The 115,343-nt window shown below is 70.9% G+C and carries 100 protein-coding genes, 1 tRNA gene and 1 pseudogene (1 of these 102 running past the window's edge); 53 read left to right on the forward strand and 49 right to left on the reverse strand.

Annotated elements, in window-relative coordinates; genetic code table 11:
• Positions 1-413 precede the first annotated feature (413 nt).
• Complete coding sequence (locus tag KBX08_RS07635) at positions 414-878, reverse strand: hypothetical protein (protein ID WP_210781870.1); 465 nt, start codon at positions 876-878, stop codon at positions 414-416.
• Positions 879-1,142: 264 nt separating this feature from the next.
• Between KBX08_RS07635 and KBX08_RS07640 the strand changes: the two genes are divergently transcribed.
• The 3 genes from KBX08_RS07640 to KBX08_RS07650 all read left to right on the forward strand — a co-directional run bounded on the left by KBX08_RS07640 (position 1,143) and on the right by KBX08_RS07650 (position 2,934).
• On the forward strand, positions 1,143-1,658 hold the full coding sequence (locus tag KBX08_RS07640) for a hypothetical protein (RefSeq protein ID WP_210781871.1): 516 nt from the start codon (positions 1,143-1,145) through the stop codon (positions 1,656-1,658).
• A gap of 39 nt (positions 1,659-1,697) precedes the next feature.
• Positions 1,698-2,237, forward strand: coding sequence for a hypothetical protein (locus KBX08_RS07645; RefSeq protein WP_210781872.1), 540 nt, complete (start codon positions 1,698-1,700; stop codon positions 2,235-2,237).
• A 124-nt stretch (positions 2,238-2,361) separates the two neighbouring features.
• Complete coding sequence (locus KBX08_RS07650) at positions 2,362-2,934, forward strand: hypothetical protein (RefSeq protein ID WP_247669045.1); 573 nt, start codon at positions 2,362-2,364, stop codon at positions 2,932-2,934.
• A gap of 119 nt (positions 2,935-3,053) precedes the next feature.
• On the opposite strand, the gene KBX08_RS07655 is transcribed toward KBX08_RS07650, so the two are convergent.
• Positions 3,054-3,470 (reverse strand): VOC family protein, encoded by a 417-nt coding sequence (locus tag KBX08_RS07655; protein ID WP_210781873.1) that lies wholly within the window; start codon positions 3,468-3,470, stop codon positions 3,054-3,056.
• Positions 3,471-3,545: 75 nt separating this feature from the next.
• On the opposite strand from KBX08_RS07655, the gene KBX08_RS07660 reads away from it, so the two are divergent.
• The gene (locus tag KBX08_RS07660) at positions 3,546-4,028 is read left to right on the forward strand and encodes a hypothetical protein (protein WP_210781874.1); all 483 of its coding nucleotides are present in this window, start codon (positions 3,546-3,548) and stop codon (positions 4,026-4,028) included.
• A 751-nt stretch (positions 4,029-4,779) separates the two neighbouring features.
• Here KBX08_RS07660 and KBX08_RS07665 read toward each other — a convergent pair.
• The 5 genes from KBX08_RS07665 to KBX08_RS07685 form a co-directional block, all read right to left on the reverse strand.
• Positions 4,780-5,925 carry a hypothetical protein gene (locus KBX08_RS07665; RefSeq protein WP_210781875.1) on the reverse strand — a complete coding sequence of 382 codons (1,146 nt, stop codon included), beginning with the start codon at positions 5,923-5,925 and terminating at the stop codon, positions 4,780-4,782.
• Positions 5,922-6,494: an RNA polymerase sigma factor gene (locus tag KBX08_RS07670; RefSeq protein WP_210781876.1), complete on the reverse strand. Its 573-nt coding sequence runs from the start codon at positions 6,492-6,494 to the stop codon at positions 5,922-5,924. Before KBX08_RS07670 ends, KBX08_RS07665 begins: the two co-directional genes overlap by 4 nt.
• 558 nt (positions 6,495-7,052) lie before the next feature.
• Complete coding sequence (locus KBX08_RS07675) at positions 7,053-7,994, reverse strand: SDR family oxidoreductase (RefSeq protein ID WP_210781877.1); 942 nt, start codon at positions 7,992-7,994, stop codon at positions 7,053-7,055.
• Between the two features lie 205 nt (positions 7,995-8,199).
• Positions 8,200-8,823: an NADPH-dependent F420 reductase gene (locus KBX08_RS07680; RefSeq protein ID WP_210781878.1), complete on the reverse strand. Its 624-nt coding sequence runs from the start codon at positions 8,821-8,823 to the stop codon at positions 8,200-8,202.
• 34 nt (positions 8,824-8,857) lie between these two features.
• Positions 8,858-9,592 carry an SDR family NAD(P)-dependent oxidoreductase gene (locus KBX08_RS07685; RefSeq protein ID WP_210781879.1) on the reverse strand — a complete coding sequence of 245 codons (735 nt, stop codon included), beginning with the start codon at positions 9,590-9,592 and terminating at the stop codon, positions 8,858-8,860.
• A gap of 289 nt (positions 9,593-9,881) precedes the next feature.
• On the opposite strand from KBX08_RS07685, the gene KBX08_RS07690 reads away from it, so the two are divergent.
• Positions 9,882-10,793: a LysR family transcriptional regulator gene (locus KBX08_RS07690; protein ID WP_210781880.1), complete on the forward strand. Its 912-nt coding sequence runs from the start codon at positions 9,882-9,884 to the stop codon at positions 10,791-10,793.
• A 646-nt stretch (positions 10,794-11,439) separates the two neighbouring features.
• Here the strand turns inward: KBX08_RS07690 and KBX08_RS07695 are convergent.
• On the reverse strand, positions 11,440-12,477 hold the full coding sequence (locus tag KBX08_RS07695) for a DUF808 domain-containing protein (protein WP_210781881.1): 1,038 nt from the start codon (positions 12,475-12,477) through the stop codon (positions 11,440-11,442).
• Between the two features lie 312 nt (positions 12,478-12,789).
• Between KBX08_RS07695 and KBX08_RS07700 the strand changes: the two genes are divergently transcribed.
• Entirely contained in the window at positions 12,790-13,236 is a 447-nt protein-coding gene (locus KBX08_RS07700; protein WP_210781882.1) for a zinc ribbon domain-containing protein, read from the forward strand.
• Positions 13,237-13,306: 70 nt separating this feature from the next.
• Here the strand turns inward: KBX08_RS07700 and KBX08_RS07705 are convergent.
• Positions 13,307-13,390, reverse strand: a tRNA-Leu gene (locus KBX08_RS07705).
• 232 nt (positions 13,391-13,622) lie between these two features.
• Between KBX08_RS07705 and KBX08_RS33660 the strand changes: the two genes are divergently transcribed.
• From KBX08_RS33660 to KBX08_RS07735, 6 genes are all read left to right on the forward strand, one after another.
• Positions 13,623-16,469: a tetratricopeptide repeat protein gene (locus KBX08_RS33660; protein ID WP_307850473.1), complete on the forward strand. Its 2,847-nt coding sequence runs from the start codon at positions 13,623-13,625 to the stop codon at positions 16,467-16,469.
• A gap of 192 nt (positions 16,470-16,661) precedes the next feature.
• Positions 16,662-19,280, forward strand: a complete 2,619-nt coding sequence (locus tag KBX08_RS07715) for a fibronectin type III domain-containing protein (protein ID WP_307850474.1) — start codon at positions 16,662-16,664, stop codon at positions 19,278-19,280.
• A 28-nt stretch (positions 19,281-19,308) separates the two neighbouring features.
• Positions 19,309-20,304: a MoxR family ATPase gene (locus KBX08_RS07720; RefSeq protein WP_091404175.1), complete on the forward strand. Its 996-nt coding sequence runs from the start codon at positions 19,309-19,311 to the stop codon at positions 20,302-20,304.
• Positions 20,305-20,318: 14 nt separating this feature from the next.
• A complete protein-coding gene (locus tag KBX08_RS07725) occupies positions 20,319-21,518 on the forward strand; it encodes a DUF58 domain-containing protein (RefSeq protein WP_210781883.1) in 1,200 nt (399 codons plus the stop codon).
• The gene (locus KBX08_RS07730; RefSeq protein ID WP_307850475.1) at positions 21,512-23,869 is read left to right on the forward strand and encodes a transglutaminaseTgpA domain-containing protein; all 2,358 of its coding nucleotides are present in this window, start codon (positions 21,512-21,514) and stop codon (positions 23,867-23,869) included. The genes KBX08_RS07725 and KBX08_RS07730 overlap by 7 nt, the downstream gene beginning before the upstream one ends.
• 46 nt (positions 23,870-23,915) lie before the next feature.
• Positions 23,916-24,080, forward strand: a complete 165-nt coding sequence (locus KBX08_RS07735) for a hypothetical protein (RefSeq protein WP_210781885.1) — start codon at positions 23,916-23,918, stop codon at positions 24,078-24,080.
• A 4-nt stretch (positions 24,081-24,084) separates the two neighbouring features.
• Here KBX08_RS07735 and KBX08_RS07740 read toward each other — a convergent pair whose 3' ends face one another.
• Both KBX08_RS07740 and KBX08_RS07745 read right to left on the reverse strand, forming a co-directional pair.
• On the reverse strand, positions 24,085-24,876 hold the full coding sequence (locus KBX08_RS07740; protein WP_210781886.1) for an SDR family oxidoreductase: 792 nt from the start codon (positions 24,874-24,876) through the stop codon (positions 24,085-24,087).
• Positions 24,873-25,856, reverse strand: a complete 984-nt coding sequence (locus tag KBX08_RS07745) for an LLM class F420-dependent oxidoreductase (protein ID WP_210782007.1) — start codon at positions 25,854-25,856, stop codon at positions 24,873-24,875. Before KBX08_RS07745 ends, KBX08_RS07740 begins: the two co-directional genes overlap by 4 nt.
• A 106-nt stretch (positions 25,857-25,962) precedes the next feature.
• Here KBX08_RS07745 and KBX08_RS34375 point away from each other — a divergent pair, with 106 nt between their 5' ends.
• Positions 25,963-26,091 carry a hypothetical protein gene (locus tag KBX08_RS34375; protein ID WP_255750003.1) on the forward strand — a complete coding sequence of 43 codons (129 nt, stop codon included), beginning with the start codon at positions 25,963-25,965 and terminating at the stop codon, positions 26,089-26,091.
• A gap of 47 nt (positions 26,092-26,138) precedes the next feature.
• Positions 26,139-27,002 carry a DUF1028 domain-containing protein gene (locus KBX08_RS07750; protein WP_210781887.1) on the forward strand — a complete coding sequence of 288 codons (864 nt, stop codon included), beginning with the start codon at positions 26,139-26,141 and terminating at the stop codon, positions 27,000-27,002.
• 39 nt (positions 27,003-27,041) lie between these two features.
• Here the strand turns inward: KBX08_RS07750 and KBX08_RS07755 are convergent, their stop codons facing one another.
• Positions 27,042-27,929 (reverse strand): phosphatase PAP2 family protein, encoded by an 888-nt coding sequence (locus KBX08_RS07755; protein WP_210781888.1) that lies wholly within the window; start codon positions 27,927-27,929, stop codon positions 27,042-27,044.
• Positions 27,930-28,126: 197 nt separating this feature from the next.
• On the opposite strand from KBX08_RS07755, the gene KBX08_RS07760 reads away from it, so the two are divergent.
• A complete protein-coding gene (locus KBX08_RS07760; protein ID WP_210782008.1) occupies positions 28,127-28,762 on the forward strand; it encodes a DUF3159 domain-containing protein in 636 nt (211 codons plus the stop codon).
• A 340-nt stretch (positions 28,763-29,102) separates the two neighbouring features.
• Here KBX08_RS07760 and KBX08_RS07765 read toward each other — a convergent pair whose 3' ends face one another.
• Positions 29,103-32,009, reverse strand: coding sequence for a glycoside hydrolase family 48 protein (locus tag KBX08_RS07765; RefSeq protein ID WP_210781889.1), 2,907 nt, complete (start codon positions 32,007-32,009; stop codon positions 29,103-29,105).
• Between the two features lie 848 nt (positions 32,010-32,857).
• Between KBX08_RS07765 and KBX08_RS07770 the strand changes: the two genes are divergently transcribed.
• Positions 32,858-34,201, forward strand: a complete 1,344-nt coding sequence (locus KBX08_RS07770; RefSeq protein WP_210781890.1) for a GH1 family beta-glucosidase — start codon at positions 32,858-32,860, stop codon at positions 34,199-34,201.
• 79 nt (positions 34,202-34,280) lie between these two features.
• Here the strand turns inward: KBX08_RS07770 and KBX08_RS07775 are convergent, their stop codons facing one another.
• From KBX08_RS07775 to KBX08_RS07785, 3 genes are all read right to left on the reverse strand, one after another.
• Positions 34,281-34,694 (reverse strand): roadblock/LC7 domain-containing protein, encoded by a 414-nt coding sequence (locus tag KBX08_RS07775; RefSeq protein WP_196925059.1) that lies wholly within the window; start codon positions 34,692-34,694, stop codon positions 34,281-34,283.
• A 5-nt stretch (positions 34,695-34,699) separates the two neighbouring features.
• Positions 34,700-37,237, reverse strand: a complete 2,538-nt coding sequence (locus KBX08_RS07780) for a nitrate- and nitrite sensing domain-containing protein (RefSeq protein ID WP_210781891.1) — start codon at positions 37,235-37,237, stop codon at positions 34,700-34,702.
• Between the two features lie 99 nt (positions 37,238-37,336).
• Positions 37,337-38,749: an FGGY family carbohydrate kinase gene (locus tag KBX08_RS07785; protein ID WP_210781892.1), complete on the reverse strand. Its 1,413-nt coding sequence runs from the start codon at positions 38,747-38,749 to the stop codon at positions 37,337-37,339.
• Positions 38,750-38,953: 204 nt separating this feature from the next.
• On the opposite strand from KBX08_RS07785, the gene KBX08_RS07790 reads away from it, so the two are divergent.
• Positions 38,954-40,876 (forward strand): anthranilate synthase family protein, encoded by a 1,923-nt coding sequence (locus tag KBX08_RS07790; RefSeq protein ID WP_210781893.1) that lies wholly within the window; start codon positions 38,954-38,956, stop codon positions 40,874-40,876.
• A 95-nt stretch (positions 40,877-40,971) separates the two neighbouring features.
• On the opposite strand, the gene wrbA is transcribed toward KBX08_RS07790, so the two are convergent.
• From wrbA to KBX08_RS07810, 4 genes are all read right to left on the reverse strand, one after another.
• The gene (gene wrbA / locus KBX08_RS07795) at positions 40,972-41,589 is read right to left on the reverse strand and encodes an NAD(P)H:quinone oxidoreductase (RefSeq protein WP_112583030.1); all 618 of its coding nucleotides are present in this window, start codon (positions 41,587-41,589) and stop codon (positions 40,972-40,974) included.
• A gap of 294 nt (positions 41,590-41,883) precedes the next feature.
• Positions 41,884-42,252: a DUF3037 domain-containing protein gene (locus tag KBX08_RS07800; protein WP_210781894.1), complete on the reverse strand. Its 369-nt coding sequence runs from the start codon at positions 42,250-42,252 to the stop codon at positions 41,884-41,886.
• On the reverse strand, positions 42,249-43,007 hold the full coding sequence (locus tag KBX08_RS07805; protein WP_210781896.1) for a HipA family kinase: 759 nt from the start codon (positions 43,005-43,007) through the stop codon (positions 42,249-42,251). The genes KBX08_RS07800 and KBX08_RS07805 overlap by 4 nt, the downstream gene beginning before the upstream one ends.
• Before the next feature lie 64 nt (positions 43,008-43,071).
• Positions 43,072-43,464 carry a hypothetical protein gene (locus KBX08_RS07810; RefSeq protein WP_210781898.1) on the reverse strand — a complete coding sequence of 131 codons (393 nt, stop codon included), beginning with the start codon at positions 43,462-43,464 and terminating at the stop codon, positions 43,072-43,074.
• A gap of 138 nt (positions 43,465-43,602) precedes the next feature.
• Here KBX08_RS07810 and KBX08_RS07815 point away from each other — a divergent pair, with 138 nt between their 5' ends.
• Positions 43,603-44,712 carry a winged helix DNA-binding domain-containing protein gene (locus KBX08_RS07815; protein ID WP_210781900.1) on the forward strand — a complete coding sequence of 370 codons (1,110 nt, stop codon included), beginning with the start codon at positions 43,603-43,605 and terminating at the stop codon, positions 44,710-44,712.
• Between the two features lie 10 nt (positions 44,713-44,722).
• Here the strand turns inward: KBX08_RS07815 and malQ are convergent, their stop codons facing one another.
• The 5 genes from malQ to KBX08_RS07840 all read right to left on the reverse strand — a co-directional run bounded on the left by malQ (position 44,723) and on the right by KBX08_RS07840 (position 51,282).
• Complete coding sequence (gene malQ / locus KBX08_RS07820; protein WP_210781903.1) at positions 44,723-46,780, reverse strand: 4-alpha-glucanotransferase; 2,058 nt, start codon at positions 46,778-46,780, stop codon at positions 44,723-44,725.
• Between the two features lie 178 nt (positions 46,781-46,958).
• Positions 46,959-48,167: an ABC transporter ATP-binding protein gene (locus KBX08_RS07825; protein ID WP_210781905.1), complete on the reverse strand. Its 1,209-nt coding sequence runs from the start codon at positions 48,165-48,167 to the stop codon at positions 46,959-46,961.
• Positions 48,168-48,177: 10 nt separating this feature from the next.
• On the reverse strand, positions 48,178-49,014 hold the full coding sequence (locus tag KBX08_RS07830) for a carbohydrate ABC transporter permease (RefSeq protein WP_091404101.1): 837 nt from the start codon (positions 49,012-49,014) through the stop codon (positions 48,178-48,180).
• Position 49,015: 1 nt separating this feature from the next.
• Complete coding sequence (locus KBX08_RS07835; RefSeq protein ID WP_307850476.1) at positions 49,016-49,999, reverse strand: sugar ABC transporter permease; 984 nt, start codon at positions 49,997-49,999, stop codon at positions 49,016-49,018.
• Complete coding sequence (locus KBX08_RS07840) at positions 49,996-51,282, reverse strand: ABC transporter substrate-binding protein (RefSeq protein WP_210781907.1); 1,287 nt, start codon at positions 51,280-51,282, stop codon at positions 49,996-49,998. The genes KBX08_RS07835 and KBX08_RS07840 overlap by 4 nt, the downstream gene beginning before the upstream one ends.
• A 592-nt stretch (positions 51,283-51,874) precedes the next feature.
• Here KBX08_RS07840 and KBX08_RS07845 point away from each other — a divergent pair.
• The 4 genes and pseudogenes from KBX08_RS07845 to KBX08_RS34635 form a co-directional block, all read left to right on the forward strand.
• Positions 51,875-53,965 carry a heavy metal translocating P-type ATPase gene (locus tag KBX08_RS07845; RefSeq protein ID WP_210782011.1) on the forward strand — a complete coding sequence of 697 codons (2,091 nt, stop codon included), beginning with the start codon at positions 51,875-51,877 and terminating at the stop codon, positions 53,963-53,965.
• Between the two features lie 60 nt (positions 53,966-54,025).
• Positions 54,026-54,466 carry a DUF6153 family protein gene (locus KBX08_RS07850; protein WP_210781909.1) on the forward strand — a complete coding sequence of 147 codons (441 nt, stop codon included), beginning with the start codon at positions 54,026-54,028 and terminating at the stop codon, positions 54,464-54,466.
• A gap of 96 nt (positions 54,467-54,562) precedes the next feature.
• Positions 54,563-55,225 (forward strand): DUF305 domain-containing protein, encoded by a 663-nt coding sequence (locus KBX08_RS07855; RefSeq protein WP_210781911.1) that lies wholly within the window; start codon positions 54,563-54,565, stop codon positions 55,223-55,225.
• Between the two features lie 180 nt (positions 55,226-55,405).
• A pseudogene (locus tag KBX08_RS34635) lies at positions 55,406-55,620 on the forward strand (creatininase family protein); the annotation flags it as partial.
• 102 nt (positions 55,621-55,722) lie between these two features.
• On the opposite strand, the gene KBX08_RS07865 reads toward KBX08_RS34635, so the two are convergent.
• Positions 55,723-56,115, reverse strand: a complete 393-nt coding sequence (locus tag KBX08_RS07865; RefSeq protein ID WP_210781913.1) for an ester cyclase — start codon at positions 56,113-56,115, stop codon at positions 55,723-55,725.
• A gap of 129 nt (positions 56,116-56,244) precedes the next feature.
• Between KBX08_RS07865 and KBX08_RS07870 the strand changes: the two genes are divergently transcribed.
• Complete coding sequence (locus KBX08_RS07870; protein WP_210781914.1) at positions 56,245-56,844, forward strand: TetR/AcrR family transcriptional regulator; 600 nt, start codon at positions 56,245-56,247, stop codon at positions 56,842-56,844.
• A gap of 134 nt (positions 56,845-56,978) precedes the next feature.
• Positions 56,979-57,161 (forward strand): hypothetical protein, encoded by a 183-nt coding sequence (locus KBX08_RS07875; protein WP_210781916.1) that lies wholly within the window; start codon positions 56,979-56,981, stop codon positions 57,159-57,161.
• A gap of 57 nt (positions 57,162-57,218) precedes the next feature.
• Here the strand turns inward: KBX08_RS07875 and KBX08_RS07880 are convergent, their stop codons facing one another.
• The gene (locus KBX08_RS07880) at positions 57,219-57,473 is read right to left on the reverse strand and encodes a flavin reductase (protein WP_210781918.1); all 255 of its coding nucleotides are present in this window, start codon (positions 57,471-57,473) and stop codon (positions 57,219-57,221) included.
• A 280-nt stretch (positions 57,474-57,753) separates the two neighbouring features.
• Between KBX08_RS07880 and KBX08_RS07885 the strand changes: the two genes are divergently transcribed.
• Together KBX08_RS07885 and KBX08_RS07890 are read left to right on the forward strand one after the other, a co-directional pair.
• The gene (locus tag KBX08_RS07885; protein ID WP_210781920.1) at positions 57,754-58,554 is read left to right on the forward strand and encodes a helix-turn-helix transcriptional regulator; all 801 of its coding nucleotides are present in this window, start codon (positions 57,754-57,756) and stop codon (positions 58,552-58,554) included.
• Positions 58,548-58,730, forward strand: coding sequence for a DUF397 domain-containing protein (locus tag KBX08_RS07890; protein ID WP_210782013.1), 183 nt, complete (start codon positions 58,548-58,550; stop codon positions 58,728-58,730). The genes KBX08_RS07885 and KBX08_RS07890 overlap by 7 nt, the downstream gene beginning before the upstream one ends.
• A 172-nt stretch (positions 58,731-58,902) precedes the next feature.
• Here the strand turns inward: KBX08_RS07890 and KBX08_RS07895 are convergent, their stop codons facing one another.
• Positions 58,903-59,976, reverse strand: a complete 1,074-nt coding sequence (locus tag KBX08_RS07895) for a hypothetical protein (RefSeq protein ID WP_210781924.1) — start codon at positions 59,974-59,976, stop codon at positions 58,903-58,905.
• Positions 59,973-60,314: a PadR family transcriptional regulator gene (locus tag KBX08_RS07900; protein WP_210781926.1), complete on the reverse strand. Its 342-nt coding sequence runs from the start codon at positions 60,312-60,314 to the stop codon at positions 59,973-59,975. Before KBX08_RS07900 ends, KBX08_RS07895 begins: the two co-directional genes overlap by 4 nt.
• A gap of 109 nt (positions 60,315-60,423) precedes the next feature.
• On the opposite strand from KBX08_RS07900, the gene KBX08_RS07905 reads away from it, so the two are divergent.
• From KBX08_RS07905 to KBX08_RS07915, 3 genes are all read left to right on the forward strand, one after another.
• Positions 60,424-61,128: a VOC family protein gene (locus tag KBX08_RS07905; protein WP_210781927.1), complete on the forward strand. Its 705-nt coding sequence runs from the start codon at positions 60,424-60,426 to the stop codon at positions 61,126-61,128.
• Between the two features lie 185 nt (positions 61,129-61,313).
• Positions 61,314-61,745: a hypothetical protein gene (locus KBX08_RS07910; protein ID WP_210781928.1), complete on the forward strand. Its 432-nt coding sequence runs from the start codon at positions 61,314-61,316 to the stop codon at positions 61,743-61,745.
• 47 nt (positions 61,746-61,792) lie between these two features.
• Entirely contained in the window at positions 61,793-62,068 is a 276-nt protein-coding gene (locus KBX08_RS07915; protein ID WP_210781930.1) for a hypothetical protein, read from the forward strand.
• 459 nt (positions 62,069-62,527) lie between these two features.
• Here the strand turns inward: KBX08_RS07915 and KBX08_RS07920 are convergent, their stop codons facing one another.
• On the reverse strand, positions 62,528-63,238 hold the full coding sequence (locus tag KBX08_RS07920) for an HAD family hydrolase (RefSeq protein ID WP_210781932.1): 711 nt from the start codon (positions 63,236-63,238) through the stop codon (positions 62,528-62,530).
• Positions 63,239-63,392: 154 nt separating this feature from the next.
• On the opposite strand from KBX08_RS07920, the gene KBX08_RS07925 reads away from it, so the two are divergent.
• The gene (locus KBX08_RS07925; protein ID WP_210781934.1) at positions 63,393-64,037 is read left to right on the forward strand and encodes a hypothetical protein; all 645 of its coding nucleotides are present in this window, start codon (positions 63,393-63,395) and stop codon (positions 64,035-64,037) included.
• Positions 64,038-64,067: 30 nt separating this feature from the next.
• On the opposite strand, the gene KBX08_RS07930 is transcribed toward KBX08_RS07925, so the two are convergent.
• A complete protein-coding gene (locus KBX08_RS07930; RefSeq protein WP_238688247.1) occupies positions 64,068-64,646 on the reverse strand; it encodes a TetR/AcrR family transcriptional regulator in 579 nt (192 codons plus the stop codon).
• A gap of 179 nt (positions 64,647-64,825) precedes the next feature.
• Here KBX08_RS07930 and KBX08_RS07935 point away from each other — a divergent pair, with 179 nt between their 5' ends.
• Positions 64,826-66,025: a low temperature requirement protein A gene (locus KBX08_RS07935; protein ID WP_210781938.1), complete on the forward strand. Its 1,200-nt coding sequence runs from the start codon at positions 64,826-64,828 to the stop codon at positions 66,023-66,025.
• A 4-nt stretch (positions 66,026-66,029) separates the two neighbouring features.
• Here the strand turns inward: KBX08_RS07935 and KBX08_RS07940 are convergent, their stop codons facing one another.
• Positions 66,030-66,944: an RNA polymerase sigma-70 factor gene (locus tag KBX08_RS07940; protein WP_210781940.1), complete on the reverse strand. Its 915-nt coding sequence runs from the start codon at positions 66,942-66,944 to the stop codon at positions 66,030-66,032.
• A gap of 157 nt (positions 66,945-67,101) precedes the next feature.
• Between KBX08_RS07940 and KBX08_RS07945 the strand changes: the two genes are divergently transcribed.
• Positions 67,102-67,485: a DoxX family protein gene (locus KBX08_RS07945; protein WP_210781942.1), complete on the forward strand. Its 384-nt coding sequence runs from the start codon at positions 67,102-67,104 to the stop codon at positions 67,483-67,485.
• Between the two features lie 88 nt (positions 67,486-67,573).
• Here the strand turns inward: KBX08_RS07945 and KBX08_RS07950 are convergent, their stop codons facing one another.
• The gene (locus tag KBX08_RS07950; protein WP_210781944.1) at positions 67,574-68,173 is read right to left on the reverse strand and encodes a TetR/AcrR family transcriptional regulator; all 600 of its coding nucleotides are present in this window, start codon (positions 68,171-68,173) and stop codon (positions 67,574-67,576) included.
• A 101-nt stretch (positions 68,174-68,274) separates the two neighbouring features.
• Between KBX08_RS07950 and KBX08_RS07955 the strand changes: the two genes are divergently transcribed.
• The 4 genes from KBX08_RS07955 (at position 68,275) to KBX08_RS07970 (ending at position 72,172) form a co-directional block, all read left to right on the forward strand.
• Positions 68,275-69,432 carry an FAD-dependent oxidoreductase gene (locus KBX08_RS07955; RefSeq protein WP_210781946.1) on the forward strand — a complete coding sequence of 386 codons (1,158 nt, stop codon included), beginning with the start codon at positions 68,275-68,277 and terminating at the stop codon, positions 69,430-69,432.
• Between the two features lie 59 nt (positions 69,433-69,491).
• Positions 69,492-69,953 (forward strand): MerR family transcriptional regulator, encoded by a 462-nt coding sequence (locus tag KBX08_RS07960; RefSeq protein ID WP_210781948.1) that lies wholly within the window; start codon positions 69,492-69,494, stop codon positions 69,951-69,953.
• A gap of 18 nt (positions 69,954-69,971) precedes the next feature.
• The gene (locus KBX08_RS07965; RefSeq protein WP_210781950.1) at positions 69,972-71,024 is read left to right on the forward strand and encodes an NAD-dependent epimerase/dehydratase family protein; all 1,053 of its coding nucleotides are present in this window, start codon (positions 69,972-69,974) and stop codon (positions 71,022-71,024) included.
• 410 nt (positions 71,025-71,434) lie between these two features.
• Positions 71,435-72,172 (forward strand): hypothetical protein, encoded by a 738-nt coding sequence (locus KBX08_RS07970; protein WP_210781952.1) that lies wholly within the window; start codon positions 71,435-71,437, stop codon positions 72,170-72,172.
• Positions 72,173-72,355: 183 nt separating this feature from the next.
• Here the strand turns inward: KBX08_RS07970 and KBX08_RS07975 are convergent, their stop codons facing one another.
• Complete coding sequence (locus KBX08_RS07975; RefSeq protein WP_210781954.1) at positions 72,356-75,064, reverse strand: glucosidase; 2,709 nt, start codon at positions 75,062-75,064, stop codon at positions 72,356-72,358.
• Positions 75,065-75,106: 42 nt separating this feature from the next.
• Here KBX08_RS07975 and KBX08_RS07980 point away from each other — a divergent pair, with 42 nt between their 5' ends.
• From KBX08_RS07980 to KBX08_RS08035, 12 genes are all read left to right on the forward strand, one after another.
• Positions 75,107-77,050, forward strand: a complete 1,944-nt coding sequence (locus KBX08_RS07980) for an amylo-alpha-1,6-glucosidase (protein WP_210781956.1) — start codon at positions 75,107-75,109, stop codon at positions 77,048-77,050.
• A 136-nt stretch (positions 77,051-77,186) separates the two neighbouring features.
• Positions 77,187-78,524: a glycosyltransferase family 4 protein gene (locus tag KBX08_RS07985; RefSeq protein WP_210781958.1), complete on the forward strand. Its 1,338-nt coding sequence runs from the start codon at positions 77,187-77,189 to the stop codon at positions 78,522-78,524.
• Between the two features lie 83 nt (positions 78,525-78,607).
• On the forward strand, positions 78,608-80,296 hold the full coding sequence (locus KBX08_RS07990; protein WP_307850477.1) for a protein kinase: 1,689 nt from the start codon (positions 78,608-78,610) through the stop codon (positions 80,294-80,296).
• A 119-nt stretch (positions 80,297-80,415) separates the two neighbouring features.
• Complete coding sequence (locus KBX08_RS07995) at positions 80,416-82,047, forward strand: protein kinase (RefSeq protein ID WP_307850478.1); 1,632 nt, start codon at positions 80,416-80,418, stop codon at positions 82,045-82,047.
• A gap of 103 nt (positions 82,048-82,150) precedes the next feature.
• Entirely contained in the window at positions 82,151-82,960 is an 810-nt protein-coding gene (locus KBX08_RS08000; protein WP_210781960.1) for a metal-dependent hydrolase, read from the forward strand.
• Positions 82,957-83,865, forward strand: coding sequence for an amidohydrolase family protein (locus KBX08_RS08005; protein ID WP_210781962.1), 909 nt, complete (start codon positions 82,957-82,959; stop codon positions 83,863-83,865). The genes KBX08_RS08000 and KBX08_RS08005 overlap by 4 nt, the downstream gene beginning before the upstream one ends.
• Positions 83,866-84,134: 269 nt before the next feature.
• A complete protein-coding gene (locus tag KBX08_RS08010) occupies positions 84,135-85,166 on the forward strand; it encodes a LacI family DNA-binding transcriptional regulator (RefSeq protein ID WP_238688439.1) in 1,032 nt (343 codons plus the stop codon).
• A 76-nt stretch (positions 85,167-85,242) separates the two neighbouring features.
• Positions 85,243-86,547, forward strand: a complete 1,305-nt coding sequence (locus KBX08_RS08015) for an ABC transporter substrate-binding protein (RefSeq protein WP_210781966.1) — start codon at positions 85,243-85,245, stop codon at positions 86,545-86,547.
• Between the two features lie 67 nt (positions 86,548-86,614).
• On the forward strand, positions 86,615-87,583 hold the full coding sequence (locus KBX08_RS08020; protein WP_112583000.1) for a carbohydrate ABC transporter permease: 969 nt from the start codon (positions 86,615-86,617) through the stop codon (positions 87,581-87,583).
• A 1-nt stretch (position 87,584) separates the two neighbouring features.
• Entirely contained in the window at positions 87,585-88,472 is an 888-nt protein-coding gene (locus KBX08_RS08025; RefSeq protein ID WP_210781968.1) for a carbohydrate ABC transporter permease, read from the forward strand.
• A complete protein-coding gene (yicI, locus tag KBX08_RS08030) occupies positions 88,469-90,700 on the forward strand; it encodes an alpha-xylosidase (RefSeq protein ID WP_210781970.1) in 2,232 nt (743 codons plus the stop codon). Before KBX08_RS08025 ends, yicI begins: the two co-directional genes overlap by 4 nt.
• Complete coding sequence (locus tag KBX08_RS08035) at positions 90,697-92,106, forward strand: GH1 family beta-glucosidase (protein WP_210781972.1); 1,410 nt, start codon at positions 90,697-90,699, stop codon at positions 92,104-92,106. The genes yicI and KBX08_RS08035 overlap by 4 nt, the downstream gene beginning before the upstream one ends.
• A 137-nt stretch (positions 92,107-92,243) precedes the next feature.
• On the opposite strand, the gene KBX08_RS08040 is transcribed toward KBX08_RS08035, so the two are convergent.
• The 3 genes from KBX08_RS08040 to KBX08_RS08050 all read right to left on the reverse strand — a co-directional run bounded on the left by KBX08_RS08040 (position 92,244) and on the right by KBX08_RS08050 (position 95,290).
• Entirely contained in the window at positions 92,244-92,837 is a 594-nt protein-coding gene (locus KBX08_RS08040) for an NTP transferase domain-containing protein (RefSeq protein ID WP_210782020.1), read from the reverse strand.
• A 190-nt stretch (positions 92,838-93,027) separates the two neighbouring features.
• Complete coding sequence (locus KBX08_RS08045) at positions 93,028-93,519, reverse strand: hypothetical protein (protein ID WP_210781974.1); 492 nt, start codon at positions 93,517-93,519, stop codon at positions 93,028-93,030.
• Between the two features lie 91 nt (positions 93,520-93,610).
• The gene (locus KBX08_RS08050) at positions 93,611-95,290 is read right to left on the reverse strand and encodes a bifunctional 3'-5' exonuclease/DNA polymerase (protein ID WP_374101931.1); all 1,680 of its coding nucleotides are present in this window, start codon (positions 95,288-95,290) and stop codon (positions 93,611-93,613) included.
• Between the two features lie 150 nt (positions 95,291-95,440).
• Between KBX08_RS08050 and KBX08_RS08055 the strand changes: the two genes are divergently transcribed.
• Complete coding sequence (locus KBX08_RS08055; protein ID WP_238688437.1) at positions 95,441-97,144, forward strand: ABC transporter ATP-binding protein; 1,704 nt, start codon at positions 95,441-95,443, stop codon at positions 97,142-97,144.
• Positions 97,145-97,194: 50 nt separating this feature from the next.
• Positions 97,195-98,886, forward strand: a complete 1,692-nt coding sequence (locus tag KBX08_RS08060) for an ABC transporter ATP-binding protein (protein WP_247669065.1) — start codon at positions 97,195-97,197, stop codon at positions 98,884-98,886.
• Positions 98,887-98,892: 6 nt separating this feature from the next.
• Here the strand turns inward: KBX08_RS08060 and KBX08_RS08065 are convergent, their stop codons facing one another.
• From KBX08_RS08065 to KBX08_RS08085, 5 genes are read right to left on the reverse strand one after another with little or no spacing between them, the layout of a single operon-like run.
• The gene (locus tag KBX08_RS08065; RefSeq protein ID WP_210781978.1) at positions 98,893-99,822 is read right to left on the reverse strand and encodes a carbohydrate ABC transporter permease; all 930 of its coding nucleotides are present in this window, start codon (positions 99,820-99,822) and stop codon (positions 98,893-98,895) included.
• Positions 99,822-100,730: a carbohydrate ABC transporter permease gene (locus tag KBX08_RS08070; RefSeq protein ID WP_210781979.1), complete on the reverse strand. Its 909-nt coding sequence runs from the start codon at positions 100,728-100,730 to the stop codon at positions 99,822-99,824. The genes KBX08_RS08065 and KBX08_RS08070 overlap by 1 nt, the downstream gene beginning before the upstream one ends.
• A gap of 18 nt (positions 100,731-100,748) precedes the next feature.
• Positions 100,749-102,185: an N-acetylglucosamine/diacetylchitobiose ABC transporter substrate-binding protein gene (ngcE, locus tag KBX08_RS08075; protein ID WP_210781980.1), complete on the reverse strand. Its 1,437-nt coding sequence runs from the start codon at positions 102,183-102,185 to the stop codon at positions 100,749-100,751.
• Between the two features lie 26 nt (positions 102,186-102,211).
• Positions 102,212-102,961, reverse strand: coding sequence for a sugar isomerase domain-containing protein (locus KBX08_RS08080; RefSeq protein ID WP_091403970.1), 750 nt, complete (start codon positions 102,959-102,961; stop codon positions 102,212-102,214).
• Positions 102,958-103,911, reverse strand: a complete 954-nt coding sequence (locus KBX08_RS08085) for a MurR/RpiR family transcriptional regulator (protein ID WP_210781982.1) — start codon at positions 103,909-103,911, stop codon at positions 102,958-102,960. The genes KBX08_RS08080 and KBX08_RS08085 overlap by 4 nt, the downstream gene beginning before the upstream one ends.
• 206 nt (positions 103,912-104,117) lie before the next feature.
• Between KBX08_RS08085 and KBX08_RS08090 the strand changes: the two genes are divergently transcribed.
• On the forward strand, positions 104,118-105,104 hold the full coding sequence (locus KBX08_RS08090; protein WP_210781984.1) for an N-acetylglucosamine kinase: 987 nt from the start codon (positions 104,118-104,120) through the stop codon (positions 105,102-105,104).
• A 68-nt stretch (positions 105,105-105,172) separates the two neighbouring features.
• Here the strand turns inward: KBX08_RS08090 and KBX08_RS08095 are convergent, their stop codons facing one another.
• The 3 genes from KBX08_RS08095 to ngcE (KBX08_RS08105) all read right to left on the reverse strand — a co-directional run bounded on the left by KBX08_RS08095 (position 105,173) and on the right by ngcE (KBX08_RS08105) (position 108,457).
• Entirely contained in the window at positions 105,173-106,072 is a 900-nt protein-coding gene (locus KBX08_RS08095) for a carbohydrate ABC transporter permease (protein ID WP_307850479.1), read from the reverse strand.
• The gene (locus KBX08_RS08100; protein ID WP_210781986.1) at positions 106,069-106,977 is read right to left on the reverse strand and encodes a carbohydrate ABC transporter permease; all 909 of its coding nucleotides are present in this window, start codon (positions 106,975-106,977) and stop codon (positions 106,069-106,071) included. The genes KBX08_RS08095 and KBX08_RS08100 overlap by 4 nt, the downstream gene beginning before the upstream one ends.
• Before the next feature lie 64 nt (positions 106,978-107,041).
• Positions 107,042-108,457 (reverse strand): N-acetylglucosamine/diacetylchitobiose ABC transporter substrate-binding protein, encoded by a 1,416-nt coding sequence (gene ngcE / locus KBX08_RS08105; RefSeq protein WP_210781988.1) that lies wholly within the window; start codon positions 108,455-108,457, stop codon positions 107,042-107,044.
• 193 nt (positions 108,458-108,650) lie between these two features.
• On the opposite strand from ngcE (KBX08_RS08105), the gene KBX08_RS08110 reads away from it, so the two are divergent.
• Positions 108,651-110,051 carry an acyltransferase gene (locus KBX08_RS08110; RefSeq protein ID WP_210781990.1) on the forward strand — a complete coding sequence of 467 codons (1,401 nt, stop codon included), beginning with the start codon at positions 108,651-108,653 and terminating at the stop codon, positions 110,049-110,051.
• On the opposite strand, the gene KBX08_RS08115 is transcribed toward KBX08_RS08110, so the two are convergent.
• From KBX08_RS08115 to KBX08_RS08130, 4 genes are all read right to left on the reverse strand, one after another.
• On the reverse strand, positions 110,023-111,510 hold the full coding sequence (locus tag KBX08_RS08115) for a CoA-acylating methylmalonate-semialdehyde dehydrogenase (RefSeq protein WP_210781992.1): 1,488 nt from the start codon (positions 111,508-111,510) through the stop codon (positions 110,023-110,025). The genes KBX08_RS08110 and KBX08_RS08115 overlap by 29 nt on opposite strands.
• Complete coding sequence (locus tag KBX08_RS08120; RefSeq protein WP_210781994.1) at positions 111,507-112,805, reverse strand: aspartate aminotransferase family protein; 1,299 nt, start codon at positions 112,803-112,805, stop codon at positions 111,507-111,509. The genes KBX08_RS08115 and KBX08_RS08120 overlap by 4 nt, the downstream gene beginning before the upstream one ends.
• Positions 112,806-113,038: 233 nt before the next feature.
• Positions 113,039-113,875, reverse strand: a complete 837-nt coding sequence (locus KBX08_RS08125) for a hypothetical protein (RefSeq protein WP_210781996.1) — start codon at positions 113,873-113,875, stop codon at positions 113,039-113,041.
• A 32-nt stretch (positions 113,876-113,907) separates the two neighbouring features.
• Positions 113,908-114,780 (reverse strand): hypothetical protein, encoded by an 873-nt coding sequence (locus tag KBX08_RS08130; RefSeq protein ID WP_210781998.1) that lies wholly within the window; start codon positions 114,778-114,780, stop codon positions 113,908-113,910.
• Between the two features lie 86 nt (positions 114,781-114,866).
• Here KBX08_RS08130 and KBX08_RS08135 point away from each other — a divergent pair, with 86 nt between their 5' ends.
• Positions 114,867-115,343: the 5' end (the start) of a hypothetical protein gene (locus KBX08_RS08135; protein WP_210782000.1), read on the forward strand. 492 nt of this gene lie beyond the right edge of the window; the window shows 477 of its 969 coding nt (coding positions 1-477); the start codon lies at positions 114,867-114,869; its stop codon lies beyond the right edge, outside the window.

Here is a 115,343-nt window from a genome sequence, read left to right on the forward strand (position 1 = left end):
CCCTCGGTGATGTGGGCGCCGGTGCCGCTCTCCCGCCACAGTGGAAGCCGGCCGACACCGGCTACCTCATGACGACGACCTACCGGGCCGACTCCGACACAACTCCTCCATCGCCGTACACCGCACGTCTTCAGACCTCCGGCGATGTTGTCACCGCTATCGTTCTCGACCTTGAGGGGCAGGTCGCCGCGTCCGGCAGGCTCACGACCGCCGACGCATTCGGGATCGTCGACCAGGTCGAAACCGCACCTGCACACCGGAGTCGCGGACTGGGCAACGTGGTCATGCCGCAGGTAGGGGTGGGTGCAGTTGTGCGCCGTTCGGCGCCGTTGGACGCACTTCAAGGCCTTCAGGGCACCCTGCTGCTCCCAGCCTGCTCCCCCTGTCCGGACCCGGCACCGCCTCCTTGTAAGTCACAGGCAGCACCAGCAGTACAGGTCCTCGCCCGCGTCTCGGGCGCGCTGAGCAAGGGCGGCAACCTTCTCGATCACAGGCAGCATCTCGTCGTCAGACAGTGGCCTACTCCACGCCAGTTCCTCGATCCGCCCCCATTGCGCCGACAACTCCAGCGCCTGGGCGTTGCTGATAGAGGCGAGGGCGTCCCGCGCAGCCCGGTCCAGCGACATCAGCCACGGCCCGTCCTGCTCGTCTCCGCTCCACAACAACTCGAGGTCGACCAGGCTCGCATCCCAGTCGACCTGTCGAACGAGGCTGACAAGCTTGCCGAGGGTCACCGTCGGCTCGATGCCCTTCAGGTCAACCGCATCCACAGCTATGCCGCCGCGGCTGGCAGCGAACGGTCCGGCCTCGAAATCCTTCATCAACCTGACAGCCGCAGCGTCGTCGTTGGCCCGGAAGTAGTCGTACAGCACACCCATGGCACGGACTCCACCACAGGGATACGACAGCGGATGCCCCCACATCCGGGGGTCCGTCAGGATGCAGGTCCAGCGCTTCAATGGCGGCGCTGCCGTGGTGCGGGGCAGGTGACGATGTCCCATGGTCCCAAAGGCGACCGCCGGCCGAACGGCGCAGTTATCGTGTCCGACGTGAACCTCGCGGATTGTGATCGATGCGGGCCAGCACAGATTCGGCGGCCTGGACGCGCGGGTGGATGGGTTCCGGGTGGGAAGGGTTGGATCGTGGGTATCGCGTGGCGCGAGTCGCCGGAAGAGCTGGTCGGGCTGCTACGCCGACACGGCCTGACTCCGGACCGGGTGGACAACGTCGAGGCGGCGTGGAAGGCGTTCCGCGAGTTTCTTGCCCGGCCGGTCGACGGCTTGGAGCCAGGGCCGGACAGCGACGCCGATGGCTTCATTGTTCAGTGGGGCCGGTACAGCTGGCACGATCGACTTCCCAGCCTGAGCTTCACCAGACAGTTCGCCGTCGACGTGCGGGGAAGCTGGACCGAGACCGACTGGTACCAACCAGAGATCTGGCAGGTGAGCCTGGAGTTGGTCTTCCCAGACGCACCCGCGCTCGCCGACCTAGGCCGGCTCAACGTCCAGAACACCGGGTTCGACTTCAGTCCACCCGGTCCGGAGCGAGACCATGCGATTGGTGAAGCGGAGTGGGAGGTGCAGCGCTACCCCACCTTGCAAGCGCTGTGGGCGAGCACCCCCTTGCGCAGCGCCGTCATGCTGGACCGCGCAGACTAATCACCCGAACGCCCCAGCCGCACCCGGCTACGGATGCCGGTGAGTCACTTCCGACCGACAAGTGCGCGTGGTCTGCAGTGCAGATGCGCGCAGTTGTCTTCAGGTATCGTCGCCGGCATGTCGCTGCCTGATCTGGTGCCGATTTCGCGCGAACCGGACTACCGCACCGACAGGGTAGGGCGACACGCCGACGGCCAGTTCTTCGCGGGAATACACGGCGCGCATCGCGATGACGACCACGAGCCGGATCCGGACCGGGAACGGATCCGCTGGTACGCCTACCTGCACCTGTTCGACGCCAACGGCCGCCACCGCCGGACCGACATCTCGCTCGTGGCCACCGCTCCGTACCTACGAGGTGAGCTTGCTGACCAAGCCGAGGCCCGCTTGGCTGCCCTGCTCGATCAGCTACCTGAACGGCAGTACGGCGACATCGCCATCCAACTGTTCCGCGTGGTCCACGACGGTGTCACGTTCGGCTTGATCGACGAGTCTGACCCTGAGCGAGGCGACTGGGTCGAGTTGTATCCAGACCGCCTCGGGCTCACAGAACCCTGGGACGGGCTCTACAGCACCTGATCGCCGAGCACCGCCAGCATCACGTCGCAGGTCAACGCCAGCCGTTAGACCCACGCTGACATAGGCACTATGGGCGTTTCATAGCCGCCGGAGGCGTGCCCGCGGCATCGGGTTGAATGCCGGGGTGATCACTATGGAGGCGGTCATCGAGGTACCCGCGGTCACCGACGGATCGCCGTGGCCGGTGGCAGCGATGGCGTCCGGATCGTGGTTGATGCTCAACGCCGGCTGTGCCGGCGACCAGGTCGGGCTGTTCGTGACGGCGCTCGCTGGCCGGATCGAGGTTCAGCCTCCTGGCGGCCGCGATGAGGTCGTAAACGCGCTGCTGGCTGACGAATTTCTCATCGCTGCCGGCGACCTGCAGGTCCGCGACCCCACCACCGGGACGGTGATGACGCCGGGCTGCTGTGCCGGGCTGGAGGACTGGCGCGACTGGGCGCAGGTGTTGATCGGCGACTCGCCGTGGCTGGGACATGACCCGGGTCCGGAGGTCGAGTTCGTCAGCGACGATCTGCGGGTGCGGCAGGACGGCGGCGAGACCCGGCATCGCGGCCGGTGGGCCGGCGTCCACGTTGACCTGCCACAAAGCGCGCTACCCGGGCTGCTGATCGGCGTGCAACGGGACCTGGTCGGCTTCTTCGACGCCCTCACCGGATGGGCCACGCGAATCGGACTGCAGCGCCCGGGACCGCTCTAGTTAAAGCGATCGACAAGAACTTCGCGATCACGGCGCCGTTGGACGTACAGCACTTCCGCTAGCGCTGTCATCGGCAAACCACTCGACCAGCGCCGATCAGGATCGGTGACCTTGGCGCCTCAGCGGGCAGGTGCGCGACGTCCGGTGGCCCCAAGCAAGTCCCACCGGTTGCCGGCGATGTCGAGGAAGACCGCGACCCGGCCGTAGGGCTCGGTTCGTGGCGCTCGGACGAAGGTCACATCGGCCTCGACCATCCGCCGGTATGCGGCGTCGAAGTCGTCGACGCGGAGGAAGAACCCGACTCGGCCGGCTACCTGGTTACCGATTGCGGCGCGTTGGTGTTCTCCGTCGGCGCGAGCGAGCAGAATCCCGGTCTGGGCGCCCGGCGGCCGGACGACGACCCACCGCTTGGGTCGACCGTCATTGGTCAGCGAGGGAGAGTCCTCGACGAGGTCGAAGCCGAGTACGTCGGTGAAGAACGCGATCGCGGGGTCGTACTCGTCGACAATCAGGGCAACCAAGTCGATCTGCACCACGGCACCGTACGTCGGACAGGTCCTTCTGGCCGCCCCGTGCGCCGACAAAGGGCAAAGAGGACGTCTGGTCCTGCGGTGTCCACACGACCTGACGGCGCCGCGGTCAAGGAGGATGCGCTGGCGGCAGCGTTGAACCTGACGGCCCTCACGGCGGACGCGGCTACCGCCCTGGCTGCCGTGACAGAACGCGACCCGCACGAAGTCCTGCGGACCCTTCAATCACCAAGCTCCGGGCGGTTGGTGCCACCTGCAGCTACAAGCGGCACCTCTGATTCACCGCCTGGACTGCAGATCGTCTATCCCGATGCCATGGACGAAAATGACTGGTCGATGACCGAGTCCAAGGGGTGGATCGAGATAACGGTCCATTGGGCCGGTAGCGAGAAAGCGATCACCTTCTACGATCCGACCCGGCTGTCTCAGGAGGTGCAGAGCGCCCTGGCCGAGTCCGGCTACTTTGTCGAAAGAGCTGCGGTTGTCGTGCCGACACTGTCACAGCAAGCCATCGAAGCGGTCGTAGCCCTCATGGCGCGGCGAAACTTCGTGGACATCCGTTGAGGCGGGGTACGGGCGGGCCAGCCGCCATGGGCACTGCGAGCGCCCGCTCATCGGGTGATGGGATACCTCCACGGCGAACGACACCGACGAACGCTGACGCCTTCGGACCCGCCGAAGAGGTCACCGTTCAGGAAGCCCTGCTCAGAGGTTCGCCAGTGGGATCTGGGTCTCGGCTCGCGGGATCCGTACAGACGCCACCGCGGCGACAGTCAGAGCCGTGCATCGATGCGGGCTGGCCTCGTGATCGGTGTCGGCAGGCGTCAGTTCGACAGCCAGCAGCCAGTCGGAGGGCTGGAGGGTTGACCTCTTCGGTACCCACTGGGAGGTCACGCCGCACCGCTCCACCGCATCACCGCAGGTCAAAGCCCTCGCCTCTGTCCGGCGTCGGTGAGCACTTCGGTCGCGGAGACCACTTCGCCAACCTGCACCCAATCTGCTCCCAGATGCAAGGCCCGGCCAACCAACGGCTCCTTACCGCCTTGACCTGCACACACTCCCCTGCCAGGAGACATAGAGCACTGTCGACCGCTGCGCAGAACCGCAGAGCACTCCGCGGTGAAACAGGACGCCACACCGACTCTGACCTGCGACAACGTGAAGCCGCAGGTAGGCATGGGTGCAGTGGTCAGGCACGGCCGGGCGAACAACAAAACGACGGTGCGGGCCGCCTCTGGGCGGCCCGCACCGTTATCGAACGCCGGGCGGGCGCGTCCGCCCGTCTGCCGGAATGCTGGTGGGTGGCAGTTCCCGGCTACAGGTCGGCCTTCGTCACGCGGGAGGATTCGTACGTCGTGGAGGCCCGGGGGAGGCCCGGCACGGTGGAGACGTCCTTGACCAGCATGCCGGTCGTGGCGTCGATGGTCAGCACCTCGCTGCCCTCGCCGCCGAACACCTCGGGGCCGGCGGTGATCGTCAGCGTGGCCTTGCCGTGGGTGGTCGAGTTCTTGACGCTGACCGCGGAGATGGTGGACAGCAGACGCAGCACACCGGCCCGGACCTGCGTGTTGCCGTCGCCAGCGGACAGCGCTTGGGTGCTGTACGTCCACAGGGCGTTGTCGAAGTGCCGCTGAACGGCCTGGGGGCTGTACGGCTTCGGCTCGGCGTTGCCGCCCTTCTGCTTGATGATCACCTGGGCGTCCGCCTGCTGCTTGTCCCACACCGCCTTCTGCGCTGCGGGGTCGAGGCCGACCAGCGGATCCTTGGCTGCCTTGAGCATCTGGGTCCGGCCGTCGGCCGGGCTGCTGTCCGCCGCGGCGACGGCTGCCTTGAGGAGCGGAGCGTAGCCGCCGTCCGTCATCTGGTCCTGGTGACGGGCGATCGCACGCTTGATGTCCTTCACGCTGTTGCCCGTATAGATCGCGTGACCGTCGGTGTATAGCGTGTAGACGACCTGCATGGTCTTGGTGCCGTGGACCTGCGTCGCCTTCACCAGCCACGCGTCGCCCGCCGCCGGGGTGACCGTCTTGATGGACCCGGCCAGGGTCATCAGCGGCGCGCGCTCGGCCGACCCGTCGACGGTGGTCGAGCCCGAGGTGGCGGCTGACGAATCCTTGCGGGCCTCCATGCCCCCGGTCGCCGACGAGTTGAGCACCACAGCGACGACTGCCGCCGCGGCGGCAACCCCCACCCCGGCGCCGATGCCCAATCGGCCCGCGATACCGATGCGGCGGCGGCGCTGAGGCGCCGGGCTGGATTCGTGGTCCCGCGTGGTTGTCGTCGTTTTCATGGTTGAAGTCGCCTCCATAGTCGTGTCCGCCGCTGATATCGCGCCCAGCAGCCGCACGGTTCCGGGGTCGGCCATAGCCGCCCGCAGCACCGCCCGCGCCCGCTGATACGCCTCCGGGCGTAGTGGTTCCGCGCTGCCCAACGCACCGACCAGATCGAGCTCGTCGGTCATCGGTGTCTCTCCTTCGCGCTGTTGCGGTCCTTCGGAAGCGCGGACACCCCCGGGGCGTCGCGCAATGCCGTCCTGGCTTGGCTCAGCAGCCGCCGCGCGGTGCCGGCCGGTATGCCGAGTGCCCGCGCGGCGTCGGCTGCGGTCAGGTCCTCCCAGGCGACGAGCCTCAGGACCTCCCGCTCTTCGGGTTTGAGCCGCGTCAGGGCCGACCGGAGCACCGCCCGGGCGTCCACGCCGAGGTCCACCGCCGACCACGAATCCCATCCAGTAGCCACGTCCGGCACGTCCGCGACCAGGTCCTCGGCCGGCCGGGACCGCCAGTAGCGCCGCAAGCGATTCAATGCCACCCCGTACAGCCACGGCCGCGCGTCGTTGTACGACCGGTCGTACGATCGCCGCGACTCGAACGCCGCAACCCAAACCTCGCCCAGGAGGTCCTCAGCCGCATCCCGCCCAGCCCGGCGAACGAGGTACGAACCGACGGCGGCCTCATGACGCTCGACCACCTCTACGAAGGCGTCGACGTCGCCATCCAGGGACCGGCCTATCAAATCCGCATCCGAAGCCATGGCCCTCCTCGGCAAAGTTCGCGCTTCACCCTGACATTGCCGATCAGGCGGCGAAGTGTTCAGGCCCCGAGGTCCGACGGCAAGCGGTCGCCCAATAGCGACCTCTCGGCGGCATGAGCGGCTGCGGCGCGGTCAGCGTTGGGCCCAAGCGTGGCGCCCAGGCCAGGGCCGAGGGCCGAAGTCGGGAGGTAGAGGCAGCGTCGGCGGCGGCGAGGCTGCCACTCCACATCGACACTCTCTCCGCCGTTTCAGGGCTGGATCTGGTTCTCGATGGGGCTGCCGGAGGCGCCGAAAAATGGCGGCTCGCCCGACTTGGGCGCGACGACCGGGCCTACCGATCCGAGACTGCCCGACGAGCGGCCCTACCGCCTGGCGCCACGCCTACAATCACCACCGCCACCACACCGCACTCCTTGACCGGCACCGTGACCACGACGATGTCACCGGCCGCCGCGGCCTGCCCGCTGGTCGCCGCGAATGCCCGCGGCCCCAGCTCCGCGACCGTGTCCGCGCCCTCCTTGTCATGTGTCGGAATCATGGCGATTCGGGCCCTTGCCGTCAGCTGGCGGGGAAGTAGTGGCCGTTGTCTAGATCGGCGAGCAGGCGGGGCTGTGCGGGTTCCCAACCGAGCGTCCGGCGGGTGATGAGGTTGGACGCCGGATAGCTCTGCGTGACGATGTTCGCGAGGAACCCGAAGTATCCCGGCAGCACCAGTTCGTCCAGGGGAACGCTCACGGCGGGCAGGCCCAGACGGCCGCCGATGGCCTCGGCGATCACGCGGAACGGGATGCCTCCGTCGTCGACCGCATGCCAGTATCTGCCGGCTGGGCCCCTCTCCAACGCCAGGCGGAACACGGAGGCGACATCGCGGATGTGCACGGCAGTCCACAGGTTCGCGCCGTCTGCGGGGTAGCCGACGAAGCCCTTCTCCTTCGCGAGCGCGATCAGTGTGGGGAGGAAGCCGGCACGATCGGTCGTGTCATGCGCAATGTTGGCGATCCGCACGACCGAAGACCGCACGCCCTGCTCGGCGAGGCCGATCACGGTGGTTTCCACGACGTTCCGAGCCCGCAGGGTGCCCTTGTGCTCATCGCCGCTGGGAAGGGCCGGGTCCTCCTCGGTGGCCGTCCGGCCTAGGAATCCCTGCCCAGGCGAGCCGATGCTCCCCGCCGCGACCAGCGGCTTTCCGGTGCCCGCCAGCGTCTCACCGTAGGCGAGCATGATCGGGACCTCCGCGGCGGCCACGGCGTCGATCCCGCCGGAGAAAAGCAGGTCCTGCCGGTGCGCGACGTGGATGACGCCGTCGGAGTCCGCAGCCGCCTCCTGGAGCCCGTCGAGGTCCTGGAGGTCGCCGCGGCGCACCTTCGCGCCGAGCGCGGACAGCGCCGCCGCAGCAGTGTCCGACCGGGCCAAGCCGGTGACCTCATGCCCGGCGGCGATGAGCTCGGGGACGATGTACGAACCGGAATGGCCGGTCCCGCCAGTGACGAAAACGCGCATGCTGCTGTCCTTGTCAGTGATGTGGCGCGAGAAGTGCGGGTGCGGGTGCGCTCAGCTGAAATTGCTGACGCCGAGGGTGAAGTTGAAGGTCCAACGCCGTGGCGGCCAGGCTGATCATTCGCAGGCCCGTCCCTTCCAGCCAGTGCGCCGTCTCCAGGCCCCGGCATTCAGGGGCTCTGTTCGTCGACTGTCTCGTCCCGAGGGCTCAGCCAGTGAATTCGTTGACGCCGAGGGCGAAGTCCCAGTGGGCGACCCCGTTGCCGGCGAGGCCCACCGTGACCAGGCCCATTCCTTCCAGCCAGTGCGCCATTCTCAGGCCGCCGACGTCCAGCGGATGCAGCCCGAGGCTCTCGACGAATGCCGCCACTCCCGCCTTGACCTGCGCATCGTCGCCAGCCATGAAGACGTCGGGCCGGCCGTTCTCCAGGACATTACGAAAGATGGTGTTGAATGCCTTCACCACGCCGGCACCGGCCGGGGCCACCTTGGCGACTTCCTGCGCGATCGAGGTCTCCTCGCTGTGGGCCAGTCCGTCGAACGTGGCGTTGAACGGGTTGCTGATGTCGACGATGACCTTGCCCGCGAGGGCGTCTCCGTACTCGGTGACGACCGGAACGACAGCGGCGTACAACAGGGCCGTGATGACGATGTCCCCGGCCGGGACGGCGCCCCACTCGCCCGCCGTCGTGCCGCCGCCCAGAGCCTTCGCCAGGTCATCGGCCTTGGACTGATCGCGTCCCATGACCTCGACGGTGTTGCCGCCCGCCACCGCGAGCGTGCCGATGGTGCGGGCCATGTTCCCCGTACCGATGAGGGTGATGCTGCTCATGAGGTGTGCTCTCTTCCTGATTCCGGGTGTGTGTTCAGAGGGCGGTGGTGCCGCCGTCGGCGACCAGTTCCAGGCCGTTGACGTAGCTGGAGTCATCGGAGGCGAGGAACAGGGCGACGGTGGCGATCTCCTCGGGGCGGCCCATCTGCCCACGGGGGATGAGGGACTCGAAGGCGGCCCTGGTCGCCTCGTCGAACAGTTCTTCCTGTTTGGCAGTGCCGACCTGGCCGGGGGTCAGGACGTTGACCCGGATCTTGCGGTCGCGCAGTTCGTTGAGCCAGACGCGGGCCCATGCCTGCTGGACGGCTTTGCTTCCCGCGTAGAGGCTCCAGCCGGGGAAGGCGCCGAGGGAGGCGTTGGATCCGGTCATGAAGACTGAGCCGTTGTCGTTGATCAGCGGGAGTGCCTTCTGCACGGTGAATAGGGTGCCGCGCGCGTTGAGCGAGAAGGCGCGGTGGAACTGTTCCTCGGTGATCTCGCCGAGGACGGCGGGTTCGCCCATCCCGGCGCTGGCCCACAGCACGTCGATCGAGCCCTTTTCCCGCTTGACGGTGTCGTACAAGCGGTCTAGGTCGTCCAGGTCGGCCGCGTCGCCCTGGACGGCGGTGACGTTGCGGCCGATCAGCTTGACGGCGTCGTCCAGTGCTTCCTGCCGCCGGGCCTGGATGAAGACATGCGCGCCTTCCTCGACGAACAGTTTGGCGCCGGCCAGTGCCATGCCGGTGGATCCGCCGGTGATTACCGCAACCTTGCCATCGAGCTTTCCCACGATCACTCCATTGAGTCGATGAGTATTCAAAACAGATGACTGGTCGGAGCGCCGTTGTCAACGGTTGTGTCGTCGAAACCGTCGAATGACGCAACGGGGCTCGGCTCAATTCATCACCTGCCTATGCCGATCCCAGCTCGCTGCTGCCAAGTCCGAGGGCGAATTCTTATACCGATTTCACTCCGGTCCCATCGGGTACCCATGAAGCGTGCCATTGGCCTGAGTAGGTGTCCAAGACCTCTTTCAGTCGTTGCGATACCCTGAAGGCATCGCCCGACCGGGAGGCTCCATGGATCTGGACCTGCGCAAGCTGCGCTACTTCGTCGCCGTCGCCGACAAACTGCACTTCGGCCGCGCCGCTGATGAGCTGCACATCGCGCAGCCGGTGCTCAGCCGCCAGATCCGCGCGCTGGAACACGATCTCGGCACCCCGCTGCTGATCAGGGACAGCCACGGCGTGGAACTGACCGACGCCGGCAGGCAGTTGCTGACCGACGCCGGCCCGCTGCTGGCCTCCGCGCACGCGGTCCGCCGCCGGGTGACCGTGGCCGCGCGCGGCAGCCAGCGGCTAATGGTCGGCTTCCGCGCGGGCATCACGGCCACCCCAGCGGTACGGCAGTTCGCCGTCCAGCACCCAAGCGTGATCGTGGACGTGCAGCGGATCGAAGGGGACGACCAGGCCACGCTGCTGCTCGACGGCCGCATCGACGTCGCCTACGTGCGATTGCCCATCGACGAGACCGGCCTGCGCGTCACCCCGCTGTACACCGAGCCCCGGGTGGCGGTGCTGCCCGCCGGCCACCGGTTAGCCGGCAAGGAGCAGATCACCGAGGCCGACCTGGCCGGCGAGCCGTTGGTCTGGCATGCGGACACGAGCACGCAGCCCACCAGGCGCACGCACCCTAACGCCGGATACCTGGTACGCGGGGTGGACGAGACACTCGAGCATGTCGCGGCCGGCCGAGGCATCTCGTTCCTGGCCCGGTCGGCGACCGTGTTCTACTCACATCCGGACGTCAGCTATGTCCCCATCCCGCAGCTGGCACCCGACCAGGTGTGCCTCGCTGTGGCGGCATCGCGCGCCTCGCCGCTAGTCGACGACTTCGTCACCGCGGCTCAGGCGACGGCCGAGATCACGGCAGAATGTGGGAACTATGAAATGTGGCAGCTTGACGGCGGCGCCATTGCAAGAGACGGCTGATTAATCAGCGAGACAGTGTCACTCCTTTATTTCGATCTCATCGATAATGCGGAGAATCCGCGCGGATGGTGTGATCCGGCAAGGGTTGCCGAGATATCCCGAGGCAATATGGGCCGACCGACGAAGTGGGTGTCGCAACCAATTCCAACAGAACGCTCTGTGCACTACATCGGCATGAGCAGACACCGCCCTCGCCTCTACAGAAAACGCCGACGCCGACTCCTTCGGGTCCGCCGAAGAGGTCTCCACCCCGAAGCGCCTGGTCAGAGCGTTGCCTGTGGGATCGGAGTCTCAAATGACGAAACCGCGGCCGACCCCAGCAAGCCCCCACAACGCTTCACATCGACCTTTAGCACACCTACAGGCGTGGCGTTAGGCGGCCCGAGACGCCGGCCGGCGCCAGCCATCCTGGGCGCAGCAACGCCTGACCAGTTCGACCTCTACTGGGAGGTCACGCCGCACCGCTCGACCTCCATCACCGCAGGTCAAGGCCCCTCGTCTCTCCGGCATCGGTGAGCACGCCGCGGCCAGGAAGAGCACGAAGGGCCGCAGGTTGGCCCGGGACGATCCGCGCAGCTCAGCCGGGTTGAGCGCGGCTCGGCACCAGAACCCCTGGCCGCGTGGTCGAGTTGCGATGATGTTGTGGTCAACCGCGCGGCGCTCGGTCCGCAGGAGCGTCGCGACGCCGAGCTGCACGGCTCGGCGGTGCGGGGATGGTGCCGTCAGCGCGAGTCGTGGCCGGCGCAGTCGCAGCCGCAGCCTTGGATGTGCGGCGCTGGAGCGTGAGAGTCATGACCAGCACGACCAGCGCTCCGACGATCAGCCCGAGGATCGCGCTGGCCACCGTGTTGACGAGCCAGCCGAGGAGCCCGCCGAGAACACCCGTGGCGTCGTGGGCGGCGACCTCCACGTCATGCACGGCCTCGTACAGGAAGTGCAGGTTCAGCTCGTTCGTGCCGAGCAGCAGGATGTGCCCGCCCACCCACAGCATCGCCGCGGTGCCGACTACCGTCAGCACGGTGAGGACCACCGGCATGGCCCTCACCAGACCGCGGCCGAACGTCGCGACGGCGCCGGAACGTTGCGACAGGCGCAGCCCGGCGTCGTCCATCTTGACGATCAGGGCCACCACGCCGTACACCAGAACGGTTATGACGACGGCGACGACAGCCAGGATCGCCAGGCGGGACCCGAACGCCTCATCGATGACTTCGTTAAGGCTGATGACCATGATCTCCGCCGAGAGGATCAGGTCGGTTCGTACCGCCCCAGACACCAGTGTCGTCTCGTCCTGCACCTTCTCCTCGCCCGCGCCGGAGGCACCGTGATGGGCGATCTTGTCCCACACCTTCTCCGCGCCTTCATAACAGAGGTAGGCGCCGCCGAGCATGAGGATCGGAGTGAGCAGCCAAGGCACGAACTGACTGAGCAGCAGCACCGCCGGCAGGATGATGAAGAACTTGTTGCGCAGCGACCCCACGGCAATGCGCTTGATAATCGGCAACTCGCGCTCGGCCGCCAGGCTCCGCACGTACTGCGGCGTGACGGCAGCATCGTCGACGACGACGCCCGCAGCCTTGGCGCCGGCCTTCGCGGCGGCCGCCCCGATGTCATCGATCGACGCGGCAGCGGCACGGGCCAGCACCGCCACGTCATCCAGCAGGGCTACGAGTCCACCGGCCAAGGGAGGGTCCTTCCAGGGTTGCGCAGAATTCGAACTGGCCCATTCTCGCCCAAGTCCCCGCGCGCGGCACGCCACCGCCCGGTCGCATCTGGGGCGGGAAGCCGGGCGAGAGCTCGAGGTGACCGGCTATCACGCTCAGCCGACGACCCACCACCACCGCACCCGGCCCGCGCCAGCCATTGCGGAACGACACGCCTGACCACCTCGGCCCCGCCGAAGGGGTCATCACAGAGGATGCGCTGGTCACGGGATCGCCAGTGGGATCGGTGTCTCAGCTAACGGGACCAGCTACTGGTCCGGCACGGCGGGACTGTGCGCTCGAACATCGATGAGGCCACCTTTGAACAGGCGCAGACGCTGCTCGTACGACACCGGTTGGGTCTGGACCTCCCGCAACGGCAACGCCGCGCCCGCAACCCGTACGTCTTCCGCGGCCTGATCTACTGCGCCGCCTGCAACCGGCGGATGCAGGGCCAGTACAACCACGGCGCCGCCTACTACCGCTGCCGCTTCCCCCAGGAATACGCCCTCGCCAACGACGTCTCCCATCCCCGCAACGTCTACCTCCGCGAGGAGACCCAAGCTGAACGGACCCGAGCCGAAACCGAGCTGCACACGGGGACCTCCGCCGCACCACGCCGGATGACCCAGGCAGAGATCACCGCGCTGGTTCACGCCCTCGGGAACATCGTCACCGTGCTCCGCGACGCGGACCCCGCCGACAAAGCCGAGGTTCACCGCCACTCGGCCTGCGGCTGACATACCACCTCGAAGCGCAAACGGTGCACGCTGAAACCGATCTCAGCGCGCACCGTGGGCCTATGGTTCGTGTCCGAGGGGGGACTTGAACCCCCACACCCTATACGGGTACTAGCACCTCAAGCTAGCGCGTCTGCCATTCCGCCACCCGGACCTACGCGTTCAGCCTACCTCGCCGACCAGATGATCTTTCATCCGGTGGTCGGCACAGCGGGCCGCACGGGGAGTTACTGTACACGCCGCTCGTGGATCATGCACATCGCCTTCCGGCGCCTCTCCCCCGGCGATCCTGCCGCTGCTCAAGCCGCCTCAAAACGGCCACACCGACACACCGTCGAGGCGTGTCCGGGTAGCGTCCGGCGGCCCTGTGACGGCAGCATTGCCATGTGTCCCATCCCTCCCCCCTGGCAGCCGCCCAGCACCGAGCCCTCGCCCTACGCGCCGCGGGCGACCTCAGCGCCGCCCGGCAACTGCTCGCGGAGGCCGTCGAATCCGCTCCCCCGCCGTACGGTGACGACCATCCCGAGGTGCTGCACACCGCGCACCTGCTGGCCCGGCTGCACCGGGAGGGGGACGACCCGCTCGCCGCCCGCCGGTTGTTGGAGGAGGCGTTCGCGGCGGGCGAGCGCCGCTGGGAGCACTCCGACCCGCTGATGCTCGCGCTCGCCTTCGAGCTTGCCGAGGTGGCGGAGGAGCTCGGCAACCGACACGAGGCCCGCCGCAACTACACCCGCGTCGCCACCGCCGGGCCCGCCGCACTGGGGGAGAACCACCCGGCGGTACGCGCAGCCCGCGACTACCTCGGCCCACCCCCGTCGACGCCGGGCGAGCAGCACCCCGCGCCGACGCCCGGCCCGGCCCCGGTCGGCCCGGTGACCGAGCCCGGCGCCCGGTCGGCGCTCTCCGGCCCGACCCTGTCGCTGGCGACCCTCGCCGCGATGCGGCCCTCCGCCGGTGGCCCGCCGCCCGCCGTCTCGCCCTGGGCGCCGCAACCGCCGGCCGCACCCCAAAAAACTTCGCCAGCGGTACGCGCACCAGCCACACCCACGTCGCCCCGCGACGTCACCCCGGCGCCGGTCCCAGCCCCTCGGGCGGCGCCCGTTCAGCCGGCAGCTTCCTTTATCGCGCCAGCGCAGCCCGGCCCGCCGACGGCCGCACCCAGACCTGCGACGCCGCCCCGCCCACACGCCGACGCGCCACCGCCGGCGAATGCGATGTCACCCCGTCAACGCCTCGACGAGCAGGCGTCTGGACCGTCCCGGCCAGCGGTGGGTCCGATGCCCCGACCGAGGGCTGAAGGCCCGCCGACGACGCCGACCGGGCAGCGGTCACCAGACCGACCGCCGTCCGGGCCGGTCGTGGCACCACGTCAACGGGTTGGTGGCCACGCCACCCCGCCGGCGGTCGACGTGCCGCCCACGATGTCGACCCCAACCGCCCCGGCATCGACCGCTCCGCCGGCGGTGCCGGGGGTGCCGGAACCTCACTGGGACAACCCCACCATCCAGGTACGGCAGATCGAGCCGCTGCTCGCCGAGGAGGCCGCCCGAGCCGCCGCCCGACCAACCGCGCCGAGCGAATCGCACAATGTGTCCGGCGCCGAGGCGACATCATCGGGCGGGCATTCCCCGACCGTTGGCCACCCGGGGCCGGCGTACCCGGTGAGCAGTCCACCGGCCCAGCCCATCAGCGCCCCGCCGGTGACTCCGCCTCCGATCTCCGCGCCCCCCAGCCAGCCGTACCCGGTCTCCGGACCACCGGCCCAGCCATACCCGGTCTCCGGACCACCCGGCCACGGCCAACCCGTCTCCGCACCACCGGGGCACAGCTACCCGGTGTCCGGACCACCCGGCTACGGCCAACCCGTCTCCGCACCACCCGGGCACACCTACCCGGTGTCCGCGCCGCCCGGTTTCGGGCCGCCCGTCTCGGGGCCGCCCTACGGACCACCCGTCTCTGCCCCTCCGGTGAGCGCACCACCCGTACCGCCCTGGGGGTTGACCGCACCGCCCTGGAGCAGCAGTGCCCCACCGCAGCCCCTGCCAACTCCAGGTGCCGACTCCGCCGCCCAGACCACGACGCCTACGCAGACCACGACGCCTACGCAGACCACGGCGGCTGCGCAGGCCGTCACCGCTGGGAGAGACACGCCCGCCGGGCAGACCATGATGGACGCGGGTGGCACCGGTGCGGACGGTGACTCCGGGCTGGGCATCCTCGACGCCCCGGTGGTGCCGACTCAGCGGGCCCGTGGCGCGCTGTCCGACCGGACCGTGGTGTTGCCGTCCGTTCCGGCGCAGGGCGGCCCGGGTGCGGTCGAGGCCAATCTGGGCTGGCCCGCCGCCGCCCAGCCCACCCCGACGGCCCCGCAGACGAACCCCACCGCCGCGCACACGCACGTCACCGCGGCGCAGACGCACCCCGCGGCCGCCCAGACAAACCAGAGCAACACTCAGGCAAGCCCGATTACCGCGGAGCCGAGCCCCGCTGCGCAGCCGGCCTGGTCACCGGCCGTCAGCGCCGACCCGGCGCTGGCACCGCCGGCCGCACCGCCACCGGGCCAGCAGTACCACCACCAGCCGCCTCAGGCGCCGTACCCGACCCAGGACCAGCACCAGGCGCCGTACCCGGGCCAGCAGTACCACCACCAGCCGCCTCAGGCGCCGTACCCGACCCAGGACCAGCACCAGGCGCCGTACCCGGGCCAGCAGTACCACCCGGCGCCGGACGCGTACCGGCCGGCGTACGCCGATGACGGTGGGTCGACGGGCCGCAACCGGGCGGCGCTGATCGGCGCGGTAGTGGCGGCCGGGGTGGCCGTCGTGGCGGTGGCGGGCCTGGGTGCGGTGATGTTGACCCGCGACGATCCGCCGCCGACCGGGACCGCGCCGACGGCGGCGGCACCGACGGTGGCCGGGCTTCCGCCGGGCGACCTGGAGCTGCGCGACGATTCGGCCACGATCACGTTGACCTGGACGGACCCGACGGGCGGCGCGGTGCCGTTCATGGTCGCCGCGGGCAGGGCCGGGCAGGCCCTGGGCGTGATCGCCACCGTGGACCCGGGCCGGACCAGCTACACGGTCAACGGGTTGAACTCCCGAGTGGATCACTGTTTCACCGTGTTGGCGGTCTACTCCACTGACAGCTTTGCGACTTCCGGGCAGGTTTGCACCGCGCGGGAACGCGAAGCCACGTCGAGCGGGGAGCCGTCCGGCCGAGCGTCGCCGCGCTGAGCCGAGCCGAAACCACGTGGAGTCGAGCGGGAACCGGGCTGAGCTGGAGGTCCACAACGCACACTCTCGGTATCCACAGGGGTGACGGTGCGGGTTCCCCCGCCACCACCAGCGCCATATGATGGCACCCGGCTCAGGGGAGGGGTCGCCGGAAGGCGCGCCACCTGCCACGACTCAGGGAGGCAGCCGGCTGTGGCCAGCATCGACGACGCCGTACAGACCGAGGCCCCCCGCTCCCGGTCCCGGCTGCGCGGCGGGCTGGTGACCGTCGGCACGGTGGCCGCGCTGTTGGCGGCCATGGGGTTGACCGTCCTCGGGTTGGGCGCGGCGGACAACGCGGTGGCCAACTACGACGCGAGTTCCTGGCTGTGGAGCGCGGCGCGCAGCGAGCTGGCCCGGGTCAACGGGGTCACCGCCCGGGTGGACACCCGCACCGAGATCCCCGGCGCCCGCCAGCATCCGATGCAGATCACCCAGACCGACCGGCTGCTGATCCTGCGGGACCTGCAGACCGGGCAGGTCAGCTCTCTGGATCTGGCCACCCTCCAGCTCAGCGCGACCACCCGGACCACCCCCGGCCTGGGCGTGAGTGTCGCCCTGCACGAGGACGCGGCGTTCGTCGTCGACGCCGTGCAGGGCATCGTCCGGCAGCTCGACCCACGATCGTTGACACCGGTCGGCGAGCCGGTGCGCTATCCGCCGGGCATCACCGGCGGCACCTTCGACGGTAAGGGTCGACTCTGGATCGCGGTGCCCAGCCAGGGCACCGTCTCGGCGATCACCGCCGCCAAGCTGCCGTCCGCGCCGGCGTCGGCCGCGGGTGCCGGGCTCAGTCCGCAGCGGGTCGAGTCGTACGACGTCGCCGACGCCAGCCACGAGTTGGTGGTCTCCACCCTGGACGACGGGGTGGCGGTGCTCGACCGGACGGCCGGGAAGCTGGTGCGGGTGCAGCACGGTGAGGTGCACCCGACGGCGCTGACGCTGTCCGGCCCGGCGGCGCTGCCCGCGCGCACCAGCGGCCCACGGGTGCCGGTCACGGTGACCGCCGACCGGCGGGTGCTGCTGGTGGGTGACGGTGGGCAGGAGAGCGGGTTCACCGTGCCGGGTGAGGGGGATCGGCTCAGGCCGGCGGTGGCCTGGGCGAACCGGTTCTACTGCGCCGACGAGGCCACCGGCACCATCTACTCCTTCGACGCGGCGGGTCAGCTGGTCGAGACCATCCGTGGGCGGGCCAACGGGCCGCTGGAGCTGGAGGTCCGGGAGAACCACCTGTTCATCAACTCCCCCGACTCGGCGACCGCCCGGGTGGTGGACGACAAGCACCAGGTGCGCGAGGTCAACAAGTACGCCAACGACGTGCTCGGCGGTGACCCGCCGCCGGTTCCCCCGCCGCCGCCTCCGCCGAAGAAGCCGCGGGTGGGCAAGCCGAGCGCGCCGCGCAGCGTCACCGCCGCCGCCGGTAACGCCCAGGCGCGGGTGAGTTGGCGCCCGGCCGCCGCCAACGGCGCCGAGATCATCAAGTACGTGGTGCAGGGCGCCGGGCAGCGCCTGGAGGTGGGCGCCAACCAGCGTGCGGTGGAGGTCAAGGGCCTGACCAACGGCGAGACGTACCGCTTCGCGGTGCACGCCGTCAACGCCAAGGGCGACGGCCCGCCGCGCAACAGCAACCCGGTGACCCCGACCGCCGCGGTCCCCGATCCACCGGCGAGCGTCACCGCGCAGGAGCGACCGGACGGCACGGTCCTGGTCAAGTGGCCTGCGGCGAACGGGCAGGGCAACACCATCGCGAGGTACGCGGTGACGGCCAGTTCGGCGGGGACGAACGCGCCGGCCGGCGAGTCGACCAAGACGGAGCTGGTGGTGCGCGCCGGTGAGTTGGAGTTCGGCACCCAGTACGCGTTCACAGTGGTGGCGGTCAACAGCAAAGGCGCCGGGTCGGCGGCGTCCCCGGTCAGCAACACTGTGGTGCCCTTCGCAGCGCCCGGTCGGCCGCTCAACCTGCGCGCCGGCACCGTCGCCAACCAGCCGGGCGCGGTGATGGTGCAGTGGGCGCCGGCCGAAGCCAACGGTCGGCCGGTGACGAAGTACCTGGTGGACGTCGGTGGGCGGGTCAGCGAGGTGACCGACACCCGCACGACCGTCACCGGGCTGGGCAACGGCCAGAACGTCACGGTGAAGGTGAAGGCGGTCAACGAGGCGGGGCCGGGCCCGGAGGCCACCGCCACCGCCCGCACGGTGGCCGAGCCACGGGTCACGGTGACCGGCTCGTCGTCGACGGCCACCGGGGCGACCGTCACGTTCACGGTGGACGCCGGTGGCGGTCAGGCCACCTGCACGCTGAGCAGGCCGGGCCAGACGCCGAAGGCCGGGGCGTGCTCCAGCATCACGATGACGGGCCTGACCCCGGGCACCGACTACACGTTCACGGTGACGGCGAGCAACGCCGCCGGTAAGGGCACCGCGACGCGGGCCCAGAAGACGCAGCCGCTGTACGGGATCGCGACCTGCCGCAACGGCGCGTCCGGGCCCGAGTCGACCTACTGCGACCGGGACCGGGAAGGCCGCAACGGCAACGAGATCTTCTCGGTCGCCCGGCAGGACAACGACAAGCAGGTGGGTTGGGCAAAGCCTGGCAACCGGCTGCAGGCGTACTGCAAGAAGTCGGGCGAAGAGGTGTACGCCTACATCTACAACAATGACAAGCGCAGCACCTGGTGGGTGCAGGTGAACTACGAGGGGAAGAACTACATCCCCTGGGCCTGGCTCAACCTGGAGGGCGGCGACAACATCAACGTCCTGCCCACCTGCTGAGGACACCAGGCGAGGAGCACCACCGACCGTGAACACCCACGAGCCGCTCACCCAGCCGGAGGTGCAGGGCTTCGCCGCCCTGGCCGCCCGGCTGGCCGAGAACGTCAACGCTGTGGTGCTCGGCAAGCCGCAGGTGGTGCGGCTGGCACTGACCGCGCTCTTCGCCCAGGGTCACGTGCTGCTGGAGGACGTGCCCGGGGTCGGTAAGACGACCCTGGCACGGGCCGTCGCCGCCACTGTGAAGGGTGAGTGGCGGCGCATCCAGTTCACCCCCGACCTGCTCCCCTCGGACGTGTCCGGCGTGACGATCTTCAACCAGGCGACCCGGGACTTCGAGTTCCATCCGGGGCCGGTCTTCGCCAACATCGTCATCGCCGACGAGATCAACCGGGCGTCGCCGAAGACCCAGTCGGCGCTGCTGGAGGTGATGGAGGAACGCACTGTCACTGTGGACGGGGTCCGGCACCCGGTGCCGTCGCCGTTCCTGGTGGTCGCCACCCAGAACCCGGTGGAGATGGACGGCACCTACCGGCTGCCCGAGGCGCAGTTGGACCGTTTCCTGGTGAAGCTCTCCGTCGGGTACCCGGACGAGGCAGTCGAGGTCGAGGTGCTGCGCGGCGCGACAGTGCGGTCCCCCGAGGCGCTCGCCCCGGTCACCGACACCGCCACCGTCGGCGAAATGGTCCGGATGGCCCGCCGGGTGCACATCGCCGAGCCGCTCTACGCGTACGCGGTCCGGTTGGCCGCGGCCACCCGCACCCACCCGCAGGTACGCGTCGGGGTCAGCCCCCGGGGCGTGATCGCGTTGACCCGTGCGGCGTGCGCGTACGCGCTGATCGACGGGCGGGGCTGGATCATGCCGGAGGATCTGAAGGCGCTCGTCGAGGCGGTGTTCGCGCACCGGCTGCTGCTCACCCCGGACGCCCAGGTGCGCGGGATGACCCCTGCGGAGGTGCTGCGTCAGGCCGTCGCCTCGGTGCCGGTGCCGCTGCCGTCGGGGCAACCCGCTCCGGTGCAGGGCTGACCGGCAGCAGCGCGATGGGGATCACCGCCCGTGGGGTCGGGCTGCTCGTCGCCGCCGTGGTGCTGTTGGGGGTGGGTTTCCGGTTCGCGTACCCCGAGTTGACGTTGCTCGGCGCGGCGGCCGGCGCGGCCGTCGGCTACGCCGCGCTGGTCGCGGCCTGGCGGCCCCGGCTGACGGTGACCCGCCGCGCGGACCCGGACCGGGTGGCGCGCGGCGAGCCGGCGAGCATGACGTTGACAGTGCGCAACACTGGGCGGCTGCGCTCGGCGAACCTGCTGGCCGAGGACCGGTGCGGGCAGCGGGCCGTGCCGGTGCCGGTGCTGCGCCTGCGGCCCGGTCGGGACACCGAGGTCCGCTACGACGTGCCGACCGACCGTCGTGGGGTGGTGCCGGTCGGTCCGCTGCGGGTGACCCGACGCGACCCGCTGGGGTTGGTGGCGCTGGCCCGCCCGTACGGCGCTGCGGTGCCGGTCTGGGTGCACCCCCGCATCCATCCGCTGACGGCGGTGCCTCGAGGCGCGGGGCGCAGCCTGGACGGCCGGGTGGACGGTGTCCCGCACGGGTCGATCACGTTCGACTCGCTGCGGGAGTACGTGGTCGGCGACGAGCTGCGCCGGGTGCACTGGCGCACCAGCGCCCGGGTGGGTGAGCTGATGGTGCGGGAGAACGTGGACACCAGCCTGCCGCGCCTGGTCGTCCTGCTGGACAACCGCGTCGCAGCGCACCCGCAGCGGGTCGGCGGGGTGGCGGAGTCGTTCGAGTCGGCCTGCGAGGCGGCCGCGTCGGTCGTCACCGCCGCGCACCGCGCCGACCTGCCGGTGCTGTTGCTGGTGGCCGCCGCGGAACCGGCGGAGCCGACAAGGCCGGCGGAGCCGGCGCAGGTCACGGGGCCCGACGGCGAGGCCGACGGCCCGCTCGGGCCGCTGGACCGGCTCGCCGCCGCCGACCTGTCCGCCGACAATGACGCGGTGCGGGCGGCCACCACCAGGCTGCGGCAGGACCGGCTCGGCGACACGTTGATCTTCCTGACCGGGCCGGGGGGCCGCGACGAGCTGGGGCACCTCGGGGCGCTGCGCGGGGCGTACCCGTCGGTGGTGGTCGGGGTGTTCGGCGCGGCCGAGCCGACGCCGCCGGGCACCGCCGGCCTGGTAATCGTCGACGCTGCGGACGGCGCTCAGTTCGCCGCCGAGTGGGACGGGGTACGCCGGTGGTGACGGTCGCCGTGCGGGTGCTGCGGGCAGCGGTCCTGCCGCTGGCGCTGATCGGGCTGACGGCGCTCGCCGGGGTGGTGCTCGGCCGGGTGTACGCCGGTGGTCTGCTGACCTGGCTGGTCGTCGGCGCGGCGGCGGGTTCGGTGCTGGTCAGCGTGGCCGCACGGCGGCTGCCGTCCTGGCTGGTGGCGCCGGTGTCGGTGGCCGCGATGGCCGGCTGGACACTGTGGTCGCTGCGGCTGGCAGCCACCCGCGCCGAGTTGCCGGGCGACCTGCTGGAGGTCACCGCGGACGCCGCCCGCAACGGCATCCCCCGGCTGCTCACCGCGATGATCCCGGTGGAGCCCACCCCGGACACGGTGCTGGTGCCGGTCGTCGCGGCCTGGCTGGCCGGGCTGACCGGCGCGGAGGTGGCGCTGCGCACCGGCCGGGTGCTGCTGGGTTACCTGCCGGCGGCGGGGCTCTACGCCGCCGCCCTCTACGTGGTCGGCCCGAACGCCGAACCGGCACTGGGGTCGACGCTGGCGTTCGTCGCGGTCGCGGCCCTCGGCCTGGCGACCCCCACCCGGACCGCCGCAGGCGGCGGCGATCCGACCGCCGAGCTGACCCCCCGGGTACGCGCCGCGGTGCGACTGCGGCTGGCCACCAGCGCGGCGCTCGGGGTGGCACTGGTGGTCGGGCTGGTGGCGTTGCTCGGCCCGGTCGTCGCGCAGCAGGTCGACGGCCGGCCGGTGGACCCGCGCCGGTACGTGGAACCGCCGCAGGTGCAGACGCTCGACGAGAACCCGTTGATCCGGATCTCCGGCTGGGCGCTGCACCCGGAGCAGAAGCTCCTCGACGTGAGCACGCAACGCCTCGACGCGCCGCCCGCCGACGCACCGCCCGAGGCCGACCCGGCGGCGGACACCGCGCGCAGTGTGCGGATCCGGTTGGCGGTGCTCAGCGACTACGACGGGGTGACCTGGCGCGTCGGCGCGACGTACCGCAACGCCGGGCGGATCCTGCCCGCCGCGACAGCGGCCCGCGACAGCACGGTGCGGACGGTCCGGCAGCAGATCAGCGTGGCCGAGTTGAGCGGCCGGCTGCTGCCCGCAGTGGCGACACCCCGGGAGGTCAGTGGGGCTCGGGTGGCGTACGACCCGGCGAGCGGGACGCTGATCCGGCCGGAGGGACTGACGCCAGGGCTGCGGTACACGGTGACCTCCGCCGAGGAACGCCCCGACCAGAACCTGTTGGCCAGCGCGAACGTGCCCGCCGGCGACGAGGTGGCCCGGGTGCTGCGGGTCGCCGACGGGGTGCCCGACCCGATGCGCCGGCTGGCCACCCAACTCGCCGAGGAGAACGGCGCGCCGTACGCGCGGGCGTCGGCGATCGAGCAGTTCCTGGCCGAGCACTACCGGGTGGTGGCGGACGCCCCGAGCGGGCACGCGTACCCGAATCTGGGTTTCTTCCTGTTCGGGCCCCGCAACGGCGGCGGGCAGGAAGGCACCTCGGAGCAGTTCGCGGCGGCCTTCGCGGTCCTCGGCCGGCTCTCCGGGCTGCCCACGCGGGTGGTGGTGGGCTTCCGGACCAGCGGGCAGGGGCCGGTGCTGGCCGGTGACGCGTACGCCTGGCCGGAGGTGCTCTTCGACGGGCTGGGCTGGGTCGCCTTCGACCCGTTGCCCCGCCCCAACGACGAGCCGCGACCGGTGGAGGAGGATTTCCGCCCGACGCCGGAGGACCCGCCGCCGTCGGAGGCGCCGGCACCAACCGCGGAGCCCAGCGCTTCACCGGAACCGGCGACTGCCGCCGACGCCCCACCCGGCTCGGACGGGGTCTCCACCCCGGTGCTGGTCGCCGGCGGCAGCGGCGGCCTGCTGCTGGTGGTGGGGGCACTCCTGCTCACCCTGCTGGCGATGCGCCGATCCCTCACCCGCAGCCGACTCGTGCGCGGCGACCCCGGCCAGCGCATCGCCGGCGCCTGGCGGGAGGTCATCGACGCGCTCCGGCTGGCCGGCAGACCGGTCGGGGACGACCTGGCCGCCACCGAGGTCGCCGGGCACGCCCGCCGGATCCTCGCCGACGCCCGAGCGGCCACGATCGGCGACGACACGACCGCCAACTCGGACGCCGTCGCGTCTACCGGCGGCACGGCGGCGGCAGACGCGTCCAGCCCGGCCGTCGACGAGTTGGCGGCCCTGCTCAATCAGGTCGGCTTCGCCCCCGGCGCCGCCACGCCCGAACAGGCGGCTCGCGCCGCCGAAGTGGCCACCGCCTACGTGGCCACCCTGCGCTCCGCCCGCCCCTGGTGGCGCCGCCTCCTCTGGTCCGTGCACCCCACTCCCCTGCGCCGCGCCCGCCGTTCCCCGCGTTGATCAAGAGCTTTGCGTCGACTGCGGGCCCACTTCTGACGCAAACTTCTTGATCACCGACGGCAGGGCAGCGGCGCGAGGGGCGGCGAGCGGGCCGGCGCCCGACGCGGTCTTCGCCGCGGCGTTGGACCTGGCCCGGCTCTACAGCAGCGAGCCGGCGCTGATCAGTGCCAGCGCCCATCTCCTGGCCGTCGGGCACGTTCCGAAGCGGTAGCGGGTCAGGCGGTCAGCCGGCGGATGAGTTTGCGCATGCCGGCCTGCCAGCCGTCCGGGTCCTCGGCGCGGCGGCGCGCGTAGTCGGCGACCTCGGGGTGCGGCAGGATCAGGAACCGTTCCTCGGCCAGCCCGGCGATGGCCGCGTCGGCGACCTGGTCCGGGGTGAGCACCGCACCGGACGCGGCGACCACCCGGGCGCCCAGGTGACCGGCGGCGAGCCCGTCGGCGAGCATCGGGGTGTCCACCCCCTGCGGGCACAGCGCGCTGACCCGGATGCCCCGGTCCCGGTAGGTGATGGCCAACCACTCGGCGAACCCCACCGAGGCGTGCTTCGTCGCGGTGTACGCGGCGTCGCCCACAGCGGTCAGCACACCGGCCGCGGAGCAGGTGTGCAGCAGGTGCCCGCCACCCCGGGCGAGCATCCCGGGCAGCACCGCGCGGGCCGAGTAGACGTGGGCCAGCACGTTGACCCGCCAGGAGCGGTCCCAGCCGGCGTCGTCGACCTCCACTCCCCCGCCGGTGGTCACCCCGGCATTGGCGCAGAACAGGTCGATCCGGCCGTACCGCTGCTCGGTGTCGGCGACCAGCGCGCGGACCTGCTCCTCGTCGGTGACGTCGAGGGCGATGGCGTGCGCGACCGGGCCGATGCCCTCGGCCACCGCGCGGGCCGCGTCGGCGTCCAGGTCGGCGACGACCACGGCGGCAGCTCCCTCGGCGGCGAACCGGCGCGACAGCGCCGCGCCGATGCCGCCGGCTCCGCCGGTGACCACCACGATCCGGTCGGTGAGGTTCACGCGGACGCCTCCACGGAGTTGGCGCCCAACCGGGCGATGAGGCCGAGCAGCGCGGTGGCGCCGCCGTCGGTGACCTCGGGGGTGGGCAGCAGCGCGACGATCGGCACGTCCACCCCGTTGTCGGCGTAGCGGCGCACCTCGGCGCGACACCGCTCCGGCGAGCCGTGCAGCACCAGCGCGTCGACCACCTCGTCGGGCACCGCCGCGCTGGCCCCGCGCCGGTCACCGGCGGCCCAGGCCGCCCACATGGGCGCGAGCGTCTCGTCGCGGCCGAGCCAGCGGTGGAACTCGGCGTACGCCGGAACGGTGAGGTAGCTGGTGATGAGCCGGCGGCCCAGCGCCCGGGCGTACGCGGCGTCCTCGGTGGGGCAGACGAAGATCCGGGCGGCGACCTCGAACCCGGCGCGGCGCTCGCCCAGCTCGGCGAGGGCGCGCGGCACGTCGTCGGCGCTGAGCCAGTTGAGGATGACCCCGTCGGCTTCCGCGCCGGCCAGCCGGAGCATCCCGGGGCGCAGCGCGGCGAGCAGGATCGGTGGCGGCACCGCCGGCGGTCGTTCCAGCGTGAACCGGCGGACGGTGAACGTGTCGTATGCCTCGTCGACGGTCTCGCCGGCCAGCGCGGCGCGCAGGAAGCGCAGCACGTCGCGGGTGCGGCGGAACGGCTCGTCGAACGGCACCGCGTTCCAGTCCCGCACCAGCACGGGTGAGGACGCGCCGATGCCGAGCGAGAACCGGCCCGGCGCGGCCTCGGCCAGCGCCGCCGCGCTCATCGCCAGCAGCCCGGGGCCCCGGGTGAAGACCGGTGTGATCGCGGTGCCGAGCCGCAGCCCTGGCTGCCAGGCCGCGGCGAGCGCCAGCGGGGTGAACGCGTCGGTCCCGGCGACCTCGGACGACCAGACGTCGGTGAACCCGGCCCGGTCGAGGGCCGCGTAGGCCGCGTCGTGCTGCGCCAGCGCGATTCCGCCCAGCGGCACCGTCATGCCCCATCGATTCGTCACCGGTCGATCGTGCCCGTTGACGCGGGCCCGAGCAAGATCCCCGGGTTGGGCAGAATCGCCGGTTTCCGGCCCTGCGCGCCGGTGGGAGGTGCCGCTGCTGTACCTGCCCGGTGTGATCGCGACCGCGGTCGGAATGGTGGTGCTGGCCGCGGTCGCGGTGGTCGATGCCCGTCGCGCCCACGGCGCCGCACCGGAGGCCGCCGCGCCACCGTTCTGAGACTCGCGCGTCGATGTCGCGTCGGCGTGGACGGTTACTCTCGGCCGGTGACCTTCTCGCTCGTCGCCCGCTCCGCCGACGGCCGCCTGCACGGTGTGGCAGTCGCCAGCAAGTTCCTCGCCGCCGGGGCGTTGGTGCCGGCCGCCGCCGCCGAGGTGGGCGCGCTGGCCACCCAGGCGCACGTCAACCTGGCCTACCGCCCGCAGGGCCTCACCCTGCTGCGCACCGGGGTGGCCGCCGCCGACGTGGTGGCCGGGCTGATCGCCGCGGACCCCGAACGGGAGCACCGCCAGCTCGGCGTCGTGGGGGCCACCGGCGCGGGCGCCACCTGGACCGGGCCGGCCTGCCACCCGTGGGCCGGCGGGCGGACCGGCGACGGCTGGGCCGCGCAGGGCAACGTGCTCACCGGCCCGGAGGTCGTCGACGCCCTTGGTGAGGCCTGGCTGGCGGGATCGGCGCTGCCGTTCGCCGAGCGGCTGGTCGCCGCGCTGCGGTCCGGTGACGAGGCCGGCGGCGACCGGCGTGGCCGGCAGAGCGCCGGCCTGCTGGTGGTCGAGCGCGGCGGCGGGTACGGCGGCACCAGTGACGTGGTGGTGGACCTGCGCGTGGACGACCACCCGAACCCGGTCGCCGAGCTGGGTCGCCTGCTCACTGTGCACACCATGCTGTTCGGCCGGCCCGACCCGGCCACACTGCTCGACCTGAGCGGCGCGGTCGCCGCCGAGGTGGCGGCGTTGCTCGGCGCGCTGGGCCATCCGGTGCACGAGGACGGCACGGAAGCGGCGTTGATCTCCTGGGCCGGGTTGGAGAACCTGGAGGAGCGGCTGGTGCCGGGGCGGATCGACCCGGTGGTGCTGACGCACCTGCGCGGTGTCGCCCCGCACGTCCCCGCACCCCGCGCCGCGAGCTGACCCCGGCCGCCCTGACCCGAGGCGGCTACACCGGCTGGCTCAGCCCTTGACCCGGGGCACCAGCCGGTGCACGACGGTGAGCGCCAACGCCATCACCACAGCCATCGTGCCGGCGATCCCGGCGGCGCTGCCCGCGTACCCGACGAACAGTGGGCGGCGGGCCAGCTCCTCCGGCCCGGTGCCGCGCAGGTCGAGCAACCAGGTCAGGGAGAGTCCGCAGACCACCAGGGCGAGCACACCACCGAGCCCGAGCACGAGTGCCGCGACCCGGTGCGCGTCACCGGGGGCGATCTCGGCCTGCTCCCGCTGGGTGACCAGCAGCAGCAACCCCGCCAACGCCGCCCACACACCCACCACCAGGTACGCGGCGACGGCGTCGCTGGGCCGGTGCCAGCCGGCGGAGAGGGTGGCGACCCCGGCGACGGCGGCGTAGCCGGCACCGATGAAGGCGCCGACGGCCCGCACCTTGCGCGGCAGCACGAGCATCAGCGCGACCGCCACCGAGGCGGCCACCGTGGCGTGCCCGCTCGGGAGGCTGTTGCCCACTGCGGCGCGTTCCGGGTCGACGCCGTAGTCGGGCCGGTTCAGCCCGTACTTGAGAAGCTGGGTGGTGACGTTCGCTCCGGCGATCAGCAGGGTCGCGGTGATCGCCAGGGCGATCCGCCCCCGGATCAGCGCGATGAACCCGATCGTCGCGGTGACGGCCAGCAGCGAGACCACCGACATCGCGTTGAGGATCCGGTCGACCGGGCCGTCGATGGTGTCCTGCCCGATCCGGTTGCCGGTGAGGGCGACCGTGTCCACCCACTGACCGATCTCGAGGTGCACGGCCACCCGCCACACGGCGAGGAAGGCGGCCGCCTGGACGAGGGCCAGTACGACCAACCAGACCGCGGTCCAACCCCGTGCCGTCGCGCGCATCCGCACACCGTAGCGGCAGGTGTCGGCGGTCCGACCGGTGGCCCGCCGCCAATCGCCGGTTAGGTTGTGCCGGAGGCGAGGAGGCGGTGGTGAGTGGAACACCGGAGCGCGACAGCGGCCCGGCCGAACCCGGTCCGGAGCAGCGTGAAGGCGACAATCCGGGGCCGGTGCGGGCCGGCGCCGACGCCGGTCCGGGTGGGCCGGTGCGGGCCGAGTCGCTGACGGATCTGCTGGGCGGGCGACGCGGTGCCATCGACGCCACCCTGCCGCCGCTGGCGTTCGCGGTGGGCTGGTTGCTGGGCGGCGAGTCGCTGTGGGGCGGGGTCGGCGCGGCGCTGGCCGTGGGCGCGGTGGTGGCCGGCGTACGGCTGCGTCGGGGTGACCGGCCGCGCTCGGTGCTGATCGGGCTGCTGGCCGTCTGCGTGGCGGCGTTGATCGCGGTGCGCACCGGCCGGGCCGAGAACTTCTTCCTGATCCAGGTGTTGTCGAACGCCGCGAGTGCTCTGGCGTGGACGGTCAGCATCGTGGTGCGGTGGCCACTGCTCGGTGTGCTGGTCGGCGCGGTGCTGGGCCAACGGGCCCGGTGGCGGCGCGATCCGGCGCTGCTGCGCGGCTACGGCCGGGCCAGTTGGGTGTGGACGGCGACCTACCTGCTGCGGCTCGCCGTGTTCGTGCCGCTCTACCTGGGTGGGCAGGTGCTCGCGCTGGTGGTGGCCCGGGTGGCGCTGACCTGGCCGCTGGTCGCCGCGGCGCTGGCGCTGAGCTGGGTGGTGCTGCGTCGCTCGCTGCCGGCCGGGCACCCGGGGCTGCGTCACCCGGTGGCCCCGCCGCCTCGCTGAAACCGGCCCCGCGCGGCCGGACTCGGGGCCGGGAAGCGGCCGGACTCGGGGCAAAAAGGTGGAGAGGCCGCCACGGGGGGAGCGGCCTCTCCGGTGACGTACGTTACTCCGTCACGGACCTCGGTGTGATCCCGCGAGGGCCCGAATTTCTGGGCTTTTTCGCGGCTGGCTTCAGTCCGGGCGGTGGGGTGGGCCAGCCGATCCGCTGCGTCGGCCAGATGGCCGGCCCACCCCGGCCTGACCGTGGGTGTCAGGCCGTCCCGCCGGCCCCGGTCCGTCGTTCCCCGGACCCGGGCCGGATCCCGGGGTGGGCGGTCCACGCCACCCACCCCGGGTCGTCTCAGCCGTTCGGGAACATGCTGCCGTAGTCGGCGTACGCCATGGCGACGTCAGCCTGCGCCCAGAACCGGTGGTAGTTGAAGCTCGGCTCCGGACCACCGTCCAGGTACGCCTGCACCTTGGGCCACTCCGGGTCGTTCTTGTAGAAGGACCGGATGTCGAGGAAGCTCTTGCCGGCGGCGATGGCGTCGCCGTTCGGCATCGTCCCGGTCCAGCCCGACGGGACGTAGAGGCCCTGCCCGGTGGACGCGTTGTAGACGTCGTCGAAGCGCCGGTAGTCGCCACGCTTCTCGGTGGTGGAGACACCCTTGGCGTCGCTGGCGGCCGACAGCGCGTCGAGCAGCCCCTTGGCGGTGTCCTTCGCCGCCACGTTGCCCGACTTGGCCGCGTACGCGATCAGGATCCGGGCGTAGGCGGCGGTGACACCGACGTCCTGACCCTTGCTGATCACCTCGACGTGCAGGCCGGTGTTGGGCTGCGGGTTGGACGGGTTCCAGGTGGTCGGCTGACCGGTCCACGCCATGTCCGACGGGATCGACCAGTTGGTGCCGAGGGTGGTGTTGGCGATCGCCCAGGGCACCCACTTGTCCAGCAGCGCCTTGGCCTTCGCGTTGCCGGTCTGCTGGTACAGCTCGGCGATGCGCTGCATCGACCAGGCCTGCATACCGAACCACTGGTTCGACGGCGGGTCGTTGTAGACCGGGTCGACGTCGTAGAACATGCCGTAGAAGGTGCTGGTGCCGGCCGGCGGCTGGGCGTAGCTACCGTCCCAGCTGTTGGTGGCGCCACCGGCGATGCCGCCCTCGGCGGACTGCAACCAGGTGTAGAACTCCAGCTGCCGCTCGAAGCTCTTGGTCCAGTCGGCGACAGCTGTCGACGACTGCGGCTTCAGCTCCGGGGTGTTGGTCAGCGCCCAGGCCGCGAACGGGTTCTGGTAGCCGAAGTGGTTGTGGCTGGAGCCGATCCGCCAGGACCAGTTCTGGCTGGCGTCGTACGCGCCGCCCCAGGCGTAGTACCAGGACAGCAGGTAGTGCGCCGAGTCCTTGCCGCTGCCGGCGGGGCAGGTGCTGGCCCCGACGCAGTTGCCGATCTTCTTGAAGTACTTGTCGAACATCGCGTACCGCAGGTAGTCGCCCATCTTCGCGGCCTTGGTGATGGTGGCCGCGACGTCGGCCTGCTTGTTCTGCGCCTTGGACCAGGTCAGCGCCCAGTACGCGGCCTGCACGGCGCGGGCGTCGGCGTCCGGGGCGTTCGTGTACTTCCACTGCTTGGCGGGCGCGCCGGTGTCCTTGACGAACAGGTCGAGGTAGCCGTACTGACCGCCGTGCTCGAAGGTGTCGCAGGAGGGCTGCGGAACGGTCTCCCACACCGACTCCTGGGTGCCCCGCTGGAAGGTGTTGATGTAGGCCGGCTTGGTGGTGCCGTCACCGCAGCGGCCGAAGCCGTAGGTGTTGTCGACGTCCATCAGCCAGTGCATGCCGTAGATGTCGCCGGTGCCGTAGGTGGACTGCAACTCCGAGCGCAGCGGGTCCTGGCCGACCGAGACGTTCGGGTTCAGCGCCGACGGGTACTGGCTGGGCAGGTTGTACTCCGCGGCGTACTGCGGGGTGCCCGCGGAGCCGGCGGTCGGCTGGTCGGCGTGGGTGGGGATGATGTACTTCTCCATCACCGTCCAGGCGTTGTTGAACGGGGCCCAGTTCTGGGTGACCTTGCCGTAGTAGGCCTCCAGCCAGAGCCAGAAGCTGAACGCCTCCGACGTGGTCTCGTGACCGTGGTCGGGCGCCTCGACGATCAGCGTCTCCACCGAGTGGTACGGCACGCCCTCGGGGCTGAAGTAGCCCGAGTTCTTGATCTTGCCGTACTGCTCGAGGAACTTCGCGGTGTAGGCGTTGTCGCCGCCGGGGGTGTCGTTGTCGATCTCGGTGGCGCTGACCGCCAGCGAAGCGAGACCGGTGGCGGAGGCGGTGATGGTGGCGGCGCCGCCGACGGTGTCGGTGTCCTCCGCCGCGGCGACCGTGACGGTGACCCCGGTGTTCCAGTTGCTCGGGGTCAGCGTGGTGGTGGCCGGCGAGACCGTGACGTCGGTGTCACCGGTGCGGGTGAGGGTGACCGGCACGTTGGCCGTCGGGGCGGCGCTGAGCTTCAGGTTGAAGGTGGCGCTGCCACCCTCGGTGACGCTCACAGCGGACGGGGTGGCGACCAGTGTCGGGCCGTTGGCGGCCCCGACGGTGAACGCCTTCTCGTCGACACCGATGCCGTTGGCGTTGTCGTACGCCTTGGCCTGGACGGTGTAGCTGCCGGCCGGCAGGTCCTCCTGCGTGTACGCGTACGGAGCGGAGGTGTCGGTGTTGATCAGCAGGCCGTTGCGGTAGAACTCGACCTTGCTGATCGTCCCGTCCGGGTCGCTGGCGGTGGCCGTTAGCGGCACGTCGGCCGGCGCGGTGAACGGCCCGGCCGGCAGGCCGAGGGAGACCGTCGGCGGCTGGTTGGCCGGGGTGCCGTTGCAGGGAGTGCCGTTGAGCGTGAACGAGGTCGGCTTCGGGTTGCTGCCCGAGTGGGCGCCGTTGAAGCCGATGGTGGTGGAGGCCCCGGTGGCAAGGTTGCCGTTGTACGACTCGTTGGTGGCGGTGACCTCGCTGCCGGTCTGGCTGAATCTGGCCGACCAGCCCTGGGTGACCCGCTGACCGCTGGTCGGGAAGGTCCACTTGAGCGTCCAGTTGCTCACCGCGTCACCCAGGTTCTTGATGGTGACGTTCGCGGTGAAGCCGGTGTTCCAGTCGTTGGTCGCGTAGACCACGTCGCAGGCGGGTGCGGCCTGTGCGGCGCCGGCCGGCAGGGTCACCCCGCCGACGGCGAGCAGCGCGGCGGCGGCGAGCGCCACGCGCCGGCGTATTGCCAGTTGTCTCATGTGCGCGGTGTCTCCTCGGACCAGGCCGGGATGGTCCCCGGCGAGGCGCCTGCCCGCGAGGGTGGTGGTGGTCCGCGGGGATGTCGAGGCGCCGGGAAGGTGGTCTTCCCCGGGCCCGGCCGGGGTAGGGCGTGCGGCCCGCACGGGAAGGGGTCCCGCCGGCTGCGCTCGGGTGACCGTGACCGGAGCTGGTGCTGCCGGCTGCCCTCGGTGGACCCGCACTCACGCGATGTGGCTCCTGTCGCGTCGAATCGACAGTGTGCCATGGAAGCGCTCCCACAACAAGCGCACGGAGCGCCGGATCAGCTCCTTGTTTCGATCTCGTTTTGGGTCTTTCACAAAGGCGTGACGGGCGTTACAGTCGCAACATCGGTCGATGGGAGCGCTTCCATCGACAAGGTTCCAACAAGAAGATCGCTGGGGTCGTTCCTGACGAGCCCAGGGAACCAGACCGAGGGCCGACGACGGGCCAGCCCGGACGCCGTCGTCAGCCATCGTCCCGCCACAGGGAGGGAGGTGGAACCAGAGCCACTCGCGTGGCCCGGCTCCCGCGCGACACGCACGGCAGGACCCAAATTTTGCCCGTGTGTGTGCAGTTACGGTGGGGACGGGGGTTGCCCTCCCCCGTCCCCACACTAAACCCCCGTACACGATAGGAAAAGAGGCCGACGGGACAGGCGCGCCGCGCCGCCCGGACGGCCTCGTTCGCTGCCCGGGGCCACACACCCGCCTCCCACCCGCCAGCGCCGGCCGTCCTGACGGCCGGCAGACCGGCCGGCAGCGTCTGCCCTATCATGGGAGCGCTCCCGAATCTTTCGGCGGTGGCCCCGTATCCATGAGGAGAATCCATGTCGATACCTATCGGGCCCGCCGGCCCGCTGCGCTTCCCGGACAACTTCGGCTGGGGCGCGGCCACCTCCGCCTACCAGATCGAGGGCGCCGCCAAGGAGGACGGGCGCGGCGAATCAGTCTGGGACACCTTCAGCCGCGTCCCAGGGCGCACCCGCAACGGCGACACCGGCGACGTGGCCATCGACCACTACCACCGCTACGCCGAGGACCTCGACCTCATGCGCGACCTCGGGTTGCGCAGCTACCGCTTCTCCATCTCCTGGCCCCGGATCCAGCCCGACGGCACCGGCACGCCCAACCAACGCGGCCTCGACTTCTACCGCCGCCTCCTCGACGGCCTGCACGAGCGCGGAATCACCCCAATGGCCACCCTGTTCCACTGGGACCTCCCGCAGGCGCTCCAGGACGCCGGCGGCTGGGAGTCACGCGACACCGCCCACCGCTTCGCCGACTACGCCGACGTGGTCTTCCGCGCCCTCGGCGACCGGGTACCGGCCTGGCTCACCATCAACGAACCCAAGACCGTGGTGCAGAACGGCTACCTCACCGGCCACCACGCCCCCGGGCGGCAGGACCCGGACGCCGCCTACCTGGTCGCCCACCACCTGCAACTCGCCCACGGGTACGCCGTCGCCGCGCTGCGGGCCACCGGCAGCGACAGCCGCATCGGCCCCGCGCTCAACCTGCACCCCTGCTATCCCGCCGACGACTCCCCGCAGGCTGCCGCGGCCGCCCACCTCTACGACGCCTACGAGAACCGCCTCTACCTCGACTCCCTGCTCAAGGGCAGCTACCCGGAGGACCTGCTGGCCGACCTGGGCCCGCAGAGCCGGATGGTCCAGGGCATCCGCGACGGCGACCTGCAGACCATCTCCGCGCCGATCGACCTGCTGGCCGTGCAGTACTACACCCCGATCTACGTCACCGGCGACGGCGGCACCGCGCACCGCTGGGCGACCTCCGAGGCCGAATGGCAGCAGATCTACCCCGAGGGGATGTACGACCTGCTGACCCGGATCACCCGCGAATACGGGCCGATCCCGCTCACCATCACCGAGAACGGGCTGCCCACACCGGACACCCTCGGCGCGGACGACACCGTCCAGGACGCCGGCCGGATCAGCTTCCTACGCGACCACCTCACCGCCGCGCACCGGGCCATCGCCGACGGCGTGCCGCTGGAGAGCTTCCACGTCTGGTCACTGCTGGACAACTTCGAGTGGGACCAGGGCTACGACCAGCGCTGGGGCCTGGTCTACGTGGACTACGCCACCCAGCGTCGGGTGCTCAAGAACTCCGCCACCTGGTACCGCTCCGTCATCGCCGACGGCGGCTTCTGACCGCGCCGCCACCCGGACGGCCGGGCCCGGACGGCTCGGCTCGGGTGAGCCGTGACCGTCCGGGCCTCGGCCGGCTCACTCAGCGGGGCAGCGCCTGCTGCAACTCCGCCCGCAGGGCCGGGGTGAGCATCTCCCCCGCCTGCTTGGCCAACCGGGCCATCTCGTAGCCCACCACGCCGATGTCCGCGTCACCGGCGGCCAGCGTGGCCAGAATCGAACCGTCGCGGATCTGCATCACCAGGAAGTAGCCACGGCCCATCTCGACCACCGTCTGCTTGACGACATCGCCGTCGAACATCGAGGCCGCGCCCGCGGTGATACTCATCAGCCCGGAGGTCACCGCGGCGAGCTTGTCCGCGTTGTCACGCGGCAGGTGATCGGAGATCGCCACCAGCAGCCCGTCAGAGGAGACCACCACCGCGTGCGCCACACCCGGCACCCGCTCCGCGAACGCGCTCACCAGCCAGCTCAGGTCACGCGCCTCCTGGCTCAACGTCGTCACTGTCGTCGTCCCCCTTCGTCGTGCCCCCCGGACGGTGGCACGGGTATCTCGGTGGTGTCCTCAGCCTCGGCGCGCCGTACTCCGCTGTAGAGCCGCGAGAGCATGCCGCCGACCGCCTCCGGGTCCGGGTCGGTGCGGGTCGGTGCCGTCATCGGTTGTGCCGAACGGGTGACCGCGCTCAACTGCGCCATGGGCACCCGCACCGGCAATCCCCGCTCATTGGTGCCGGCGGTCACCGGGATCGTCGGTGGCGCCGCCGCAGCGGGCACCACCGGCGCGGTCGGGCCCTGCCGCGAATACCAGCCCCCGCCTGCACCGCGAGCAGCGGCGGGGGTCAACACGTCCTCGGCGCGTACCGGCACCGGGCGGCCCTGACGCGGCACGCCGACGCCCGGCGGGCGGCCGGCCACCGGCAGGTCCCGCACCGCGCCGTTCGACATCGGGCCAGGGCCCTGCCGGGCTGCCCCGGACTGCGCAACCAGCCCTCGCGCCGCGCTCGCCGCCAGCATCCGCGCCGACGGGGGCGCGTCCAGCTCCACACTGCCCGCCGGCGCCAGCAACACGGCGGGCAGGGCGAGCCGGGCGACCAGGCCGTCCTCGCCGCCCTCCAACCGCACGCGGACGCCCAACCGGGCGGCGAGGTGACTGACCACGAAGAGCCCCATCCGCTCCACCGCCGCGACGTCAGCGGCCGGAGGGCTGGCCAGCACCTCGTTCGCCTGCACCAACGCGGTCGGGCTCATACCCAGACCCCGGTCGACGATCTCGATCAGCGCACCCCCCGCCTCGACCCGGGCGGTCACCACCACGACGGTGTCCGGGCGGGAGAAGGCAGTGGCGTTCTCCAGCAGCTCGGCCAGCAGGTGCACCAACTCGCCGACCGCGTGCCCGACCGCGTGCACATCGGCCACCGACTCGATCCGGACCCGCTGGTACTGCTCGATCTCCGCGGCGGCGGCCAGCAGCACCGCACCGAGCCCGACCGGCCGGTTCCACCGGCGGGTCGAGTCGGTGCCGGCGAGCACCAGCAGGCTCTCGTCGTTACGGCGCATCCGGGCGGCCAGGTGATCGAGCTTGAACAGGTTCTCCAGCTGGTCCGGGTCGCTCTCCTCGCGCTCCAGGTCGTCCAGCAGCTCCAGTTGACGCTCCACCAGCACCTGGCTACGGCGGGCCAGGTTGACGAACATCGCGTTGACGTTGCGCCGCATCAGCGCCTGCTCGACGGCGACGGTGACCGCGCTGCGGTGCACCGCCACGAACGCCTCGGCCAGCTCGCCGATCTCGTCGAGTGAGCGGACCACCGCCGGCGCGACATCGATGCGCGGCACCCCACCGGTGACGGTCTTCAGTCGGTCCAGGGCGTCCGGCAACTCGACCTGAGCGATCCGCAGCGCCTGGCTGCGCAGCATCCTCATGGACCGCGCGACCGACCGCCCGATGAGCAACGAGATCAGCAGGGCGGCCAGCAGGACCGTGACCACCCCGCCGACGACCAGCAGGGTCGTCCGCAGCTGATCGTCGCTGGCCTCCTCGGCCTGCCGTACGGCGTCGTCGAGCACACCCGCCTCAAGCTGACGCAGCAACTCCTGACGCTGCTGGCTGGCCGACCACCACTGCTCCGACGGCAGCACCTGCGGCGACGCGGCGCCGGAGGACAGGCTGCGCTCCTCCAACCCGGTGGCGACCAGGAAACTCGGCGACACCGAGGTCTCGTCGTAGCGGCGGATCTGCGCACTGGTCGCTGCCACCCGGAACGCGCCGAGCGCGGTGAGTTGCTGACCGCGCAGGTCGGCGAGGACCACCCGGTCCTCGGTGCCGTACGCACCGGCGCGGGCGGCGGCGTAGAGCTGGCCCCGCACCCGGGAGGAGAGTTCCTTGACCCGGGCCAACTGGACGTAGCGCAGCACCGCGTCGTTCAACGCCGGCTGGTTCTGCCCCGGCGTCGGTTCGGCGAGCAGGTCGAGCAACGCCCCGACGGCCCGGTGGTAGTTGCTCAGGATGGTCTCGGTGCTGAGCACCGCCGGCGGAATCGCCGAGCGGATGTCGACCACCTGGTCGTACGCCTCCAGCGCCTCGGAGAAGGCCACCCGCCAGGACGCGTCCGCGTCCGCCAACGGCTCGGCGGCCCGGCTCAAATCCACGATGGCCTTGTCGGTGGCCGCCTGCAACGGCTTCAGGTCGTTCGCGGCGGCCTGCCGGTCACCACCCTTACGCAGCTCACCCAGCTCGCCCGCCGAACGGTCACGCTCCTGCTGGAGCTGGTGCACCGCCGCGGTGATCTGCCGGCCGATGCCGACCTGACTGGAGAAGTCGTTCAACGCCGTCGTCCGCCCCACCAGGGTGCTGGTCTGCACCCCGGCGAGCAGGAGGAACGCCATCGACGGCACCAGCAGCACGGTGGCGAGCTTCGTGCTCATCCGCCAGTCGCGCAGCCGGAACGGCGACCGCCGTCGATGCGGAACGACTCGGACATCGAAGCGGCGTCGGCGATGGTTCGACACCGCGCCGTTCGCCGGGTCGGGACCTGCCGCCACCCTGTCTCCTCCGTCCTACCGCGTCCACCGCGGTCGGGGGAGCGCAGTCCATCCAACCAGGCTCGGTACCGCTGTCAACGGCCCGGGCGAGGCCGAGGTTCAGGAAGGATACTGCGGGTGGGAACCTCCTGCCGTGGTCGGTAAAACCAGCTCGTCCGTCCGGCCGATGTCGGCGAGCTCGATCGCGTCACCGAAGCGCCCCAGCGCCACCAACGCGGCACCGGTGGCGCCGATCTCCGGGTTGCGTTGATGCGACACCGGTCTCGGTGCCAGCGCGGTCGCGAAGGCCTGCCGCCACCACACCGAGGCGGCCACCGCACCGCCCCCCAGCACCACGCCGACCGGTTTGTCGATCGTGGACTCCAGCACCCCGAGATCCTCGGCGACCAGCTCGCACAACCCCTGCATCAGCCCGGCCAGGATGTCGACCGAGGTGGTGCTGAAACTCAGACCGCGCAGCTCACCGCTGCCCGCCGGCGCCAACCCGGGCGGCCGGTCGCCACCGAAGCGGGGGTCCGCCGGTCGGCCACCACCCGCCGGCACCAGCGCCAGCGCCGCGTCCAGCTCGGCGCCCCGCGGCAACCGCAGCTCCCGGTTCGCCCAGGCGAACAGGTTGCCCCCGTTGGCGTACGCGGCCCCGGTCACCACGTGGTCGTGGTCGACCCGGTACCGCCACAACCGTTCGGGCAGGCGCGGCATCGGCTCGCCCGCCGGGATCCGCTGCATCAACCGTACGGCTGCGGAGGTGCCCACTGTGACGGCGGCCCGGCTCGGGTCGACGCAGCCCGAGCCGACGTTCGACGCCCCACCGTCGCCCACCGGCGGCGACCATCGGGCCTGCGCCAACTGCGGCCACCGACGGGCCAGGTCGGACCGGAGCCGGCCGTGCCAGTCCAGCTCGCCGAGTGGCGGCAGCTCCTCCGGTCGCGCTTCGGCCAGCGTCAGCGCCTCCTCGTCCCAGCTCAGGGTGCGCAGATCCAGCAGACCGGTCCCGGAGGCCTGGGAGATCGACATCGGCGCCGCGTCGAGCAGTTCGCCCAGCACGTACTCGGGCAGACCGACGAACCGGGCGATCTGGGTGCCGGACTGCTCACGCAACCAGGGCAACCGCATCGACCAGTACGACCGGTGCCACCAGCAGCCGGTGCGCTGGTGGAAGCCGTCCGGGTCGGCCGGCCCGGCGGTGCGCCCGACCGGGGCGGGCCGGGTGTCCAGCCAGGTGATCACCGGGCCCATGGGGGCGCCGTCGCGGCCCAGCGGGAGCACCGAGTGCCACTGGGCGGAGATCGCCACCAGGCCGACGTCGTGCAGGTGGCCCGAGTCGGCCAGCTCGTCCAGGCACTCGACCAGGCTCGCCAGATAGTCCCGGGCGGACAGCGTGCCGGTGCCGTCGTCGCCCATGGCGAGGTCGACCTTGCGGCGGGCCAGGGCACCCGGCAGCGGCTGGGTGCCCGCGTCCAGCACCAGCCCGCGTACCGAGGAGGTGCCCAGGTCGAGCGCGAGAATGTTCATCGCCGGTCAAGTTACCCCGTGCCAGCCGGCCGACGGGCGCGTAGGGTGGATCACATGCTCGCGCAGTTGACCAGTTGGTGGCCCGCCGACCCGGCGGCCATCTCCCGCGCGTAGCTCCATCCACGCGGCCGCCATCGAGGCGGTCGCCGGATCTCCCGGCTCCAGGGCCGCCCGACGGCGGCACCCAGCCCGACGGAGACTCCGATGACCCACCTGACCGACCTGCTCGCCGCCGTCGCGCACGGCGTCGACCCCGGCCCCTTCGCGCTGCTGCGCCGCGAGGGCGCGGACGAACTGGACCTGTTCACCGGCCCGATCGACACCGTCGAAGCGCTCACCGACCTCCCGTTGCCGGCGGGCCCGCCCGGGGCACGGACGCTGGCCCTGGTGCCGTACCGGCAGATCACCGAACGCGGCTTCGCCTGCGTCGACGACGGCGCCCCGCTGGAGTTCCTCCAGGTCCGCGAGCACCAACGGATCGCGCTGGCCGACGCCCTCGCCGCGCTGCCCGACGAACCGGTGCACACCACCGACGCCGGCTTCGACGTCAGCGACGAGGAGTACGCGCGGACCGTGCAGCGGGTGCTGTCCGAGGAGATCGGCCGCGGCGAGGGCGCGAACTTCGTCATCCATCGCGCCCTGCACGCCACGGTGCAGGGCCCACCGCTGGGGGCCGCGCTGGCCGCACTGCGCCGGCTGCTGATCGCCGAACGCGGCGCATACTGGACGTTCGTGGTGCACACCGGCACCCGGACGCTGGTCGGCGCCAGCCCGGAGCGCCACGTCAGCGTCGACGACGGACTGGTGATGATGAACCCGATCAGCGGCACCCTCCGCTGCCCCGGTGGCGTCGCGGACCGGGCGGCCCTGCTGCGTTTCCTCGCCGATGAGAAGGAGACCGAAGAGCTGTACATGGTGCTCGACGAGGAGCTGAAGATGATGGCCACCGTCGCCGAGCACGGTGGGCAGGTGATCGGGCCGTACCTGAAGGAGATGTCGCACCTGGCGCACACCGAGTACCTGCTCGCCGGGCGGGGCACCCGTGACGTGCGGGAGGTGCTGCGCGAGACGATGTTCGCCCCCACCGTCACCGGCAGCCCGATCGAGAACGCCTGCCGGGTGATCGCCCGCCACGAACACCGGGGCCGGGGCTACTACGGGGGCGTGCTGGCACTGCTCGGCCAGGACGACGCCGGCCGGCAGACGCTCGACGCCCCGATCCTGATCCGGACCGCCGAGATCTCCCCCACCGGCCGACTGCGGGTGCCGGTCGGCGCGACCCTGGTCCGGCACTCGACGGCGGCCGGCGAGGTGGCCGAGACGCACGCCAAGGCCGCCGGCGTGCTGGCCGCGCTCGGCCTCGGGCCGGCGGCGTCCGTCGGCGACAGCGGGCCGGTCGCGCGGCTGACCGACGACCCGGCGGTACGCGACGCGCTGGCCGCCCGCAACGCACCGCTGGCGCGGTTCTGGCTGGACCAACGCGCACCGGACGCGCCCGGACTGCCCGGACTGGTCGGCCGCCGGGTGTTGATCGTGGACGCCGAGGACACCTTCACCGGAATGCTGGCCCACCAACTGAGCGCGTTGGGTCTCGCGGTGACCACCCGTCCCTGGCACGCGAGCGGCCCGGTCGACGACTACGACCTGGTGGTCGCCGGTCCCGGACCGGGCGACCCGGGCAGCGCGGACGAGCCGAAGATGCTGGCGCTGCGCAAGCTGCTGACCGGACTGCTGACCACCGGCCGTCCCACCCTCGCGGTCTGCCTCGGCCATCAGGTGCTGGCCGGGCTGCTGGGGCTGACGCTGCACCGCCGGGACGCGCCCTACCAGGGGTTGCAGCGGGAGGTGACGCTGTTCGGCCGGGCCCGCCGGGTCGGGTTCTACTCGACGTTCACCGCCCGCGCCGAGGCCGACCGGCTGGCCACCGCGTACGGGCCGGTGGAGCTGGCCCGCGACCCGGACGACGGCGCCGTGCACGCCCTGCGGGGGCACGGCTTCGCCGGCGTGCAGTTCCACGCGGAGTCGGTGCTCAGCCCGGACGGGCTCGCCGTGCTCAGTGAGCTGTTGACCGGGCTGCTGCCCGCGCCGCGCCCGGACGAGCTGTCCGCGACGCGCGGAGGCGCATAGTCGCCCCGGCCCGGGGGTAGGGCTGAATGGACCGGTGGCGCGGACGGACCGAGAGCCTCCGCCCGCGCCGCCGGTCGCCTCGCCCCGTCAGCCGGTCAGCCGGCCAGGCCCGCCTTCAGCGCGGCACCCATCTGTACTGCGCGCCGGGCGGTCAGCGCGCAGGCCCCGAGCGCCACGGCGTCCGGGGCGATCTCCCCGTTGTTGCTGGTGTGCGAGGGGCCGTAGGGGTTACCGGCGATGAACTGACTGGTGTCGGTGTAACCGGGGGTGACCACCACACCGCCCCAGTGGTAGAAGACGTTGAACAGCGAGGTCAGCGTGGTCTCCTGACCCCCGTGCGACGTCGCCGTCGAGGTGAAGGCGGAGTAGACCTTGTTGGCCAGCGCGCCCTGGGCCCAGAGCGGGCCGGTGGTGTCGATGAACTGCTTCAGCTGCGCCGCGACCATGCCGTACCGGGTCGGCGCGCCGAGGATCACCACGTCGGCCCAGGCCAGGTCGTCGACCATCGCCTCGGGCACGTCCTGGGTCTCCAGGCGGTGCGCCTGCCAGCCGGAGTTGGAGCGGATCGCCTCGTCGGGCGCCAACTCGCGCACCTTGCGCAGGCGCACGTCGGCACCGGCGTCCCCGGCGGCCTCACACACGGCCTGCGCCATCTGGTACGTGATGCCGGTGGCGCTGTAGTAGATCACCGCTACCTTGGTCTGGGCAGCCATCAGAGTGTCCCCTTCTTTTTTTCGGATCAGCTCCCGCGACTACCCGCTGCGGACGTGCTCTAACGACTGCCCGTGGCGCTGCCGGCTACCGGTCCGTCTGCTCAAGTTTTCCGCAACTTCCCGGTCGTTTCGGCCCGACGTCGCGCGCGGACCGCGATCCTGGTGCCATCGGTGCCGGCGGGATCGAGCCGCCGCCCCGCACCGGGCACCTGAACGGGGGATCGCGCTCCGCCGGCAACGGCGCTGGCGTAGCGCGATCAGGGGACGATCACCGTTCCCACGCCCCGCTCCGGCTCAGTGGACCAGGGCCGCCATCAGCCGGTCCAGCTCGGCCGCCGGGTCGACGGTGAGACCGGTGTGCACCGGCCCCGTCTGGATCATCGTGCTGCGCGGCGCGGCCAGCCAGTGGAACCGCTCACCGAGCCGCATCCGGGTCGCCGGCCCGTCACCGGAGCAGGTCCGGTCCCAGGAGTCGAGCACCGCGGCCACCGCCGGCAGGTCGACGTCGGGCGCCAGCGCGCGAACCCGGTCGGCGTCCAGGTGCGTCCGCGCGGCCAGGAAGTCGCGCTGCTGGCAGTAGAGCAACACCCCGACGTTGATCTGCTCACCGCGCTCGATTCGGGGCACGAGCCGGATCAGCGCGTACTCGAAGGGTTGCCTCATGCCCCGCTCCCCGATGGCAGCCAGTCGGCCGTGCGGGCGACCCGGCGGGACAGGTGATCCAGGTACGCGCCGCGCGCCGCGTCGGCCGTCTCGAAGTCGGCGGCGGTCAACCACTCCCCCGGCACCAGGGCCAGCACCTCGGTGAGCAGCTCCGGGGTGACCTGGGGGGCCAGCTCGGCGTCGGCCTCGGCCAGCCGCGACGCGTACGGGCCCAGCACGTGATCCTCAGCGCGGTAGGCCCGGTGCACAGCGGCCTCGGCGCGCGGCCAGTTGTGGTGGAAGTACAGGCAGGCGCCGTGGTCGATCAGCCACAGCTCCCGGTGCCAGACGAGCAGGTTCGGGTTGCGCCAACTCCGGTCGACGTTTTCCACGAACGCGTCGAACCAGAGCACCCGGGAGGCCAACGCCGGGTCGACGGGGTGCGCCACCGGGTCGAAGCCCAGCGCCCCGGGCAGGAAGTCCATCCCGAGGTTGGCGCCGCCGCTGTTGCGCAGCAGCTCCTGCACCTCCTGGTCGGGCTCGGCCCGCCCGATCACCGGGTCGATGTCGAGGACCACCAGCGGCGGCACCCGCAACCCCAGCCGGCGCGCCAACTCACCGCAGATCACCTCGGCGATCAGCGCCTTGGGCCCCTGACCGGCGCCTCGGAACTTCGCCACGTAGGTGCCCAGGTCGTCGGCCTCCACCACGCCCGGCAGCGACCCACCCTCGCGCAGCGGGGTGACGTAACGGATCGCGGTGACCTGGCGGAGCACGCCGCCCACCCTACTGTGGCCGGCCGGGACGGGTGGCGGGCCGGCCCAGACCGGCACGCGCGGGTCAGTCGAGCTTGTCGCGCAGGTTGTCGACCTGGGTCTGCAGGCGGTCCACCGCGTTCTCGTTGTTGACGAACGTGGTGATGCCCGCGGCCAGACCGAGCCCGATCAGCACGGCCAGGATGCTGAGCACCAGACCGCCGATCGACACGCCACGACCGGTGACCCCGGGTCGGCGCGCCATCTTGAGGCCGACGATGCCGAGGATGATCCCGATGATGCCGAGCACCAACCCCAGCCAGGCGAGGATCGCCGTCAGCACGCTGAACAGAGCGGCCACTCCGAACACCAGGGCGAAGGTCGCCGCGGCACTCGTCTTCGCGCGGGTGTCCCCCCGATGGCCGCGGGACCCGGCCGTTACGCCGGCGCCCCGCGCCGGCTCGCTTGCGGCAGTCATGAGATTCCCTTCCGTACGCGCGGCGCGCGCACTTCCGGCGAGCCGCATTCCCCCGACGACCGCCGTTACGCCTCCCACCAGCAGAAGTGTCGGTGGTCGGCCCTAGGCTGGCCGCCCGGCCACGAAAAGGAGCGCCCGATGCCTGTCGACCTCAGCGCTGCCGACGCGCTGGCGCTGCGGATGACCAGCCTGCTGCTGCGCCCACACCCGAGCACCCGACCCGGCAGCGTCGCCGAGGTGGTCGAGTGGTTCGGCGCGATGCAGGCACAGGATCTGGCCAGCGGGCTGTGGTCGCTGGGCGCCCGGCTACCCGGTCGCGGCGTGGCCGACGTGCAGGCGGCGTTGGAGCGGCGTGAGGCGCTGCGCACCTGGCCGATGCGGGGCACCGTGCACCTCGTCCCGCCCGCCGACGCCCGCTGGATGCTGGAGCTGACCGGCGTACGATCCCTGGCCGGCGTGGCGACCCGGCGCGCGCAGCTCGGGCTCACCGAGGCCGACGCGGACCGGGCGGTGGACGTCCTCGGCACCGCGTTGGCCGGCGGCGGTCGACTCACCCGCGCGCAGTGCCTGGCCACCCTGCGGGCGGCCGGCCTGGGCACCGACGGGCAGCGTGGCTACCACCTGCTGTGGTATGCGAGCGTTCGCGGCGTGACGTGCGTGGCGCCGAACGTCGGCACCGAGCAGACCTTCGCCCTGCTCGACGAGTGGGCACCCACGTCCCACCGGCTGGAGCGGGACGAGGCGCTGGCCCTGCTCGCCCACCGCTACGTCCGCGGCCACGGCCCGGTCACCGACCGGGAGTTCGCCGGGTGGAGCGGCCTCACCCTCACCGACGCCCGACGCGGCCTGGCCGCCGCCGACGACGCACTGAGCACGGTACGCGTCGACGGCACTCCGATGTACGTCGACGCGGCAGTGGCCGACGCGCCGCGCACCGCGCCGGACGACGTGTTGGCGCTGCCCGGCTTCGACGAGTATCTGCTCGGCTTCCGGGACCGCACGTTGATGCTCGACCCCGCCCACCAGGCGGCCGTCGTGCCGGGCAACAACGGCATCTTCCAGGCCACAGTGGTCCGCGCCGGTCGGGTGGTGGGCGTGTGGAAGCGCCGGATCGGCCGCACCGCGGTGACCGTGACGATCCAGCCGCTCACGACGCTCGACGTCGCGGCGCGGGCCCGGGTGGAGCGGGCGCTCGGGCGCTACGCCGACTTCCTCGGGCTGCCGGCCCGCTTCGACTGGCTGACCTGAGCGGGCCGCGTCACTCGTCGGCGGCCGGCGTCGGGGCCGCCGGTCGTGGGCGGGCGGCGCTGAGCAGGCCGACGATGCGGGCCACCCGGGGGTCGGCGCGGATCTGCGCCACGCTGGCCGGCAGCGGCAGCCGCCAGTTCGGGTACTCGTCCACAGTGCCCGGCATGTTGGGTTGGCGCACCTCGCCCAGCACGTCGTAGAGGGAGACACCGAGCAGCCGGGTCGGGCTGGCCGCGAGCGCGGCGTGCATGGCCACCACCACCTCGCCGTCGTCGGGCGTCGCCGTCGCCTCAGGCAACGCCGGATCGGCATCCGTCCTTTGCTCTGCACCCGCGGAGGCGACAGTCACGGTCGGTAGCTGCGGTGTCGGCTCGGGCAGCAGGTTCTCAGCCCGCAACATCGTGAGCAGCCGATCCCGATCGGCGGCGGCGCGGGCCCGCTCCACCGCCACGTCGGTGCCGAGCAGCTTCAGCTCGTCACGCACCCGCACGTGCTCGCCGGTCAGGAAGCCCGGCGCGGTGGGCAGGTCGTGGGTGGAGATGGTGGCGAGGGCGTTGCGCGGCCACCGGGCCGGCGGGACGAAGTCACCGGCCTCGTCGCGCGCGAACCACAGCACTGTCGAGCCGAGCATGTTGCGCCCCCGCAACCCTCGGGTCACCGCCGGTTGGACAGTGCCGAGGTCCTCACCGACCACCACCGCGCCGGCCCGGTGCGCCTCCAACGCGAGGATGCCGAGCATCGCCTCGGCGTCGTAGCGCACGTAGGTGCCCTCGGCCGCGCCGCCGCCCGGCGGCACCCACCACAGCCGCCACAGGCCGGCGACGTGGTCGACCCGCAGACCACCGGCGTGCCGCAGGACGCGGCGCAGCATGTCCCGGTACGCGGCGTAGCCGGTGGCGGCGAGCCGGTCTGGACGCCACGCGGCGAGCCCCCAGTCCTGGCCGAGCTGGTTGAAGTCGTCCGGCGGCGCGCCGACCCGCACACCCTGGGCCAGCACGTCGGCGAGCTGCCACCCGTCCGCGCCGCCCGGGTCGATGCCGACGGCCAGGTCGTGCACGACGCCGACCGGCATCCCGGCCGAGCGGGCCGCCGCCGTGACGGCGTCGAGTTGCTCGTCGCAGAGGTGTTGCAACCAGGCGTGGAAGGCGACCCGGTCGGCGAGGCGCCGACGCTGCTCGGCGACCGCCGGGGCGTCGGGGTGGTGCAGCTCCGCCGGCCAGGCACGCCAGTCATTGCCGTGCCGCTCGGCGAGCGCGCACCAGGTGGCGAAGCTGGCCAGCGCCGGGTCCGCGGCAAGATCCACCGGCTGGGCGTACGGGTGCAGCAACTCCAGGGCGCGCCGCTTGGCGGCCCACACCTCGTCGTAGTCGATCAGCGGCCCCCGGTCGGGACGCAGCGCGTCGACCACCGCACGGGTCGCCGGGTCCGCCGCCCGGTACGCGGCGGTGTCGCTGACCCGCAGGTAGAGCGGATTGACGAAGCGTCGACTGGCCGGCGAATACGGTGAGGTGGCCACCGGGTGCGCCGGCCCGACCGCGTGCAGCGGGTTGAGCAGCACCAGCCCCGCCCCGTTGGCACCCGCCCATTCGGTGAACTCGGCGAGGTCACCGAGGTCACCCATGCCCCAGGAGCGCTCCGAGGTGAGCGCGTAGAGCTGGAGCATCCACCCCCAGCTCGACGGCGGCACCGGCAGTCGGCGCGGCACCACCACCACTGTCACCTCGCGGTCGGCGCAGGCCAGCCGGTGCCACCCCAGCGGCAGGTCCGCTGGCAGCTCACCGTCGACCGCGCGACGGCGACCGTCCTCCAGTGCCACCACCCCCGGGCCGGGCAGCGCCCGGCTGCGGCCGTGGGTGAGCACGACCGTCTCCGGCAGGGCGCTCCGGTCGACAGCACGGGCGGCGGCGAGTGCGTCGGCGATCGCCGACGGGCTGGTGGCGTCCACGCCGAGCAGCCCCAGCACACCCACCACGGTCTCCGGTGCGACAGCGACGCGGCGGTGCCGCCAATCCTCGTACCAGGTGGAAACACCGTGCGCGTTTGCCAGCGCGGCCAACCGTCGGTTCATCCCGCCCCCCGCTTCACGACGAAACCTGCGACCACCCTGCCACGCCCGCCCCCACCCCGCAGGACACGGCGGGCCGCCCCGAACCCCCAGCGCCGATCTTGCACTTTCTGTCCCGACACAAGGGGCAGTCCACCCCATGTCGACAACCGAAAGTGCAAGATCGGCGCGAAATGGACCGTCAGTCGGCGAGCGCTCCGGCGGCCCGGCCCTCGTGCAGGGTCAGGTTGCGGCCGTTTGCCGGGTCGAACAGGTGGATCTTCTCCAGGTTGAACCAGACCCGCCGGGACTGCCCCTCGGCGACGCCGGACTCGGCGGACAGCCGGGTCACCAGGTTGCCGCCGGCGCCGGCGAAGTCGGCGGCGCCGGCGTCGGCGGCCAGCTCCTCCAACTCGGCGGCGCTGGCCTTCTCCCCCTCGACGGTGAAGTAGACGTACTTGTCCGAGCCCATCGACTCGACGATGTCCACCGGCGCCTCGAACTCCATGCCCCGCCGACGGGTGTCGTCGTCGACCAGTTCGGCGTCCTCGAAGTGCTCGGGTCGGATGCCGAGGATCAGCTCGCGGGGCGCGTCGGCCGACTCCAGCTCCCGGCGGACCCGGTCACCGATCGGCACCTTGCCCAGGGCGGTGTGCAGCTCGCCGTCCTGCACTGCGGCGTGCAGGAAGTTCATCGACGGCGAGCCGATGAAGCCGGCCACGAAGAGGTTCTTCGGGTGGTCGTACAGCTCCTGCGGCGGCCCGACCTGCTGCACCGCGCCGCCGCGCATGATCACCACGCGGTCGCCGAGGGTCATCGCCTCGGTCTGGTCGTGGGTGACGTAGACGGTGGTGGTGCCGAGCTGCTTCTGCAGGCGGGACACCACGGTGCGCATCTGCACCCGCAGCTTGGCGTCGAGGTTGGACAGCGGCTCGTCCATCAGGAACGCCTTCGGCTGCCGGACGATCGCCCGGCCCATCGCCACCCGCTGACGCTGGCCACCCGAGAGGTTGGCCGGTTTGCGGTCCAGCAGCGAGGTCAGCTCCAGCACCTTCGCCGCCTCGTCGACCTTGCGGTCGATGGTCTCCTTGTCGAGCTTCGCCAGCCGCAGCGGGAACGCCATGTTCTCCCGCACTGTCATGTTCGGGTACAGCGCGTACGACTGGAACACCATGGCGATGTCCCGGTCCCGGGGAGCCTTGTCGTTGACCCGCTGCCCGGCGATGCGCAGCTCACCGGAGCTGATGTCCTCCAGCCCGGCGATCATGTTGAGGGTGGTGGACTTGCCGCAGCCCGAGGGCCCGACCAGGATCACGAACTCGCCGTCGGCGATCTCCAGGTCGACGTCCTGCACGGCGACGGTCCCGTCCGGGAAGCTCTTGCTCACCTTGTCCAGCACGATGTCAGCCATGACTACCCACCTATCCCTTGACCGCGCCGGAGGTCAGACCGGACACGATGCGACGCTGGAAGAAGAGAACGAACAGGATGATCGGAACGGTGATCACCACGGCGGCGGCGCAGATCGCCCCGGTGGGGTCCTCGAACTGGGACGCGCCGGTGAAGAACGACAACGCGGCCGGCACCGTGCGGGACCGCTCGGTCGAGGTGAGCGAGATGGCGAACAGGAAGTCGTTCCAGCAGAAGATGAAGACCAGGATCGCCGTGGTGAACAGCCCGGGCGCGGCCAGTGGCGCGATCACCCGCCGGAACGCCTGCCCCTGGGTGGCGCCGTCCATCTTCGCTGCCTTCTCCAGGTCCCACGGGATCTGCTTGAAGAACGCCGACAGCGTGTAGATCGCCAGCGGTAGCGCGAAGGTGATGTACGGCAGGATCAGCCCCAGCCAGGTGTCGAAGATCTTGAGCTGACGCTCGATCTCGAACAGCGGCGACACCAGTGACACCTGCGGGAACATCGCGATCAGCAGGGAGACGCCGACCAGCAGCTTCTTACCGGGGAAGTCCAGCCGGCTGATCGCGTACGCGGCCATCGCGCCGAGCACCACAGCGATCAGCGTGGCGATCAGCGCGATGCCGATGGAGTTGACCAGCGCCCGGACGAACTGGTCGGTGTCGAAGATGGTCCGGTAGTTGTCCAGCGTCCACTCCCGGGGGATGAAGTTCCCGTCGGTGAGGGTGGCCGGTGTCTTGAACGACAGCGACGCGATCCACAGCACCGGGACCAGCGCGAAGACGACCACGAGGACGTCGAGCAGGCCCCAGCGCAGCTTTGCCCTGGTAGTGGTTTCGACAGCCATGTCAGCGCCTCTCTCCGTCGTCGCTGCCCGGAGCAGCGGTGCCGAACAGCTTCACGAAGACGAAGGCGATGATCGCCACGGTGATGAAGATCAGCACCGACATCGTCGAACCGATGCCGAGGTTGAGGCCCCGGATCAGGTTGTTGTAGGCGAGCATCGACACCGACGACGTCTCGTTGCCTCCGGCGGTCAACACGAAAATGTTGTCGAAGACCCGGAACGCGTCCAGGGTGCGGAACAGCAACGCGACCAGGATCGCCGGCTTCATCACCGGCAGCATCACCTTGGTGAACTTCTGCCAGGCGGTCGCGCCGTCGGTGGAGGCCGCCTTGAGCAGGTCCTCCGGGACCAGCGCCAGGCCGGCCATCAGCAGCAGCGCCATGAACGGGGTGGTCTTCCAGATCTCCGCCAGCATGATGATCGCCAGGGAGCTGGCCCGTTCGGTGAGCGGCGCGCCGTCGCTGAACAGGTCGGCCAGGTAGCCGGTGCCGGGCGTCCAGGCGTACCGCCAGGAGAACGCGGCGACCACTGTGACGATCCCGTACGGGATCAGCGCCGAGGTCCGGACCAGGCCGCGCCCGATCAGGGTGCGGTGCATGATGATCGCCAGGCCCATGCCGAGCACCAGCTCGACGGCGACGGTGACCACCGTGATCAGCATGGTCACCCCGAACGCGGTCCACCAGAACTCGTTGGTGAGCACAGTGACGTAGTTCTCCAGCCCGATGAACTCACGCTGGTCGGGGAAGCGCAGGTCGAAGCGCTGCAACGACAGCCAGACCGAGTAGATGATCGGGTACGCGGTCACCGCGATCATGACCAGCGCGGCTGGCGCGCAGAGCAGCAGACCGAGCCGGCGTTCGGCCTTCTTGTTCTCGCTCAACGGGGGCTTGCGACGGCCGCCGCGTTGCTTCGGTACGGCGGCGGGCCGGCGGGTCTCCTCAGCGGCGACGTCGGCGCCGGTCGGCGTGGCGTTGATACTCACGGCAGGACCCCCTTGGACTGGAGGGCGTCGGCGATGGCGCCGCGCAGCTCGTCGGCGGTCTGCTGCGGGCGGATCCCGGACGGCGGCGACAGGATCGCCGACATCACTGTGGAGATGCTCTGGTAGGCGGGGGTCAGCGGACGCGTCGCGGGCTCCTTCAGCTCCTCCAGGATGGTGTCCTTCATCGGGTACGCCTCGGTCATCTCCGGGTCGTCGAAGACGGCCTCGATGGTCGGCGGCACACCGTCGTTGATGGCGGAGAACTTCTGATGCTCGGCGCTGCGGATGCACCGGGCCGCCTCGAAGGACTGCTCCGGGTGCTTGGAGTAGGAGCTGACCGCCAGGTTGACCCCACCGATGGTGACCTTGCTGGGGGTGCCCTCGTCGATGCCCGGGATCCGAGCCCAGCCGACCTGCTTGGCCAGCTCCGGGTTCGCCTCCTGAAGTGCGGGGTAGACGAACGGCCAGTTCACCTGGAACGCGCCCGCGCCGGACTGGAACTCCAGCCGAACCGGGTCCTCGGTGGCGTTGCTGAACGACGGCGAGGTCACGCCCGACGTGGCGAACGTCTTCAGCTGCTCCAACGCCCGGACCGTGCCCTCGTCCATCACGGCCTTCGTACCGTCGTCGTTGAGGATCTTCCCGCCGGCGCTTTCGGCGAGGGTGTTGTAGAGGACGACCAGACCCTCGTACTGCGCGCCCATGGTGAGCACCTGGTACGGCTTGCCCTGGTCCTTGAGCTGCTGGGCCGCGTTGATCATCTGGTCCCAGGTGGTCGGCGGCTGCGGCACCAGGTCCTTGCGGTACCAGAGCAACTGGACATTGGTGTTCTTCGGCGCCGCGTACAACTTGTCCTCGTACCGGGCGGTGTCCAACGGCCCGGCGAGGGTGCCCTGCTCGACCTCGGCCTTGTCCTGGCCGGTCCACTCGCGGATCCAGTCGGCGCTGGCGAACTCCTGGGTCCACGTGACGTCGAGCCCGAGCAGATCCATCCCGCTGTCCTCGGCGGCCAGCCGGCGCACCATCTGCACCCGCTGGTCGTCGGCCTGCCGGGGCAGCACCCGATAGGCGATCTCGTACCGTCCCTGAGCCTGCGCGTTGCAGTCGTCGACGACCTTCTGCAGGTTCTGCTCCGGCGGGTAGTACAGGTTGATCGTCGGTGGGCCACCGGCGTCGTCCGCGCCACACGCGGCCAGCGGCGCCACGAGTGCCAGTGCGGCAGCCGCCGCGCCCAGCCGAACAACCGGCCGGCGTCGGTGTCGAGCCGTTTCGGGGTCCGTCATCGCCCTCCCCCTCTCCTCGGCGAAAGACCGGGGAGGGCATCCGTGCCCCGGCGCACGGCGAGCCGATTCCGAGTCGGCAAGCTGCGGAAACTCCGGCCCGGATGCTCTGTAGCGGCTACTCTGCCCCACCCGCGAAGTCGCGAAACCTGGCTGTCACACCGAGAGTGCACACAGCGACCGGCCCTCGGTGCCCTGCGCCCCGACCGCGCGTGATCGCGCTGGCAGCGGAGGGTTCGGCAGTAACCGACGGGCGGTGTGAGCATGATCGGCGCGCGGGCGGGTAGCGGCAGCGCACCGACTCCTCGCCAAGTTTGGAAGGCACCCATGCGAACACCGCTGTGTCGAGGTTCGAGACCTACCCGAAGTCGGTCAACCTCGGCCGGGCGGGATCAGGCCGATAGGCACGAGCATTGCCGCTGGCACCCCGACTCGCCGCGCCGCGCCGCACAGGCCCGCTCAGGTGACGTGCAAGACATCGGCGACCCTAGACGCCGATACCCCCCGGGGGTATGTTGGGAGCGAGGAGGCGATCGTGATGTCGCACGACCACCAGCACCACCAGATGAACATCTCCACCCAGGCGATAGACCGGATGAACGGACACGGTGACCACGCCGGTCACTCGAAGGAACCCGGCGGGCGCGATGCCCCCGCAGGAAAGCACGACGCGCACGCCGGGCATGACAAGCACGCCGGGCATGACCCGGAGGCGTTTCGGCGCAAGTTTTGGCTGAGTCTGGCGTTGACGGTGCCGATCGTGGTGACCAGTCACATGGTGATGGACTGGTTCGGCTATCAGTTGGACTTCCCGGGCATCGGGTGGGTGGGTCCGGTGCTGGGCACTGTGGTGTTTGCCTACGGCGGGTGGCCGTTCCTGCAGGGCGCGGTGCGGGAGTTCCGCGACCGGGCGCCGGGAATGATGCTGCTGATCGCGATGGCGATCACCGTCGCTTACGTCGCTTCTCTGGCGACGGCGGTGGGCGCGTTCGACCTGGACTTCTGGTGGGAGCTGGCTGCCCTGGTCACGATCATGCTGCTCGGGCACTGGCAGGAGATGAAGGCCATCGGCCAGGCCCAGGGCGCGCTGTCCGCTTTGGCGGCGCTGCTGCCCGACGACGCCGAACGTCTCGGTGGCGACGGTCAGCCCGAGCAGGTGCGCGTCAGTGACCTGGACGTCGGCGATGTGGTGCTCGTGCGACCAGGCGGGCGGGTGCCGGCCGACGGGCGGATCTCCGACGGCCGGGCGGAGCTTGACGAGTCGATGATCACCGGTGAGTCCCGTCCGGTGCCGCGCGAGGCGGGGGATCGGGTGGTGGCCGGCACGGTGGCCACCGACGCGGCTATCCGGGTCCGGGTCGAGGCCGTCGGTGAGGGCACCGCCCTGGCCGGGATCCAGCGCCTGGTCGCGCAGGCGCAGCAGTCCAGCGGCCGGGCGCAGGTGCTGGCCGACCGGTTCGCCGCCTGGCTGTTCTACATCGCCACCGCCACAGCCGTGGTGACGCTGCTGGCCTGGACGGTGTTCGGCAACCTCGACGAGGCGGTCGTGCGCACGGTGACGGTGCTGGTGATCGCCTGCCCGCACGCGCTCGGCCTGGCCATACCTCTGGTGATCGCTCTGTCCACCGCCGTCGCCGCCAAGGGCGGCATCCTGATCAAGGACCGCCTCGCCCTGGAACGGATGCGCACGGTCGACGCGGTGTTGTTCGACAAGACCGGCACCCTCACCCGCGGCGAACACGCCGTCACCGGCGTCGCCGCCGCCACCGGAAGCAGCGACGCCGACGTCCTGGCGATCGCGGCGGCGGTGGAGGCCGACAGCGAGCATCCCCTCGCCCGGGCCATCGTCACTGCCGCCGCCCAGCAGGGGGCCCGGCGCACCGCGACGGGGTTCCGGTCACTGACCGGGCGCGGGGTACGCGCCGAGGTCGACGGCGTCAGCTACGCCGTCGGCGGGCCCGCGCTGCTGCGCGAACTGCACGCCACGGCGCCGGATGACCTGCGCCGCCAGCACGACGAGTGGTCGGGCCGGGGAGCCGCGGTGCTGCACCTGCTGCGCCTCGACGACGATCAGGCCAGCGTGATCGGCGCCCTCGCCCTCGAAGACCAGGTCCGCCCCGAAGCGCGGCAAGCCATCGCCGAACTACGCCAGCAGGGCATCCGCAAGATCGCCATGATCACCGGTGACGCCCGTCCGGTCGCCGAGGCGGTCGCCGCGGACCTGGGCTTCCGCCCGGGCGAGGATGAGGTGTTCGCCGAGGTGCTGCCGGCGGACAAGGACGACGCCGTGGCCGAACTACAGAAACGCGGACTACGAGTGGCGATGGTCGGCGACGGCGTCAACGACGCCCCCGCGCTGGCCCGCGCCGACGTCGGGATCGCGATCGGCGCCGGCACCGACGTCGCCATCGAGTCCGCCGGGGTGGTCCTCGCCTCCTCCGACCCGCGCGCAGTCGCAGGGGTGATCCGACTGTCGCGCGCCTCCTACCGAAAGATGATCCAGAACCTGGCCTGGGCCGCCGGTTACAACGTGATCGCCCTCCCGTTGGCCGCCGGCGTGCTCGCCTGGGCTGGGGTGACCCTCAGCCCCGCGGTCGGGGCGGTGTTGATGTCCGCCTCCACCATCGTGGTCGCCCTCAACGCCCAACTCCTGCGCCGCGTGCACCTACGCCCCGCCGACGACTGAGGCACGGCGATCGCGGGATCGGCGGGAATGAGCGCCCGGCGGCACGCTAGCGTGGAGCGCATGACCCAGCCAGCAGCACGAACCGGACATCTGGTCCGGTTCGTGCTGCTGGCCTGCACCCTCATCGGGCTGGCCGCCATGCACAGCCTCGGCCACGACCCGTCCTCGATGCAATCCGACGGTGGGCACAGCGGGCACAGCAGCCCCACCACCGCCGTACTGGCCCCGCCCGCCGCCCAAGACGGATGCACCAGCGACACCTGCGACCAGCAAACGGTTACACCGGCCGGCCACGGCAACGGGCACATGCCCGGCTGGCAGGTGTGCCTGGCCGTGGTCACCGCTCTCAGCCTCGCGGTTGTCCTCGGTCTCCTGCTGTTCACGCGCACCAGCCGCGCCCACACCCGCATCCGCTCTGCCTGCCGTGCCACAAGTTGCCGGGCACCGCCCGCGCGCAGGCTCGGACTACACCTGGCCTCGGTGTCGGTGCTGCGCACATAGGGGCACCCGCGTCGCCCGGCGGGTACCTCCGTCGGCTGCGTCGCGCGCCTGTCCCATGCACGCAGTTTTCCTTGACACCGAAAGGCACAACCCGCGATGACTCGCACTCGCCTGCGCCGCGCCGTCATGGCCGCGCTCACCTTCACCGCCGCCGTCATCCTCACGGGATGCGGCGCCGGCGACCACAGCTCCGCCGCGGGCGGGCACAGCTCCACCATGGCCAGCCCGACCGCCACCAGCGGCCAGAACACCAGCCCTGGGGCCGGCAACCCGGCTGACGTCATGTTCGCCCAGATGATGATCCCGCACCACCAGCAGGCCGTGCAGATGGCCGACCTCGCCGCCACCCGCGCCACCGGCCCCGAGGTCAAGCAACTCGCCGCCCAGATCAAGGCCGCCCAAGGGCCAGAGATCGACACCATGACCCAGTGGCTGGCCGCCTGGGGCACTCCCACACCGACGGCCAACAACACCGGCATGCACCACGGCACGAGCCCCAGCGCCATGCCCGGCATGGACCACAGCATGCCCGGCATGATGACCGACGCCGACATGGCCAAACTCGCCGCCGCCACCGGCACCAAGTTCGACAAGCAGTTCCTCACCATGATGATCGCCCACCACCAGGGCGCTATCACCATGGCCAAGGACGAGACCACAAACGGCGCCAACGCCGACGCCAAGGCCCTCGCCCAGCAGATCATCGATGACCAGCAGGCCGAGATCGCCACCATGAACAAGATCCTCGCCCTGATCTAACGATCGGTTGCCCGGGCGTCTCACGACGCCCGGGCACTCGCCACCTTCTCGCTGGCAGGGCAGGTTGCGCCTGGCCGTGCGCACTTCGACGGCGAGCCGTCGAAGTCGCCCTTCAGAAAACATGCAATCTACGTAAAGACACAGATCAGGGTCATCTCTGAAGCGCTGGCGGTCGGTAGAAGCAACGTCGTTCAGAAAGCCAACGTCGCCGGACCGAGGATGACTCTGTTCCCGCTCGGGCCGACTGGGACGACGCTCGACTGCCCGCCGGCCTGCACAGCCGAGCACACCAGGACATGCATGCTGGTGAACTCGAGGTTTCGCTGCTTCTGCACGTTGCGCTCGAGGTGGTGCGTGATGGCCGCCAGGATGCCGACCACCCGGGTAGCGAGCGCTCCGCGGCATGTCAGTGGACGTGATCTTCGGTTGGCCGATCTGATTCCCGTAGTCGGGACTTTGGTCGGCAGCCCTTCGGAAGCCGACCAAAGACTTCGAGGTCAGGCGGTCAGTTGCCGAAGCATCTCGGCTGAATCGTGCAGGTTCGTCATCTGCACGAATCGACCGTCACTGACTTTGTAAATCGCGTATTCGACGATTTCGAACGAGGCACCGGAAGGAGGAACACCCAGCCACTCCTTCGCCGGAGTGCCGGTGTTGATCGCGCGTACGGCGATTCCGTCACGGTCGAAGAGCAGTTCCTTGACCTCCCAGTGAATGTCGGGAACGGCATCGACGATTCCCTTCAGGACCGTGACGACGTCGTCCCGGGTGCCAGGCTCGCCGTTCAGCAGGACCTGGTCGTTGATGAACTCGTCCATGCCGTCGAACTCATGGGCGTTGAGCGCTGCGGCGTACCGCATGTACCAGCTACGTAGCTCGTCTTCAGCCATCGGATTGCCCCTTTCGTTGGTGCCGCTCGATGCGAAGCATCTGCGCTCCACAGATTTCGGCACCGATCGGTGCCGAACCTGACACTAGCAGTTCAGCACCGATCGGTGCACAAGCAGTAGAATGCTGTGATGGAGGAGACACGAATGGGCCGGCCGCGAGCGTTCGACGCCGACGCCGCGCTCGAAAAGGCAATGGTGATCTTCTGGGAGCAAGGCTACGAGGGAGCCAGCCTCACTGACCTGACCGAAGCCATGGGCATCTCCCGCAAGAGCATGTACGCGGCCTTCGGCAACAAGGAGCAGCTCTTCCGAAAGGCGTTGCAGCGATACACCGAAGGCCCCGGCGCCTACGTCAGCCAGGCGTTACAAGCACCCACCGCCCGCGAGGTGGCCACGATGTTCCTCGCCGGCTCCATTCGGGCCAACACCCTGCCCGGATGGCCCACGGGATGCCTGGGCGTGCAGGGCGCGCTGGCCGTCGGCAAGACCGGGCGAATCGCGCACGACACCCTGACCGAGTGGCGCGCCCACGGCCAGGCGCACCTACGCGAGCGGTTCCAGCGGGCCGTCGAGGAGAGCGACCTGCCCGCCGACGCCGACCCAGACCTGATCGCCCGCTTCATCATGACGATCGCGAACGGCATGGCCGTGCAAGCGGCGGGTGGTGCGGAACGCGAGGACCTCCGACGCGTCGCCGACACCGCTCTGCGATGCTGGCCGCCAGCCTGACAAATGCCGCTCACACGATTAGGCGTGGAAGCCGAGTGGCCCTCGGAGCGGTTCGAGGCGGAGCGCGCCAAGATCAACGCCGCCGTGGAAGCCGAAATGAACGGCGACGACGCCGCTCCCCGCGCCGATGCCGCATGACCTCGGAGCCGCAGCCACCAGGCCGACTGATCCTGGACCGGTCGCCCCTGCTGGGATACGCCGTCCTTCTGCGGGAGTCGGCCTTCTGGCAGCGCAGGACCCGCCGCTTCGACCTGGCGGCGGCCGCCGTGGCGGGCCTGATCCACGACGCCGCGGTGCTCACCGGCGAGGGGCCCTGATACTCCGACGGGGTGTCGCTGATCCACTTTCCGGGATGAACGACGGCGGGCCGAGCGTCAGCTTCGGGCCCTGGCCCAGGAGAGGAAACGCTCGGTCATCCTGGTCGGTGGATGATCCGGGTGGAGTTGGGTGAGCTGGTTCGTCGCCTCGTGCATCAGAGTGCCGAGGTAGATCAGCAGTGCGGTCCGGCTGGTCCGGTACTCCGTCAGCAGGGCGAGCTTGGCCGGTTGGCAGGGCCACTCGGCGCCACAGTTGCGGCACCGCCACAGCGGACGCATGGCGACGTGCGGGACGGGCGGCCGGACCACCATCACCGCCACCGCGCCGAGGGCTGCTGGGTTGTCGGGGTGAGCACATCGACCTCCTCGGGGACGGGCAAGGGGCCGCTCCCGCAAGGGGGAGACGGGAGCGACCCCGGAGGGCAGGGCCCGCCGCCGCCATTCCGGCCACCAGCGGACCCGCCACTGGTGACAGTGTGGTGATGAGGCGACTACCGTCGATACGTGCTCGCGCCGTTTGTGCAGCTCAGCGGTCCAGGTGAGCACCCACGAGGGACACGCCGGGCCAGACTGAGCGAAGGTTGGGGAATCAATGGGGACCGTCACCGACTACGTGCTGGAGGAACTGCGTCTGTTCCGGGCGGGGTCCGGGCTCAGTCAGGACGACTTCGGCAGGGGCATCGGCTATTCGGGTTCGCACGTCAGCTCGGTGGAGACCGGCGGGCGACCGCCCACGAAGGAGTACATGAGGGCGGTCGACAACCACCACCAGACCGGCGGACGCTTCCTCCGCATGCTGGACGGGTTGGCCCGGCTCGACGCCGAGCCGGCCTGGCTGCGCGAGTGGATCGAGTTCGAGCGGGAGGCGACCACGCTGCGCTGGTTCGAGTTGGCGTACGTGCCGGGCCTGCTCCAGACCGAGCGGTACGCCCGCGCGACGCTGGCCGGTGGCCGGTTCGACGCCGAGGATGTGGACCGAATCGTCGCCTCCCGGCTGGAGCGCCAGGCGATCCTGCACCGCCCGCGCCCGCCGCAGCTCATCGCCGTACTGGACGAGGCGGTGCTGCGCCGGCCGGTGCTCGACCAGCCGGGTCTCATGGTCGAGCAGTGCGAGCACCTGGCCCAGTTGGCGACGGCGGAGCATATCCAGGTGCACATCGTGCCGGTGGATGCTGGGATGTATATGGGATTGGCCGGTCAGTTCATCATCGCCGAGATGCCGGACGGTGAGCGGGTGGCTCACGCCGACAACCAGCTCACCGCGCAGTTCGTCGATGCACCGACCGACGTCGCTAAGCTGGCGAAGACGTGGGAGATCGTGCGGAACGAGGCGCTCCCCCGCCGGCAGTCAATCGAGCTGATCAAGGAAGTGGCGAAGTCATGGGCATGCTGACCCCACAGTGGCGGAAGTCGACCCGGTCCGGCGGCAACGGCGGGTCCTGCGTCGAGGTCGCCGACAACCTGCCGAGCGTGGTGCTGGTGCGCGACACCAAGGACCGCGACGGCGGCACCCTGCACGTCGACCCGACCGCCTGGAAGACGTTCGTCGCGTACGCCAAGCAGCACTGAACACGAAACTCGGAGAAGACCCCTCTACCTAGGGCACTCTGAGATCTTGGACAGTTTCCGTTATGACAGAACGGAAACTGTCCAAGATCTACCCTGAAAAGTCCCGCGACCGCCGGCAGTCAGTTCGATGACGAACTACCGCCCCGGCCATCGGACAGCAGCGGCCTGAGCCTCAGCTTGCTATCGCTGCTTCCTGCGTTTCCGGCTGGGTGCCCGGACGGGCGAGCCGGGTCGTGGCACCCGCGAGCACGGCACCGGCGATGGTCAGGGCGAGAATCTGCCAGGCCGGTCCGAACGGGTAGTAGGGGCCGGGTGTGAATGCGCTGTGCACGGTGAAGACCGGACCGACGTCGCCGTGATCTCGGAATGTCCGCAACACGTTGCCGTACAGGGCTACTGCCGGCAGAGCGAGCGCGATCAGAGCGACGGCCCAGAGCCCGGCGGAGGCGCGTCGCCGTTCGGCCGACGCCTCCACGATCCGGTAGGCGAGTGCCGCTGGGAACAGCCACCCGACGACAAGTCCGATCAGGATGCCCATCACGATCAGAGGTAGGAACATGGGCCTGCTCTGCGCCCAACCGTCGAGGTGGACAGAACCGTGGTCGGCGGTGAGGTAGCCCCGCACCTGGAGTGTCAGCCCGTTCGACGTGGCGGTGAACGTTGAGTTGCGCATCGGCAGGTCGACGAAGGATTTGGTGTCGGGATTGAACGCGACCGCTTTGCCGCCGAGCGGCGTGATGTCGGAAACGGACCAGCCGTCAGCGGCGAACCGCTGCCGGGCCTTCTCAGCGTCCCAGGCGCCATCGACTTCGGTAGTCGTCGAGATCGACTCCTCCACCCACGGTGACGCGACACGCAGCTGGCTGGAATCGCTGGCGGCACCGCTGGCCCGCTGGGCCAGGCTGGCGATCGTGGCGTCGTCGGGTAGGTCCGCGAACGTCTGGGAACCTGCCCACGACCCTGCGGCCCCACCGAAAGCGCCCATCGTCAGGGCGAGGAGGACCGCCGCGACAACCGCAAACGGCCGGCGTGCGGGGAGCCGGAGCCGGTGGCGCACGCCGCTGGCGAGCAGGTGCAGGGCTTCCCCGGGCCGAGGGCGGCGCTGCCCGGGGGCCGCCATCTCGAGGAGCGTCGTGATCATCTCGTTGCCGTACCGCTGCCGGTGCCGGCCCGGGTATGCCAGCAGCAGCGTGCGGTAGTGGCGTTCGAGACTGTGGTCGTCGGTCGACCAGGCGGCGGCGGTCATGCGATCACCGTCCCGAAGCCCGGGGCACCACCGAGGCGCTTGCTCAACTGGGTATCGGCCGCCGTGGCGTGCCGACGCAACCGCTCGGCCTGGGTTTGCAGGGCGGCCGCTCCCGCCTCGTTGAGCCGGTAGTAGCGACGCAGCCTCCCGTCGACGACCTCCTCCCGGTCAACCTCGATCAGGTCCTGCTCGACCAGGCGGTCGAGCGCGCCGTAGAGCGTGCCAGGCCGCAGCTTGACGTCACCCGCCGACAACTCCTCCACCGCTTGCACGACTCCATAGCCATGCAACGGCTGCGCGGCCAGAGCGGTGAGGATGAGGAAGGTAGATTCATGCATGAGCGCATAGTACGTGCGGCGTTATATAACGGCAAGGATTCTATTTGGGATCGCTCCGGCCCAGAACCTCTGCCCGGACACGTTCGCCCGGACCAGGCATGCTGGGACGATGATCGCGCGCTTCAAGGACCTCTGTCTCGACGCCACCGACCCGCTCGCGCTCGGCGCCTTCTGGGCCCGGATGCTCGACGGTGACGTGGCCGATGCCGGTGACGACGACACCCGGGTGGACCCGCGCTCGGCGCGCTCGAACGCCGAGTCCATCTGGGTGAACAAGGTGCCCGAGCCTCGGGTCGGCAAGACCCGCGTACACCTGGATCTGCGGTTGGCTGGGGCGGACCCGGCGGCGTTGGTCGCGGATGGCGCCCGGCTGGTTCGCGAACCGGGTGGCGAGGCGACCTGGTGGGTGCTCGACGACCCGGAGGGCAACGAGTTCTGCGCGTTCCCGGCCCGCGACGGCACCCGACCGGGCCCGTTCGAGCTGGTCGTGGACTCGGCCGACCCGGCGGCGCAGGCGACCTGGTGGGCCGGGGTGGTCGGCGGCACCGTCGAGCACGAGCCGAGCACCTCGTCGGTGGTCGGCGCGTCCGGTTTCCCCTGGGACTACTGGGTGTTCGTCGGGGTGCCCGAGCCCAAGACGGTCAAGAACCGGCTGCACTGGGACGTCGACCTGGTCGACCCGGAGCCGATGGCGCTGATCGCGGCGGGCGCGACGCTGCTGAGTGAGCCGCTCGACGAGGCGCACTGGTGGTGGGTGCTGGCCGACCCGGAGGGCAACGAGTTCTGCGCCTTCACCCCACGCCCCACCGGGTGAACGACCGACTACCGAGCGCGGGCGTCGTCGGCTAGCGTTTTCCTAGCGCCGTAGCCAGCGCGTTCGCCGCCGCCGTCGACACGCCTCCGGCCGACCCATGCCTGCCCGATCGGTTGGTAATCGCGGGAACGTCCCACCGCCGCTCCCCCGGTTCGGCAGGATCGTCCCAACGAGGAGGTGCCGTCGTGCAGGACACCCGCGCTCTCGCCCTGACGTTCGAGGTGAGCGGCCTGCCACCGGTCAAGACCGAAGCGTTGTCCATCTTCGCCGCCGGGCACCGGCAGGCGACGAGGGTCCGCACCCTGCTCCAGGCCGCCCTCGCCGCGGCCCAGCGCACCGGCTGGACGCCGTTGCCCGGGCCGATCGAGGTGGACCTGGTGTTGCGCTGCCCGCCAGGGCACCGTACGTCCGACGCCAGCACCCTTCTCGGCGGCGTCTGTGCGGTGTTGCAGGACAAGAAGCGGGTGTCGAACATCGGCCTCGCCCACCTCGGCGTGCTGGTGGACGTCGCCCTCTACGACGACGACCGGCAGATCCGCCGGCTGTCGTACCACGAGGAGCCGGCGGAGGAGTTCTCGTACCAGGTGCGGGTCGCCGCCGTACCGACCGGGGTTTGACCGACGTCCGCGGTGGGGTATCGCGGACGCCGACGAAGGGAGCACCGATGTCGGAGCCACATGTCACGCTCGACCCCCGCGGGCTCGATCCCGTGCAGCAGAAGCTGCGCGGCCCGCTGGAGGAGCAGCTGACCTCGGCGCTTCAGGCGGCCACCGAGCGGGTCCGCTCCGGCTACGCCGGTGAACCGGTAGAGCAGGTCTGCCAGCGGTTGTTGGAGGAGACCCGCTCCGGGTTGCATCCCGACATCGCTGCCGGGTTCAACCCGGACATGGACGAGTTCTGCCGGGTGGCGGTGGCGATCGTCCGCCGCGAGGCCGGCTGAGCCGCAGCGGCTCTCAGTATCGGCTGAGCTGAGGAGAGATCTGCGCTTCATGCCGCCGTCCTGACAGTCGAACCGGCGCGCGGTCTGCCCCGCTCGCAACGGTCGAACGATTCGCGGGCGGGTCAGGACCGGGTCCGCAACTACCCGGCCCTGACCCTCGGCCGTCCGACAGGGAAGCGGACAGCTCCGGCACCCCGCCGCGCGGGCGTGGCACGACGCCGCGCGCCAGAACGGGGTGAGCCAGCCACTTCGCACTCAGCTCCACGGTGCTCACCCGCCGAACGTCGACGCGCCCCGACACACCCCGAAGGGCCGTGAGCGCCGGACCAGGTTAGGCGCGCTCCGACCGGCCGGACAAGCCGCGTCGGACGACCGGCGGCAGGACTTCTTCCACGCTGAAAATCGGGCAGGTCGGCGTAACGCGACCATGATCCCCGACGCTGTTCGGCGTCGGTACGGTCAGAAGTGGCGCAGCAGGTCCCGGAACGCGGCGAGCCGCAGCACCCCACCGTCTGTCGGGTCCAGCTCGTCGTCCTCCAGCACCCAGGTGTTCGCGTTCGGAATGAACACCGCGTTCAACCCGGCGGCCCGCGCCGGCAGGATGTCGGACTTCGGGGAGTTGCCGATCATCCACGCGCCGTCCGGCGCGAAGCCGTGCTCCCGAGTGAGCCACCGGTACGTGTCGACGTTCTTCTCGGCGACGATGTGCGCGGCGCCGAAGTGGTGCAGCAGACCGCAGGCGTCCAGCTTGCGCTGCTGCTCCTCCCGATCGCCCTTGGTGAGCAGCAGCAACTCGTGCCGGCCGCCCAACTCGTCGAGCGCGTCGGCCACCCCGGGCATCAGCTCCACCTGGTGCTCGACGAGGGCCACCGCCAGCCGGTCGATCTCCTGACGTTCGGAGTCGGTGGCCGGCCGCTCGCGCAGCCGCTCCAGGCACTCCGCCAGGCTGCGCAGAAAGACCTTGCTGCCGTACCCGTGCGCCACCGCGTTGGCCCGCTCGATGTCGTCGAGGACGGCCCGCAGCGCGGCCCGGTCCAGGGTGGGATGGTCCAGCCAGCCCAGGAAGTCGTCGATCACCCGCTCGAAGACGACGTTGTTCTCCCACAACGTGTCGTCCGCATCGAAGATCAACACCTGTGCCTGTCGTCGCGCCGCCACGCCGACCGTCATGCCATCCCCTCCCCGTGCCACCGCCCCCAAGGCCGAGAGACAGGATAGGCGGGAGATCGATTTGAGATCTTCCGGATTTTCGTGAACCGTTCCGGCACGGCCGTCGTCATGCGGAGGCGACATCAGGTTCGGGACGGCTCTTGAGGAGTGCGGCATGTTCACCACGAAGTGGGTCACCGGGGCGGCGATGCTGGCCTGCGCCAGCGCGCTGGTGGCGTGCCAGGGCGGTGCGGACAAGGCGCCGGGCGCCGCGGCGGGCACGCCGACGCCGTCGGGCACCGTGACAGGCGCGCCGACACCGACGGCAGCGGGACCGACCACGTCGTCGGCAGCGGCGACCGACCCACTGCTGTCCGGCAAGCGCGAGGTCACGATCACCCGCGTGCAGGGTTCGGGGCAGCCGTTGGAGATCAGCGGGCGACTCGAGGAGGGCGGCGACACCGGCGGTCGCATCCTGTTCGTGCCGACACCGATCGGCGGCGACCGGTACGTGATCAGGGCATTCGGCACCAGGGACGACCACCCCGTCAATGACGACCCGTCCTGCTGGCAGGTGAACGGCCTGGACATCGAGCCCGAACTGACCATCGGGGCCGTCGTCTGCGACCAGGACGACCCGATCCAGCGGTTCACCATCATCGCCAAGGGCGACGGCACGTACGCGATCGGCAGCGAGACCCGATTCCTGCAGCACCTCCCCGGCAACGGTCTCGTCCTCAAGGAGTTGGGCAACGCCAAGCTGAACACCACGTTCCGGTTCACCGACAAGGGCCCGGCCGACCGCCAGCCCATCAACTGACCACGATCGGGGGCGTCGGCGGCGGCCCGGTCAGGGCCACCGCAGCAACCGTTGCGCGATCAACGCCTCGCGGTCCTCCTGCCCCTCGGGTCGCAGCCGGCCACCGCGGGTGAGCATCACCACGCCGTGCAGCAGGCTCCAACCCACCTCGGCCAGGGTGTCCGGGTCCCGCCCCTCGGCCAGCGGGGTCAGGGCCGCCCGCAACTCGGCGAAGACCGACCGCGGCGCGGCCGGCACACCATCCACGCCGAGGGCCAGGTCGGGGGTCAGCGCGAGCATGGCGTCATAGACCTCAGGATTCGTGTACGCGAAGTCGAGGTACGCGGTCGCGACCGCCGGCCAAGCCCCGTCGGGGCTGCCGGCGGTCTCCGCGTGCGCCTCGGCGAGGTCGGCGGCCAGATCGGCGAAGGCGCACACCGCGACGGCGGCGATCAGCGCCTCCAGATCGGCGAAGTGCCGATAGATGTCGCCCATGTCGATCTCGGTGCGTTCGGCGAGCCGTCGGGTGGTCACGCCCGCCCAGCCCTCCGTCTCGGCCAGCTCTCGCGCGACGGTGACGATGAGGTCACGCCGGTCCTGTTCAGTGGCCTTCTCGGCAGGTCCGGGCACGCCCACGAGCGTAGAGGCGTACACCTGCCGTAGCGGTCGGGTGACAGATTGGTGACTGTTGTGGTGGGCCGGTTCCCTCGCTCCACGTGCCACAGCCGCCCCCTGGCTCGTTAGGCGAGGAGATCACCGCGACGGGAGGGGCACGTGATCGTGCGGCGACACCGGCGCGTGGCGAGCCCATGAGGAACACCCCCGACAGACTGTTGCGCAGCGAGGCATCCCGCCAGCGGGCCACCTTTCTGGAGCTCTTCCTCGACCTGGTCTTCGTCTTCGCCCTCACCCGGATCTCGGCGCGGCTGATCGCCGACTTCACCGACGGCCAACGGGGCGTGTACGCGGGCCTCGGCCAGGCTCTGCTGCTGTTCCTGGCGCTGTGGGCGGTCTGGTCGGTGACGGTCTGGTCGACCAGTTGGCTGGACCCGGACGCCCCGATCGTCCAGACCGTCATCGTCATGACGCTGGTGGGTGCCATGACGATGGCCGTCGCCGTGCCGCACGGCTTCGGCGCACGGGCCTCCCTCTTCGCCATCACCCTGGTGACCCTCCAGATCGGCCGAGTGGTGTTCTTCCACGTCGCCGGGCACGGCCGGCCGGACCCACACCAGTCGATCCGGATCCTGTTCTGGTTCGGCTTGAGCGCACCGCTCTGGGTCGTCGGCGGGCTGGTCGACGACGGCACGGTTCGTGGGTCACTCTGGACCTTCGCCGTGCTGATCGACTACACCGGGCTGTTCCTCGGCTGGCCGACCCCCCGACTCGGCGCGCAACGGCTCGGCGTGCAGATGATCGCCGCCGAGCACCTGGCCGAGCGGTACCAACAGTTCCTCCTCATCGCTCTCGGCGAGGCGATCTTCGTCATCGGCCTCGCCTTCAGCGGCAGCGAGTTCCACATCGACCAGACGGGTGGGTTCGTCCTGGCGCTGGCGAGCACAGTCCTGCTCTGGCGGATCTACTTCCACGTCGCGGGAGGAATGCTGGGCACCGCCGTCGACCATTCCCGTAACCCGGCCCGACTCGCTACCGACATGGCGTTCGCCCACATGGTCATGATCGCGGGGATCGTGCTCACCGGCGTCGGCTTCGAGCTGTTCATCGCCGAGCCGCTCGGGCACCTCCCGGCGACCTGGCTCATCGCCATCTTCGGCGGCCCGGTGCTCTTCCTCGCCGGACGATCGGCGCTGGAATACCAGGTCTTCGGTCGGGTGTCCCGGTCCCGGCTGGCCGGCCTGCTGGCCTTCGGCCTGCTGATCCCGGCAGCACTGCACCTCCAGCCCCTCACCGCCGGCGCCGTCGCCGCCGTGGTGCTGCTCGGCGTCGCCAGCGCGGACGCGCGACGCTCCCGTCGACACCCATCAGAGACACCCACGCCCCCGTACTAGGCAGTCAACGGCGCAGGGTGGTCTCCCGCCGCATGTGGGACAACTTCTCAGGGTTGCGCACCGCGTAGACCCCACTGATGAGACCGCCGTCGATACGCAACGCGAGGACCGTGTCGACAGCGCCGTCGAGCCGCAGAACCAGCGCCGGGTGACCGTTGACCTGAGCGGGGTGCAGCGACATGGTCGCGACCCTGGCGTGTCTGCTGCACAGCAGGCGGGCCACCTTGTCGGCCCCGGCGACAGGCCGCAGCACGGCCTGCTTGATGCCGCCGCCGTCGCCGAGGAGCACGACATCCGGCGCGAGGACGTCGAGGAGCCCCTGCACGTCGCCGGTCTCGACCGCCAGCCGGAACGCGTCCAACGCCCGCCGGGTGTCCGCCGGGGAGACCATCCCGCGCGGCCGGCGCGCGGCGACATGCGCCCGCGCACGGTGGGCGATCTGACGGACCGCTGCCGAACTCTTGTCGACCGCCTCGGCGATCTCGTCGTATCCAATGTCGAAGACCTCACGGAGGACGAACACCGCCCGCTCGGTCGGCGCCAGCGTCTCCAGCACCAGCAGCATCGCCATCGAGACGCTCTCGGCGAGTTCGACGTCGTCGGCGACGTCGGGCGCTGTCAGCAACGGCTCGGGTAGCCAGGAGCCGACGTAGGACTCCCTGCGCCGGCCGACCGCACGCAGCCGGTTGAGCGACTGGCGGGTGGTGATCCGGACCAGGTAGGCACGCTGGTCCCGAACCGTCGCGTGATCCGCGTCCGCCCACCGCAGCCAGGTCTCCTGGAGTACGTCCTCCGCGTCGGCAGCCGAACCGAGCATCTCGTACGCGACGGTGAAGAGGAGGTTTCTGTGGTTGACGAACGCGTCGACGGTGCCGTCCCCCCGGCCGTCCGCACTCACGATTCCGCCTCCCGCATCCATACGTCCTCCAGTCTCGCCGAACTCGACCGCGTCGCTCACCAGACACCGGCCTCCCGACTTCTGTGACACCGGGCGTCGGTGCTCCTCGTCACTTCACGAGCTGTCACAGCGCACCGGCCGGCGGTGTCTCCTGTGCGACCCGATACGGAGGCAAATCATGAACCTGGCACTGTGGATCGCGGCCGGCCTGTTGGCCACAATTGCCCTGGCCGGCGGCATCACCAAGACGTTCGTACCCAAGCAGAAGTTGTCCGCCGCCAACGGCGGCGGGTGGACCGGCGACGCCAGCGTGGGCTTCGTCAAGACCCTCGGGGTCCTCGAACTCCTGGCCGCTGTCGGCTTCATCCTGCCCGCCGTGCTCGACATCGCACCGGTGCTCGTGCCGGTGACCGCGATCTGCTGGGTTCTGCTGATGGTCGGCGCGATGATCACCCACCTGCGCTACGGCGAGGCGAGGTTCATGGTGCTGAATCTGATCTATCTCGCGCTGGCCGCGTTCGTGGCCTGGGGCCGCCTCGGACCCGAGCCCTTCACCGGCTGAGTTGAGCCCGCTCCCGCCCCGGCTGACCGACGGTGCCCCGCTGTTCTCCGCAGGGTGGCGGCGCGGCCCGCGCGGGGCGGCGCGGCGCTCAGGAGGGTGCGGCGGCGGGGAAACCGTCGGTGAGCGCGCCGATCACCCGCTGGATCCGGTGATCCGCTGACGAGTCGGTGTGGCCGGTCAACGCGACGTGGTGCAGGACGCTGACCACCGCCAGAGCCAGTGCCTCGGCGTCGGCGCCGGCAGGCACCCGCCCACGGGTCTGCTCGGCGGCCAGATAGTCGGCGACCGCGCGTTCGATCCCCCGCAGCCCCGACATTCCACTGCCCAGGACCGCCTCGACGTTCGCCGTCAACTCCGGGCGGAAGGCGGTCAGCCGGGTCAACGCCGTCAGCGTGCCCAACGGCGTGGCCAGGACGGCCCGACGCAGGTTGTCGGCGACAGTGCCGGACCCGGCGCGCTCCGGCAGGCCGGCCACCTCGCCCGAGATCTGGAAGACGCGGTCGACAGCGAACCCGGTCAGGAAGTCGTCGAAGTTCGCGAAGTGCGCGTAGAGCAGGCCGGTCGCGACGCCGGCCTCGCGCGTCACGGCCCGGCCGGTGAGCCTGCTCGGCCCCTCTTCCACTATCAACCGCTCGACGGCAGCGAAGAGCTGCTGTCTGAGCGCTGGGATGGCGACTCCGCGCGGCATGGCTGAAGTCTAGGCGGTGCCGCCGCCGCCGTTTGCGCCGGTATGAACAGTCGCTCATACTGGTTTGAGCAGATGCTCATTCCAGGTGACGGAGGTGCCGGATGAAACGTGCGGTGATCGTGGGTGCGGGGATAGCCGGGCTGGCCACAGCCCTGCGACTCCACCAGGACGGGTGGCAGGTCCTCGCGGCCGAACGAGCCCCGGCCCGGCGCAGCAGCGGCTACATGGTGAACCTGATCGGGCCGGGCTACGACGCCGCCGAACGCCTCGGCCTGCTCCCCGCGCTGACCGCCGCCGACCTCGGGCTGTTCACCACAGTGCTGGTCCACGCCGACGGACGCCCCAAGTTCACAGTGCCGACCGCCATCGCCGAGGCCGCACTCGGCAAGCGGGCCCTCTCGGTGTTCCGCGGCGACCTGGAAGCCAGCCTCTTCGAAGCGGTGCGGGACCGGGTCGACATCCGCTTCGGCACCACCGTCACGTCCATCGACCAGGACACCGATCACGTACGCGTGAAGTTGAGCGACGGCACCATCGAGCAGGCCGACCTGCTGGTCGGTGCCGACGGGGTGCACTCGGCGACCCGTACCGCCGTGTTCGGCCCCGACTTCCGGGTGGACCTCCCGTACCTCGTGGCCGCCTTCCCCGTGACCCACCCGGTGCCCGGCGTGCCCGAGTCGTCAGCCACCACGCACATCGGCCCCGGGCGCACCGCGGCGATGGTCAACCTGGGCCCGGACCGGTCGTCGGCGTTCTTCACCTATCGCAGCGCGCAGCCCGCCGCAGACCTGAGGCGCGGGCCGGTCGACGCGCTGCGGGCCGCGTTCGGAGATCTGGCGGGCGGCGTGCCCGACGCGATCGACCATCTTGCGAAGGACCCGGCCAGCGCCTACTTCGACGCCGTCAGCCAGGTGGTCATGCCGCGCTGGAGCGCCGGTCGCGTCGTCCTGCTCGGAGACGCGGCGTGGTGCGTGACGCTCTTCGCCGGACACGGCGCGGCCCTCGCCCTGGCCGGCGCCGACCACCTCGGCGCCGCCCTGCGACGGCACGCCGACGACCTCCCGGCAGCACTCGCCGAGTGGGAGACCGGACTACGCCCGGAGGTCAACAAACGGCAGGCACTCGCCCGCCGGGGAATGGCCCAGTACGCGCCACCCAGCCGATTCCACGTCTGGATGAGCGATCTGACCATCCGGGCGATCACCCTGCCCGGCGTCAGCGGCCTCGTCCGACGAGGTATCGAACGGGCAAATCGTTGAGCGGTGCCCCGCGTCACATCGGTTGACTTGAAGCGCTTGAAGTTGGGGACGCTTCATCCATGGCAGCGACGAGGGAAGGCCGGGAGCAGGCGGAATGGCCCCTGACCATCCAGGAGATGGCGCAGCGGTCGGGCTTCAGCGAGCCGACTCTGCGCTACTACGAGAAGGTCGGCCTGCTCGGTGCGGTGCCCCGCGACGACAGCAGCGGCCACCGCCGCTACGACACCCCACTCGCCGAGCGGGTCGACGCCCTGGCCTGCCTGCGGTCGTCCGGGATGAGCGTCGCGGACATGCGCCGGTATCTGACGCTGCTCGACGAGGGCGACCGGGCGGCCGCCGCCGAACAACGCGACCTCTTCGCCCGGCACGCCGACCGACTGTCCGCCGAGATCGAGCGGCTACGGGTACGCCAGGCGTACCTGCGCGCCAAGGCAGACATGTGGGATGCCCGGCACCGAGACGACGCCGCTGCCGAAACCCGCGCGGTCGAGCAGGTGGAGCGCGCTCTTCAGGATTTCTGACCAACGATGGGACACACCATGTCAACCGATCTTCAACTTCGCTGCACCGACGACGCCCTGGTGCTGGTGACCGGCGCGACCGGTCACCTCGGCGGGCACTCCGTCGCCCGACTGCTCGACGAGGGCTACCGGGTGCGGATCACCGTCCGTGAGCCGGGCCAGGGCGACGAGGTGCTCGACCGGGTCCGGCAGGCGGGCACGAACCCGGATGGCCGGGTCGAGTTCCGCACCGCAGCCCTCTCCGCCGACGAGGGCTGGGCCGAGGCGGTCGCCGGGGCGCGCTACGTGCTGCACCACGCGTCGCCGTTCCCGTTCACCCCGCCCACTGACGACGACGAGGTGATCCGGCCAGCCCGCGACGGAGCGCTGCGCGTCCTGCGCGCCGCCCGCGAGGCCGGCGTACGGCGGGTGGTGCTGACCTCGTCGTACGCGGCGGTGGGCTACACCGTCAAGCCCGACGGCCAGTACACCGAGGCGGACTGGACGAACGTGGACGACGACATCCCGGCGTACCACCGGTCGAAGACGCTCGCCGAACGCGCCTCCTGGGACTACGTCCGGAACAACGGTGGGGTCGAGCTGAGCGTCGTCAACCCGACCGGCATCTTCGGGCCGCTGCTCGGGTCGCGGGTGTCCGCCTCGACCGGCCTGGTGCAGGCATTCCTGCAGGGGGCGATGCCGGTCGTACCCCGGATGCACTTCGGGGTGGTCGACGTCCGGGACGTGGTCGACCTGCACCTGCGCGCGATGCTGCACCCGGACGCCGCCGGTGAGCGGTTCATCGGGGTCAGTGGCCGGTCGATCAGCTTCCTCGACCTGGCGAAGATGCTCGCCCGACACCTGCCGAGCCTGGCCGACCGGGTGCCGGCCCGCGAGTTGAGCGACGACGAGGTCCGGGAGGCCGCGAAGACCGAGCCGGCGCTCCGTGAGGCCGCCGCCCTCCAAGGTCAGATCCCGGTGATCAGCAACGACAAGGCCCGCACCGTCCTCGGCTGGCGGCCCCGCCCGGTGGAGACGACCATCACCGACACCGCCGACAGCCTCATCAAGCTCGGCGTGGTCACCACCTGACCGCTACAGCGTGCTCGGGCTGGTTACGGAGGATCGCACCAAGGCTCGCCGCCGCAGCTACCGGTGCGCCGGTAGCGGGCACGCGCGGCGGCAACACGCCACAGCGGCTGCCGGGCGAAGGGGCCCACCCCCAGCGCGAATCATCGAGGCCAAGCAGCAGGCGAGGCCCGGTTCGCCACCACGACACAGGTGGCATAGACAAGTCGACATCAACTGATACCCTCCCCTCGCCTTACCCGCAGAGGAGAGACACCGAATTGAAGAAACTATCGAGCGTCGCGACCGTGCTCGCACTCTCAGTTGGAATCGCTATCGTCCCAGCGGCATCTGCCTACGCTGCTACGGACAGGAGCGGGGCGGAACGGCTGAACATCCCGAACAGCAGTGCGTGCAAGGACGGTCGCACGGTCATGCAAGGCATGGTGGCAGGGCCAGGCGGCCAGCTTTACATCATTTTCACCAAGGCGGCCGGCGCGGAGCCCGTCCTGTCCAGGTGGTTGCGCGACGGCTCAACCTGGGACGGCACCAGCTGGGTCTGCGCCGGGGCACCAACGTCCATACCCACACTCGGCCACGGTAACGACCTCGCCTACAACGCGAACTATCTGGGCCAGGGCCCGGCCCTGATTGCTACCCAGGGGAGCCAATCCGCGTTTCTGAGCGACAAGGTGACAATCGTGCGCCTGAACGCCGACGGATCTGTTGGCACAACCGGGGAAGTGCGTCTACCGATAGGCAACATCAGCGGTCTCTGCTACAGCGCCACGGCCGCCGGTGGAGCCGGCAAATATGCTGCCCGACGGTTGGGTAGCCTGTGGACACATCCCGGCGCCGGCGCGCTTACGAGCGGATGGACGCTAGTGAAGAGCAACCTGACGAGTCACGATAATCGTTCCGACCAAGGCATTGACTGCTCAGAGAACTATATCTGGAACACCAAGTCGATCAACACCTCAACGCCCGCTACCGGGTGGAATTGGGTGTACCAGTACAACTGGTCTGGAGGCGATGTGGAGAGTGACATCGGAATTCCGGGGAACAACTTGGTCGATGAGATCGAAGATGTCACCCACGTGGGGAGCGAATTCTTCGTCGGCATCAACCGGAACGACGGACTAGCAGACACCGTGAAGGTGCTCACCGAATAGTTCGAGCAGCCCGAGGGTGGTGCTGCCTCCGCCGACCGACATGATCGTGCTCGATCCAGGATCGAGTGGCCTCCCGACGCCGGCGATGCCACTACAACCTGGATCGAGCGCGATCATGCCGACGAGGCGCAGAGGCGGGCGGACTCGGACCCGCCCGCAAGGGCGGGGCGAGGGCGGGCGGGGTCAGCGGCGCAGGGTGAGGATCAGGTCGGCTACCAGGGCCGTCCAGCCGGTCTGGTGCCAGGCGCCCAGGCCGGCCCCGTTGTCGCCGTGGAAGTACTCGGGGAAGGCGATCAGGTCGCGCCAGTCCGGGTGGGTCTGGAACATCTGAGCGGCACCGTAGATCGGCCGTCGACCCCAGTCGTCCTGGGTGAAGAGCGAGATCAGCCGGGCGGAGAGGTCGTCGGCGATCTCGTCCAGGGTGTGCTTCACACCGGAGCGGGTCGGGTACTCCACCTGGAGGTCGTCGCCGAAGAAGGCCGCGTAGTCGCGCAGCGCGCTGATCAGCAGGAAGTTCGTCGGCATCCAGATCGGACCGCGCCAGTTCGAGTTGCCCCCGAACAGTCCGCTGGTCGACTCGGCCGGCTCGTAGCCGACGGAGAACTCCTGCCCGCCGAGGGTGACCGAGAACGGTTTGTCCAGGTGGGCGCGGGACAGCGTACGAAGACCGAAGTCGGAGAGGAACTCGTCCGGGTCGAGCATCCGGGCGAGCAGGCGGACCACCTGCTCCGGGCCGACCATGGACAGCAGTCGCTGCTGCCGGCCGTCGGGGCCGAGGCGGCGGGTGCCGATCACCTGGGCGTACTCCGGGCGGTTGGTGAGGAACCAGCGCAGCCGGGCGCCCAGCTCCGGCAGGCGGTGCAGGGTCCGGGCGGTGAGCCGGGTGGTGGCGGCCAACGGCAGCAGCCCGACGACGGAGCGGACCTTCAGCGGCACCTTCGTGCCGTCGGCGAGGCGCAGCACGTCGTAGAAGAACGCGTCCTCGTCGTCCCACAAACCCTGCTCGTACGCGGCGGCGGCGATGTAGGCGAAGTGCTCGAAGAACTTGGTGGCGGTGTCCACCCAGGTCCGGTCGTGTTCGGCGAGCACGATCGCCATGTCCAGCAGGTTGAGCGCGTACATGCCCATCCAGCCGGTGCCGTCGGACTGCTCCAGCACCCCGGCGACCGGCAGCGCCGCCGAGCGGTCGAACGGCCCGACGTTGTCCAGCCCGAGGAAGCCACCCTCGAAGACGTTGTTGCCGCCGGTGTCCTTGCGGTTGACCCACCAGGTGAAGTTGAGCAGCAGCTTGTGCATCACCCGGGCCAGGAACTCGTAGTCCCGGCCGCCGTCGATTTCGAACACCTTCAGCGCCGCCCACGCGTGCACCGGCGGGTTCACGTCACCGAACGCCCACTCGTACGCCGGGATCTGCCCGTTGGGGTGCAGGTACCACTCGCGGAGCAGGAGCAGGATCTGCTCCTTGGCGAAGCCCGGGTCGACCCGGGCGATACTCACGCAGTGGAAGGCCAGGTCCCAGGCCGCGTACCAGGGGTATTCCCACGGGTCGGGCATGGAGATGACGTCGAAGCTGGTCATGTGCCACCAGGCGCTGTTGCGCCCGTGCCGACGCCCGGCCGGCGGCGGTGTCGAGCCCGGGTCGCCTTCGAGCCAGCGCTTGACGTCGAAGTGGTAGAACTGCTTGCCCCACATCAGCCCGGCGATGGCCTGCCGGGCGACCAGCGCCTCGTCGGCTGTGGCGGCCGGTGGGATCACTCCGGCGAAGAACCGGTTCGCCTCGGCCCGCCGCGCCCACACCACGGCCTCGAAGCCGTCGCTGAGGTCGGCCGGGGGCGGCGGCGCGGCGGCCGGCGGCGACGCGGTACGGGTCAGCCGCAGCCGGATCTGGCGCTGCCCGCCGGCCGGCACGTCGAGCACGTAGTGCAGCGCGCCCTTGGTGCCCTCCCGGGCGGGGTTGACGGTGGCCGCGCCGTTGACGACGTGGTCGTTGATGCCGTCCTTCGGGTACGGGGAGCGACCGGGTAGGCCCCAGAGCCGTTCGGCGTTGGTGTCGTTGTCGCAGAGCAGCGGCACCGGGCCGCCGTCGCCTTCCAGCAGCAGTTGGCCGAGCACCCGGTGCTCGCCGACGAGCCGGGTGCCCTGGCCGGTCAGCCGGGGGATCCGGTCGCCGCCGGGCAGGCCCCAGGACCAGGTGTTACGGAACCACAGGGTGGGCAGGACGTGCAGGGTGGCCGCCTGGTCGCCCCGGTTGGCGACTGTCACCACCATGCAGAGGTCGGTCGGGGAGGCCTTGGCGTAGTCGACTGTCACCGCCCAGTACCGGTCGTCGTCGAAGATCCCGGTGTCCACCAGCTCGTACTCGGTGTCGTCGCGGCCGCGCAACGCGTTCACCGCGACGAGTTCGTCGTACGGGAAGGCAGCCTGCGGGTAGTGGTAGCGCCAGCGCATCCAGGAGTGGGTGGGTGTGGAGTCCTCGTACCACCAGTACTCCTTGACGTCCTCGCCGTGGTTCCCGCCGTCGCCGCCGAGGCCGAACATCCGCTCCTTGAGGATCGGGTCCTTGCCGTTCCAGAGGGCCAGGGCGAACGCGAAGGTCTGTCGTTCGTCGCAGACGCCGGCCATCCCGTCTTCATTCCACCGGTAGGCTCTGGACCGCGCGTGGTCGTGCGGGAAGTAGTCCCAGGCCGTACCGTGCTCGCTGTAGTCCTCCCGCACCGTCCCCCACGCCCGTTCGGACAGATAGGGACCCCATGCACGCCAGTCCTGCTCCCCCGCGTCAGCCTGGGCGAGCCGGAGCCGCTCAGCGTCGGGTGGCGAGGCGTCGGAGGACGATCGGTCAGTGATCACGTGCACATCTTTGACGTCGCCGCGGTACTTGACCACAGCGGCCATTCTCGTCGTGGCGTGTTACACCCCGCCGCCGGTGGAGGAAAGTTGATCGACATTCACTTCGGCCCGCAGATCTGCGGCGACCTGACCAGCGCGGCCAGCCGGGAGTGGCTGGTCCCCGACGGCCTCGGCGGCTACGCGATGGGCACTGTCGGCGGGCTGCGGACACGTCGCTACCACGGTCTGTTGGTGGTTCCCGGCGAAACGCCGGCGTCCCGCCAGGTGGGACTGGTCAGCCTCGATCCGGCGGTCACCCTGCCGTCCGGCGCGCGGGTGCGCCTCGGCGCGCACGAGTGGGCCTCCGGCGACGTGGACCCGCGAGGCTTCGAGCTGTTGGAGCGCTTCGACCTGGTCGACGGGCTGCCCCGGTGGCGGTGGCGGATCGGCGCTGTGGTGATCGAACGGGAGCTGGCCATGCTGCCCGGCCGCTCCTGCGTCGCGGTGGTGCACCGGCTGGTCGCCGGTGGTCCGGTCCGGCTGGAGCTGTCGGCCGCCTGCACCTGGCGGGACGCGCACGGCGAACGGCGGGCCGACGGCCCGATCCCGCAGGTCGAGGCGGTGGCCGACGGCGCGGTGGTCGAGGGCGCGTACCGGCTCGCCGGCCCGGGTTGGTCGCCCGAGGGGCAGTGGTGGCTGGGCGTGCACCACCGCGAGGAGGCCAACCGGGGCCTCAACGCCGACGAGGACCTCTGGTACGCGGGCCGCTTCTCCGGTGAGTTGGAACGGCCCGGCGACACGGTGTCGGTGCGGGCCTGGGCCGGTCGACTCGACGAGGAGCCGCCGCCGGCGGGGGAGATCGTGGCGACCGCGAGGCGACGCAACCGGCGGGTGGTGGCGACGGCGAAGCCGGCCGACGACGTGGACGCCACCCTGGCGGTGGCCGCCGACGCGTTCGTGGTGCGCACCAACCAGGCGGCGGTGGACGTGGTGGCCGGCTACCCGTGGTTCGGGGCGTGGTCGCGGGACACGATGATCTCGTACGAGGGGTTGTTCCTCTGCACGGGTCGCGCCGACGAGGGTCGGGAGCTGCTGCGGGCGTACGCGGCGACGCTGTCCGAGGGAATGCTCGCCAACACGGCCGACACCGGTCGGGTGGAGTACAACACCGTCGACGGCACGCTGTGGTTCCTGCACGCGGTGAGCCGGCACGTCACCGTCACCGGCGACACCGACCTCGGCGACGAACTGCTGCCCGCGCTGCGCGCGGTGATCGACGCCCACACCGCCGGCACCCGCTACGGGATCCGGGTCGACCCGGCCGACGGGCTGCTCACCCAGGGCGCCGCCGGCACCGCGCTGACCTGGATGGACGCCCGGGTGTACGGGGTGCCGGTCACCCCGCGGACCGGCAAGCCGGTCGAGGTCAACGCGTTGTGGATCAACGGGCTGGCCGGGCTCGCGGAGCTGACCGAGCTGGCCGGGCAGGACGCCGACGAGCTGTGGCGACGCCACCGGCAGGCCACCGCCTCGTTCCGGGAGCGGTTCCCGGCCCCGACCGGCTGGCTGCACGACGTGCTGGACGCGCCCGCGCCGGCGTACCCGTTGGGTGGCGCCGCCCTGCACGACGACGACGCGTTGCGCCCCAACCAGTTGCTGGCGTGGTCGCTGCCGTACGCGCCGATGGAACCGGACGAGGCGACGCTGCGGCGGGTCGGGGGCGGGCTGCTCACCCCGCTCGGGCCGCGCAGTCTGGCCCCGGATTCCGCGGAGTTCGTGGGCCGGCACCGGGGCGGCCCGGCCGACCGGGACGGGGGCTATCACCAGGGCACGGTCTGGCCGTGGTTGCTCGGCCCGTACGTGGACGCCGCGCGCCGGGGAAAGATGTCCGTCGATGACGCATTCGTCGGCATTGAGGCCCATTTGATGGAATATGGGTTAGGCTCGGTGAGCGAGACGGCCGATGGCCTCGCGCCGCACACCGCTACCGGGTGCCCGTTCCAGGCATGGTCGGTGGCCGAGCTGCTGCGGGTGCGGCGAAAGAGCCAGTAGCGCTTTACACGACCGCAACGGTGGTGTCGCCGCTGGTTATCGCGATCCCGGCAGGATTGGCCCCGATCCAGACGCGACGGCGACATCGATTCGGTGTCGGTCGGCGCGCGCCCGGGGACAACTCAAAGGGGGCCGCATGTCACTCGATGCCCACGTGATCGACATCAACCCCGCCCGACAGCTGCGGGTGCTGATGCTCTCCTGGGAGTACCCGCCGGTGCTCGTCGGCGGTCTCGGTCGACACGTGCACGCCCTCTCCGTCGCCCTCGCCGCCGCCGGCCACGAGGTCACCGTCGTCACCCGCCACAGCGACGGCGCACCCCTGGAGGAATACGCCGACGGCGTACGCATCCTGCGCGCCCCCGAGGACCCGGTCACCTTCCCCCTCGCCACCGGCTCCCTGCTGGCCTGGACCATGGCCTTCAACCACACCCTCACCCGCACCGCCCTGCGCGCCACCCAGGCCGGCTCCTACGACGTCATCCACGCCCACGACTGGCTCGTCGCCCACACGGCCGTCACCCTGGCCGAGCACCTGGACCTCCCCCTGGTCACCACCATGCACGCCACCGAGGCCGGACGGCACCAGGGCTGGCTGCCGGAGGAGATGAACCGCACCATCCACGGTGTCGAGCACTGGCTCAGCAGCTCCTCCATCCGGGTGATCACCTGCTCCGGCTACATGCGCGACCAGGTGACCGCGCTGTTCGACGTACCGGCCGCCCAGGTCGACGTGGTGCCCAACGGGGTCGACGACCGGGCCTGGCGGGCCCGCCCAAGAGCGGTCGCGTCGGCCCGGGCACGGTTCGCCGGAGACGGCCCGTTGGTCGGGTACGCCGGGCGGCTGGTCTACGAGAAGGGCGTCCAGCACCTGGTGCACGCCGTGCCGCGGCTGCGCGAACGACACCCGGGGCTGCGCGTGGTGATCGCCGGCGACGGCCCGTACCGCACCGAGTTGGAGGCAGAGGCCCGGCGACTGGCCCTCAGCTCGACCGTCCGGTTCACCGGGTTCCTCGACTCCACCCAACTACCGGCGATGCTCGGCGCCACCGATGCGACAGTGGTGCCCAGCCTCTACGAGCCGTTCGGCATGGTGGCGCTGGAGGCGGCGGCCGCCGGGGCGCCCCTCGCCGTGGCCCGTACCGGCGGCCTCGCCGAGATCGTCGAACCCGGCGTGACCGGGGTGACGTTCCCGCACAGCGACCCGGACGCGCTCGCCGGCGCGGTCGGCCAGCTGCTCGGCGACGAGGTCTTCGCCCGGCGGCTGGCCCGCCGGGCCCGCACGATGGTCGGCGAGCGGTACGGCTGGGCCACCATCGCGGCCCGCACCGCCGCCAGCTACGCCACCGCTCGTCGCGAACACGGCCCCGTGCAGGCCCGACGCGCCGCCGCCCGCCTGAGCGGCGGGCGGACCCGGATCGCCATCCCGGAAGGGAACCTGCTCGCTGCCGCCGCCGACCACGCCGCCTGCTGAGCCGAGTCGGACGACCGATAGGTGACTTCCGATCCGCTGGTTAGGGTGTAGCCCGGACAGCGGCTGAGGAGGAGCGTGCACAGGTGCTGATCGCCGGTCGGTACCGGCTGCTCGACCTGGTGGGTCGCGGGGGCATGGGTCGGGTGTGGCGCGCCCGCGACGAGATGCTGCACCGCGAGGTGGCGGTCAAGGAGATCGTTCCACCGAGTTGGTTGGCCGATCACGAACGGGCCGAGCTGCGCTCACGCACCATGCGGGAGGCGCGCGCCGCGGCCCGGCTCAACCACCCCGCCGTGGTCCGGCTCTACGACGTCGTCGCGGTCGAGGGCAGCCCATGGATCGTCATGGAGTACGTCCCGTCCCGCACCCTGCAGGACGTCGTGGACTCCGAGGGGCCGCTGGAACCGGCCCGCGCGGCCCGGATCGGGCTGGCCGTGCTCGACGCGCTGCAGGCCGCGCACACCGCCGGGGTGCTGCACCGCGACATCAAACCGCAGAACGTGCTCGTGGCGCACGACGGGCGGGTGATGCTCACCGACTTCGGGCTGGCCACCTTCGACGGCGGCGACGGCGCGATGACCCGCCCCGGCATGGTCTTCGGCTCCCCGCAGTACGTGGCCCCCGAGCGGGCCGCCGAGGGGGTGTCCACAGTGGCCGCCGATCTGTGGTCGCTCGGGGCGACCCTGCACGCCGCGGTGGAGGGGCAGTCCCCGTACGCCCGCAGCACCGCGATGGCCACCCTGAGCGCGCTGGCCGCCGGCCCGCCCGACCCTGCCCCGCACGCCGGGGCGCTCGCCCCGGTGCTGGACGGGTTGCTGCGCCGCGACCCGCGCGAGCGCCTCGACCACGACACCGCCCGCCGGTTGCTCAGGACGGCCGCGACCGGCCGCGCCGACCCGCTGTCGGCGACCGACCGCCCCTCGGCCGACCGACCGGCGCCAGGGCTGGTTGGCCAGCCCGCCACGGCGGACGACCCCGACGACCAGGACCCCACAGTTCCACTGCCCGACCCGGCCGTCCCGGCCGCAGCCGGTGACGCCTCCCCCACGCCGGCCCCGGATCGGGCGACCGCCGGACGTACCGCGCGTCGGGTGGCGGTGGTCGCCGTGGCGCTGCTGGTGGCCGTCGTAGCCGGCGTCGGCACCGCGCTGACCCTCGTTGGCGACAAACCCAGCGACCCCACCGGCTGGTCCTCGCCGCCGCCGAACCGGCCGCCCAACGGCGGGCCGTTCGGCCCCGGCCCGCCACCGAACGGGCGGAACGTCCCCCCGCCCCCGTTCGCCTGTGTCCGCCCGGACGTCGTCGGATCGCCTGTGCGGGCCGGCACGCCGACCTCTGGCGAAGAACTCCGGCCGCCGCCCGGATGGGTCTGGCACGCCGACACCGCCGGCTTCCGGGTCTCCGTGCCGGCGACGTGGCTGACCTCCCGCGACGGCACTGTGGCGTGCTTCCAGGACCCGGCGACCGGCCGGGCCTTCAGCGTCGCCGAAGGCGGCGCCGTCGACCCCCTGGAACTCCTGCGGACCGCCCGCGCCACGGCGGCCGGGGCGGGGGCTCTGCCGGGGTACGACGAGATCCGGCTCGCCGCGCGCGACGGCGGAGCCGAGTGGGAGTTGCGCTGGCAGACGCCGCACGGCTCATGGCTGCACGCCCGACAACAGGTCCTCGGCACCGACCGCTGGACGCTGGGTTGGATCACCCGGGACGAGGACTGGGCCGGGGCCGCAGCGGACTGGGAACTGGTCCGAAAGAGTTTCCGACCACCCCGCTGACCTGCACCGTATGGCCATGATCCGAACCACCGTCCGTCGTGGATCGAGGCCGCTCAGTGGATGAGAAAGCCGGCATAGGTGGCTATCGTGGAACCCGGGGTGACCGAGGGGGAGCGACCGTGCATCAGTTGCTGATCGCGGGTCGGTACCGGCTGCTCGACCTGGTCGGCACCGGCGGAATGGGCCGGGTGTGGCTTGCTCGCGACGAGATGCTGCACCGCGACGTGGCGGTGAAGGAGGTCGTGCCGCCGTCCTGGCTGGCCGAGACCGAGCGCGCGGAGTTGCGGCTCCGAACCCTGCGCGAGGCACGCACCGCCGCCCGGCTCAACCACCCCAACGTGGTCCGCATCTACGACGTGGTGCACGACCGGGAGAGCCCCTGGATCGTGATGGAGTACGTGCCGTCGCGATCGGTGCAGCAGATCATCGGCGCCGAGGGGCCGCTGAGCCCGCAGCGCACCGCCCGGATCGGGCTGGCGGTGCTCGCCGCGTTGCGGGCCGCGCACGCCGCCGGGGTGCTGCACCGCGACGTGAAGCCGCCCAACGTGCTGGTGGCCGACGACGGGCGGGTGGTGCTCACCGACTTCGGGCTGGCCACCTTCGACGGCGGCGACGGTGTGATGACCGGGCCCGGCACGGTGCTCGGCTCACCACAGTTCGTCGCCCCCGAGCGGGCCCGCGAAGGGGTGTCCGACGCGCGCACCGACATGTGGTCGCTGGGCGCGACGCTCTACGCGACGGTCGAGGGGCAGTCACCGTACGCACGGTCGAGCGCGATGGCGACGCTCAGCGCGCTGGCCACCGAACCACCGGACCCGATGCGTCGGGCCGGCCCGTTGCGTCCCGTCCTCATCGGCCTGTTGCAGCGCGACCCCTGGCGGCGGTTGACCGCCGCCGAGGCGGAGCCGCTGTTGCGCAGCGCCGCGGCGAGCGACGACGAGCCCGCCGGGTCGGTCCGCTCCTCGGCGGTCGTGGCGGTCCTCAGCGCCGGGCGGGCCATCGCGCCGCACCCCGTCGAACCGGTGGCCCCGTCGGGCGAGCCGGCCACGCCAGCCCCGAGCGCGCGCCCGCGGCGCCCACCCGGCCGGCGACGGCGTCTGATCGCCCTGGGAGGTGTGGCCACCGCTGTGCTCGTCGCGGGTGGCGTCACGCTGGCGCTGATAAACCGGCACGATGACGGGACCACACCGTCCGGCTCGGGCGGTGGCGCGCCGACCTCCCGGCCGGCGGCGTTCGCCTGCACGTCGTCCCCGCCACCGTCGGCGACCCCGGTGGTGGCGGTGTCACCGCCACCCGGCGTGAAGTACGGGCTGCGCGAGGGCTGGACCTGGTACGACGACCCGACCGGGTTCCGGATCGCCGCGCCGGTCGGGTGGGCGCGCTGGACCGAGGGCTCGGTGACCTGCTTCCGGAAATCCGGCGGGTCGCGGGTGCTCAGCGTCGAGGCGGGGCCGGCCCGCCCGGATCCGGTGGCGCACTGGAAGGCCGAGGAGGCTCGGCTGACCGCGAGTGCCGCGCTGCCGGACTATCGCAGGGTGGACATCTCCGCGATGGACATCTTCAAGGGCGGCGCGGTGTGGGAGTGCGGCTGGCAGAACGGCGTCGGCGTTCCGGTGCACAGCTTCCGGCTGTTGGCGAACACCTCGGCCGACCGCTCCTACACCGTCTCGTGGTTGACAGAAGAGTTCGACTGGCAGGTCAACGCGGCATACTTGCCGATGATCCGGCAGAGCTTCACCCCCACCCTGTGACACAGTCCGATGTGGACCTTCCGGGTGATGCCCCTGCGGCGCCGACGCTGACTACAGTGGCGTAGTTTTGGGCGCTCAAGATCCCTGGGGAGGGTGAGCCGAGATGATGGGACCGCAACACGCGCTGTCCGGCGCGGCGGTGTGGCTGGCTGGCTCCTGGGCGCTGGAGCAGTTCGCCGACTACCACCAGTCGCCGCTCGCGTTGGCGGTGGGCACCGCTGTGTGCGCCGGTGGCGCGCTCTTTCCCGACCTCGACATGTCGGGCAAGGTGACCAAGAACCAGGGTGGGGCCACCGTGGCCCGTACCTTCGGAGTCTTCTCGCTCTTCGCCGCCGAGGTGATGGAGAAGATCTCTCTCGGGGTCTACTACGCCACCAAGCTCAGCAAGGACCCCCGCCGCAGCAACGGGCACCGGACGCTGACCCACACGCTGCCGTTCACACTGCTGGTCGGCTGGGGCACCACAGCGCTCTGCGCCGCGTACGGCAAGTGGGCGGTCATCACCATCCTGTTCTTCATGTTCGGCCTGGCGCTGCGCGGGCTGTTCGACGAGTGGGCCGAGCGGGCCGGGTGGGTGATCATCACTCTCGCGTCGGCCGGGGCGGCCTGGTTCACCTTCGCCCACCTGCCGGGCGGACGCGGCTATCCGCTGATCGGCACCGCGCTGGGCGTGGGCTGCTTCGTGCACATCCTCGGCGACATGATCACCAGAGCGGGCGTGCCGATCCTCTGGCCGATCCCGATCAAGCGGCGCATGTGGATGATGATCGGCCTGCCGAACAGCATCGCCCTGCGCGTCGGCAGCAAGGCCGAAGTGGTCGGCATGCGCATCGCACTGACCGTCGTCTCCGCGCTCGCCACCGTCGGCCTGATCGCGCCCTCGGTGCTGAGCCGTTTCGACATCGACATATGATCGATCCGGCGCCGGCGATCCCACCGGCCGAGGACGAACGCGTACCGGAGTTCTGCCGCGCCCTGGGGTTGCCCGGCCTCGCCGACGTGCACGTGCACTTCCTGCCGCCGCGCCTGCTGCGGCGGGTGTGGGCCTACTTCGACGCCGCCGGGCCATTGGTCGGCACCGAGTGGCCGATCCGCTACCGGTGGAGCGACGCCGACCGGGTCGCGCACCTGCGCCGGCTCGGTGTGCTGGCGTTCAGCGCCCTGGCGTACGCGCACCGGCCGGGCATGGCGGCGGAACTCAACCGCTGGACGCTGGACTTCGCCCGCGACACCCCCGGGTGCCTGGCCTCGGCCACGTTCTACCCCGAGCCGGACGCCCCCGGGTACGTCGAGGCGGCCCTCGCCGAAGGCGCCCGAGTGTTCAAGCTGCACCTACAGGTCGGCGGCTTCGCACCGACCGATCCGGCGCTGGACCCGGTATGGGGGATGCTGTCCGACGCGGATGTGCCGGTGGTGGTGCACGCCGGGCACGCCCCGGTGGGGACCGCCACCACCGGCCCGGAACCGTTCGCCGCCCTGCTCGCGCGCCACCCTCGGCTGACCGCGGTGGTGGCGCACATGGGCGCCCCGGACTACCGGGCCTTCCTGGACCTCGCCGAGACGTACGAGCGGGTCCGGCTGGACACCACAATGGCGTTCACGCCCTTCTTCGACCAGTTCGTGCCCTTCCCCGGCGAGGAGTTGCCCCGGCTGCGCGAGTTGGGGCTGGCCGGCAAGGTGCTGCTGGGCAGCGACTTCCCGAACATCCCGTACCCGTACGCCGACCAGGTGACCGGGCTGGCCCGGCTGGGCCTGGGCGACGACTGGCTACGCGCGGTCTGCTGGACCAGCGCCGCCACCCTCTTCAACCTGCCCTGACCCGCCCCGCACCGCACCCCGCCCCTCGGCTCCGCGATCTTGCACTTTCTGTCCCGACAAAAGGTGCGCATCCCTCCATATCGGCAACAGGAACCGCAAGATCGGCGCGGGCCGCTCATGACGCGGGCCCCCTGAATTCTTTTCGACATCGGCTATTGACGTCGCCGTAACAGGTGGCCTAGCGTCCTGTCGAACCGCTTCGTCGAAACGCTTCGACGAAGTTCGGGAGCGGTCCCACCCCAGGCCGGAGGAGGTACGCGGTGGCCACCATGCACGACGTCGCCCGCCTCGCACAGGTCTCGGTCAGCACCGTCTCGTACGTGCTCACCGGCACCCGGCCGATCTCGCAGGCCACCCGCAACAAGGTGCTCGCCGCGATGGCGCAGCTCGACTACCAGCCCAACGCGATGGCCCGTGGGCTGGCCAGTCGCCGCAGCCGAATCCTCGGCCTGCTGATGCCGATGGACGAACGCGGCCTCGGCGCCACCGAGACCGCCTTCGTCACCGGTGCCGCCGCCGCGGCCAGCGTCGCCGGCTACCACCTGGTGCTCTCGCCGGTCGGCGGGGGCAACCTCGACGACCTGCGTCGGCTGGCCAGTCAGCGGATGCTCGACGGGGTCGTGCTGATGGAGGTCCAGCTGGCCGACGAGCGGGTCACAGTGCTCCAGGAGGCGGGGGTGCCGCTGGTGCTGATCGGCCGCACCGGCGACACCAGCACGCTTTCCTACGTCGACATCGACTTCGATCAGACCGTCCGGGAGGCCGTCGCGCACCTGGTCGGCCTCGGGCACCGGCGGATCGTCTACGTCAACCACTCGGCCGCCACGTTGGCCAGCGGCTACGGGCCCGCGCTGCGTACCCGTGACGCCTTCACCGCGGCGATGACCGGGCACGGCCTGGAGCCGGTGATGATCGCGGCCGAGGACAGCGCGGCCGGCGGGCGGGCAGCCCTGGCCGCCGCGTTCGCGCAGGCCCCGGAGCTGACCGCGGTGTTGGCCATGAACGAGACGGCGATCTTCGGCATCCTCGGCGAGCTGACCGGCCGAGGGTTGTCGGTGCCCGACGACGTCTCCGTCGTCTCGATGGTCACCTCGCCGCAGGTCGCCGAACTGGCCACCCCGGCGCTGACCGCTATGACGTCACCCGGTTCGGCGCTCGGCCGGATCGCGATCGAGGCGCTCACGCGCCACCTGGACGGCCCCGCCGACCTTCGTCACCAGCAACTGCTGCCGTGCGCGTTGGAGATCCGGGGGTCGACCGCCGCACCTCGAAGCCGCCAGCCAATGGGGGCCGATCAGTAAATGGCCCGCCGCCGCGCTGCAACGCGACGACGGGCCCCGTGAAGTACCGGCTAGATACTCAACGAGGAGGATGCTAATGCAGCGATTCCGCCGGCTCGTCGCCGCGCTCGCCCTGGCGGCGACCGCGACGACCACCGTGGCCGCCTGCGGCGGTGGTGACAGCGGGGACAACAGCGACGCCAAGACCCTCAAGCTCTGGCACTACGAGAGCGAGAACAGCGCCATGGGGATCGGCTGGGACCGGGCGATCGAGATCTTCAAGTCCGAACACCCGGGCGTCGAGGTGCGCTTCGAGCGCAAGGCGTTCGAGCAGATCCAGCAGAACGCGGGCATGATCATCAACTCGTCCGAAGGCCCGGACATCATGGAGTACAACAAGGGCAACGCGACCGCCGGGCTGCTCTCCTCCCAGGGCCTGCTGGCCGACCTGAGCAGCGAGGCCGACAAGCGCGGCTGGGCCGGCAAGCTCAGCCCCAGCCTGCAGACCACCGCCCGGTACAGCGACAAGGGCGTGATGGGCTCCGGCAAGTGGTTCGGTGTGCCGAACTACGGCGAGTACGTCACTGTCTACTACAACAAGGACCTGTTCCAGAGCAACGGCGTCAAGGTCCCGACCACGATGGCCGAGATGACCGCCGCGATGGACACCTTCGTCGGCAAGGGCATCACCCCGCTGGGCATGGCCGGCGCCGAGTACCCGGCCGGGCAGCTCTTCTACCAGCTCGCCCTCTCCAAGGGCGACCGGCAGTTCGTCGACAACTACCAGCTCTACAAGAACCCTGTCGACTTCAAGGCCGACCCGCTCAAGTACGGCGCGGACACCTTCGCCCAGTGGGTGCAGAAGGGCTACGTCGCGAAGAACTCGGCAAGCCTCAAGGCCGAGGACATGGGCACCGCCTTCATCGGCGGCAAGGTTCCGATGATCGTCTCGGGCAGCTGGTGGTACGGCCGGTTCAAGACCGAGATGAAGGCCAACTGGGACACCTTCCTCTTCCCCGGCAACACCCTGCAGGCCGGCTCCTCCGGCAACCTCTGGGTCGTCCCGGAGAACAGCAAGGCCAAGAGCCTGGCGTACGACTTCATCGACATCACCCTGCGTCCGGAGATCCAGGACCTGATCGGCAACAACGGTGGTGTTCCGGTCGCCGCTGACGCGTCGAAGATCAGCGACCCGAAGGACCGCAAGCTGATCGAGGACTTCAACACGGTCAGCAAGTCCGACGGGCTCGCCTTCTACCCGGACTGGCCGGTCCCCGGCTACTACGACGTGCTGGTCTCCGGCTTCCAGGGCCTGATCAACGGCTCGAAGTCGCCCGACCAGGTTCTCGACACGATCGCCAAGCCGTACGCCGATGGCGTCAAGGAGATCACCGGCAAGTGACACGGCGAGCGGCGGGCGCGACCGGCACGACCGGCGCGCCCGCCCGCCCCGCCGGGAAGGATCTTCCATGGCTGTCTCCGAGACGGTCGCCGCCACACCGCCGGCCGCGACCCCCACCCCGCCCGCGCCCAGCCGCAGACGCCGCGGCCGCAACGCGGCGTACTGGCTCTACCTGCTCCCCGGAGCGGTGCTCTTTCTCCTCGTCATCGGCGCGCCGCTGGTCGGCACCCTCTACCTGTCGCTGACCAAGTGGTCCGGCATCGGCGACCCCCGGTGGGTCGGCCTGGACAACTACCAGCAGTTGCTGCAGGACGACGTGTTCTGGGCGTCGTTCCGCAACACCGTCTGGATGCTCGTCGCGATGGTGGTGGTGCCCACAGTGCTCGGGCTGCTGCTCGCCGCGGTGCTCTTCGACGTCATCGGCCGCCGGTTCAAGCCCCGCACCGCCGCCGCGCTGCGGGCCGCGTTCTACCTCCCGCAGGTGCTGCCCGTCGTGGTGGCCGGCATCGTCTGGGGCTGGATCCTGCGCCCCGACGGCGCGTTCAACAGCCTCCTCGACGCGGTCGGTCTCGGCGCGTTACGCCATGACTGGCTCGGCGACCCGGGCACCGCCCTGCCGGCCGTGATGGCAGTGATGATCTGGGTGCAGATCGGCTACCCGGTGGTCGTCTTCATGGCGGCGTTGCAGCGGGTCGACCCCGAGCTGTACGAGGCGGCCGAGGTCGACGGCGCGAACTGGCTGCACCGGTTCCGGGCGATCACCCTTCCGCAGATCCGCCCGGAGACCTTCGTGGTGGCCCTGACCTGCACGATCGCCGCGTTGAAGGTGTTCGGGCCGATCTTCGCCCTGACCCGGGGTGGTCCGGACAATGCCACGAACGTGCCGTCGTACTTCGCCTACTACACGTTCTTCAAGAAGCTGCAGGTCGGCTACGGCTCCGCGATCTCCATGGTGCTGACACTGATCATCGTGGTGGTGGCCGGGATCTTCATCTGGATGCAGGCCCGCAGCGAGCGCCGGGACCGGGGGTTCTGACATGGCCGTCACGCTCACACCGAGCGCCGCGCCGGTGCCGCCGGCCCGGCCCGTACGCGATCGACACCACCGCGGCGTCAGCCGCTGGGTGGTGCTCGCCCTGCTCACCCTCGGCGCGCTCGTCATGCTGGTGCCGTTCGCGTTCATGCTGCTCAACGCGTTCAAGTCGCCCGGCGACTACTCCTCGGGCGGCCCGCTGAGCTGGCCGACGGAGTTCTACACAAAGGGTCTGCGCACGTACTGGACCACTGTGAACTTCCCGCTGAAGTTCGGGAACTCGGCCGTCATCGCCGGCTCGGTGGCAGTGCTCGGCGTCGCCGTGTCGCTGCTCAACGCGTACGCGCTGGGCATCGGCCGGGTCCGGGGCCGGCTGTGGATCGTCGGTCTCTTCCTGCTGGCCAACATGCTGCCGCAGGAGGCGCTGATCTACCCGCTGTACTACGTGGCGAAGCAGGTCGGCCTCTACAACACCCAGCTCTCCGTGATCATCATCTTCACCGTGATCCAGAGCGCGTTCGGCACGTACCTGCTCGCCTCGGTGATGGGCACCTTCCCGCGCTCGCTGCTGGAGGCAGCCGCGCTGGACGGCGCCGGCAAGTGGACGGTGCTGTGGCGGGTGGTCTTCCCCAACCTGCGGCCCACCCTCGCGGTGCTGCTCATCTTCTTCTTCATCTGGACGTGGAACGAGTTCCTCATCCCACTGGTCATGCTGATCGACAACCAGACGCAGACCATTCCGGTCGCGCTCGCGTCGTTGCAGGGCGACCGGCTGATGGACGCTCCGACCACAAACGCCGGCGCGCTGATCAGCCTCGTGCCGGCCATCCTCTTCTTCCTCATCTTCCAGCGCACTCTGGCGCGCGGCATCACGGCAGGAGCCGAGAAGTGAAGTTCACCGACGGGTACTGGCAGCTGCGCCCCGGCGTCAGCGTCCTGCGGCCCGGCACCGTGGAGTCGATCGAGCCGGACGAGCGCGGCTTCACCGTCTTCGCACCGACCGGTCAGATCACCGGCCGCGGCGACACCCTCAACCGCCCCCTGGTCACGGTCCGCTTCTTCTCCCCCGCCCCCGGCGTCATCGGGGTGACCATCGCCCACCACACCGGAGGGCTGCCCCGCGAGCCGCACTTCGGGCTGAGCACCGACGAGACGCACCCGGTCACCGTCGACGTCACCGGGCTCAGCGCGACGCTGACCACCGGCGAGCTGACCGCGCGGGTCGCGCTCATCGACGGGTGGCGGGTCGACTTCCTGCACGGCGACCGGCTGGTCACCGCGTCCACCGCACGCAGCATCGGCGTCGTCACCGACGCCGAGGGCCGCCGGCACGTACACGAACGGCTCGCCCTCGGCGTCGGTGAGACGGTGTACGGGTTGGGCGAGCGCTTCGGCCCGTTCGTGAAGAACGGGCAGACCGTCGACATCTGGAACGCCGACGGGGGCACCGCCAGCGAGCAGGCGTACAAGAACGTGCCGTTCTACCTGAGCAGCGCCGGCTACGGGGTCTTCGTGGACCACCCGGAGCACGTGTCGTTCGAGGTCGGCTCCGAGGTCGTCGCCCAGACCCAGTTCAGCGTCGAGGGCCAGTCGCTCACCTACTACGTCATCGACGGGCCCCAACCGAAGGACGTGCTGCGCCGGTACACCGCCCTCACCGGCCGTCCGGCCCGGGTCCCCGCCTGGTCGTACGGCCTCTGGTTGTCCACCTCGTTCACCACCTCGTACGACGAGAAGACGGTGACCGAGTTCGTCGACGGGATGGCCGAGCGCGGGCTGCCGCTGTCGGTGTTCCACTTCGACTGTTTCTGGATGCGTCAGTTCCACTGGGTCGACTTCGTCTGGGACCCGGCGACCTTCCCCGACCCGGACGGGATGCTGCGCCGGCTGCACGAACGCGACCTGAAGGTGTGCGTCTGGATCAACCCGTACATCGCGCAGCGCTCGTATCTCTTCGAGGAGGGCCGCGAGGCCGGTTACCTGGTGCGCAACCCGGACGGTTCGGTCTGGCAGTGGGACAAGTGGCAGGCCGGCATGGCGCTCGTCGACTTCACCAACCCGGACGCGGTCCGCTGGTTCACCGGCAAGCTCAAGGCCCTGCTGGACATGGGCGTCGACTGCTTCAAGACCGACTTCGGCGAGCGCATCCCCACCGACGTGGTGTGGCACGACGGCTCGGACCCGCAGCGGATGCACAACTACTACTCGTACCTCTACAACAAGGCGGTCTTCGAGCTGCTGGAGACCGAGCGCGGCGAGGGCGAGGCGGTGCTGTTCGCCCGCTCGGCCACCGTCGGCGGGCAGCAGTTCCCGGTGCACTGGGGCGGCGACTGCGAGTCGACGTTCGTCGCGATGGCCGAGTCGCTGCGCGGCGGATTGTCCCTGGCGGCGTCCGGCTTCGGCTACTGGAGCCACGACATCGGCGGCTTCGAGGGCACTCCCGACCCGGCGGTGTTCAAGCGGTGGGTCGCCTTCGGGCTGCTCTCCTCGCACTCCCGGCTGCACGGGTCCGGCTCGTACCGGGTGCCGTGGGCGTACGACGAGGAGGCCGTGGACGTGCTGCGGCACTTCACCCACCTCAAGCTCGGCCTGATGCCGTACCTGGCGGCCGCCGCCCAGGAGGCACACCGCGACGGGACGCCGGTGATGCGGCCGATGTTCCTGGAGTTCCCGGACGACCCGGCGACGGCGCACCTGGACCGGCAGTACATGCTCGGCCCGGACGTGCTGGTCGCCCCGGTGCTCAGCGCCGACGGCGACGTCACGTACTACGTCCCCGCGGGCACCTGGACGCACCTGGTCACCGGCGCGCAGGTCACCGGCCCGGCCTGGCTGACCGAGAAGCACGACGTCGACAGCCTGCCGGTGCTGGCCCGACCGGGCGCGGTCATCCCGTTCGGCTCGCGCACCGACCGACCGGACTACGAGTGGGCCGACGATGTGCGGCTGCGGGTGTACGCACCGACCGAGGGGCAGCGGACCCGGGTACGGGTACCGTCACCCGGCAACGGTCCGGGCGCCGAGTTCGACGTGCGCTACGAGGGTGGGACGGCCAGCGCCGAACTGGTGGCCGGCACCTCGACGGGCTACATCTGCGAGATCCAGGGGACGGAACGATGACGCAACACCACTTCCCGGAGAGCTTCGTCTGGGGCTCGGCGACCGCCGCGTACCAGATCGAGGGCGCGGCGACCGAGGACGGGCGCGGACCGTCCATCTGGGACACCTACAGCCACACACCGGGTCGGACCCTCAACGGCGACACCGGTGACGTGGCCGCCGACCACTACCACCGGTGGGCCGACGACCTCGGCCACATCGCCGACCTGGGGCTCGGCGCGTACCGGTTCTCCATCTCCTGGCCCCGGGTGCAGCCGGGCGGCTCCGGCCGGTTCAACCAGGCCGGCATCGACTTCTACTCGCGGCTGGTGGACGGGCTGCTGGAGCGGGGCGTCCGCCCGGTGGCCACCATGTACCACTGGGACCTGCCGCAGGAGTTGGAGGACGCTGGCGGGTGGGCGGCGCGGGAGACCGCGTTGCGCTTCCAGGAGTACGCGGCGGGCATCGTCGGCGCGCTGGGTGACCGGGTGCACACCTGGACGACGCTCAACGAGCCGTGGTGCTCCGCGTACCTGGGCTACGCCTCCGGCGTGCACGCGCCGGGTCGGACCGAGCCGGCGGCGGCGCTGGCCGCGGTGCACCACCTCAACCTCGCGCACGGCCTGGCCGGTCGGGTGGTCCGGGAGCTTGCCCCGTCCGCCGAGCTGTCGGTGACGCTGAACCTGCACGTCATCCGGGGCGCGTCCGACTCGGCCGCCGACCAGGACGCGGTCCGGCGGATCGACGCGTTGGCGAACCGGGCGTTCCTCGGCCCGATGCTGGACGGGGAGTACCCGGCCGACCTGCTGGCCGACACCGCCTCCGTCACCGACTGGTCGTTCGTCCGGGAGGGCGACGAGAAGCTGATAGCGGTGCCGCTGGACGTGCTCGGGGTCAACTACTACTCCAGCACCCTGGTCCGGGCCTGGGACGGGGTGTCGGCCCGCTCCGACGCCGACGGGCACGGTGCGTCGACGTCGACGCCGTGGGTCGCCGCGGAGAACGTCGACTTCCTGCCGCAGCCCGGCCCGTACACGGCGATGGGTTGGAACATCGACCCGCCGGCGCTGACCGAGCTGCTGCTGCGCCTCCAGCGTGAATACCCCAGCCAGCCCATGATGATCACCGAGAATGGCGCGGCGTTCGACGATGTGGTGTCGGCCGACGGCCGGATCCACGACGACCGGCGGATCGACTACCTGCGTCGGCACATCGGCGCGATGGCCGACGCCCTCGCGCAGGGCGCGGACGTGCGCGGCTACTTCGTCTGGTCGTTGCTGGACAACTTCGAGTGGGGCTACGGCTACGACCGTCGCTTCGGCATCATCCGGGTCGACTACGACACCCAGGTACGCACCTGGAAGGACAGCGCCCACTGGTACCAGCGCCTCGCCGCCACCGGGCAGCTGGACCAGGCCGCGAAGTAGGCGCACCGCCGGGCGGCCTCGGTAACGGGGCTGCCCGGCGCACATCCACCCTCCCGCGATCTTGCACTTACTGCCCCGACATTCAGGGCATGCCACACGTATCGGCGACAGAAACTGCAAGATCGCGCGGAGCGGCGCTAGACGCCGACGCGCTGTGGCGGGACCGTGAGCCCGTAGAGCTCCATCAGCTCCGGGGTGTCGATCCGGCTGCCGTCGGCAACCGAGTCGCAGGCGATGTCGACGATCTGGTCCTTGTGCGCCAACAGGTACGGCCGGGCGCCCACGTCGGCGCTGGCCAGGGTGGCGATACCGGGCCAGTGCCGGCGACCGAACAGCATCGGATAGCCGCGCAACCCGTCGTAGGTGGCGCAGACCAGCACGTCCGGGTACGGCAGCGCGGCCACCCGGCTGACCGCCGTGGCGGTCAGGCCCGGCATGTCGACCGGGACCACCACCACCGCCTCGATCCCCTCGTCGTCCATGGCGGCCAGGCCGGCCCGGATGGACGAGCCAACTCCGGTGCCCCACGCCTTGTTGATCACAACGGTGGCCTTGCCCAGGTCGGCGGTCTCCCGGACCTGCTCGGCGGCAGCGCCCAGGACGACCACGATCTGCTCGCAGCCCGCCTCGGTCATCGTGTCGATCATCTGATTCACCAGGGGCTTGTCGCCCTGGTGCAGCAGCGCCTCGGGACCACCGATCCGTCGTCCCCCGCCTGCGGCGATGATCATTCCTGCGATCCGGTTCAGCTGCGCCCCCTCCAGCACGGGACGGACCGTGACAGTTCCGTCCCCTCCTACGGACACTGCAACGAGGAGGGCCAGCCGGGGGTGGCGGGGCGAAAAGGAGAAATAGCACAACCGTTACACGACCGGCATCCGCCGACACGCCTACCGGATGATCATCGAGAAGAGTCAGCCATCAACCCGACTCCCCGGACATTGCGACCGCGGTGCCGCCCCAACGCTGGGGCACCCATCGCGCCACCCAGCCGAGGCCGCGTGCGGTGAGCGCGTACAGGACCACCGGAGCAACGATCAGCAGCACGGCGATTCCCGCGACCAGAGGCACGTAGCCGGCGGACACCCCGCTGGCAATCGCCCCGGCCACGGCGTACCCGGCGGCCAGGACGACCGCGACGAGCGCGGCCAGCACCACCACCCGGCCGGTCCCCCGATGCCGGCCGACGGCCTCCCCGACCGCCACAGCCGGCAGGAAGAGCAGGGGAATCAAGACCACGCCGAGCACCGCGGCGATCAAGACGAGCATCGGCCCGGCCAGCGGGCCACCCACACCCGAGCCGGTGGCCAACGCGTACGCGAGCAGACCGAGGTAGCCCAGGACCGCCTCGGCGACGAGGGCCAGGCAGGCGGCGACCATCCCGGCCAGATGACGGATGACTCCGACGACCATGGGGCACCCTCCCATTCCGACGGCGGCACGACCGCATGAGACTAACCGGGGCACCGCCCCGGGGTGTCTCCCGCTTGAGTTGGCCCGCAGGTCAGGCCGCGTCGGCGTAGCAGTCGACGATGGACAGGTCCAGTGGGAACCGGACCGGCGTCGCACCGAAGAGCAACGCGGATGCGCGCTCGCCCGACCGATTGACGGCCTCGGCGACTGCGTCCGCCTGATCGGCGGGCGCGTGCACGACCACCTCGTCGTGCTGGAAGAAGACCAGCTCGGCGTCCGTGCCGGACAGCTCCGTCCGCAGCGTGGCCAGCAACGTGGAGGCCCACTCCGCAGCAGTGGCCTGGATGACGAAGTTGCGGGTGAAGCGCCCCCGGGACCGGGCGGCACGCGCCCTCGGACTGTGCGGGTCACCCGCCCCCTCCGGGTCGGAGGGCTCGTCGTCGAGATCACCGAACCCGGCCGAGCCGGGCGGACAGGTCCGCCCCAACCACGACCGCACCAGCCCACCGTTCTCACCGGTCCGCGCCGCCGCCTCGACGTACCCGAACGCCGTCGGGTAGCTGCGCTTCAGCACCGCCAACGCGGGCACCGCGGCCCCGCCGGTCTGCCCGTACATCGCGCCGAGCAGGGCCACCTTGGCCTTGGCCCGGTCACCGCCGAACGAATCCCGGGCCAGGGCCGCGTAGAGGTCACCGGCACCGCCCGCCGCCGCCAACCGCGCGTCGCCGGAGACCGCGGCCAGCACCCGAGGCTCCAACTGGCCGGCGTCGGCGACCACCAACCGCCAGCCCGGATCGGCCACCACCGCCCGCCGGATCACCTTGGGGATCTGCAACGCGCCACCACCCCGGGTGGCCCATCGGCCGGAGACGACGCCGGCCGGCACGTACTCCGGTTGGAACCGGCCGCCCCGCGCCCACTGATCGAGCCAGGACCAGCCGTGCGCCGTCCAGATCCGGTAGAGCTCCTTGTATTCCAGCACCAGCGGCACCGCCGGATGGTCCACCCCGCGCAGCACCCAGGCCCGGGTGTTGGGCAGCTCCACCCCGACCCGGGCGAACGCCTTCAGCAGCTCCGCCGGAGAGTCGGTGTGCAGGCCGCGTACGCCGAGCGCGTCGGCGATCCGGGCGGCCAGCTCGGCGAGTCGGCGTGGCGGACCACCGACCGGGGACGCCTCGCCCAGCAGCTCGTGCAGGATCTCGTTGTGCACGTCGGCACGCCAGGGCAGCCCGGCGACGCCCATCTCCGCCGCGATCAGCGCGCCGGCCGACTCCGCGGCCACCAGCAACCGGAAGCGGCCGGGGTGCTCGGTCGCGGCGACGCGGGTGAGCTGGTCGGCGTACACCTGGGTCAGTGCCTCGATGCCCGGGCCCGGCGGACCGGGCACTGTGTCGAAGAGCGCGCCCTGCCCGTGCCCGGGCGGTGCGGCGGCGCGCGGCGGCGGGTCGGGCGGCACCGCCGCACCGGTCAGCCGGGCCCAGGCGGCGGCCAGCGAGCGGGGCTCACCCCAGCGGCCCACGTGCCCGAGCAGCAACGCCTCGGTCAACTCCACGTCGTGACACCGATCGACCCGGACGCCGGCGCGCAGCAGCGTCGGGTAGACCGCCGTGGCCGTCGACCAGACCCAGCGCGGGTGCTCGGCGGCCTCGCGGGCGGCGACCGCGGCGACCAGATCGGTGACGACCTCGGGCGGCCCGGTCGGCCGGCCGGTGGCGTCCAGCGGGCACAGCACTCCCCCACCCCGCTCGTCGGACACCACCGCCACCAGCACGAACGTGATTCTGCCTCTCCCGTCCGACAGAAACGGAGGCGCACCTCACCATGATCGGGTCGGTGGGGTGTCGGGGCCGGTCGGTAGCGTGATCGGGTGCCTCCGCAGATCCCGCATCCCGATCCTGGCACCCCCGACGCCCGCGGTCCGATGCGCTACCTCTGGTGGCTGGTCCGCTGCCAACCCTGGCGGGTGCTGCGCGGCAGCCTGATCGGCACGGCCTGGATGATCGGGCTCTCGGTGCGGCCATACCTGATCGCCCGCGCCGTCGACGACGGGCTGCGCGGACGCGACACCCAGGCCCTGGCGCTCTGGGTCGCGGCGATCGTCGTCGCCGGCGTGGGCCTGTCCTACCTGGGCATCATGCGGCACCGCACGATGACCTTCCTCCGGGAGGACGCCAAGGCTCGCTCGGCGGAGGTTCTGCTGCGCCATCTGTCCCGCATCGGCGCGGTGCTGCCCCGCCGGGTCGGGGCGGGCGAGGTGTCCACCATCGGCGGCTCCGACATCGACTGGACGGCGCAGGTGCTGACGCTGACCGGGCCGGGCGTCGGCGCGGTTGTCGCGTACGGCGTGATCGCCGTGGTGCTCTGGTCGATCTCCCCGATGCTCGCGTTCTGCGTGCTGGTGGGGGTGCCGGTCGTCGGTCTGATCGTGGGGCCGCTGCTGCGCCGCCTGGAGCAGGTCGAGTCGGTCTACCGCCGGCAACAGGGCGCGCTCACCGCCCGCTCCGGTGACATCGTGGCCGGGCTGCGGGTGCTCGCCGGGGTGGGCGGCCGGGACCTGTTCGCCCGGCGGTACGCGGCCCGGTCCCAGGAGCTACGCGCCGAGGGCTACCGGGTCGGCGCTGTCAACAGCTGGATCGACGCGGCGACGGTCGCCATCCCCGGGTTGTTCCTGGCGGCGGTGGTGTGGCTGACGGCCCGGATGGCGGTGACCGGTGACGTCACGATCGGCGAGTTGGTGGCCGTCTACGGCTACGTGGCGACCCTGATCGTGCCGGTCTGGTTTCTGCTGGAGGGCAGTTACCAGCTCATCCGCGGTCGGGTCGCCGCCCGACGGATCACCGACCTGCTCAACGTGACACCGGACGACGTCGGTGGCCCGGGCCGCCGGTGGCCGGGCGCCGTACCCGAGGCACGCCGGCCGGACGAGCTGGCCGCGCCGGACGGCCCGGCCGACCTGCACGACCCGGTGACCGGCCTGACCGTGCGCGCCGGCCAGCTGACCGCGGTGGCGGCAGACGACCCGGCGGCGGCCGTGGCGTTGGCCGACCGGCTCGGCCGGTACGTCGCCAGCGACGTCACCTGGGGCGACGTGCCGCTGCGCGAGGTCGCCCTGGACGAGGTCCGCGCGCGGATCCTCGTCGCCGACCACGACTCCTACCTCTTCGCCGGCACGCTGCGCGACATCCTGCGCGCCGGCGCCGACGACGACGAACGGATCGACGCCGCCCTGCGGACCGCCTCGGCGCAGGACGTCGTCGACGCCCTGCCCTCCGGGCTGGACACCCCGATCGACGCCCGAGCCCGCACGCTCTCCGGCGGTCAACGCCAACGGCTGCGCCTGGCCCGGGCGCTGAGCAGCGAACCGGAGGTGCTGATCCTCGTCGACCCGACGTCGGCGGTGGACGCGCACACCGAGGCACGGATCGCCGAGCGGCTGCGGGCCGCGCGGGCCGGGCGGACCACAGTGGTGATCGCCACGTCGCCGCTGCTGCTCGGCCGGGCCGACCTGGTCACGCTTCTGAGCGCCGGCCGGATCACCGCCACCGGCAGCCACGCCGACCTGCTCGACGACGACCCGGCCTACCGGCACCTGGTGGCCCGCGGCAGCGAGGAGGCGTACCGGTGAGCCGGCTGCCGGTCGCCGACCGCGGCACCGTACGCCGGGCCCTGCGGGACATGATCAGCCGGCACCGGCGCGCCGTCGGGGTCGTGCTGGCGCTGCACAGCGCCGCCGCGGTCGCCGGGCTCGCCCCGCCGTGGCTGCTGGGCACCATCGTCGACCGGGTCACCGCGGGCGCGGGCGTGGCCACGGTCGACCGACTGGCACTGGCCATCGCCGGCTGCGTCCTGGTCAGCGCCCTGCTCTCCCGGTACGCCCAGTACGCCGGCCACCGATTCGGCGAACGGGCCGTCGCCGAGCTGCGCGAGGAGTTCGTGTCCCGGACTCTCGGGCTGCCCGTCTCGGTCGTCGAGCGTGCCGGCTCCGGGGACCTGGCCACCCGCAGCTCGGTCGACGTGTCGACGGTCGGCACCACCGTCCGGGACGTGGTGCCCACCATCGTCATCGCCGGGGTGCAGTTGACGTTGCTGTTCGGGGCCGTCTTCCTGCTGCACCCGCTGCTCGGGTTGGCCGCGCTGGCCGGGCTCCCGTCGATAGTGGCGGTGACCCGCTGGTACCTGCGCCGGGCCAGCTCCGCGTACCTCACCGAGGGCGCGGCGGCGGCCGAGCTGACCGAGACGCTGACCACCACCGCCGAGGGCGCGCGCACCGTGGAGGCGCTGCGGCTGGCCGACGACCGGATCCGGCACGGCACCACCCGCGTCACAGCGGTCTGGCGGGCCCGTCGGGCGACCCTCGCGCTGCGTACCGTGTTCTTCTCGGTCGTCGAGGCCAGCTATCCGCTGCCGGTCGCCATGGTCCTGCTCGTCGGGGGCTACCTGCTCTCCCGGGACATGGTGTCGCTCGGCGCTGTGGTCGCCGCCGCGCTCTACCTCCAACAGGCGATCGACCCGTTGGACCGGCTGTTGCAGTGGACCGAGCAGGCGCAACGCGGCTTCGCGTCGTACGCGCGGCTGCTCGGCGTCGGCATGGTCCCGCCGGAAGCACCCGGCACTACCGCCTCGTCACGGGGCGAGCGGCTCGTCGTCAGTGGCGCCCGCTTCTCCTACTCCGACGGGCCGGACGTGCTGCACGGCATCGACCTGGAGGTGCAGCCCGGTGAGCGGCTGGCCGTCGTCGGCCCGTCCGGCGCCGGCAAGTCCACCCTGGCCCGGCTACTGGCCGGGATCGACGCGCCGCGCCACGGCGTCGTCAGCATCGGCGGCTGCCCGGTCACCGACCTCGACCCGGCCGAGCGACGCCGACGTATCGCCCTGGTCACCCAGGAGCACCACGTCTTCATCGGCTCGGTACGCGACAACCTCTCCTTCGCCGCGCCCGACGCCTCCGACGAACAGATGCGCGCCGCGCTGCTCACAGTGGGCGCCGATTGGTTTGCCGAGCTACCCGACGACCTGGACACCCAGCTCGGCGACGGGGCCCGTCAACTCGGTGCGGCCGAGGCCCAACAGGTCGCGCTGGCCCGGTTGGTGCTCGCCGACCCGCACACGCTGATCCTGGACGAGGCGACCGCCGCGCTCGATCCGTCCACCGCCCGCCGGACCGAACGCGCGCTGGCCGCCGTGCTGGTCGGGCGGACCGTCATCGCGATCGCGCACCGGCTCAACACCGCCCACGACGCCGACCGGGTCGCCGTGCTCGCCGACGGTCGGATCACCGAGATCGGCAGCCACGACGAGCTGGTCGCGGCCGGCGGGGCGTACGCAGCGCTGTGGCGCTCCTGGCACACCCGCGTCGACGAGCGGTGAGGCGTCCTACTTCACCGCGCCGGAGGTGAGACCGGCCTGGATCTGACGCTGGAACACCGCGTACACGAGGATCATCGGGAGGATGGCGATGGTCAGCGCGGCGAACAGCCCGGACCAGTCCGCCTCGTAGCCGGCGTTGACGGAGATGTCGGCGATGCCCTGGGTGAGCACCCATTTGTCCTTGGCGTTGGAGAGCAGCACCAACGGGAGTTGGTACTGCGCCCACTGACCGATGATGTTGAAGATCGCGACGCTGATCAGGCCCGGCTTCGCCATCGGCATCATCACCTGGAAGAACAGCCGGCTGTGCCCGCAGCCGTCGATCATCCCCGCCTCGGCCACCGACGACGGCAGCGTCTTGAAGAACGCGGCCAGGAAGAACACGGTGAACGGCAACGAGTACGCGGTGTAGACCAGCACCACGCCGGTGTGGGTGTCCAGCAGACCGAGGTTCTTCACCACGAAGAAGAGCGGCACCAGTGCCAGGAAGACGGGGAAGGCCAACCCCGAGACGAAGAGGAAGTAGACCGCCCGGTTGCCCCAGAACTTGTAGCGGGCCAGCACGTACGCGGCCATCGAGCCGAGCAGCATGGTGAGGAACGTGCTGCACGACACGACGATCACGCTGTTGAGGAAGTACCGCCCGACGTGCGCCTTGGTCCAGGCCCGCCCGAAGTTCTCCCAGCGCAGCTCGGCCGGCAGCGTCCAGGGGCTGCTGAAGATCTCGCTGGTGTTCTTGAACGCGGCGAGGAAGGTCCAGAGGATCGGCACGATCACGATCACCGCCCACACGGCGAGCGCGACGTGCCCCAGGCCGGCGAACAGCTTTACCTCCGAGCGGGGGCCCTCGTGCCCCGACCCGCCGGGGGCGGACGGGTCACCGGTCTTCGGCGGCAGCGCCGCCGGCGTCGGCGGCAGCGTCGACTGCGGATTCATCAGTACTCCACGCTTTCCCGCTTGGTGAGCCGCAGCGTCAGCGCCGCGAACGTGAGGGTGAGGAAGAACAGCGCCACGCCCATCGCCGAGGCGTAGCCGTACTTCGAGTAGACGAACGCGTTGCGGTAGATCTCCATGGCGAGAACCGTGGTGGCGCCGTCCGGGCCGCCACCGTCCACCGAGAGCACCGCCACGATGGCGAACGCGTCGAACGCCGCGATCCCGAGGTACACCCAGGCCACCTGGAGGGTGTCCCACAGCAGCGGCAGCGTGACCCGGAAGAACAGGGTCACCTTCGTCGCCCCGTCCATCTCGGCGGCCTCGTAGATCTCACCGGGGATGGAGGCCATCCCCGCCGAGAAGAGCACCACGTAGAAGCCGACCGCCTGCCAGACCAGCACCGCGATGATCGACCAGAGGGCCAGGTTCGGCTTGACCAGGAAGAGGATCGGCTCGATGCCGAGCTTCATCAACACGCCGTTGATCAGGCCGGACTCGTTCGGCCGGTACACCATCTGGAACAACACGGCGATGATGGCCACCGCCAGGACCTGGGGGAAGAAGAACACCACCCGGTAGAACTTCGCCCCCCAGACCCCCTGGCGTTGACCACCGCTGCTCTTGCCGCCCACGTTGAGCAGGAAGGCGAAGAACAGGGCGATGGCAATGGTGATCAGCGGCAGGGCAAGCAGCAGTACGCCGTGGTGCTGGACCGCTTTCCAGAAGGCCCCGTCGTCGAGCAACCTCCGGTAGTTGTCGAAGCCCACCCACTGCGGGGCCGACAGCCCCCGCCAGTTGGTCATCGAGATCTGGAACGCCTGCGCGTACGGCCAGATCACGAATGTCACGTACAGCGCGACCGGGGCGAACAGGAACCCGATCACGAATGGATACTTGCCGTGCCGCATGACCCTAGCTCCGATCGATCAGCGCTTGAACTTGGTGACGGAGCTGTCCTTCTTGATGGCGTCGGCGCGCTTCTGGATCCGCTCCACGAAGGCGTCCGCGTTGATCCGGCCGAACATCAGCTCGTTGGTGGCGGTACGCGCCTCCGTGTCGAGCTCCTTGTACCAACCGTCGAAGTACAGGTTGAACACGTCCTGACCGGCCGCCTTGAGCGCAGCCTGCGAGCTGGCCACACCGGGCGGGAAGGCGAAGCCCTCCGAGCCGGCGGTGACCACGGTCGGGGCCTTGACCACCTCGGTGAAGCCCTTCGCGCCCGCCGTCGAGAGCATCTGACGCATGTACTCCAGCCCGCCCTTGGGGTTCTTGCTCTTCGCCGAGACAAAGTAGCCCTCACCGGCGGTGGCGCGCAGCGCGGTGGCCGGCAGCTTGTCCGAGGCGGACAGGCTCGGCACCGGCATGAGCTGGTAGTCGAAGCCGGCCGGCGTGTCCTTCTTCTGCTCGCCCTCCAGCCAGTCACCGCTGGGGTACATGGCCACCTTGTACTGGTTCTGCCGCAGCTGCACGTCGGTGTGCTTGAGCCCCTCGAAGCTCTTGTCGCTGAACTTCGCGCCGACCTCGGCCCACGCCGCGGCGGCCTGCTTGACGGCGTCCTGCTTCCAGGCACCGTCCTCCAGGTTGTCGATGTTCTTCAGCACGTCCGTGCCGCCGATCTTGGCGGCGTGGGTGAGGATCACGTTCCACTGGTAGTAGGCAGCGTTCGCCCCGGCGTAGCCGTACGGGGTGATGCCCTTGGCCTTGATGTTCGTGAGCAGGGCGATGAACTCGTCCCAGTTCTTCGCCGGCGCCCAGCCGTTGTCCTTGAACAGCTTGCCCGAGTACCAGATGCCGAAGACGGTGGAGACGTAGTACAGGACGAACGGCTTGCCGTTGAACGAACCGGCCTCGATGGTGCCCGGCACCACTGTGTCGCGGACCTTCTTGGACGGGTCGTCGACCGACGGCGCGTCCCACAGCTCGGTGAGGTCCTGGAGCTGACCGTCGGCCACGAGCGCGCCGAAGTCCATCAGCTTCTCGCCCGAGTTGTTCACGAACTCCGGCGGGTTACCGGAGGCGAACCGCGGCTGGAGCACTGTGGAGACGGCCTGGGTGGCCTGGTGCTTGACCTCGGCCTTGGGGAACGCCTTCTTGTACAGCGGCTCGTGCACGTCGGTGGCGTACTTCTCGCCGTAGCCACCGTTGAAGATGACCACCTCGATCCCGGCGTCCTCCTTGACGCCCAGCGGGTTCTTCTCGCTCTTGGTGCCGCCGGCAACCTGCTCGTTGTCACCGTCGCTGCCGCTGGTGGCGCAGGCGCCGAGCAGGCCGATGGCCGGAGTGGCGAGCATGCCCACGGCGGCGGCGCGACGCAGCACCGTGCGACGGTCGAGTGCGGCCGGGTGTTCGGGGGTAATCGACATCGTCGTCTCTCCTTGTGGAATTCGGGTCATGCGGTACGCCGGAGACGTCCGGCGTACCGCGACTCGAGGGCGAGGTTGTGCTCGTCCCCGCCGGGGACGTTGGCGGAGAGGTAGATAGGGGGTACCTCTCCGGCCTGGTGGAACCGTCGTACCACCTCCGCGGTCAGCAACTGCGCCAGCAGCGCCGTGGTGACCGAGGAGACCGCACAGACCGCGCCGCCGCCCTCGAGCGGCAGCAGTGCATCGCCGTACGGCGCGCCGTTGTCCAGCACGACGTCGGCGAGGTCGGCGAGCCGGTGCCCGGACGGGTGCCGTGGGGCGACCCGCGCGGTGTGCTCGACCGAGGTGACCGCGATCAACGGGTGACCGCGCTCGGTGACCAGCGCCGCCAGCTCGACCACCGAGCCGTTGATGCCGGATTGGGACGCCACCACGAACACGTCGCGCGGCTGGGGCGCCGCGAGCGCGTAGATCTGGTGGGCGATGGAGGGATCACGTTCCAGCTTGGGGTCGGCGAGCACGTCACGCGGGGCGTCACCGTGCATCACCAGGTCCCGTACCGAGAGCCGGTTGGTGGGAACCAACCCGCCGGCCCGGGCGACCAACTCGGCGGCGAACGCCTCGGAGTGCCCGGCGCCGAACGCCTGGAGCACGCCGCCGTCGCGCAGGCTGTCGGCGATCAGGTCGGCGGCCCGGGTGATCCCGTCGGCCTCCGAGTCGAGCAGCCGGTCGAGCACCGGGCGGACGGCGTCCGCGTACCCCTGGGCGCTGATCATGAAAGGGTTCCCTTCGCTGCCTTGTGCCCGTCGACGGCCTGCGCTGTCCGCCGGAAGGCCGCGTGCGCCCGGTCGTGCGTGCGTTGGGCGACGGCGATGTAGAGCAGGTCGAGCACCACCAGTTGGGGGTGTCGGGCGGAGAGCGCGTCCGGCCGGAAGGTGGTTGCCTGGCTGGCCGTGAGCAGCACGATGTCGGCCAGCTCGGCCAGCGGCGAGCGGGGGAAGCCGGTGAGCGCGAGCGTGGTGGCGCCCCGGCTGCCCGCCTCGGCGAGCATCTCGATCGTCTCCCGGGTCTGACCGGTGTGCGAGATGCCGAGCGCCACGTCCCCCGATCGCAGCAACGCGGCGCTGGCCAGCCCCTCGTGCACGTCGTTCCACGCCCACGCCGCCACACCGATGCGGTGCAGGCTGAACTGCATCTCCTCACCGACCAGGGCGCTACCGCTGGCACCGAAGATGTTCACCCTGCTGGCGCCGGCGATCGCCACCGCGGCCCGCTCCACCTCGGCGAGGTCGAGCAGGGTGGCGGTGTCGTGCATGGCCCGGGTGTCGGCGGCCATGATCTGGTCGAGCACCCGGGCGAGCGGGTCGCTCGGCTGGATCTCCCGGCCGATGTCGACGGTCCAACCCGCCGAGCGGGCCCGGCCGGTCTCGGAGGCGATGCCCAGGCGCAGGTCGGCGTACCCCTCGAAGCCCATCGCCCGGCAGAAGCGGGTGATGGTCGCCGGTGAGGTCCCACTGCGCTCGGCCAGCTCGACGATGGTCGAGCGGGCGGCGGCCTCCGGGTCGCTGAGCACGTGCTCGGCGACCCGACGCAGGGCGCCGGTCAACTCGCCGAGCCCGTTGCGAACCCGGGCCAACACCCCGTCGGAGGCCGAGGTCCGGCGCTCGATCACGTCGGCGTCGACCACCGCGGTCCCCGCGGCGGTGTCCACCTCGTGATCAACCATGAGACGCCTCAGCTTTCCGAAAAGACTGTTAACTGTTAGTGGTAAAAGTTCTTACTGAACGACCCTCTGTGTCAAGACTGTGGGCGAAGTTTTCAAACTGTTACCTGCTGCACAGCCCTCCACGCCCGCCACAACTTGCCCCACGCGACCCCGCCGACCAGCATGAACAAGCCAGATCGCCGTTCCGCGCAAGGAGACCCGTGCCGATGTCCGACAACGTCGTGGTGGGTCTCGATATCGGCGGTACGTCCACCCGGGCGACCGTCCTCACCCTCACCGGGCAACGCGTCGGCACCGGCCGCGCCGGCGGCGGCAACCCCACCAGTCACGGCGCCGAGCGCGCCGCCGCCGAACTGCTGACCGCGCTCCGAGAGGCGCTCGCCGACGTCGACCCGACGCGGGCGGCCGCCGGCACCATCGGGCTCGCCGGAGCCGGCCGGCTGCTCGCCGACCCGGCCGGGCGGGCCGCCTTCGACCAGGCCTGGCACGACGCCGGCCTGCGCTGCCCGTACGAGGTGCACGGCGACGCCCTGGTCGCGTACGCCTCCGGCACCGCCGCCACCGACGGAACCATCCTCATCGCCGGCACCGGCGCGATCACCGCCCAGGTCCACGAGCTGCGGCTCGACCGGATCGCCGACGGCCACGGCTGGCTGCTCGGCGACGCCGGCTCGGGCTTCTGGCTCGGTCGGGAAGCCGTGCGCCGGCTGCTCGCCGACCTCGACGCCGGCCGCGAGCTTGGCGCGCTGACCACGACCGTGCTCACCGAAATTCTCGGCAGCGCCGACATCGCCGCCCACCCCCGGGACACCGTCGACGCCACCATCCAGACGGTGACCCGGCGACCCCCCATCGAACTGGCCCGGCTCGCGCCGCTGGTCGTCGACGCCGCCACCCACGGCGACCCGGTCGCCACCGCGCTGATCACCGAAGCCGCCGGGCACCTCACCGAGAGCGTGAGCCGCATCCGCCCCGCCGGAGCGGTGACACCGATCGTCCTCGGCGGCGGGCTGCTCACCGCGGACACCCCGCTCGCCGCCGCCGTCCGGGCCGAGATCGCGCGACACTGGCCGGACGCGCCACTGCGCACCGCCGGAGACGGGGCCGCCGCCGCAGCCTGGCTCGCCGCCCGTGGCCTACCCGAGGTGACCGACCCGGCCGCCCTGCACGCCCACCTCTTCCCAACCCCCTGAGCCACCACCCTGCACCCGCCACCCTCACGCCGGAGTGGCGATCGGGATCGGTCAGAGGTGGGTGTGTCCTACTTGAGCTGACCCGCGGTGAGGCCGGACTGCACCTGCCGCTGGAAGGCCGCGTAGACAGCGAGCACCGGGAGCACAGCGATACTCAGCCCGGCGAAGAGCCGAGCGTAGTCGCCGGCGTACCCCTGGCTGACCGACAGCGCGAACAGCCCCTGCGCCAGCATCCACTTGGACTCGTCGCCCTGCAACAGCACCTGCGGTAGCAGGAACTGGTTCCAGTGGCTGAGGAAGTTGAAGATCGCCACACTGATCAGTCCCGGACGGGCCATCGGCAGCATCACCCGGAAGAAGAGCCGGAAGTGACCGCAGCCGTCGACCAGCGCGGCCTCCGCCACCGAGGTCGGCAGGGTCCGGAAGAACGCGGTCAGGAAGAACACGGTGAACGGCAGCGAGTAGGCCGCGTACACGAGGATCAGCCCGAGCCAGGTGTTGAACAGACCGGCGTTGCGGACCACGAAGAACAGCGGCACCAGGGCGAGGAACACCGGGAACATCAGGCCGCCGACGAACAGGTAGTAGACGACCTGGCGGCCGCGGAACTCGTAGCGGGCGAAGACGTACGCGGCGGTGGCGCCCATCAGCATGGTGAGGCTGACCGAGCCGGCCACCACCACCAGGCTGTTGATGAAGTACCTGCCGATGTGCGCGCCGGTCCAGGCCCGCGCCCAGTTGTCCAGGTGCAGCGCGCCGGGCAGCCCCCACGGGTCGGCGAGGATCTCAGCGTTGGTCTTGAACGAGCTGATGAACATCCACAACAGCGGCAGTACGGTGAGCAGGCCCCAGAGCAGCAGGAAGCCGTGCGAGAGGGCGTTGGCCACGCCGAGTTCCCGGCGGAGCGGGCGGTCCCCGCTGGTGACCGGGGTCGGGGCGGTCGCGGTGGGCTGATCCAGAGTGGTCACGTGTACTCGATCCGTTCGCGCCGGCCGACCCGCAGCGACAGCACCGCCACCGAGAGGGTCAGGAAGAACATCACCACGCCGATCGCCGAGGCGTAGCCGAACTTGGTCTCGCTGCCGAAAGCGGTGTCGTACATGCGTACGCCGATCACGTCGGTGGAGAAGTTCGGCCCGCCGTTGGTCATCAGCTGCACGAGGATGAACCCGTCCAGGGCGAAGATGGCCAGGTAGACCCAGGCGACCTGGACGGTGTCCCAGAGCAGCGGCAGGGTGACCCGGCGCAGGGTGGTGAACCGGGACGCGCCGTCGAGCAGGACTGCCTCGTAGATCTCCTTCGGTACGGCCGACATCGCCGCGCCGAACAGCACCACGTAGAAGCCGACGTTGCTCCAGACCATCACCGCCAGCACGCACCAGAAGGCGGTCGCCGGGTCGCCCAGCCAGGTCGGCGCGGGCAGACCGAGGCCGTGCAGAGCGCTGGTGAGCAGCCCCTGGTTGGGGTGGTACACCTCCTTCCACAGCAGCGCGATGATCACCACGGAGAGCACCTGTGGGAAGAAGTAGACAGTGCGGTAGAGCGCGCCGCCGCGTACGCCGGTGACGCCGGCACTGCCCTTGCGCCCGCCCATGGCGAGCATGGTGGCGAAGAAGAGCCCGAGCACGATGGTGAGCACCGGCACCAGTCCGAGCAGGATCGCGTTGTTCTTCAGCGCGTTCCACACGTAGTCGTCGTGCCAGAGGGTCTTGAAGTTGGCCAGGCCGACCGGGTTGGCGTCGGCGGAGTAGCCGAGCCAGTCGGTGGTGGAGATCTGGAACGCCTGGAGGTACGGCGAGACGACGAAGAACACGTACAGCAGCACCGGTGGCACCAGGAACGTGACGATCAGCGGCCACTTGCCATGTTTCACGAGAGGGACCTCTCCGTTGGGGTACGGCCGGTGGGGGCGGACCTCTCCCCCACCGGCCGGGCGGTCAGGCCGCTCGCTTGTACTTCTTGATCGAGCTGTCCTGGGCGATCGAGTCGGCGCCCTTCTGGCACTGTTCGAGGAACTCGGTGGGGCCGATCCGGCCGCTGAAGAACTCGCCGCACGCGGCGTCGACGAGGTTGCGCTCCAACTTGCGGTAGAAGCTGTTGTAGACCCAGTTGAAGCCGTTGGCGCCGGACGCGTCGAGGGCCTTGACCACTGTGCTCAGCCCGTACGGCAGCTCGACGCCCTCGGTGGCGCCGGCGACCACTGTGAGGCTGGCGACCTTCTTCGTGAAGTCCTGGGCGCCCTTCTTGGAGAGCATGGTCCGGAAGTACTCCAGGCCACCGGCGACGTTGCGGGCCTTGGCGGGCACCATGAACGGTTCCCCGGCGGTGCCCCGGATCGCCTCGAACGGCAGTTTGTCGCCGCCGCCCAGGCTCGGCGTCGGCGCGATGGTCATGTTGAACCCGGCCGGGGTGACGTCCTTCTGCTCGCTCTCCAGCCAGGAGCCGCAGGAGATGAAGGCGGCCTTGCCCTGACACCAGGCGGTCTGCGACTGCTTGTGGTCCAGGCCGGGCGAGCCGTCCAGGATGTACTTGTCCTTGACGATCTGGTGCCAGGCGTCGGCGGCGGCGCGCATCGAGTCGGACTTCCAGGCGTTCGGCTCCAGGTTGTCGATGGCGGTCGCCACCGACGGGCCGCCGAACTTGATCGCCGTGGAGATCAGCGGCCAGCTCATGTAGCGCGGGTGCAGGCCGGCGTACGTCCAGGGGGCGATGCCGGCGGCCTTGATCTGCTTGCAGAGCGCGATGTGCTCGTCCCAGGTCTTCGCGTACGACCAGCCGCGGTCGGCGAAGAGCTTGGCGGAGTGCCAGATGCCGTAGGCGGTGTAGGTGTAGTTGAGCACCAGGAACTTGCCGTCGTAGGAGCCGACCTCGACCGCGCCGGGCAGCAGGGTGTCCTTGACCGTCTTGCCGGGGATGTCGAGGCTCGGGGCGGCCAGCAGCTCGTCGAGGCCGGCGAGGGCGTTCTGGCTGACCAGGCCGTTGAAGTCGATCTGGCTGGAGCCGGAGTTGTTGACCACGTCCGGCGGGGTGCCGTCGACGAAGCGCGGCTGGAGGGTCTTGCTGATCTCCTGGGTGGAGGAGTGCTTGATCTTCGCCTTCGGGTACTTCTCGGTGTACATGGCCTCGTGGGCCTTGGCGTACTCCTCACCGAACCCGCCGCCGAAGATCACCACCTCGAGTGGGGCGTCCTCCTTCACGCCGAGCGGGTTCTGCGCGCTCTTGGTGCCCTGGTAGGTCTCGGCATCGTTCTTGTCACCGCCACCGCTGGTGGCGCAGCCGGACAGCAGGCCGGCGGCGGGGGTGGCCAGGAGGCCGGCGGCGGCGCTGCGCCGCAGGATGTCACGCCTGTTCATGGGTTCTCCTCGGGTCGGGTCGGGCGGATCGCCGGTCTGTGGGGGGAGGCGTCCGCCGCGCGAGGGGCGGTAGTTCTCTTCAGTTCATGCTCTGTTGCTGAAGAATTTCTACGACAGCTGGGCTCGGACTTCAAGTCCTGACTGTCGAACCGTTATCACCACCAGCCGCCGCCGGGTCGCCTAGCCTGAGGCGATGCGCCGTCTGCGCGAGCTGGCCGAGCGCACCCCGGCTGGGCGGGAACGGTACGTCGACCTGCTCCGCGCGCTCGCCATCACCATGGTCGTTTTCGGACACTGGAGCGTCACGGTGATCGGCCGCGACCCCGGCGGGCAGGCCACCGGGCACTCAGCGCTCGGCGACCTGCGCTGGGCGTACCCGCTGACCTGGCTGGCCCAGGTGATGCCGGTCTTCTTCCTGGTCGGGGGGTACGCCAACGCGGCCTCGCTGACCCGGCTGCGGGCCCGCGGCGGCGACGCCGCCGGCTGGCTGATCGACCGCAGTGCCCGCCTGGTCCGGCCCACCAGCACGCTGCTGCTGGTGCTCAGCGCAGCCGCGGCGCTCGCCTGGCCGCTCGGCGCCGACCCCACCCAGATCCGCGAGGTGTTCTGGTTCGCCACCATTCCGCTCTGGTTCCTGGTCGCCTACCTGGCGGCGGTCGTGCTCACCCCACCGATGTACGCGCTGCACCGCCGCCTCGGCCTGGCCGTGCCGCTGGCGCTCGTCACACTGGTCGGCCTCGGCGACCTCGGCCGGCTGAGCGGGCCGGAGGAGCTGAGCTACGGCAACTACCTGTTCGGTTGGCTCGCCGTCCACCAGCTCGGCTTCGCCTGGCACGACGCCCACACCGCGCCACCACCTGCCGAGACCGACGCTGCCGGGCCGTCGACTCCCGACCGTCCAGGGGTACGCCGACGGCGGCTGCCCACCTCCCGCCGGGCCGGTCTGGTCTTCCTGGCGGGTGGGCTGGGCGCGGTGCTGCTGCTCACCGTCCTCGGCCCCTGGCCGGTGGCCATGCTCAAGGTGCCCGACGAACGGCTCGACAACGCCGCGCCACCCAGCCTCGCGTTGCTGGCCGTCGCCACCGGCCAGCTCGGTCTGATCCTGCTGCTGCGCGGCCCGGCCGAGCGACTGCTGCGCCGCACCGGGCCGTGGCAGCTGGTGATCGGAGTCAACCTGGTGGTGCTGACCGTCTTCCTCTGGCACCTGACCGCCGCGATCCTGCTGATCGGGTTGCTCGACGCGGTCGGGACGCTGCCCACCCCGGCGGTTGACACGGCCGCCTGGTGGGCCTGGCGGGTGCCCTGGTTGCTGCTGCTCAGCGCCGTTCTGGCGGTGCTGGTCGCCATCTTCGGGCCGGTGGAGGCCCGCAGCGGCCGGCACCGCAGCGGGCGACGGCCCCCTCGGGGCACCCCGGCCCGGGCGGCGTTGGCGGTGGCCGGCTACGCCGCCGTGGTGGCCGCGCTGCTCGTCAACAGCACCACGCCGAAGCAGGCCCCGGAGCCGCTCGGCACGCCCGTCCCGGCGCTGGTGGCGTACCTGGCCGGGGCGGGCGTGCTGCGACTGCTCAGGTCTGGGTGGGGAACCCGAGGTTGACCCCGCCGTGGCGCGGATCCAACCAGCGGCTGGTGACGACCTTGCCCCGGGTGAAGAAGCGCACGCCGTCCTCGCCGTGCGCGTGCAGGTCACCGAAGAGCGACGACTTCCAGCCGCCGAACGAGTGGTACGCCATCGGCACCGGGACGGGCACGTTGATCCCGACCATGCCCACCTCCACCTCATGCTGGTAACGCCGGGCCGCCCCGCCGTCGTTGGTGAAGATCGCCGTGCCGTTGCCGTACGGGCTGGCGTTGACCAGGTCCACCGCCTCGTCGTACGAGCCGACCCGGACCACGCTCAGCACCGGCCCGAAGATCTCGTCGGTGTAGATCGACATGTCCGGGGTCACCCGGTCGAAGAGCGTCGGACCGAGCCAGAAACCGTCCGGGTCGCCGTCCGGCGTCACGTCCCGCCCGTCCACCACCGGCACCGCACCGGCGGCGACACCGGCGTCCACGTAGGAGCGCACCTTCGCCTCGTGCGCGGCGGTCACCAGCGGGCCCATGTCGCAGCCCCGTCGGCCGTCGCCGGTGCGTAGACCGGTCACCCGTGCGGCGATCCGCTCGACCAGCGCGTCCGCCACCGGCTCCACCGCCACCAGCACCGAGATGGCCATGCACCGCTCCCCCGCCGAGCCGAATCCGGCGTTGACCGCCGCGTCGGCGGCCAGGTCCAGATCGGCGTCCGGCAGCACCACCATGTGGTTCTTCGCCCCACCGAGCGCCTGCACCCGCTTGCCGACGGCGGTGCCGCGTTGGTAGACGTACCTGGCGATCGGGGTGGAGCCGACGAACGACACCGCCCGTACCTCCGGGTGCTCCAGCAACGCGTCGACCGCCTCGGAGTCGCCGTTGACCACGTTGAGCACCCCGTCGGGCAGGCCCGCCTCGGCGAACCACTCGGCCAGCAGCAGCGCCGCGCTCGGGTCCTTCTCGCTCGGCTTGAGCACCACCGCATTACCGCAGGCCACCGCCACCGGCACGAACCACAGCGGCACCATCACCGGGAAGTTGAACGGGGAGATCACCGCGACCACGCCGAGCGGCTGCCGGATCGTGTACGAGTCGACCTCGGTGGACACGTTCTCGCTGAACGCGCCACGCAGCGCCGACGCCAGACCGCACGCGTACTCGATGACCTCCAGGCCGCGCTGCACCTCGCCGGCGGCGTCGGCGAGCACCTTGCCGTGCTCGGCGGTGATCACCTCGGCGAGCCGGTCCCGCCGGCCGTGCACCAGCTCCCGAAAGGCGAACAGCACAGCGGACCGCCGGGCCAGCGACGCGTCCCGCCAGGTCCGCGCCGCGCGGGCGGCGGCCTGCACCGCAACGTCGACGTCCACGGTCGAGGCCAGCTCGACCTCTGCGGTACGCCGACCGGTCGCCGGGTCGAACACGTCGCCGCGCCGCTGCGACGTGCCGCCGACCCGCTTGCCGTCGATGAAGTGACCGATGCTCATGCCGCCACCCCCGCAGCCGAACGGATCGCGTCGACGAGGATCGCCAGGCCCTCACGGGCCTCCTCCTCGGTCAGCGTCAACGGTGGGCCCATCCGCAGCACGTTGCCGTGCAGACCGCCCTTGCCGGTCAGCAGGCCACCGTCCCGGGCGGCTTCGAAGACCCGGTTGGTCAGCGCCGGATCCGGCTCACTGCCGCCCGGCCGGACGAACTCGACGCCGAGCATCAGCCCCTTTCCGCGTACCTCGGCGACGCAATCGAGCCCGCCCACGGCGGACCGCAGGCCGTCGGCGAGGATCGCGCCGACGCGGGCCGCGTTCGCCTGGAGGTCGTGCGCGATCAGGTAGTCGAGCACCGCGTTGCCGGCCGCCGTGGAGATCGGGTTGCCGCCGAAGGTGGAGAAGCTGATGGCCGGCACCGACTCCAGCACCTCGGCCCGGCCGACCACCCCGGCCAGGGCGAACCCGTTGCCGATGCCCTTGGCGAAGGTGAGCAGGTCCGGGGTGACGCCGTGCGCCTGGTAACCCCAGAAGTGCTCCCCGGTACGCCCCCAACCGGTCTGCACCTCGTCGGCGATGAACAGGATGCCGTGCTCGTCGAGGACCTTCTTCCAGCCGGCGAAGAGCCCGTCCGGCGGGTGCACGAAACCGCCCACGCCCTGGATCGGCTCGGCGATCAGCGCGGCCACGTCACCGGCGGTCTGGGTGGCCAACACCTCGCGCAGGTCCTCCACCGCCGCGTCGACCTGCTCGTCGGCGCTGAGCCGGGCCAGCAGACCCCGCACCCGGTCACCGGAGTGCAGCCAGGCCACCTGGAGCGGGTTGAGGCCGCTGGCCGACCAGTTGCGGTTGCCGGTGACGCCCATCGCCGCGTACGACCGGCCGTGGTAACTGTTGCGCACGGCCAGGATCTGGTGCGAGCGGCGGTGGTTGGTGGCGACCAGCAGCGCCGCCTCGTTCGCCTCGGTGCCGGAGTTGGTGAAGAACACCCGGGCGTCCGGGATGCCGGAGCGCTGGGCGATCTTCTCGGCCAGCTCCACCTGTTGGCGGATCAGGTAGAGCGTCGAGGTGTGCGCGATGCCGGTGGCGAGCTGCCGCTCGACGGCCTCCCGGATCTCCGGAATGTCGTACCCGATCATGTTCGTCAGTACGCCGCCGAAGAAGTCCAGGTAGCTGCGCCCCTGCGCGTCGGTGACCCGGCGGCCCGAGCCGGAGACCAACTCGAGCGGCTCGGCGTAGTACAACGGCATCCAGGACGGGAGCACGGCCCGATGCCGGGCCAGCAGGTCGTCGGTCATCGTGGCAACCCTTCAGCGGCGTTCGTGGATACCGCACGCTCCCACCGCCGGCCGACGCGAACAACTGTCAGCCTGTAGCGCATGGACGTCCCGACCTGACAGCACGTCAACGGTTTCCACGGCGAGGATTGGCCTTGACCCGTGATTTCCGCCGCGCTCATGGGGAAATACCACTCGATCCGTAGCCTCGCCGGCCACCGCCACCCTGGGTCGGTCCACTGTCGCCGAGTTGGTCAGGGAAGGCCGGTAGGTGTCTGTGGCTCGGTCGCCGACCGCAACGCCCGCGGCGGGCGGCCCGCCGCCCGCGCGTGCGCGACCTGGCGGGGGCGCAACGGCAGGTGCAGGGCGGCGGCGACCACCGCGAAGGCCGCCCAGCCGGCACCCAGCGCCGCAGCCGACGAGACGTCCTGAAGGTAGTGGTAGGCGGTGAGGAAACCGACCAGCGCGAGGCTGTTGCGGGCGAAGTGCCGACTGAACTCGGTCAACTGCCGGCGGGCCTCCACGGCGACCAGCACCCCCGAGTACGGGAACGTCACCACCATGCCGCGCAGCACCGCGCCGAGCAACTGGGTGAGGACCGCCCCAACGAAGATCACCACCAGTTTGAGCAGCGCCGGCAACCCGTCCGGGCGGGTCTCCGCGACGGCGACCGCCTCCTCGGCGAGAACGGCGGGCGGGCCGACGCCACGGCTGTCGCTGTGGCTGGCACGACGACGCAGCCACAGGATGGCCGCCAGCCAGAGCACGAGCGTCACGGCCAGAGCCACCTCGAACGAAATGTGGACGGCCAACAGGCCGGCGCTCAGCGCCACGTAGACGGCGATCCCCGCGACGTCGGCGAGCAGGATCGGCCAACGCCACCGCTGGTGGGTGACCGCCACGGTGACGAAGAAGAGGTTGAGCCCGAGCACACCGAGCACCTGCGCGCCCTCCACCCGATAGTCGGTGGTGAGCAGGGCGAGCGTCATCGGCAGCGGCAGGCTGTAGACCAGCGCGCGGAGCCGGACGGAGCGGATCACGCTGACCACCCAGACCACGGCCGTCACCAGCAGGACCGCGCTCCACGTCATGACTCACCCGTTCCCGCCCCGGTGGGGGGCCGTCAGTCCTGGAAGGTCGCGGCGTTCGCGCAGAGGTCGAACACGCGGGTGAGCCGAGCGACGTCCGTCCGGTTGACCGAGAACTGATTCTCGCCGATCTCGCCGTGCGCGGTCATGTGGGCCTCCCAACAGCTCGACCCGTCCCAGAGTGTCAAGTTCACGTGCAGGTGCGGACTCACCACCCCGAGAGGCAGCAGACCCACCCGCGCCCCGGCCGCGCGCTGCTTCTCCACCAGGGCGGACAGGTCGTCGGTCAGCGTGGCGTAGACGAAGACCCGGGTGATCTGGACACCCCGTTGCAGGGCCTCCACATTGGCCTCCCAGTAGCGCCGGCCGATCTCACTGCGCCACCAGCTCAGCTCACCGCTCACCCGGGGCATCACGTTGGTCAACCCGTCCAGCCGACGTACACAGGCGCGGGTCGCGCCGACCAGATCCTCGTCCTCGTCACCGCGCCGGATGATCCGGCCGTCCGCGAGCTGCTCGGCCTCCAACCGGAACTGCTCGTAGCGCCGCTGCGCCTCCACCGCGACCCGGGTGCCCGCGTGCTGCTCGGCCGCCTCCCGCATGGCCCCGGCCAGCTCCGTCGTGGTGCGGACCAGCCAGGGCGGGCCGTCCAACAGGGTGCGCAGGTGGAAGCGGCGCTCCGCGCGGGCCAGTGAGTCGACCAACAGCGAGATGGTGATGCCCATCAGGCCGGCCAACAGCGACTCCACCCCGGAGGCGGCGTTGCTCAGGTCGAGCACGACGCTGAGGGTGATCGACAGCGTGATGCCGACCAACGCCACCGGGTCGGTGTGCGCCACCAGCCGGACGAAGCCGGCGGTGGAGCCGCCGCCCTCCCGTAACCGTTGACGGGCCACGTCACGGGTCATCGAGATCCCCCAATCAGCCGCTCCCGCCAGCGTAGACAGCAACCACAACCACCGGCCCCGCCGCGGCGGGCCGGTAGCATCCGGCTGTGCAGAGAGCGGACGCGGCGCTGTCGACCGGAACGGACGACGAGCGGATCACGGCGGATATCCAGACCTGGGTCTGCTCCACCCCGCTCCGCGGCCTGGTCGCCCACTTCGGCGGCACCTGGCCCGACGGTGACCTCACCGACGTGCTCCGCTTCCTCGACGACTTCTCCGCCCGCCACTGGGACTTCCGGGGCGGCCGGGAACGGCCCGACGCCCGGGAGCCCGACCTCGACCCGGCCACCGCGACACTGGTGCTCGACGCGGCCGCCGCGCTCGGGCTGATCCACCCGGTGCCACCGGCCCGGTCGGCGTACGCCGACCTGGTGGTGCTCGGCGGCCTGGCGCACGCCTGCGTACGCCGCGTCGGCTACGCCGCGCACCTGCTCCGCGCCGGCCTACCGGTGAGCGGCGAGGTCGCCGTGCTGGGCAGCTTCCGGCCGCTGTCGGACTGGGAACGCCGCACGCTCGCCGAGGCG

This window comes from Micromonospora sp. H61 (assembly GCF_018070325.1).
Classification (GTDB): domain Bacteria; phylum Actinomycetota; class Actinomycetes; order Mycobacteriales; family Micromonosporaceae; genus Micromonospora; species Micromonospora salmantinae.

Coding starts and splice junctions, on each gene's coding strand:
- KBX08_RS07635 (WP_210781870.1), bottom strand. CDS start 878: ATGGGTGTGCTGTACGACTACTTCCGGGCCAACGACGACGCTGCGGCT.
- KBX08_RS07665 (WP_210781875.1), bottom strand. CDS start 5,925: ATGACCGACGAGCTCGATCTGGTCGGTGCGTTGGGCAGCGCGGAACCA.
- KBX08_RS07670 (WP_210781876.1), bottom strand. CDS start 6,494: ATGGCTTCGGATGCGGATTTGATAGGCCGGTCCCTGGATGGCGACGTC.
- KBX08_RS07675 (WP_210781877.1), bottom strand. CDS start 7,994: ATGCGCGTTTTCGTCACTGGCGGGACCGGCCATTCCGGTTCGTACATC.
- KBX08_RS07680 (WP_210781878.1), bottom strand. CDS start 8,823: ATGAGCAGCATCACCCTCATCGGTACGGGGAACATGGCCCGCACCATC.
- KBX08_RS07690 (WP_210781880.1), top strand. CDS start 9,882: ATGGATCTGGACCTGCGCAAGCTGCGCTACTTCGTCGCCGTCGCCGAC.
- KBX08_RS07725 (WP_210781883.1), top strand. CDS start 20,319: ATGGGGATCACCGCCCGTGGGGTCGGGCTGCTCGTCGCCGCCGTGGTG.
- KBX08_RS07745 (WP_210782007.1), bottom strand. CDS start 25,856: ATGACGGTGCCGCTGGGCGGAATCGCGCTGGCGCAGCACGACGCGGCC.
- KBX08_RS07765 (WP_210781889.1), bottom strand. CDS start 32,009: ATGAGACAACTGGCAATACGCCGGCGCGTGGCGCTCGCCGCCGCCGCG.
- KBX08_RS07770 (WP_210781890.1), top strand. CDS start 32,858: ATGTCGATACCTATCGGGCCCGCCGGCCCGCTGCGCTTCCCGGACAAC.
- KBX08_RS07785 (WP_210781892.1), bottom strand. CDS start 38,749: ATGAACATTCTCGCGCTCGACCTGGGCACCTCCTCGGTACGCGGGCTG.
- KBX08_RS07790 (WP_210781893.1), top strand. CDS start 38,954: ATGACCCACCTGACCGACCTGCTCGCCGCCGTCGCGCACGGCGTCGAC.
- wrbA (WP_112583030.1), bottom strand. CDS start 41,589: ATGGCTGCCCAGACCAAGGTAGCGGTGATCTACTACAGCGCCACCGGC.
- KBX08_RS07800 (WP_210781894.1), bottom strand. CDS start 42,252: ATGAGGCAACCCTTCGAGTACGCGCTGATCCGGCTCGTGCCCCGAATC.
- KBX08_RS07810 (WP_210781898.1), bottom strand. CDS start 43,464: ATGACTGCCGCAAGCGAGCCGGCGCGGGGCGCCGGCGTAACGGCCGGG.
- KBX08_RS07815 (WP_210781900.1), top strand. CDS start 43,603: ATGCCTGTCGACCTCAGCGCTGCCGACGCGCTGGCGCTGCGGATGACC.
- malQ (WP_210781903.1), bottom strand. CDS start 46,780: ATGAACCGACGGTTGGCCGCGCTGGCAAACGCGCACGGTGTTTCCACC.
- KBX08_RS07825 (WP_210781905.1), bottom strand. CDS start 48,167: ATGGCTGACATCGTGCTGGACAAGGTGAGCAAGAGCTTCCCGGACGGG.
- KBX08_RS07830 (WP_091404101.1), bottom strand. CDS start 49,014: ATGGCTGTCGAAACCACTACCAGGGCAAAGCTGCGCTGGGGCCTGCTC.
- KBX08_RS07840 (WP_210781907.1), bottom strand. CDS start 51,282: ATGACGGACCCCGAAACGGCTCGACACCGACGCCGGCCGGTTGTTCGG.
- KBX08_RS07845 (WP_210782011.1), top strand. CDS start 51,875: ATGAACGGACACGGTGACCACGCCGGTCACTCGAAGGAACCCGGCGGG.
- KBX08_RS07850 (WP_210781909.1), top strand. CDS start 54,026: ATGACCCAGCCAGCAGCACGAACCGGACATCTGGTCCGGTTCGTGCTG.
- KBX08_RS07855 (WP_210781911.1), top strand. CDS start 54,563: ATGACTCGCACTCGCCTGCGCCGCGCCGTCATGGCCGCGCTCACCTTC.
- KBX08_RS07865 (WP_210781913.1), bottom strand. CDS start 56,115: ATGGCTGAAGACGAGCTACGTAGCTGGTACATGCGGTACGCCGCAGCG.
- KBX08_RS07870 (WP_210781914.1), top strand. CDS start 56,245: ATGGAGGAGACACGAATGGGCCGGCCGCGAGCGTTCGACGCCGACGCC.
- KBX08_RS07875 (WP_210781916.1), top strand. CDS start 56,979: ATGACCTCGGAGCCGCAGCCACCAGGCCGACTGATCCTGGACCGGTCG.
- KBX08_RS07880 (WP_210781918.1), bottom strand. CDS start 57,473: ATGGTGGTCCGGCCGCCCGTCCCGCACGTCGCCATGCGTCCGCTGTGG.
- KBX08_RS07885 (WP_210781920.1), top strand. CDS start 57,754: ATGGGGACCGTCACCGACTACGTGCTGGAGGAACTGCGTCTGTTCCGG.
- KBX08_RS07890 (WP_210782013.1), top strand. CDS start 58,548: ATGCTGACCCCACAGTGGCGGAAGTCGACCCGGTCCGGCGGCAACGGC.
- KBX08_RS07895 (WP_210781924.1), bottom strand. CDS start 59,976: ATGACCGCCGCCGCCTGGTCGACCGACGACCACAGTCTCGAACGCCAC.
- KBX08_RS07900 (WP_210781926.1), bottom strand. CDS start 60,314: ATGCATGAATCTACCTTCCTCATCCTCACCGCTCTGGCCGCGCAGCCG.
- KBX08_RS07905 (WP_210781927.1), top strand. CDS start 60,424: ATGATCGCGCGCTTCAAGGACCTCTGTCTCGACGCCACCGACCCGCTC.
- KBX08_RS07915 (WP_210781930.1), top strand. CDS start 61,793: ATGTCGGAGCCACATGTCACGCTCGACCCCCGCGGGCTCGATCCCGTG.
- KBX08_RS07920 (WP_210781932.1), bottom strand. CDS start 63,238: ATGACGGTCGGCGTGGCGGCGCGACGACAGGCACAGGTGTTGATCTTC.
- KBX08_RS07925 (WP_210781934.1), top strand. CDS start 63,393: ATGTTCACCACGAAGTGGGTCACCGGGGCGGCGATGCTGGCCTGCGCC.
- KBX08_RS07935 (WP_210781938.1), top strand. CDS start 64,826: ATGAGGAACACCCCCGACAGACTGTTGCGCAGCGAGGCATCCCGCCAG.
- KBX08_RS07940 (WP_210781940.1), bottom strand. CDS start 66,944: ATGGATGCGGGAGGCGGAATCGTGAGTGCGGACGGCCGGGGGGACGGC.
- KBX08_RS07945 (WP_210781942.1), top strand. CDS start 67,102: ATGAACCTGGCACTGTGGATCGCGGCCGGCCTGTTGGCCACAATTGCC.
- KBX08_RS07950 (WP_210781944.1), bottom strand. CDS start 68,173: ATGCCGCGCGGAGTCGCCATCCCAGCGCTCAGACAGCAGCTCTTCGCT.
- KBX08_RS07955 (WP_210781946.1), top strand. CDS start 68,275: ATGAAACGTGCGGTGATCGTGGGTGCGGGGATAGCCGGGCTGGCCACA.
- KBX08_RS07960 (WP_210781948.1), top strand. CDS start 69,492: ATGGCAGCGACGAGGGAAGGCCGGGAGCAGGCGGAATGGCCCCTGACC.
- KBX08_RS07965 (WP_210781950.1), top strand. CDS start 69,972: ATGTCAACCGATCTTCAACTTCGCTGCACCGACGACGCCCTGGTGCTG.
- KBX08_RS07970 (WP_210781952.1), top strand. CDS start 71,435: ATGCAAGGCATGGTGGCAGGGCCAGGCGGCCAGCTTTACATCATTTTC.
- KBX08_RS07975 (WP_210781954.1), bottom strand. CDS start 75,064: ATGGCCGCTGTGGTCAAGTACCGCGGCGACGTCAAAGATGTGCACGTG.
- KBX08_RS07985 (WP_210781958.1), top strand. CDS start 77,187: ATGTCACTCGATGCCCACGTGATCGACATCAACCCCGCCCGACAGCTG.
- KBX08_RS08000 (WP_210781960.1), top strand. CDS start 82,151: ATGATGGGACCGCAACACGCGCTGTCCGGCGCGGCGGTGTGGCTGGCT.
- KBX08_RS08005 (WP_210781962.1), top strand. CDS start 82,957: ATGATCGATCCGGCGCCGGCGATCCCACCGGCCGAGGACGAACGCGTA.
- KBX08_RS08010 (WP_238688439.1), top strand. CDS start 84,135: ATGCACGACGTCGCCCGCCTCGCACAGGTCTCGGTCAGCACCGTCTCG.
- KBX08_RS08015 (WP_210781966.1), top strand. CDS start 85,243: ATGCAGCGATTCCGCCGGCTCGTCGCCGCGCTCGCCCTGGCGGCGACC.
- KBX08_RS08020 (WP_112583000.1), top strand. CDS start 86,615: ATGGCTGTCTCCGAGACGGTCGCCGCCACACCGCCGGCCGCGACCCCC.
- KBX08_RS08025 (WP_210781968.1), top strand. CDS start 87,585: ATGGCCGTCACGCTCACACCGAGCGCCGCGCCGGTGCCGCCGGCCCGG.
- KBX08_RS08035 (WP_210781972.1), top strand. CDS start 90,697: ATGACGCAACACCACTTCCCGGAGAGCTTCGTCTGGGGCTCGGCGACC.
- KBX08_RS08040 (WP_210782020.1), bottom strand. CDS start 92,837: ATGATCATCGCCGCAGGCGGGGGACGACGGATCGGTGGTCCCGAGGCG.
- KBX08_RS08045 (WP_210781974.1), bottom strand. CDS start 93,519: ATGGTCGTCGGAGTCATCCGTCATCTGGCCGGGATGGTCGCCGCCTGC.
- KBX08_RS08055 (WP_238688437.1), top strand. CDS start 95,441: ATGCGCTACCTCTGGTGGCTGGTCCGCTGCCAACCCTGGCGGGTGCTG.
- KBX08_RS08060 (WP_247669065.1), top strand. CDS start 97,195: ATGATCAGCCGGCACCGGCGCGCCGTCGGGGTCGTGCTGGCGCTGCAC.
- KBX08_RS08065 (WP_210781978.1), bottom strand. CDS start 99,822: ATGAATCCGCAGTCGACGCTGCCGCCGACGCCGGCGGCGCTGCCGCCG.
- KBX08_RS08070 (WP_210781979.1), bottom strand. CDS start 100,730: ATGCGGCACGGCAAGTATCCATTCGTGATCGGGTTCCTGTTCGCCCCG.
- ngcE (WP_210781980.1), bottom strand. CDS start 102,185: ATGTCGATTACCCCCGAACACCCGGCCGCACTCGACCGTCGCACGGTG.
- KBX08_RS08080 (WP_091403970.1), bottom strand. CDS start 102,961: ATGATCAGCGCCCAGGGGTACGCGGACGCCGTCCGCCCGGTGCTCGAC.
- KBX08_RS08085 (WP_210781982.1), bottom strand. CDS start 103,911: ATGGTTGATCACGAGGTGGACACCGCCGCGGGGACCGCGGTGGTCGAC.
- KBX08_RS08090 (WP_210781984.1), top strand. CDS start 104,118: ATGTCCGACAACGTCGTGGTGGGTCTCGATATCGGCGGTACGTCCACC.
- ngcE (WP_210781988.1), bottom strand. CDS start 108,457: ATGAACAGGCGTGACATCCTGCGGCGCAGCGCCGCCGCCGGCCTCCTG.
- KBX08_RS08110 (WP_210781990.1), top strand. CDS start 108,651: ATGCGCCGTCTGCGCGAGCTGGCCGAGCGCACCCCGGCTGGGCGGGAA.
- KBX08_RS08115 (WP_210781992.1), bottom strand. CDS start 111,510: ATGAGCATCGGTCACTTCATCGACGGCAAGCGGGTCGGCGGCACGTCG.
- KBX08_RS08120 (WP_210781994.1), bottom strand. CDS start 112,805: ATGACCGACGACCTGCTGGCCCGGCATCGGGCCGTGCTCCCGTCCTGG.
- KBX08_RS08125 (WP_210781996.1), bottom strand. CDS start 113,875: ATGACGTGGAGCGCGGTCCTGCTGGTGACGGCCGTGGTCTGGGTGGTC.
- KBX08_RS08130 (WP_210781998.1), bottom strand. CDS start 114,780: ATGACCCGTGACGTGGCCCGTCAACGGTTACGGGAGGGCGGCGGCTCC.